The sequence below is a fragment of the Bacteroides faecis genome, assembly GCF_020091505.1.
In the GTDB taxonomy this organism is placed as follows: Bacteria; Bacteroidota; Bacteroidia; order Bacteroidales; family Bacteroidaceae; genus Bacteroides; species Bacteroides faecis.
The window spans coordinates 5,936,924-6,052,266 of record NZ_CP081916.1 but is presented as its reverse complement, the minus strand read 5'-3'; the positions used below and the strand labels follow the sequence as shown (position 1 = coordinate 6,052,266).

Annotated in this window: 85 protein-coding genes, 3 pseudogenes and 1 riboswitch (2 of these 89 running past the window's edge); of the genes and pseudogenes, 34 read left to right on the top strand and 54 right to left on the bottom strand. The window is 43.5% G+C overall.

Annotated elements, in window-relative coordinates; genetic code table 11:
• The 5 genes and pseudogenes from K6V30_RS24180 to K6V30_RS25325 form a co-directional block, all read right to left on the bottom strand.
• Positions 1 to 990, bottom strand: the start of a protein-coding gene (locus K6V30_RS24180; protein ID WP_224207220.1) for a hypothetical protein. The gene continues 1,872 nt to the left of window position 1, outside the view; 990 of the gene's 2,862 nt are visible here — the first part of the coding sequence; its start codon is at positions 988 to 990; its stop codon lies off the left edge, out of view.
• Positions 991 to 1,069: 79 nt separating this feature from the next.
• Positions 1,070 to 1,165 (bottom strand): smalltalk protein, encoded by a 96-nt coding sequence (locus K6V30_RS24175; RefSeq protein ID WP_022302478.1) that lies wholly within the window; start codon positions 1,163 to 1,165, stop codon positions 1,070 to 1,072.
• Between the two features lie 43 nt (positions 1,166 to 1,208).
• On the bottom strand, positions 1,209 to 1,661 hold the full coding sequence (locus K6V30_RS24170) for an N-acetylmuramoyl-L-alanine amidase (RefSeq protein WP_055269793.1): 453 nt from the start codon (positions 1,659 to 1,661) through the stop codon (positions 1,209 to 1,211).
• 39 nt (positions 1,662 to 1,700) lie between these two features.
• A complete protein-coding gene (locus tag K6V30_RS24165) occupies positions 1,701 to 2,186 on the bottom strand; it encodes an HU family DNA-binding protein (RefSeq protein ID WP_010539170.1) in 486 nt (161 codons plus the stop codon).
• 319 nt (positions 2,187 to 2,505) lie between these two features.
• A pseudogene (locus K6V30_RS25325) lies at positions 2,506 to 2,963 on the bottom strand (DUF1016 N-terminal domain-containing protein); the annotation flags it as partial.
• Between the two features lie 225 nt (positions 2,964 to 3,188).
• On the opposite strand from K6V30_RS25325, the gene K6V30_RS24155 reads away from it, so the two are divergent.
• Positions 3,189 to 3,425 (top strand): DUF4248 domain-containing protein, encoded by a 237-nt coding sequence (locus tag K6V30_RS24155; protein WP_010539168.1) that lies wholly within the window; start codon positions 3,189 to 3,191, stop codon positions 3,423 to 3,425.
• 322 nt (positions 3,426 to 3,747) lie between these two features.
• Here K6V30_RS24155 and K6V30_RS24150 read toward each other — a convergent pair whose 3' ends face one another.
• The 7 genes from K6V30_RS24150 to K6V30_RS24120 form a co-directional block, all read right to left on the bottom strand.
• Positions 3,748 to 6,195, bottom strand: a complete 2,448-nt coding sequence (locus tag K6V30_RS24150) for a DUF3987 domain-containing protein (RefSeq protein ID WP_010539166.1) — start codon at positions 6,193 to 6,195, stop codon at positions 3,748 to 3,750.
• Between the two features lie 179 nt (positions 6,196 to 6,374).
• On the bottom strand, positions 6,375 to 7,076 hold the full coding sequence (gene rpiA, locus K6V30_RS24145) for a ribose 5-phosphate isomerase A (protein ID WP_055269797.1): 702 nt from the start codon (positions 7,074 to 7,076) through the stop codon (positions 6,375 to 6,377).
• An 82-nt stretch (positions 7,077 to 7,158) separates the two neighbouring features.
• Entirely contained in the window at positions 7,159 to 8,949 is a 1,791-nt protein-coding gene (locus K6V30_RS24140; RefSeq protein WP_055269799.1) for a hypothetical protein, read from the bottom strand.
• Positions 8,950 to 9,036: 87 nt separating this feature from the next.
• Positions 9,037 to 10,440 carry an O-antigen ligase family protein gene (locus tag K6V30_RS24135; protein WP_168166753.1) on the bottom strand — a complete coding sequence of 468 codons (1,404 nt, stop codon included), beginning with the start codon at positions 10,438 to 10,440 and terminating at the stop codon, positions 9,037 to 9,039.
• Between the two features lie 369 nt (positions 10,441 to 10,809).
• Positions 10,810 to 11,247: a hypothetical protein gene (locus tag K6V30_RS24130; protein ID WP_055269803.1), complete on the bottom strand. Its 438-nt coding sequence runs from the start codon at positions 11,245 to 11,247 to the stop codon at positions 10,810 to 10,812.
• A 130-nt stretch (positions 11,248 to 11,377) separates the two neighbouring features.
• Positions 11,378 to 11,824 carry a hypothetical protein gene (locus K6V30_RS24125; RefSeq protein WP_055269805.1) on the bottom strand — a complete coding sequence of 149 codons (447 nt, stop codon included), beginning with the start codon at positions 11,822 to 11,824 and terminating at the stop codon, positions 11,378 to 11,380.
• Positions 11,825 to 11,843: 19 nt separating this feature from the next.
• Entirely contained in the window at positions 11,844 to 13,493 is a 1,650-nt protein-coding gene (locus K6V30_RS24120) for a hypothetical protein (protein ID WP_022302472.1), read from the bottom strand.
• A gap of 341 nt (positions 13,494 to 13,834) precedes the next feature.
• Between K6V30_RS24120 and K6V30_RS24115 the strand changes: the two genes are divergently transcribed.
• Together K6V30_RS24115 and K6V30_RS24110 are read left to right on the top strand one after the other, a co-directional pair.
• On the top strand, positions 13,835 to 14,293 hold the full coding sequence (locus tag K6V30_RS24115) for a hypothetical protein (RefSeq protein WP_055269871.1): 459 nt from the start codon (positions 13,835 to 13,837) through the stop codon (positions 14,291 to 14,293).
• On the top strand, positions 14,283 to 14,501 hold the full coding sequence (locus K6V30_RS24110) for a helix-turn-helix transcriptional regulator (RefSeq protein ID WP_010539163.1): 219 nt from the start codon (positions 14,283 to 14,285) through the stop codon (positions 14,499 to 14,501). The genes K6V30_RS24115 and K6V30_RS24110 overlap by 11 nt, the downstream gene beginning before the upstream one ends.
• Before the next feature lies 1 nt (position 14,502).
• Here K6V30_RS24110 and trhA read toward each other — a convergent pair whose 3' ends face one another.
• From trhA to K6V30_RS24080, 6 genes are all read right to left on the bottom strand, one after another.
• The gene (gene trhA / locus K6V30_RS24105) at positions 14,503 to 15,153 is read right to left on the bottom strand and encodes a PAQR family membrane homeostasis protein TrhA (protein ID WP_010539162.1); all 651 of its coding nucleotides are present in this window, start codon (positions 15,151 to 15,153) and stop codon (positions 14,503 to 14,505) included.
• A gap of 46 nt (positions 15,154 to 15,199) precedes the next feature.
• Positions 15,200 to 15,532 carry a hypothetical protein gene (locus K6V30_RS24100; RefSeq protein WP_055269807.1) on the bottom strand — a complete coding sequence of 111 codons (333 nt, stop codon included), beginning with the start codon at positions 15,530 to 15,532 and terminating at the stop codon, positions 15,200 to 15,202.
• Positions 15,533 to 15,539: 7 nt separating this feature from the next.
• Positions 15,540 to 17,447 (bottom strand): DUF3857 domain-containing protein, encoded by a 1,908-nt coding sequence (locus K6V30_RS24095; protein ID WP_081030849.1) that lies wholly within the window; start codon positions 17,445 to 17,447, stop codon positions 15,540 to 15,542.
• Between the two features lie 7 nt (positions 17,448 to 17,454).
• Positions 17,455 to 19,347, bottom strand: coding sequence for a DUF3857 domain-containing protein (locus K6V30_RS24090; protein WP_224207219.1), 1,893 nt, complete (start codon positions 19,345 to 19,347; stop codon positions 17,455 to 17,457).
• 153 nt (positions 19,348 to 19,500) lie between these two features.
• The gene (locus tag K6V30_RS24085; RefSeq protein ID WP_055269809.1) at positions 19,501 to 21,534 is read right to left on the bottom strand and encodes a DUF3857 domain-containing protein; all 2,034 of its coding nucleotides are present in this window, start codon (positions 21,532 to 21,534) and stop codon (positions 19,501 to 19,503) included.
• A gap of 93 nt (positions 21,535 to 21,627) precedes the next feature.
• A complete protein-coding gene (locus K6V30_RS24080; protein WP_022302466.1) occupies positions 21,628 to 22,527 on the bottom strand; it encodes a diaminopimelate dehydrogenase in 900 nt (299 codons plus the stop codon).
• A 178-nt stretch (positions 22,528 to 22,705) separates the two neighbouring features.
• Here K6V30_RS24080 and ruvA point away from each other — a divergent pair, with 178 nt between their 5' ends.
• From ruvA to K6V30_RS24065, 3 genes are read left to right on the top strand one after another with little or no spacing between them, the layout of a single operon-like run.
• Entirely contained in the window at positions 22,706 to 23,311 is a 606-nt protein-coding gene (gene ruvA / locus K6V30_RS24075; RefSeq protein ID WP_022302465.1) for a Holliday junction branch migration protein RuvA, read from the top strand.
• A gap of 36 nt (positions 23,312 to 23,347) precedes the next feature.
• Complete coding sequence (locus K6V30_RS24070; protein WP_055269811.1) at positions 23,348 to 24,337, top strand: DUF3843 family protein; 990 nt, start codon at positions 23,348 to 23,350, stop codon at positions 24,335 to 24,337.
• Positions 24,338 to 24,351: 14 nt separating this feature from the next.
• Complete coding sequence (locus K6V30_RS24065; RefSeq protein ID WP_087935389.1) at positions 24,352 to 24,489, top strand: hypothetical protein; 138 nt, start codon at positions 24,352 to 24,354, stop codon at positions 24,487 to 24,489.
• Positions 24,490 to 24,916: 427 nt separating this feature from the next.
• Here the strand turns inward: K6V30_RS24065 and K6V30_RS24060 are convergent, their stop codons facing one another.
• A complete protein-coding gene (locus K6V30_RS24060) occupies positions 24,917 to 25,756 on the bottom strand; it encodes an outer membrane protein assembly factor BamD (protein WP_055269877.1) in 840 nt (279 codons plus the stop codon).
• Between the two features lie 283 nt (positions 25,757 to 26,039).
• On the opposite strand from K6V30_RS24060, the gene K6V30_RS24055 reads away from it, so the two are divergent.
• A complete protein-coding gene (locus K6V30_RS24055) occupies positions 26,040 to 27,473 on the top strand; it encodes a CCA tRNA nucleotidyltransferase (RefSeq protein ID WP_055269813.1) in 1,434 nt (477 codons plus the stop codon).
• 338 nt (positions 27,474 to 27,811) lie between these two features.
• On the opposite strand, the gene K6V30_RS24050 is transcribed toward K6V30_RS24055, so the two are convergent.
• Both K6V30_RS24050 and gdhA read right to left on the bottom strand, forming a co-directional pair.
• Positions 27,812 to 28,975: a M24 family metallopeptidase gene (locus tag K6V30_RS24050; protein ID WP_010539152.1), complete on the bottom strand. Its 1,164-nt coding sequence runs from the start codon at positions 28,973 to 28,975 to the stop codon at positions 27,812 to 27,814.
• Positions 28,976 to 29,208: 233 nt separating this feature from the next.
• Positions 29,209 to 30,546 (bottom strand): NADP-specific glutamate dehydrogenase, encoded by a 1,338-nt coding sequence (gdhA, locus tag K6V30_RS24045; protein ID WP_010539151.1) that lies wholly within the window; start codon positions 30,544 to 30,546, stop codon positions 29,209 to 29,211.
• A 361-nt stretch (positions 30,547 to 30,907) separates the two neighbouring features.
• Between gdhA and K6V30_RS24040 the strand changes: the two genes are divergently transcribed.
• Entirely contained in the window at positions 30,908 to 33,880 is a 2,973-nt protein-coding gene (locus tag K6V30_RS24040) for a PEP/pyruvate-binding domain-containing protein (RefSeq protein ID WP_022302462.1), read from the top strand.
• 126 nt (positions 33,881 to 34,006) lie between these two features.
• Here the strand turns inward: K6V30_RS24040 and K6V30_RS24035 are convergent, their stop codons facing one another.
• From K6V30_RS24035 to K6V30_RS24005, 7 genes are all read right to left on the bottom strand, one after another.
• Entirely contained in the window at positions 34,007 to 35,467 is a 1,461-nt protein-coding gene (locus tag K6V30_RS24035; protein WP_055269815.1) for a catalase, read from the bottom strand.
• A gap of 425 nt (positions 35,468 to 35,892) precedes the next feature.
• Positions 35,893 to 37,227 carry an NADP-specific glutamate dehydrogenase gene (locus K6V30_RS24030; RefSeq protein WP_010539148.1) on the bottom strand — a complete coding sequence of 445 codons (1,335 nt, stop codon included), beginning with the start codon at positions 37,225 to 37,227 and terminating at the stop codon, positions 35,893 to 35,895.
• A gap of 164 nt (positions 37,228 to 37,391) precedes the next feature.
• On the bottom strand, positions 37,392 to 37,568 hold the full coding sequence (locus tag K6V30_RS24025) for a hypothetical protein (protein WP_010539147.1): 177 nt from the start codon (positions 37,566 to 37,568) through the stop codon (positions 37,392 to 37,394).
• On the bottom strand, positions 37,565 to 39,856 hold the full coding sequence (locus K6V30_RS24020) for an NADP-dependent malic enzyme (protein WP_010539146.1): 2,292 nt from the start codon (positions 39,854 to 39,856) through the stop codon (positions 37,565 to 37,567). The genes K6V30_RS24025 and K6V30_RS24020 overlap by 4 nt, the downstream gene beginning before the upstream one ends.
• Positions 39,857 to 40,138: 282 nt before the next feature.
• Complete coding sequence (locus tag K6V30_RS24015) at positions 40,139 to 41,752, bottom strand: hypothetical protein (RefSeq protein WP_022302460.1); 1,614 nt, start codon at positions 41,750 to 41,752, stop codon at positions 40,139 to 40,141.
• A 3-nt stretch (positions 41,753 to 41,755) separates the two neighbouring features.
• The gene (locus K6V30_RS24010) at positions 41,756 to 42,790 is read right to left on the bottom strand and encodes an HlyD family secretion protein (protein ID WP_010539144.1); all 1,035 of its coding nucleotides are present in this window, start codon (positions 42,788 to 42,790) and stop codon (positions 41,756 to 41,758) included.
• Positions 42,791 to 42,849: 59 nt separating this feature from the next.
• Positions 42,850 to 44,169, bottom strand: coding sequence for a TolC family protein (locus K6V30_RS24005; protein WP_055269817.1), 1,320 nt, complete (start codon positions 44,167 to 44,169; stop codon positions 42,850 to 42,852).
• Between the two features lie 438 nt (positions 44,170 to 44,607).
• Here K6V30_RS24005 and K6V30_RS24000 point away from each other — a divergent pair, with 438 nt between their 5' ends.
• Complete coding sequence (locus K6V30_RS24000) at positions 44,608 to 45,807, top strand: multidrug effflux MFS transporter (protein ID WP_010539142.1); 1,200 nt, start codon at positions 44,608 to 44,610, stop codon at positions 45,805 to 45,807.
• Between the two features lie 6 nt (positions 45,808 to 45,813).
• On the opposite strand, the gene K6V30_RS23995 is transcribed toward K6V30_RS24000, so the two are convergent.
• A complete protein-coding gene (locus tag K6V30_RS23995; protein ID WP_055269819.1) occupies positions 45,814 to 46,662 on the bottom strand; it encodes a helix-turn-helix domain-containing protein in 849 nt (282 codons plus the stop codon).
• A 158-nt stretch (positions 46,663 to 46,820) separates the two neighbouring features.
• Between K6V30_RS23995 and K6V30_RS23990 the strand changes: the two genes are divergently transcribed.
• Genes K6V30_RS23990 through K6V30_RS23980 form a run of 3 tightly spaced genes read left to right on the top strand, consistent with a single transcriptional unit; the run spans position 46,821 to position 52,550 of the window.
• The gene (locus tag K6V30_RS23990; protein ID WP_055269821.1) at positions 46,821 to 47,963 is read left to right on the top strand and encodes an efflux RND transporter periplasmic adaptor subunit; all 1,143 of its coding nucleotides are present in this window, start codon (positions 46,821 to 46,823) and stop codon (positions 47,961 to 47,963) included.
• An 18-nt stretch (positions 47,964 to 47,981) separates the two neighbouring features.
• On the top strand, positions 47,982 to 51,179 hold the full coding sequence (locus tag K6V30_RS23985) for an efflux RND transporter permease subunit (RefSeq protein WP_055269823.1): 3,198 nt from the start codon (positions 47,982 to 47,984) through the stop codon (positions 51,177 to 51,179).
• A gap of 6 nt (positions 51,180 to 51,185) precedes the next feature.
• Complete coding sequence (locus K6V30_RS23980; RefSeq protein ID WP_022302453.1) at positions 51,186 to 52,550, top strand: TolC family protein; 1,365 nt, start codon at positions 51,186 to 51,188, stop codon at positions 52,548 to 52,550.
• 151 nt (positions 52,551 to 52,701) lie between these two features.
• On the opposite strand, the gene K6V30_RS23975 is transcribed toward K6V30_RS23980, so the two are convergent.
• Together K6V30_RS23975 and K6V30_RS23970 are read right to left on the bottom strand one after the other, a co-directional pair.
• On the bottom strand, positions 52,702 to 55,188 hold the full coding sequence (locus tag K6V30_RS23975) for a heavy metal translocating P-type ATPase (protein ID WP_055269825.1): 2,487 nt from the start codon (positions 55,186 to 55,188) through the stop codon (positions 52,702 to 52,704).
• 83 nt (positions 55,189 to 55,271) lie between these two features.
• Complete coding sequence (locus K6V30_RS23970; protein ID WP_010539136.1) at positions 55,272 to 55,847, bottom strand: helix-turn-helix domain-containing protein; 576 nt, start codon at positions 55,845 to 55,847, stop codon at positions 55,272 to 55,274.
• A gap of 604 nt (positions 55,848 to 56,451) precedes the next feature.
• Here K6V30_RS23970 and K6V30_RS23965 point away from each other — a divergent pair.
• The 7 genes from K6V30_RS23965 to K6V30_RS23935 all read left to right on the top strand — a co-directional run bounded on the left by K6V30_RS23965 (position 56,452) and on the right by K6V30_RS23935 (position 67,757).
• Complete coding sequence (locus K6V30_RS23965; RefSeq protein WP_055269827.1) at positions 56,452 to 57,399, top strand: tyrosine-type recombinase/integrase; 948 nt, start codon at positions 56,452 to 56,454, stop codon at positions 57,397 to 57,399.
• A 368-nt stretch (positions 57,400 to 57,767) separates the two neighbouring features.
• Positions 57,768 to 60,389 carry a DUF4988 domain-containing protein gene (locus tag K6V30_RS23960; protein WP_224207218.1) on the top strand — a complete coding sequence of 874 codons (2,622 nt, stop codon included), beginning with the start codon at positions 57,768 to 57,770 and terminating at the stop codon, positions 60,387 to 60,389.
• A 124-nt stretch (positions 60,390 to 60,513) separates the two neighbouring features.
• Positions 60,514 to 61,611: an OmpA family protein gene (locus tag K6V30_RS23955; protein ID WP_055269879.1), complete on the top strand. Its 1,098-nt coding sequence runs from the start codon at positions 60,514 to 60,516 to the stop codon at positions 61,609 to 61,611.
• A gap of 462 nt (positions 61,612 to 62,073) precedes the next feature.
• Complete coding sequence (locus K6V30_RS23950; protein ID WP_055269831.1) at positions 62,074 to 63,021, top strand: tyrosine-type recombinase/integrase; 948 nt, start codon at positions 62,074 to 62,076, stop codon at positions 63,019 to 63,021.
• A gap of 396 nt (positions 63,022 to 63,417) precedes the next feature.
• A complete protein-coding gene (locus K6V30_RS23945; RefSeq protein ID WP_172680461.1) occupies positions 63,418 to 66,240 on the top strand; it encodes a BT1927 family outer membrane S-layer protein in 2,823 nt (940 codons plus the stop codon).
• Between the two features lie 26 nt (positions 66,241 to 66,266).
• A complete protein-coding gene (locus K6V30_RS23940) occupies positions 66,267 to 67,133 on the top strand; it encodes a BT1926 family outer membrane beta-barrel protein (RefSeq protein WP_022302445.1) in 867 nt (288 codons plus the stop codon).
• A 99-nt stretch (positions 67,134 to 67,232) separates the two neighbouring features.
• Complete coding sequence (locus K6V30_RS23935; protein WP_010539128.1) at positions 67,233 to 67,757, top strand: DUF4369 domain-containing protein; 525 nt, start codon at positions 67,233 to 67,235, stop codon at positions 67,755 to 67,757.
• A gap of 237 nt (positions 67,758 to 67,994) precedes the next feature.
• On the opposite strand, the gene K6V30_RS23930 is transcribed toward K6V30_RS23935, so the two are convergent.
• From K6V30_RS23930 to K6V30_RS23910, 5 genes are all read right to left on the bottom strand, one after another.
• Complete coding sequence (locus K6V30_RS23930) at positions 67,995 to 69,482, bottom strand: glycoside hydrolase family 30 protein (RefSeq protein ID WP_055269835.1); 1,488 nt, start codon at positions 69,480 to 69,482, stop codon at positions 67,995 to 67,997.
• Between the two features lie 25 nt (positions 69,483 to 69,507).
• A complete protein-coding gene (locus K6V30_RS23925; protein ID WP_055269837.1) occupies positions 69,508 to 71,964 on the bottom strand; it encodes a glycoside hydrolase family 2 TIM barrel-domain containing protein in 2,457 nt (818 codons plus the stop codon).
• Between the two features lie 159 nt (positions 71,965 to 72,123).
• Positions 72,124 to 75,051, bottom strand: a complete 2,928-nt coding sequence (locus K6V30_RS23920; RefSeq protein ID WP_224207217.1) for a hybrid sensor histidine kinase/response regulator transcription factor — start codon at positions 75,049 to 75,051, stop codon at positions 72,124 to 72,126.
• Positions 74,997 to 76,031, bottom strand: coding sequence for a ligand-binding sensor domain-containing protein (locus K6V30_RS23915; protein ID WP_224207216.1), 1,035 nt, complete (start codon positions 76,029 to 76,031; stop codon positions 74,997 to 74,999). Before K6V30_RS23915 ends, K6V30_RS23920 begins: the two co-directional genes overlap by 55 nt.
• Before the next feature lie 309 nt (positions 76,032 to 76,340).
• The gene (locus K6V30_RS23910) at positions 76,341 to 77,621 is read right to left on the bottom strand and encodes an O-acetylhomoserine aminocarboxypropyltransferase/cysteine synthase family protein (RefSeq protein WP_010539125.1); all 1,281 of its coding nucleotides are present in this window, start codon (positions 77,619 to 77,621) and stop codon (positions 76,341 to 76,343) included.
• A gap of 129 nt (positions 77,622 to 77,750) precedes the next feature.
• On the opposite strand from K6V30_RS23910, the gene K6V30_RS23905 reads away from it, so the two are divergent.
• On the top strand, positions 77,751 to 78,839 hold the full coding sequence (locus K6V30_RS23905; protein ID WP_055269839.1) for an N-acetylmuramoyl-L-alanine amidase family protein: 1,089 nt from the start codon (positions 77,751 to 77,753) through the stop codon (positions 78,837 to 78,839).
• Between the two features lie 457 nt (positions 78,840 to 79,296).
• On the opposite strand, the gene K6V30_RS23900 is transcribed toward K6V30_RS23905, so the two are convergent.
• The 6 genes and pseudogenes from K6V30_RS23900 to accC form a co-directional block, all read right to left on the bottom strand.
• On the bottom strand, positions 79,297 to 80,130 hold the full coding sequence (locus K6V30_RS23900) for an AraC family transcriptional regulator (protein WP_010539123.1): 834 nt from the start codon (positions 80,128 to 80,130) through the stop codon (positions 79,297 to 79,299).
• Between the two features lie 44 nt (positions 80,131 to 80,174).
• Positions 80,175 to 83,618 (bottom strand): response regulator, encoded by a 3,444-nt coding sequence (locus K6V30_RS23895; RefSeq protein ID WP_109115082.1) that lies wholly within the window; start codon positions 83,616 to 83,618, stop codon positions 80,175 to 80,177.
• A 243-nt stretch (positions 83,619 to 83,861) separates the two neighbouring features.
• Positions 83,862 to 84,107, bottom strand: a pseudogene (locus K6V30_RS23890) (DUF302 domain-containing protein); the annotation flags it as partial.
• Between the two features lie 828 nt (positions 84,108 to 84,935).
• Positions 84,936 to 86,471 carry an acyl-CoA carboxylase subunit beta gene (locus K6V30_RS23885; protein WP_010539120.1) on the bottom strand — a complete coding sequence of 512 codons (1,536 nt, stop codon included), beginning with the start codon at positions 86,469 to 86,471 and terminating at the stop codon, positions 84,936 to 84,938.
• A gap of 20 nt (positions 86,472 to 86,491) precedes the next feature.
• The gene (locus K6V30_RS23880) at positions 86,492 to 87,001 is read right to left on the bottom strand and encodes an acyl-CoA carboxylase biotin carboxyl carrier protein subunit (protein ID WP_010539119.1); all 510 of its coding nucleotides are present in this window, start codon (positions 86,999 to 87,001) and stop codon (positions 86,492 to 86,494) included.
• Positions 87,002 to 87,023: 22 nt separating this feature from the next.
• Complete coding sequence (gene accC / locus K6V30_RS23875; RefSeq protein ID WP_055269843.1) at positions 87,024 to 88,538, bottom strand: acetyl-CoA carboxylase biotin carboxylase subunit; 1,515 nt, start codon at positions 88,536 to 88,538, stop codon at positions 87,024 to 87,026.
• 137 nt (positions 88,539 to 88,675) lie between these two features.
• Positions 88,676 to 88,880, bottom strand: a riboswitch (cobalamin riboswitch).
• A 261-nt stretch (positions 88,881 to 89,141) separates the two neighbouring features.
• Here accC and K6V30_RS23870 point away from each other — a divergent pair.
• On the top strand, positions 89,142 to 89,465 hold the full coding sequence (locus tag K6V30_RS23870; RefSeq protein WP_055269845.1) for a thioredoxin family protein: 324 nt from the start codon (positions 89,142 to 89,144) through the stop codon (positions 89,463 to 89,465).
• A 240-nt stretch (positions 89,466 to 89,705) separates the two neighbouring features.
• On the opposite strand, the gene pncB is transcribed toward K6V30_RS23870, so the two are convergent.
• From pncB to K6V30_RS23850, 4 genes are all read right to left on the bottom strand, one after another.
• Complete coding sequence (gene pncB, locus K6V30_RS23865) at positions 89,706 to 90,881, bottom strand: nicotinate phosphoribosyltransferase (RefSeq protein ID WP_010539116.1); 1,176 nt, start codon at positions 90,879 to 90,881, stop codon at positions 89,706 to 89,708.
• A 274-nt stretch (positions 90,882 to 91,155) separates the two neighbouring features.
• Positions 91,156 to 91,935, bottom strand: a complete 780-nt coding sequence (hdhA, locus tag K6V30_RS23860; protein ID WP_055269847.1) for a 7alpha-hydroxysteroid dehydrogenase — start codon at positions 91,933 to 91,935, stop codon at positions 91,156 to 91,158.
• Positions 91,936 to 92,310: 375 nt separating this feature from the next.
• Positions 92,311 to 93,249 carry a DUF1848 domain-containing protein gene (locus tag K6V30_RS23855; protein ID WP_010539114.1) on the bottom strand — a complete coding sequence of 313 codons (939 nt, stop codon included), beginning with the start codon at positions 93,247 to 93,249 and terminating at the stop codon, positions 92,311 to 92,313.
• A gap of 378 nt (positions 93,250 to 93,627) precedes the next feature.
• The gene (locus K6V30_RS23850) at positions 93,628 to 93,966 is read right to left on the bottom strand and encodes a cupin domain-containing protein (protein ID WP_055269848.1); all 339 of its coding nucleotides are present in this window, start codon (positions 93,964 to 93,966) and stop codon (positions 93,628 to 93,630) included.
• 158 nt (positions 93,967 to 94,124) lie between these two features.
• Here K6V30_RS23850 and K6V30_RS23845 point away from each other — a divergent pair, with 158 nt between their 5' ends.
• The 3 genes from K6V30_RS23845 to K6V30_RS23835 all read left to right on the top strand — a co-directional run bounded on the left by K6V30_RS23845 (position 94,125) and on the right by K6V30_RS23835 (position 96,350).
• Positions 94,125 to 94,994: a DUF6845 domain-containing protein gene (locus tag K6V30_RS23845; protein ID WP_055269850.1), complete on the top strand. Its 870-nt coding sequence runs from the start codon at positions 94,125 to 94,127 to the stop codon at positions 94,992 to 94,994.
• 85 nt (positions 94,995 to 95,079) lie between these two features.
• Positions 95,080 to 95,883 (top strand): helix-turn-helix domain-containing protein, encoded by an 804-nt coding sequence (locus K6V30_RS23840; protein WP_055269852.1) that lies wholly within the window; start codon positions 95,080 to 95,082, stop codon positions 95,881 to 95,883.
• Between the two features lie 95 nt (positions 95,884 to 95,978).
• On the top strand, positions 95,979 to 96,350 hold the full coding sequence (locus K6V30_RS23835; RefSeq protein WP_022301841.1) for a VOC family protein: 372 nt from the start codon (positions 95,979 to 95,981) through the stop codon (positions 96,348 to 96,350).
• 83 nt (positions 96,351 to 96,433) lie between these two features.
• Here the strand turns inward: K6V30_RS23835 and K6V30_RS23830 are convergent, their stop codons facing one another.
• The gene (locus K6V30_RS23830; RefSeq protein ID WP_055269854.1) at positions 96,434 to 97,291 is read right to left on the bottom strand and encodes an AraC family transcriptional regulator; all 858 of its coding nucleotides are present in this window, start codon (positions 97,289 to 97,291) and stop codon (positions 96,434 to 96,436) included.
• Positions 97,292 to 97,601: 310 nt separating this feature from the next.
• On the opposite strand from K6V30_RS23830, the gene K6V30_RS23825 reads away from it, so the two are divergent.
• From K6V30_RS23825 to K6V30_RS23810, 4 genes and pseudogenes are all read left to right on the top strand, one after another.
• Entirely contained in the window at positions 97,602 to 97,826 is a 225-nt protein-coding gene (locus tag K6V30_RS23825; RefSeq protein ID WP_010539108.1) for a winged helix-turn-helix domain-containing protein, read from the top strand.
• 238 nt (positions 97,827 to 98,064) lie between these two features.
• A pseudogene (locus tag K6V30_RS23820) lies at positions 98,065 to 98,924 on the top strand (urea transporter).
• Between the two features lie 278 nt (positions 98,925 to 99,202).
• Positions 99,203 to 100,528 (top strand): MATE family efflux transporter, encoded by a 1,326-nt coding sequence (locus K6V30_RS23815; RefSeq protein ID WP_022301844.1) that lies wholly within the window; start codon positions 99,203 to 99,205, stop codon positions 100,526 to 100,528.
• A gap of 14 nt (positions 100,529 to 100,542) precedes the next feature.
• Entirely contained in the window at positions 100,543 to 101,250 is a 708-nt protein-coding gene (locus K6V30_RS23810; RefSeq protein ID WP_055269883.1) for a TIGR02757 family protein, read from the top strand.
• A 19-nt stretch (positions 101,251 to 101,269) separates the two neighbouring features.
• Here K6V30_RS23810 and K6V30_RS23805 read toward each other — a convergent pair whose 3' ends face one another.
• The 5 genes from K6V30_RS23805 to K6V30_RS23785 form a co-directional block, all read right to left on the bottom strand.
• Positions 101,270 to 102,202, bottom strand: coding sequence for a DUF3137 domain-containing protein (locus K6V30_RS23805; RefSeq protein WP_010539104.1), 933 nt, complete (start codon positions 102,200 to 102,202; stop codon positions 101,270 to 101,272).
• A gap of 15 nt (positions 102,203 to 102,217) precedes the next feature.
• Positions 102,218 to 102,769 (bottom strand): LemA family protein, encoded by a 552-nt coding sequence (locus tag K6V30_RS23800; protein ID WP_010539103.1) that lies wholly within the window; start codon positions 102,767 to 102,769, stop codon positions 102,218 to 102,220.
• Positions 102,770 to 103,008: 239 nt separating this feature from the next.
• Complete coding sequence (locus tag K6V30_RS23795; protein WP_055269857.1) at positions 103,009 to 104,295, bottom strand: leucine-rich repeat protein; 1,287 nt, start codon at positions 104,293 to 104,295, stop codon at positions 103,009 to 103,011.
• A gap of 12 nt (positions 104,296 to 104,307) precedes the next feature.
• Complete coding sequence (locus K6V30_RS23790) at positions 104,308 to 104,712, bottom strand: hypothetical protein (RefSeq protein ID WP_010539101.1); 405 nt, start codon at positions 104,710 to 104,712, stop codon at positions 104,308 to 104,310.
• 159 nt (positions 104,713 to 104,871) lie between these two features.
• A complete protein-coding gene (locus K6V30_RS23785) occupies positions 104,872 to 106,527 on the bottom strand; it encodes a tetratricopeptide repeat protein (protein WP_022301847.1) in 1,656 nt (551 codons plus the stop codon).
• An 852-nt stretch (positions 106,528 to 107,379) separates the two neighbouring features.
• Here K6V30_RS23785 and K6V30_RS23780 point away from each other — a divergent pair.
• From K6V30_RS23780 to tnpC, 3 genes are all read left to right on the top strand, one after another.
• Positions 107,380 to 107,661: a hypothetical protein gene (locus K6V30_RS23780; protein WP_224207215.1), complete on the top strand. Its 282-nt coding sequence runs from the start codon at positions 107,380 to 107,382 to the stop codon at positions 107,659 to 107,661.
• Positions 107,649 to 108,002: an IS66 family insertion sequence element accessory protein TnpB gene (gene tnpB, locus K6V30_RS23775; protein WP_055268734.1), complete on the top strand. Its 354-nt coding sequence runs from the start codon at positions 107,649 to 107,651 to the stop codon at positions 108,000 to 108,002. Before K6V30_RS23780 ends, tnpB begins: the two co-directional genes overlap by 13 nt.
• Positions 108,003 to 108,092: 90 nt before the next feature.
• Positions 108,093 to 109,688: an IS66 family transposase gene (gene tnpC / locus K6V30_RS23770; RefSeq protein ID WP_055268733.1), complete on the top strand. Its 1,596-nt coding sequence runs from the start codon at positions 108,093 to 108,095 to the stop codon at positions 109,686 to 109,688.
• Positions 109,689 to 110,139: 451 nt separating this feature from the next.
• Here the strand turns inward: tnpC and K6V30_RS23760 are convergent, their stop codons facing one another.
• Complete coding sequence (locus tag K6V30_RS23760; RefSeq protein WP_055271693.1) at positions 110,140 to 112,200, bottom strand: HelD family protein; 2,061 nt, start codon at positions 112,198 to 112,200, stop codon at positions 110,140 to 110,142.
• Positions 112,201 to 112,341: 141 nt separating this feature from the next.
• Here K6V30_RS23760 and K6V30_RS23755 point away from each other — a divergent pair, with 141 nt between their 5' ends.
• Entirely contained in the window at positions 112,342 to 112,926 is a 585-nt protein-coding gene (locus tag K6V30_RS23755) for a hypothetical protein (RefSeq protein WP_055271691.1), read from the top strand.
• On the opposite strand, the gene K6V30_RS23750 is transcribed toward K6V30_RS23755, so the two are convergent.
• Positions 112,927 to 113,703 (bottom strand): LuxR C-terminal-related transcriptional regulator, encoded by a 777-nt coding sequence (locus K6V30_RS23750; RefSeq protein ID WP_010539095.1) that lies wholly within the window; start codon positions 113,701 to 113,703, stop codon positions 112,927 to 112,929.
• Positions 113,704 to 114,020: 317 nt separating this feature from the next.
• Between K6V30_RS23750 and K6V30_RS23745 the strand changes: the two genes are divergently transcribed.
• Positions 114,021 to 114,323, top strand: a complete 303-nt coding sequence (locus tag K6V30_RS23745; protein WP_010539094.1) for an RNA recognition motif domain-containing protein — start codon at positions 114,021 to 114,023, stop codon at positions 114,321 to 114,323.
• 359 nt (positions 114,324 to 114,682) lie between these two features.
• Positions 114,683 to 115,343, top strand: partial view of an NAD(P)H-dependent flavin oxidoreductase gene (locus K6V30_RS23740; RefSeq protein ID WP_029425676.1) — the 5' portion only. 413 nt of this gene lie beyond the right edge of the window; the window shows 661 of its 1,074 coding nt (coding positions 1-661); its start codon is at positions 114,683 to 114,685; its stop codon lies beyond the right edge, outside the window.

Genomic DNA, 115,343 nt, shown 5'->3' with positions numbered 1-115,343 from the left:
CACTAAGATACTTTCCAGATAAGTAGGAAATTGAGACACAGTACTAGATTCATAGTATGAAGCCGATCCTCCGGATTGAGTCGATACTATCTTGTAATTAGGTGAGGGCATCATGTTTTTAATGATTCCCCGACTTGTATAGTCTCCTGATCGGTATATCAAAGATACTTTTCGTCCATTAGGTGCTATGATTTTTGTTAACTGCCAGGATATGACAGTTCGTTCCACACTTTTTTCTGAGATACTACATTCCCGATCATATAATCCGGACTGATCTCCTCCGAATATATATTTGTATCCATCATTGGTGGTGATTTCAAAAGAAGAAATTGGACTGTTTTGAAAATTGAATACTTTGATCTTAAAGTTGTCTCTTGCAGTGTTTGTATTGTAAATACATATTTTCTTGTTTACATCAAACTGAAAACTACCCTGATACCCCATAAAATTGAAGTGAAAAATGTCCGGAGTACTCTCGTACATAGCCGATGATGGCTTTGAAGGATCATACAGATAAACAAAAGGCTCATCAATAGTACTTATGTTATGAAATTGCTTTCCGAGTAAAAGAGGATTCGTTATGCTTTCATTAACAGGAACAGAACGATGGTAATCATAATAGCCGGCCATCGCGATATCATGGTTCTCATCCGGAATTCCTACTACTGTACGAGTGATAACTCCACCCGTATTCAGATACCATCCTTGCCCTAAAATGCCGGTTTGATGATTGGCAACCAAGCCATTGGATGCATATTCTAAACTTATGGGGATTTCAAAGTCGTTATCTTTATAAGTATAGACAGGAATAGAAACTCCCGTTGTACCCGTATATAAATCGACCGGATTATTTCCGTACCGAACAAAACTTTGAGTTTGCGGAGTCTGGATCGTTTCCTCTACTGATAATATTGTTTGTGCCTGAGCCGTAAGTACGAGACAACAGGACATACATAAAGTAATAAGTTTATATTTTAATAAATAATTCATATGTTATTATTTTAAAGATTGATACTATTAATACCTTGTGAAAAGGGAAGAAAGTCTTCCCTTTCACAAGGCTACTATTTTACAGATTCATCGCATTAGCGCCCAATACGCCCGCTACAGCCGAAGCTACTGCGATGACTACTTTGAGAATCATATCCCAAAGAGATTTTTTCATTGCCATAATTTTATACACCTCCTTTCCGAATGCTTTTAAATGGTTAGTTACTTCCCGAAAACTCTCTTTTTACTTCAAAGCAAGGACATGCCTTGATCCACTCTTCCGGTTCAATCTCCCCGTCTCCGTTCAGGTCCGGACTGAGATCCCGGTGTCCGCACACCCGGCAGGCGGGGAAGCATTGCTTCAGTTGGTTCACCAGCAGGCGGAGGGAGGCACGTTGTTCCGGTGTCCGTGTGTCTGCCGGGCGTCCCCGGCAGTCCAGACCGCCTTCATAGCAGATTCCGATACTCGACGCATTGAATCCCTTCACGTGTGCCCCGATGCGTTCGATGGGACGGGTAAGAAGTGTCGTGCCGTCTTTGCGGATATAGTAGTGGTATCCTGTTCCATTGAATCCCCGTCGCCGGTGCAGCGTCTCCAGGTCAAAGGCCGTCAGTGTCCGGTCCACCCGCGTTGCAGAGCAGTGGATCACGATTAAATCGATCTTTCTCATGATTTGGTGGAATTTGTAAATACCTGATTGACGGTTGCCTTATACCGTCGGGTCCGGAGCTTCTTCGTCGCCGTCGTCCGGGTCCGGCTTGGGCTTGGGGTTTTCCGGATCGGTCTTGTCTCCTTCGCTGCTTTCCGGTTTGTACTTGCTGAAGTCCAGCGTTTTCAGTGCGTCTTTAATCTCCTTTCCGGGGCGGAAGCGGACACGGGCGCCTTTGATCAACCCTTCTTTCACATCCTTCTGGACGAGTACACCGTTGCTGCGCAAGGTAACATAAAATGAACCGATGTTCCCCAGTCGGACGATCTCTCCTTTCTTGAAACTGTCGATCATCTCCGTGTGCAGTGCACGCAGCACACACACTACGTCTGCCCAGTTCACGGTACTCGAACGCTGGATGCGTTCCGCCATTTCGTCTATATCAATCTCACCGCTCGACTTGGCGAGAGCGTAATACAGGTCCGGTTTGTCTTTTTCCATCATGTTCTTGCGGAGCACGCTGGTGAATGAAAATACTTTTGCCATAATCTTTTTCTTGTTTTAAGTTTTTTGAATCATTGAAAAATAAAATGTTGGGGTCACAAGTGGTTCCTTGCTTGTGACATGACAAAAGTACGGTAGTGGGGATGGGCGATGTCTGTATTTGTCCGTTGATGTCCGCAGATGTCTTTTTTTATCCGGAAATGTCCGTGGATGTCTGTTCTTGTAGTGGTTTGAGGACGGGATTAAAAAGAAAGTCCCTGATGCGAGCTGAATAATACTGTTCAGTTCACATCAGGGAATTGGAACGATTCGTTCCTGATTGGGGTTCAGGACTATGTTATGCTATATCTTATTCTGATACTTCGATATGTTTGATAAGGCCCAGTTCAATACCTCTTTCGTCGTACTCTTCGGTGAACGTCAGCATATCAAAAATATAGGGATCTTTTAATGTCTCTTTTACTTGCTTGGCTTGTATTTCGGGAAGAGTGGCGGCGAAGTTACTGGTCAATGCTCCGTGAGAATGATAATAGTCCTGCTTGATTGCCTCGATAAGGAAATCCCGGCTCCAACCGTTTTTCAGACATTGGATCATGTACCAGTAGCGGGCTTTTATATCTTTCACTTTTTGCATAAGTGCTACATTGTTTCCCCAACCTATTTGTTTTTGACTCTCGGTTAGTAATTTGCCAATATCCCAATACATTGAAAGCATTTCTTCATTGGCTGTGTAAATTGCCTTTTTTGTGCAAGTAGTACTCTTGCTTGTACTTGTCTGAGTAGATATGCATAGTTGAATGCATCGTTTTGATTTTCCATTTTGATTTCGTCTGTTCCGCTAAAGATACTGCTTATTATTGGTTAATCGCTCCCCCTGTTCGAATTATTTTCTTTGCTTGTCTGTATTTGTCCGCAGATGTCCGCAGATATCTTTTTTTATCCGGAAATGTCTGTATTTACCCCAATAAAATACGCTTATTATTTTACAAATTGAACTTTTATTAGTACCTTTATACCATTGAATAATGCTAATAGAACAAGATTATGGAAGAATTACTTGAAGAGAAAAAGTTTGAAATGAGAGCTTATGACAAGGCAGAGCTGGCTCTGCTCTATTGTCCGGGCCGTTCGGAAGAAACGGCACTTAAAACAATGATGAGATGGATCAGGCAATGTGAGCCGTTGATGGAAGCGTTGGACGCTATCGGATATAACTGCCGGCGGCACCGCTTCCTGCGTCGGGAAGTGGAGCAGATTGTCCGTCACTTGGGAGAACCTTGAAAAGAGGGAACGAAGTACCTTCCCCTACTGCCGTACATACGTCTTTTTCCAGTTTTCAGTATATCATTCAGCAGGTTGTTGTACTTCTCTTTCTCTCTTCTTGTACTTGTCCGGTCCATTTCTTGTACATCACAGGCTCCGTTTCAGTACTTCTTTTCCCTCATTCCAGTACTTGTTCCTCTCCATTCTGGTACTTGTTTCCCTTCTCTCTTGTACCGGTTTCTGTTCCGTTTCTGCGGACCTCTTCTCTTGTGATGTATCTATTTTATACCAATTTATCAGCTCTTTGAGGCTACTGCCACTGACAACTGACACTTAACGCCTATTTGTCTGTGAATTCTTTTATTCTGATATATCTATCTTCTTGTTTATCAATGTATTTTAATTCTAAGAGACTCTTTAGATACCTACAAGTGCTTCTTTCACTAATACCTTTTGTCAGTGCTTTCTCTTTGATCTCTTTGTAAGTAAAAGTCGTTGGAAGACTTTCTACGACCGTCCGGATTCGGAAGTAAGATTTCAAAGGTTTTGATTTCACCTCATCTCCCGGCAGTGAAGAGGAGACGAGCAGGCTGTGATTGAGGGTGGTTTGCACGATCTGCATAGCTGCATGGAAATCTTCGTCCGTGCAGATGTACTCCTTCATGCGCATGGCACCTTCATATTTGCGCAGGGCAGTGAAGATAGAGGCTATGCGTGCCACCATCAGTGCACCACGGAGGACGATAGAGCCCGGTGCATCTGCCTGCTCACTGGCTACTTCGTTGAGCAGGCGGTCGAAGTAGGTGGTATGTTCCTCCCATTGGCTGTCGGTCAGCGTGACTTCCGTAGGCGACTGCTGAAAGAAGTAGTACATCTCCAGTACTTGCAGACTAAATTCTTTGTAGAGAGTGACATAGTCTTTTTTCCCCTTGATGGGGGCTGCCGAACGATATTTCCATCGTGCCCCACAGGTGTAGATGGTGAAACGGGGGAAAAGTCCGTTCTCCATAGAGTGCATGAAGTTGGGTAGTTGGTTGGGCGTGCCGGACAGGCAGAGTGCCAGGCGCGGCACTTCAACAAAGATGAGCTCACCGTCTACTTTGTAGTCTGTGGCTGCCGATTCATGATGGTATGCGGCACGGAATACGTCATCGTGCTTGCCGTAATCCTGTTTGATGGCACCGGAGATCATGTCCAGTTCGGTAGCGTTGATAATGAGTCCGAGGTCACCATTATTTTTCAGCCGTCGGATGATTTGGTTTTTGGAGGTGCTGGGAGCACCGCATAAGTGGTAATATTCCGGTGCTTCGGGCTTCGGGCCGGGAGTGGATGCTCCTGCGGTCTGCGTCCCCTTCTTGAAGCATTGATTGCTTCGTTCCCATTCCATGAGCTCCCGTTCGTAGGTATCCTTTTTCCGTTTGTTTTCTCCTTTCAGATAGTTTTCGATCTCTCGCGGAAGCATACCTGCCAATGTGAGAAGCCCTTTGCCGGTGGCGGAAGGAGCGATGATCAGGATGTAGAGATGAGGGCTGTAAAAGCGCTGGTCGAAATTGATGCGGACAAGAGGGAGGCAGCCGCTTAAGTTGGCAATCAATCCCAGAAGCAGCATATCACGTTCGCGTTGTGTTCGTGCGGGTATCAAGGCTGCTTTCAGAAAATCGGGGAGGTTGGCGTATACTTCGTCCGGAATGCAGGGGGTGGAACCTCGTAATTCTTCATTTTTTATGGACAATTCTTCTTCTTTTCCCTGGTCGTTTTCCACAGAAACAGGCATAAAGGTGTCAGTTGTCAGTACTGTCAGTGAACGGGGAGTCTCTTGGGGAATGTAAGACAGGTCAACGTATTGATATCCAGCTGATAAGTCTTTTTGCAGCTCTTGCAGCGTATAGCCGTTTCCCACGATTTCTACTGACATAACAGATGTTAATTTTTCAACCTCCTCTTTCGAAAATCCCTTACGTCGTGCGCTTCTTCCCATTGCCAGCATGGATTCGTGGCGATTGCCTTTTTGCCAGGGATGGTACTGGGCGAAGTGGCGGACGAAAGCTTCGATGTATCCGCAGGCTTCGGTAGGGGGAGGGATAGGAGAGGCTTTTCCGTTGTTATTATCCTTGTTGTTGCCATGGTTGCCGCTGCCGTAATTGTTTTTAGTTTGGAGCAGATGGGCCAGCGAAGGATTGGCGGCAAGTTCTTCACGCCACGGGTAGGGTTCGGGGGCAGGGTTGTAGTAAGCGTCGGTATCCCACACACAAGAGCAGGGCTGGGTGATGCGGGCGCATTGTCCGTCGCACGGGTGTCCGGCGATTTGTTCCAGTGTCTGCCGGCAGATAGCGTAGGCGAGGGGATACTCTTCCGGGGTACGGGCGTCGAGAAATACGATGACTTTGAGCCCTCTGCCGGAGATGCTGGTCTGTGTGTAAGGCACGTAGGGGAGAGCACGGAAAAGGGCTTTGACGGCAGATGTCCGTTCGTTCAGGTGGTCGAGGTCGTACATGGCTAGTCCGCTCATCTTTTCCAGATTGGCTGCGGCATGACTGCAATGCGGGCGGCAGATGCCCTCGATGATGACGACAGGCATGGCGCCTTTTACCATTTTGGCTTCATTGCTGCGGTCGGGACGGTCTTGCAGTTTCCGGTAGCATTCGGTTTGTGCCTTCCAGAGTGAGCTGATGGTTTGCAGGTAAAGGTTGTGTAGGGTGACGATGGTTGATTCTTTGCTCCAGGTGTTTCTAAAAAAAGAAAAATGAAATTGTAAATTTTTGCTTTGCAGTGAGTTTTGTCTTTCCATACTACTTTTTTTGTTTTTATTGATAAATCGATAGTATGAGATAAAGAAGGGAGGATAGTGCTTTCACTATTTACAGAATGCAGAATAGTCGGTTCTTTAAGTCGGCTGCAAAGATAGACCGGTTGTAAAGAAGCTTAAAGTGTTAAAAATAGCGTTTCTTTCGCGCTCTTTCTTTTATATTATCCGGCTACAACTACTTCTATGTCGTAATTGATGAAAAGTCCGCTTTCAATAACGCCCGTGATTGTTTTCAGCTGTTCTTCCAGTGAAGCGTCAATATAACGGAAACAGGTGTCGAGGATGAAGTTTCCGTTTTCTGTCAAAATAGGTCCGTCTTTACCATGGGCCGGTCGTAATGAAATTTTGGAGGCTCCCAGACGGTACAGTTCTTTTTCGACGTATGGCAGTGCATTCGGAAACACTTCCACCGGTATGGGGAATTTGCTGCCCAGCAGGTTGACAAGTTTGCTGGGATCGACGATGATAAAGGTTTTGCCGCTGCTCCTGATCAGCAGCTTTTCTTTGAACATGGCTCCGCCACGCCCTTTTATCAGATTGTGGTCGGGGTCCACTTCGTCTGCCCCGTCAAATGTCCAGTCGGGACGTTTGTTCCAGAGGGTGGTTTGAGGGATGCCCAGTTGGATGCAAGTCATGGAGATTTCCTGGGAGGCGGGGACCACTTCCAGAGGCAGGTGCTCTTCGTGAATCCGCTTGGCCAGTTCGAACAAAGTGAGGTAGACGGTGGAGCCGGAGCCGGCTCCTATTATGTCGCCAGCTTTGGCTGTGGCGGCAATCTCGCGTGCCACACGTTCTTTGGCTTCTCTGTTGGTAATTTCATTCGACCATTGAAGGTCTTTTATCAGTTGGTTTTCCCATTTCATTGTTCTTGCATTTTTAGAGTCTCTCTATAAATAACAAATCCGGGATTATGTTTGTTTCGTTTCAGTGCAGGTACGCACAACATTACCAGAAGATCACCTGTCCGTTTTCATAAGTAAAAATACGTTCTTCTTTTCCATCGGTGTTGTCCTTTAGCCAGAATAGGGCATCGCTTGGGACGGAGTTGAATTCTATTGACTCACCGGTAGCTTGTTGAGTGCTGATGGTTTTCCAGCCTTCTTCGTCATAAAATGATAATTCATATTCATGACCGGAAGTAATGCCGTTACCATCTGTTCTTGGTATATATTTCATCATTTTTATTTCTGCTCTTTCCCCCAAATCTATTCCCAGCCATGATGCCGAAGCACTGAAAGTTAATATATCATTATCAAAAGCATTGAATACAGATCTGTCATTTTCGTTCGAGCCCATTGCTTTGCCTTTGATTTGTTTTAGATTACTGTCAAAAAACTGCCAGTCACCAAGCATGATTATCTGATTGGGTTTGCATATTCTCCAGTAACGATAGGAAGCCGGTTGCTTAAGTATGATTGTATCGTAGTTAAGGTCCGGATTGGTTCGGGTGATTGTGTATATTGTATCTGCATTTTTGAAGTCCGGATGATCGGATGCCTCTATATAACATCCTTTTAAACTTTCCGCCCAATCCATTTTGTAATCATTCAACGGATATTTGCGTGTTATTTTTAAATGGATCGGGTGTTTTTTGTCCGGAATAAGATTTCGTACTTTGCCATTTATATCCAGCAGGAAAGGAAATCCGTTATTTATGATGCATCCACCGTTATAGTAGGTGGGGAGATATACGATGTCGCGTCCCATATTCTGAAAGGACGCTTTGTTTTCTTTTACTGCACTCCACGCTATCGGTTTCCAAGCCAAGTCATTGAAAACTGACAAGTATAGATAAAGGGGAGTGGAATCGGATGATTTCTTCCATTCGACTTCGATGTCAGATACCTTGATATATTGCTGTGTGACATCCTTTATAAAAGGATTCTGGAAGAGTGGAGGAATGGAGTCTTTTCCATCCGAAACAGGTATAGGATTGTGGGAATAACTCATACGATATACCTTTGCTGTCTTGGGATTCTGCATGTCTCTGCTATTATCATTCGCATAGATAGGGTCTATTGTGACACGCCAATAATGTTGTCCATTTCGATAGGACCAGCCGGGAATGAAATCAATGGCAGCAGGAATTCCTGTTGTACGCAGCCGGCTTAATTCATAATAACATACGTCCAGACAGTCGAATTTGTAATTCGAGTCGGACAGAGTCGGAATTTTGATACCGCGGAAGTACATATCATCACTGTGTCCAAGTAAATTTCGCTGGATGGATTTTACATCGGATATGGAAGTCGGGACATAGTGGTAGTATTTAAAGCTTTCCAATACTGTTTTCCACGAATACAGGGTGGAATCGCTTTGAAGAAGTGGCTCGTATGCAGTTCTATAAGGTAGTATATACTCGCAGAAGTCTTCAAAGGATAATTGGCGGAGCCAAAAGCATTTGTTCCACATTTGTATAGAGTTATCAATGTGCTGAATCAGGTAGTTACCTTTAATGACCTCAATATCTTCTATCTTTTTCAGTTTTCCATGCCTGTTCAGATTTTTGAGTGGAATGTTATAAACTGCCTTTTTCATCACATTCGACATGTCGGGATATAAGGAATCCATCGTATTAATGTATCGGGTAATGGACTTATTTGTCAGCATATGATGCCCCGGCATATTTTCGATCAGGAAGATGGCGGCTTTTAGCTGCAGGCTGTCCGATGTACTTTGAGAGTAATGAGACAGTACGTACTCTAGCTCATGTCGGTTTTCACCGCTTAATTCCAAAGCTTTTTCAAGCTTTGAAGGTTGTGTGCTACATCCAATGAGGACAAACGCACAAAATAAGGTTTGATAAATTCGGTACATCTTGCTTTATTTTGAAAGATTTCTTGTTTTGAGTAAATAGTCGTTTAACTCTGATTTTGCATTTATGGTAAAAGAGTTTTCAACTTTTAATGGTTGGTGGAGTGCTTGTCTGGCAGTCCAAACCGCTTTCACAGTATCTCCTTTTTCCAGATACAGGCGCCAGAGTTTATATTGAGGTCTCAGTCGGGTAGGGACCATGAATGAGGCTATTCGATAGGCTTCTTCCGCTTGCTCATTCATCCCTATTCTCCGGTAATAATCGCCTAACCAACAATAAGTTTCTGTACCCGGAATAATTTCTATTATTTTAGGTATGTCTTCAGGCTTGCAGGAGTGTTTGGCTAACCATCCGGCATAGAGCATATTGAATTTGATGTTGGACTTCAGTTGAGAGTGATAAGTATTGGCAAATTCCAATGCCTTAGTATTATTTTCTTTGGATAAAAAAGATAATTCATAGGAGGCTTTCTGATAAAGATGTCCTTGAGTATATGCCCATATACCTATTGTCAGATACATTGCGGATAGTGAAATGACGGACAAGCGGTTGGTTTTACAGGACAATATGCTTCTGCAATGTAAACAGCCCGATAATAAAGGAAACAATAACAGAACGGGAAATATATCGGTTGGATAGGAAAACATGGAAAAGAGCAGCCAGCTTGTTATTCCGGCTCTTGCTATTGGCTGGGGTGGGTGTTGAGAATCGCTTTTCATGTATACGCCTGCAATAACAAATAATGCGAATAATAGTCCTGGGATACCCGTTTCTATGGCTAAGTGCAACAATTCATTATAGGGGTATGCTGCATTGTCCGCTACCATCATCTCTTCTGTATGGTTATTGTTTTCAAAATGATGGGCTTGATAAAACATATATTGTCGGGGAAATGAACCAACTCCATGCCCTGACCAGGGGCGGTCGGTCAGCATTTCTGAAGAGACTTTCCATATTAGCAAACGGGCATTGCCCGATTGTGGACGATACAGATAGAGTAGTGCTCCGAATAAGAGAAGAAAGGACGTACTTGTGATGAGGATCGTCTTTTTATATTTTCTGAATAAGGAGTAATGGGATGAGAGCAAGAGAGTGCAGCCGGCCACTAATCCCATGATGGCAGCACGTGAATCTGCTAATATAAGTCCGATGGTCATAAGTGTGACGGCAATCGTCAATCCGGATATCGACCACCATTTTTTGTTCAAGTATCTCTCCCACAACAGATAAGATGCAATGATCAGGCAAACGGCCAGATAGCCGCCTAATGGTCCGGGATTTCCCAGATGTCCGGTGACCTCAAATTGTGTGTGTCCACTATCCAATAGACTCAGTTTCTGTCCGATGGCAGTCATTGCTTCTTCAGTGCCGGAGAAGACTAATGCATAGAATACTACTTTTTTATTTTGCAATCTACAGATTAGTATGTAGACTCCGATGGTTGTCCCCCATTTACAAATATCTGAATTTCCTATATATGAAGAGTCTGTTGCATATATCAGAATGAGGTTATACAAAAAGTAAAGAGTGATGGCTATATCTAAAATTGTGATTGATATCGTTTGTTTTCTTTTGCTACTAATCGTTTTTGTCAACAAAACTAAGCACAACAATGCCAAGGTATAAGAGATTGTTGTCTCCCAATGAAATAACTTGTCGGATGAAGCATAAACTATTGGAAGCAAAAGTATAAATAGTATGATGAATATTTGTGATTTCATATTTATCCGAATATATCCCACGGTTTTTATTGTGTGTCTTTCTATCCTTTTAATAAAATATTAATACCAGTTACTCTGCACATAAGGAATAGGAGGTTGCTCTTTGGGATCACGAGTCTTTTTCCTATCAAGGATATAGCCGTAGTTACAACCGAATAAAACTGATGCCGGTTCTCCCGTGTCTGCCCAGATTTTGACTTTAGCAGCAAAGTCTTCTTCCAATCGCTCTTTTGTTTTGTCATACCAATATATGATCGTATAAAAAGCTCTCCCCACATTTGTTCCTTCCGGATTTGTTTCACTGGGTGGTACTACTATTCGTTCGATTGTAGGAGCCTTGTATTCTCGGTAATATCCAGGTCCGTATCTTAGTATGATTTCCTTGCTCTTGGCTTTAAGGAGTGAATCACGTTTCTCTGTTGGAAGATTATCCAGATTCTGTGCACATAGAGTGATGTAGATAGTTAGAAATAAAAGTATTGATAATATTCGTTGCATGGGTTATTGGTTAATTTTATTTTCTTTATAGGCGTAAATAAAAAAGTACTTTAATTGATTGATTCTGAATACAAGTAGTTAAAAGCATATGCAATGCTTTTAACTACTCAATTTATTAATGAGAGTATTATTACCAGTTACTCTGCACATAAGGAATAGGAGGTTGCTCTTTTGAACTACGCGTCTTTTTTCTATCAAGAATATAACCATAGTTACAACCGAACAAAACTGCTGCCGGTTCTCCCGTATCCGCCCAAATTCGAACTATTGCCGCAAAATCTTCTTCCAATCGTTCTTTTGTTTTATCATACCAATATGTAATCATGTAATAAGCTCTACCCACATTTATCCCTTCCGGATTAGTTTCACTGGGTGGTACTACTATTCGTTCGATTGTAGGAGCCTTATACTCTCGGTAATATCCAGGTCCGTATCTTAGTATGATTTCCTTGCTCTTGGCTTTAAGGAGTGAATCGCGTTTCTCTGTTGGAATATTGTCTAAATTTTGTGAGAATACTGTAATCGTATATCCCAAAAGAATAGATGTCAATAAAAGGATTTTTTTAATCTGTTTCATAACTTTATTGATTTAGTTCTTAATTTGTTGGAGTTGACCGTTTTGTTGGACCTGTTCGGTAAACTTTGGCTGAGGCATTAATAGAATGTCCAGCAATGATTTCATAATATTTTCCATTATTTATGCCAACATAGTCATATACAAGAGCTGGAATTTTTCCATCATTATATGCCCAATTACTATCAGTACTTGATGGTCCTGTTTGTCTTGATCCACCATCTGTACAATACGTTAAAGGGGTGTGAGCATGGAAAAAAGCAATATAATATTTTCCTCCTAATAATGGAGAATCCGGTGCTTCATCTACTTTATATGTACTCTCATAAAGAGGGACACTTCCGTGTGTTCCTATCGATCCTTGAACCAATTCTCCAGTAATAGTAGCACCATATTCATATTGTCGTGTTGTCGTATTGATATATATCCAAAATCCTTTTTCACGCCTTCCGGCACTTGAAGCTGCATTTTTTGTATCTTGCCATATAGCATCCATATGGCTTTGGGTGGCTTTTTCTATACTAATAACGTTAGGGAATTGTACTTCGATGCTTTGTGTTTGTGTTTTAATCTCACTGTTTCCAATTGTAATACAAGCATAAATGTCCCATTTTCCAGGCTTTAAAGCTAGTAGATCACATCGTAATATTGTTCCAGTTTGTAAAATCCAATATTTTGTATCAGATTGATCTTTCCAGCCAATTCTAAACTCTATCTTTGTGTTGGCTGGTTGTGTTGGTTTTATACTTACAGAAAAACCATAATTATCGAGTAGATTAATACTCTTTTTGTCCCTTTTTAACTCGGCGGTATAAACGGTTTCAACAGGATTTTCCGGATCTGTAGTACCTCCTCCTTGTCCACATATACATGGGTTCTCTCCACAGTTGGGGCAGACTACGTCAGGAACATCCACCCACTCACATTGTTCTTCCCATTCAGTCCAACTGTCTACCTCTTCACAGGTTGTCTGTATCAACTCACCGCCAAGATAGGTATCGGTACAGTAATATTTATAATGTTCAACTTCCACCATCTCGCATACATACTCTTGTGATCTGGTTTGTGCTATCGTTCGTGTAGAGTCGCAAGGCGATATGGTGCCAATAACCTTTCCTTTGTCGTATTTACGTCCGGAAATTAGCTCTCCATTCAAACTGTAATATCTGACTATGCCACTGAAGTCTTTTATGGTACTGAAACTAACACTTAACGGCCTCTTCTTGTGACGTTTCAGATAATCGCCTCCGACAGTTATTCTTGCTATTGTAAAAAAGATATCTCCATTTGTACTTTTTTCAGCGATTAGTCTGATGGCTGTATTACACCAATGTCTTTTTTGAGAAATAGAGTCATTTGGATTCTGTTTCATGTGCATGAATTCACTGGGGCCTTCTATCGGAACTTCCACTATTTTTCTTTTTTCAAAATCTAATACTGATGCTTTGGCCCAAAGAGGAATAGATAATAGTTCTTCGTCAGCCTTTCTCGTTACTTCGCTAGGAGAGAGATGGAACGTTTTCGCTGAAGATTCAAAACTTTTCTGTGCTTCTGCTACTGTAATTTCAGAACCAGAGTTTTCTGTTTGTGTCTCATCATTTTCTAGGCATCCTGCGAGAATTGTGACGGATAGCATCCCTGTAAAGATGAGAAATTTTGTTTTTCTTTCCATTAAAATTTTTGTTTAATTCATAATGGCTGGTAACTGTCTGTCGACGTCTAGCAAGCATTTATCAGCGATAATATATCTAAAACGTTTTATTCGTGTATTTTTTTATATTTAAAAGAATGACGTTGGTTGACAAGAAAAGTACTCACTGTTTTAATAATAAATTGATGAAAGGTATGAACAGCGAAAGAAATAGGTAGTTCAATGAAAACGGGAGAATAAAAAAATAGATGGATGATTGCTTGGAATATAGTTTTTAATAACTATTTTTGTAACCTAAAGGTTTCTTTTTGGAACCTATGGGTGAAACTTGAAGATAAGAATATGGACTAAATTCTATGGTTATGGAAAATTTTACGATTGAAAAGATGGAGATTAAAAGGTTTAATGCTCTATTGGTCCGGACTATTGCATCGGCGTTGCTTTTGGGAGTATTAATATGGGAGACATTCTGTCTGGATACCAGCAGCAAGGGGTTTATAGGAGGAATATGGTATATATTTGTATTTGCAGTTTTGCTGTTTGTTGTTGCGGCTATAAGGGCTGCCGATGTCCTGGAAAGAATAAAAAAAGATAAGAAGTTGATGGGAGCTTTGGATAGTGAAATTTATTCGGAATACAATTTCAAGGCTTTGACTGCAGGCTTTTATGCGGCTATACAAATGGGATTGTTAGTGTATTGTTTTGGAGATTTTTTTAATCTTTCGGTACGTATGGGTGCGCTGATTATAGTGACCGTGACTGTGCTTATCTCGGAAATAAGAAGACTGCTTCTGTATAATCCCTATAAAGATGGAAAATAAAGAACTGCTGAATAAAATAAAGGTGTACAGGGCGATGAAGAACATCAGTCAGGAAGAGCTGGCTGTAGCTATTGGAGTGACCCGTAAGACAATAAATACGGTAGAGACAGGAAAGTTCATCCCCTCTACGGTTCTTGCGCTGAAGATAGCACGTTATTTCGGAGTTCCGGTGGAGGAGATTTTCGTGTTGAATGACGACCTGCTGTAACTTACAATATCAACCAGATCGCTATCATATGTCCGATGCTTCCTCCCAGACAGAACAGATGGAAGGTGGCATGCATGTACGGTTTGCGCAGCGAATAAAACACCGCCCCGATGATATACGAAGCTCCCCCGCCTATCAGCCACCAGAAGGCCGGGGCGGCTCCCATCTCTGTTAAGTTATCCATCAGAGGTTTCATGGCCACCAGAATGCTGGCTCCCATGGCTACGTAGCAAACCGTTTCCAGATTACTGTGTTCTTTCAGTTTCTTGAAACTCAGTATGAAGCCGACGATAGCCGACAGCCAGACAAAAGAGAAAATGCCCCAGCCCCAACCTCCGGCATGCCTCATGACAAGCAGTGTGAACGGCGTATACGTTCCCGCAATGTGCAGGTAGATCGCCCCGTGATCGAATTTGCGAAGCAGCTCTTTCAATCTGCCCGGGTGATTGCCGTGATACCATGTGGAACTGACATAAGAAGAAAGCATGCCAAACAGATAAACGGATACACAAGCCACCGCCCAGTCCGGTTCGGTGCTGGCCGCCGCTTTCGAGAGCAAGAAATACCCGGCTATGACTCCAAGCAGAATACCTGCCCCGTGACTGAGCGTGTTTGCCCATTCTTCGACGTTATTATATCTTTTATTTTCCAATGTCTTCTTTCGACTTTTGTTATGTTAGAGCCGCAAAGGTACACTTTTATTTTTTCTTGAAAGCCAGACTGATTTTCTTTTTAATAGGTTGTATTTTCTTTTTATACCAACTTTCCTTTGCTGAAGGAACAGCCGATTTATCTTCGGCATTGGATGATTCTATCAAAAACTTTCTCATCTGTTCTTCCGGTGGATAGATCCATACAAAATCAGTATCTTTGTACTCAGGATAATCATCCATAAAAAAGCCCCAGTCTTCAGTGTCAAAGTTATAGTAACCAAGATTGGTTATTCCGCGTTTATCGCAGGTTAGTACCGTGAGAGAAAATTCTTCTTTACCGTCCCGTGCAGGGAGGTCTGTTTTTTTGTGTATTTTCATTTTTCCTTTAATTTGGTTTTTTCTTTAGTATGATTTTCCCGTTATATTGCTCTGCTACTTGTTTCCGGAAGTCGAGGAAGGCCGCATATTCTTCGGGAGCATAAATCCCTTTGCGCATAAACAGGTTGTGAACAATCCATATCTCGTTCTCATTCACTCGAACCGAAGAATGGAAATTGCCGAATTTGCTTTTCAGGTCAGCCGGTCGCGGAAGCCCTTCAATGGTATATCCTTCGGGAAGCTGAATGCGGATGCTGTCGGCATCCGAGTAACCGAAATTGACGTGGATGGGGTGGGTGCGCTTTGTGATATGCGGTACGCTGAACCCTTTGCGAAATACATTGGCGGGGATAAACAGGCGGTTTCCCGTCTTGTTTCCGTACTGGTTGCTGCTTGCCGTATAGTCGAATGTGATAGACGGATTTGCCTCTTTGCATTCGCTGATGTGCAGGCGCAGGATATCGGCCTGCGAAAGGTTGATGTCCGAGCGGATGCGGTCTTTCTGCTTGTTGGGTTCCAGGTAGACTATCCCCGCTTCGTTTTCGTATTGGAATAGCCGGGATACTTCTTGAACTTCGATCTTCGCTTCTGCGGTGGGCGAGAGTGAAATCCGTGCGGTGATCTGTTGCGTATTCAGCGAGTCGGGATAGGCGGGCAAGCGGTATATGCTGCCCCCGGTGGGCTGGATGAGCAGGGCGTCGTGTCCGGCAATGTCCTGATGGACATAGCCGAAAGGAAGCTGCGGATTCGTGCATTCCAGCCAGAGTGTATCTTGCGGGAGAGGCACTTGCAGAATGACGTGGTTCATCTGGTTGGCACTGGAGAAGTCGGGCAGCAGCCGTTCGTTGGTGGTGCTGATCACCGTATAGGTGGACGGGATACCCAGCTCGTTCAGCATGGCACGGGCGTAGTTGGAAAGTCCCTTGCAGTCACCGAATCCGGTGCGGCAGACGTCGGTGGCGGTAATGGGCTGCAATCCTCCGATACCCAGTTGGATGCTGACGTAGCGGGTGGTCTTTGCCAGATAATCGTAGACGGCTTTCACTTTTTCGCGGTCGGTTGTGCAGTTTGCTGTCAGTTCGTGCAGCTTGCTTTTGAACGGTTCGGTGAGCAGGTCGCGGTCTTTGAGAAGGCTGTACTGCCACTCTCCGTACTTTTGCCATGTGCTCATGTCGCCCTGCTTCTTGTCGAAACTGAAAGCGGAAGGGGCGAAATATACGCGCGGGAATAGTTCGGCAAAGCTGGGTCCGAACGGTTCGCTCACGATAGGCGGCAACTGGGCGGCGGACACTTCCAGAATCTGCTGTCCTTCGGGACCGGTGGATTCCTTCACTTGGATATTTTTCCCGTCAGTGTTCAGTGTCCGGTATCTGCATTGCTGTCCGGCAGGCAGTTCGATGCGGTAGGAAGCCTTCTCTACTCCCTGGCTGAAATCCATTTGCGGCATGAAGGTAGAATAACCTATCAGTCCGTTATTGCATTTCACTTCCCACACATATTTCACGGTGAAAGGGAAGGAGGGATAGTTGCATTCGTAATAGTAAAGATAATCGTCCGTGGTGAGCGAGGAACTGTATTCGCTTTTCACCAGTTCCGATTTTTTGATCTTCCGCACGCTTTCTCCCGAAGCGTTGATAAGCTCTCCGGAGAACTTCTGCAACGAACGGAACATATCGCAGCTGCAGAAGAAATGTGCCGCATCGAGTCCCTTCTTATTAAGGATGGTGACGGTGCGGGTTTCTCTCTCGACGGACTGGGTCATCGACTTGCAGATCACTTCCGTCCGCGCGTCTACGATGAGGGAGTTGGAATTGGAGGCTATGTCCTGGGCACGGACAGGCAGGAGGCAAAAGCAGAGCCAAGTGCAGAGCAGTCCGTATAGTTTGGTTCGCGAATAATGGGTCATCAGCTTCATGTTATTATCATTGTTTCTTAAGCACTATCAATTCGTTATTCTTCTCGGCGACGTTTTCCCAGAACATTTTGACCGTTGGGTATTCGGTAGCGAGATGGAGTAACTTGTTGGCAATGAATGTATATGTCACGTTGATTGTGTTCCCCGACTGGCTGATGTTGTACCGGACGATGTCTTGTCCGTCTTCCGTTTTGAGATTGAGCGGTTTGGGAAGTTCTTCTACCGCATAGCCTTCCGGGATGGTCAGCATCGTTGCCTGCAGGATATGTTCGGTATATGGCATTTCGAGCGGCAACTGCCTCTCTGTCTGAATGAACGGACACTTGCTGACGTGCAGGAAAATCATGGGATTGACATAGATAAGGTCGTCATTCACCGTCGCCTGTTTTTCAAAATCGAGGAATTCCGTTATTCTGGGCGAGAAGACGTTCAGTTCTCTGGTCTCGAACTTCTTGACTTTGATGTTTTCTTCCGTTTCCAGCTGATTGATATATTCCGTGCTGTCTTTTGCCGCGTAATAACGTCTGCGGAGGTTGGCTGCATACTGCCCCATATACACTGCGTTGCGGTCGCCCGTGATCTGTCCGTCCGGATGAATCTGCGCTCTGACGGTGGCGCGTATCTGGTTTTTGCCGAGTTTGCTCAGGTTCATCCATCTGCCTCCGGCTGTTTCGCTGATGAGGCGTGCGCGGTTTACCATCAGTACGGGCGGCAGGGTATTCATGTAGCCGTTGATCACCGAGCCGTCGAGGAATACCAGTGTGCTGTCCGTATCGGCGATGCCGACAATGAAGGTGTTCAGCTTTTGTATCGAAGGATAGCTGTAAGGGAGGATGCCCCTGTCTTTGCGGCTCATCACTGCCGGATAGCAGGGAATCTGCGCGTCACGCAGCATGCTCATCAGGATGAAATTGATGTCTGCGTTGCTGCCTGTCCCGTTCTTGACCGCTTTCTTCACTTCGTTGCCGTATAGCCCGTATTGGCCGTTCCACGATATTTTCTGTTTGAGGAAGGTGTAGATGGCAGCGATCCGGTTCTGACGGTCGGGCAGTTGGTCCAGTGACAGCGAAGCCATCTCGTCCCGGTAAGGGTTGCGCATCTTGAGCATGGCGCCGAAGTCTTCGTCCTGTAGCAGCATTTGGTCGATCTCCTCCCAGGTGTGGGTGAAAGACCGGTAGAACGATCCCGGAAAGTCCACTCCCCGGAGTTCGAAATATACGCTGCTCATATAGTCGTTGGCACACCACACATAGTTGTCCGGACGCAGGGCGGGGAGGTGTTCTCCGGTGAATATCATGTGGCGGCCGTTGCAGCTGAGCATTTCTGTCTGTCCGCCCGGGAGGCTGAGGAGAAACGTAAGAGAAGAGGTTTCGTCTTTGGACGCCATCGGGTGAGGGCCCCGCATGTCGAGGTTGAACTTGAAATATTCCGGTATGGTGATGTCATATTGGGTGAAGATCACCGGGATGTCTCTTTGCGCCTCCCACAGGTTGATGCTGTAGTAGAGGTCGGAACTCAGCTGGTATTTGTATTCGAATACGGTTCCTTCCCTGACGGCAGGTATCGAGAATTTGAGCTGCATGTATTGTTTGTTGATGCGTTCCGTGAAGACCAGGTCGCGCTTCATCTTGGTGCGTACCATCTCTCCGCCTTCCATATTGTAGGCCGAAGCGTCAAGTTGGCTGATGCTTTCTTTCAGTGTGATGACGGCATTGCTTTCGTTGGAGTAGTAGGGAATCCGGATGTCGGCATAGGACGCTCCTTCGGATTTAAGTACTTTGATTTTGACCTCATAGTTGTAGAGGATGCGGAAATTGTTGGCTAACAGGTCATAGCGGACTTCGCACTTCGAATAGAGCACGACCGCTGTCGCGGAGGTGTCCGGCGCGTAGGTGGTCATGGCGAGTTCTTCTTCCGAAGGTTTGCCGTATTTCATGCTGGGCTTGAAACTGTCTGTCGCTGTCTGCTGGGCGAACCCTTGGCACCCTAGCAGTAAAAGAATCCAAATCAGTGCTGTTTTCATCGTCATTCAGTTGTTTGTGGTGAAGAAAATCTATATCTTTTTGAGAACGATCAGTGCCTGATTCTTCTCGATTACTTTGGTCCATATATCCTGTAGCTGGCTGTACTGGTCGGGAAGGAGAATGTGTGTCCGCAACTGGAATACATAGTTGAGGACGACTTTGTTGTCAGTCCTCTGAATCATGTACCTGCATTGCAACTTTCCGTCATCGGTTCTGACGGAATACGACTCGGGTATCTCCTCTACCTCGTATCCGTCGGGAAGCATAAGCGTGCATACCAGGTTGTATTTGTACGGGTACTGAAATTCGACAGGGAGTATGCGCTCCGTCTGGATAAACGGATTCCGCTCCAGTTGCGGGAAGACCATCGGATTGACGTAAAGCCGTCCGCCTGTGGTTTCGGTATCCATCAGGAAGTCGAACTCTTCTTTGATCTGCGTGGGGTCATAGGCATCGTTCTCCTGCTTTAAGTTCTTGAAAGCGAACTTTTCCTTGCCGGCATCCGACGGAGTGAAAATCAGCGAGTCTTTCTTCTGGCGGAGCTGTTTCTTTTGGTATTCTACCGCTTCCTGTCCTTGCAGTTGCGTCATGCGGTGTCCTCTGATCTGTCCGTCCTGCACGGTGGCATTGATTTGCATGAAAGCTACATTGCTGCTGAGGTTGATCAGGTCTACCCATTTCTTCTCTTCCGGTTCGTCGGGAGAGAGGATACGTGCTTTGTTGACACACAAATCGAGCGGCAGCGCATTGAGAGCCGGCAGCTCCATAGAACTGTCGAGGTAAACGTAGCCTTGGGTGTCATTGTTGTAGGCGGCGACAAGGAAGGTGTTCAGCTTTTGGAGCGAAGGGAAGTTGAAAGGCAGCACTCCCGTCGAGCGGCGGCTCAGTACGACAGGATAGGAGCGGATGCCGTAGTCTTTGAGAATCCCCATGAGGATAAAGTTCAGATCGGCATTGCTGCCGTTTCCTGCTTTGATCACTTTGTTGAGGTCTCTGCTGTAAAGCTCGTATCTGCCGTTCCAGGAGAGCTTTTGCTTCAATACCCGGAAGGCGGTGATGACTTTCTGCTCGAATGTCATTTCGCTGGTAAAGGCGGCTATGGCTTCTTCTTTAAAAGGATTGTTGAAAGACAAGTGCTTGCCGAAAAGCTCGTCTTCGGGCTTGGTCAGTTGCTTGTCCACGTCTTTCCACTCCTCGCTGAAGGGTTCGTATTCTCTGCCGGGGAAATGGGTGCCTTGCAGGTCGAAGCTGACCTGTATTTTATAATCTTCGGGACACCAGCAGTATGACTCGTCCTGCCGGATGGCGGGGAGGTTCTGCGAGGTGAAGGTCATTTCGCGCGACGGGATGGAGAAGTCTTCCGCTATCTTTGCTATGCCGCTTTGTTGGGTGGTCGTTCCGTGTATGGAGGTCTCTTTTGCTTTGCTGGTTATCCAGTCTTTGCCGCGCAGTTCGATGTTGTAGATGTAGGCGTGGGGGATGGTGATTTTATACTGGTTGTATATCATCGGAAGTTCGTCCTGCATCATCCAGTTGTCGATGTGGGCGAAGTAGTCGGAATAGAGTTTGTAATGGTATTCAATGACGCTGCCGACTTTGACGGAGGGGATCGAGAATTTCAGCAGGCGGATGTGCTGGTTTACCCGTTCGTCGGAGATATGGTCCCGTTTCAGCGGTGTTTCGATGCACTGTCCGTTCTCCAGATGGTAGGAACAGCCGTTTATTTCGCTGGCTCTTTCCTGCCCTCTGTCTTTGTCGGAAGGGGAGTAGTAGGGGATAGTCACATCGGCGTAGGATACGCCCTGGGGCTTCAGTACTTTGATGCGCACCCAATGCTCGGTCACTAACTGGAAGCCGTCTTTATATACGAATTTGCTTTCGCCCATGCGAAACAGGTAGATGGCGGTGGCGGTGGTATCGGGGGCATAGCTGTTCAGAGAGAGCTCTTCCTTCGAAGGTTTTCCGTACTTCAGATTCGGTTTGATGGTGTTACCGGACTGCTGTGGGAAGGTAGTCGATAGCAATAATAACAGAAATGTGGAGAATATGAATAGTCTTTTCATATGGAGTGTGTTTTTCATCTCCGACAAAGATAAAAAAAATAGAGAAAGGTGTACTCCCTTTCTCCATTTTTATTTCAATAGGCGGATAAAATATTATACCAAGTGTCCGATCCACTCTTCACGGTCGCCCGGAAGGAGGTCGATCACCGGAACTTCCACCATCGTGTAGCATCCCGGTTGCTGCTTCATGGAAGCGCGTGCCACGCATACAAGTACCTGCGCGGTGAGCGCAGGATTGTTGATGCGCATGTTGAACTCGAACAACTGGTTCTGTGTTTTACCGGAAACTCCCTTGCGAGTCAGATTTACACCGTGCCCCATATCGAGCAGCGCGTCTACGCTCGGCACAAGTTTTACATGTGTCTCGTCGTTCACGAAGTAAGGGTCTGCTTTGATGGCTGCGGCTACTTCTTCAAATTTGTATCCGTCTTTCAGCTCGATGTACACCATGCGGCGGTGGATTCCCGTTCCGGTAGGAATGGTCATGGAGAGGGCGGCTTTCACTCCGTCGATTGCTTTAACGGCAACTGTGTGTCCCATGCTCATGCCCGGGCCGAAGTTGGTGTAAGTGATTCCTTTCGGAGCGATTGCTTCGAGCATGGTGCGTACGATAGAGTCGCTTCCCGGGTCCCATCCTGCGGAGATGATAGATACGGCTTTGTGCTCCTTGGCGGCTGCATCCAGCGTGCGGCGCAGGTCGACGATGCCTGTGTGGATATCGAAGCTGTCTACCGTATTAATTCCCATTGCCAAGTATTCTTTGGCGTATTTCTCAACGCTGCGGGTCGGCGTGCAGAGGATGGCTACTTCTACTCCTTCCAGTTCCTTGATATCTTTCACTACTGCATAGTTTGCCAACTCTTCCGGTTTGTTCTCTGCTCCTGCACGACGAACGACTCCGGCAATTTCGAAATCAGGCGCTGCCTGCAGCGCTTCAAGTACATAGTGTCCGATATTGCCGTAACCGACAATAGCTGCTCTTACTTTTTTCATTCTTTTATTGGTTTTATATGAACATTTTTCTTTAATTCTGCCACAAAAGTAAACAAATTACTAGGAAGTTTTGTTTACCGCCTGCATTATTTTTAATTTTTTCACCTCTGCCTGCAAGGAGGAAATGTTACGAAAGTCTTTTCATCTGTGGTGAATTTATCTTATCTTTGCTCACACTATGATAGAATATGTAAGAGGCGAACTTGCCGAACTTAGTCCGGCAACCGCAGTGATCGACTGTAACGGGGTAGGCTATGCCGCCAATATATCCCTGAATACTTATTCGGCTATTCAGGGGAAGAAAAACTGTAAGTTATATATCTATGAGGCTATTCGCGAGGATGCTTATGTGCTCTACGGATTTGCCGACAAGCAGGAGAGGGAGATTTTCTTGCTGCTCATTTCCGTGTCGGGCATCGGAGGCAATACGGCGCGTATGATTCTTTCCGCCCTCTCGCCTGCGGAACTGGTGAACGTGATCAGCACCGAAAATGCGAACTTGCTGAAAACGGTGAAGGGAATCGGACTGAAGACAGCGCAGCGTGTGATTGTCGATCTGAAAGACAAGATTAAGACGATGGGAGCGACTGTTGCCGGCGGAAGTGCTTCTGCCGGCATGTTACTGCAGACTGCCAGCGTGGAAGTGCAGGAGGAAGCGGTAGCTGCCCTGACGATGCTCGGCTTTGCCGCCGCGCCTTCGCAGAAAGTGGTACTGGCTATATTGAAGGAAGAACCGGATGCTCCGGTAGAGAAAGTTATTAAATTGGCTTTGAAAAGACTGTAATAGTGCGGGAAAAACTAAACAAGCAACAGAAAAATAATGAAACAAGGGAAAATTTACATGAAAGCATGGCTGGATCTTCATGGTCGTGCGAAGGTGTTGGCGACGGATCACTGGTATCTCGAATTTGCTAATCTTTTATTACCTGTCGTCAGCGAATCTTATTTATATAAATCGGAGACACAGGAGAGCCAGAATCAGGTGACTTTGATGCTGACTCTTTATCTGGAAGATTGTGTGACGGACGGAGGCAACTGGCGGCAGTTTATCCGCTGGCATAAACGAAATTACGGACGTTACCTGCCTTTTTACGAATTGTCGGAAGATTATCTGGCTGATGAGATCAATAAGGAGGACATAGCTTTCTTGCTATGGGGAATCAACTCGCCTGTGGGCGATGATTTCGACGGGGTGGAGAATCCGCTGGATGCGGACTTGCTGGAGTTTGCGGATGTGATTTATGCGCAGCTGGAAGCGGTTTTCGAGACAGCGCCTATCAGCGACGGGCTTGCCGGCGACTGGTTGATGGAATCGGAACTGATGGAGAAGAAGCGGACTGCTTTGCCTGTTGCTGCTCCGGGCGATCAGTTGCCTGTGAATGTGGAGCGCTTCCTGAAAGCGAGTGGTGGCGAGCCGTTGATGTTCTTCGATTCTTATGAGGCTTTGAAACTGTTCTTTGTGCAGGCACTGCAATGGGAGGATGAGGAAGATTCTCTGTTGCCTGACTTGAAGGAGTTTTCGGATTTTGTGATGTATGCCAATCCGAAGGGATTGCTGATAGGTCCGGATGTGGCTCCTTATTTTGCCGATAAACGGAACCCGCTGTACAATGCGGAAGTGGCTGAGGAAGAAGCATACGAACTCTTCTGTGAGGAAGGACTGTGCCCGTTCGACTTGCTGAAGTACGGCATGGAACACGAACTGCTGCCCGAAGCGCAATTCCCTTTTGAGAACGGAAAAGAACTGCTGCACGATAACTGGGACTTTGTGGCTCGCTGGTTTTTGGGCGAGTATTACGAAGGAGAATGATCGTCTATTGAGTTATGCCAATCAAAAAAAGTAACAACCCGTTTGCCGGAAAGGCAAAGCCTGCTGCCGGAAAGAAGAAGGTGTCGGGGAAGCGAATCGGTAAGTCTAAGGTAGAAAAGGCTAATAATCAGTTGAATAGGAGGGTGAAATAAGGCTTGGGAGGCTACGCCCTTTCTACCTGTCAGGCTGCGCCGTTTTATGTAGCTAGGTTGTGCCTTTTCCAGATACCAGGCTATTCCGTTTCTCTGAAGCAAGAGGATACGAACAAGGGAATGTGGGTATGCTCCTTTAAAAACAGAAGGAAATATGGTTACAGATTGCTTGTTATAGCAAGATTGAAAACCGTATCTCGTATTGAAATAAAAAACGGTAAGCGATGGAAAGACGAATGTGTTACCTCTAATGAACACAGTCATTCATCGCTTACCGTTTTAATTTATTTTTCCGGGTTTTATTGGTTCTTTTCCCGACTTTACTTATTTCTTCCCGACTTTATATCTTTCTTTTCAAATCGGTCGGCTATGTGTCATTCTCCGGACCTTTTTATTCTTTCGGAAAGCTGTGACTCAGAAAAAGCAATTATTTCTCGGTTGCTTCTTCCAGTGCTTTCCGCTCTTTCTTCTTATTGATAAATCCGATTTTCAGGTTGGCGTCCTCCTGTTCTTTCTTGATTTGCTGCATAGCGGAAAGAATTTGTGCCAGTTCGTAAACGCCTGCTACTGCCTGACGGTCAGCCGAGGTCATAGTCGTGGTGTATTTACGGTCGCCGACAAATTCCACACGGATATTCTTGTCTTTGTTGAGGTTCAGAAATTCGATCACACTACCGTCTTCTCCCAGTTTGTAATCGGCTTTCTCTATTTTCTCGTTCATGTCCGTTGTCTCGTAGCTGTCCTTCGAAGTCGGAGTTTCAGCAAAACTGCCGTCGGGAGTCGTTACTTTGACGCCTACGTGGTGGATATTGCTGGCTCCGCAATAGATGGAAGTCATGCTCATAATGCCCTGTTCGTTCACTTGAAAGCGGAGGAAGGAGCGGTGTAGGTTCTTTTCGATGGCTTGAGTAGGCCAGATATAGTTGCCCACTTGTTGATATTCGGCATCTTTTTCCAGCGTGTACTTGTCTTTGATGGCGTCGAACGCTTCTTGTTTAGACTGAAGGGCACTGTCCAGATAAGCAAGAATCTTTTGTTGTGCCTTGAGTTCCACGTCCAGCATCAATTCCTGACCGGCTTTGCGGGCTTCGAATGCTTTGGGATACAAAATCTTGATACTGTCGATTTGTGTCTTTGCTTCTTCGTAGTCGCCACGTTCGTAGGCAGCGCGGGCAACTGTCAGTTTTTCATTGGCTTTCTTTTCGATGCCGTTTCCGCAGGCTGTCAGTGCCAGCGTGCCGCAAAAGAAGATAATCAGTTTTTTCATCATACCGTTTACATTTTACTATTAGATGACCGGCGATTGAATAGCATTCATCGTTTGATCGCTTACCTTTCACAATTTACGATTCGACGTTTGTTGTTACTTGTCAGTTCATCGCCCATCGTTTACTTTATAGCGGCAAAAATACAAATTATATCCCTTATTTTTGTAATTTTGCCCCCTCAAAACTTGTATTAGTGATAAGTGCCCGGTCATTAGCGGTTGCTAACCGGCTTTGCCGTTGCGCATCGATTGTTTATCACTGATCGTTAAGCACTAAAAAAAGATGATAGAGTTGACTCAAGAGGAATTGAAGCAGCATTTTAGCGAACCGATTTTCGGACAGATAGCCGAAACAGCCGATGCACTCGAATTGGAGTGCTATGTAGTAGGCGGTTACGTTCGTGATATTTTTCTGCAACGTCCCTCTAAAGATATAGATGTAGTAGTAGTAGGCAGTGGAATTGCGATGGCGGAAGCACTTGGAAAGCGATTGGGACGTGGTGCGCATGTCTCTGTTTTCAAGAATTTCGGTACGGCACAAGTGAAATATAAAGGCACGGAAGTGGAATTTGTAGGCGCCCGCAAAGAGTCTTATCAACGGGACTCACGGAAACCTATTGTAGAGGACGGAACGCTGGAAGACGACCAGAACCGCCGTGATTTTACGATTAACGCGATGGCTGTCTGCCTGAATAAAGCGCGCTTCGGTGAGTTGGTAGACCCGTTTGGCGGCATGGAGGACATGAAGGAAAAGACCATCCGCACACCGCTCGACCCGGATATCACGTTCAGCGATGACCCGCTGCGTATGATGCGCTGCATCCGTTTTGCCACGCAACTGGGATTCTATATCGACGACGACACTTTCGAATCGCTCTGCCGTAATAAAGAACGGATTGAAATAATCTCCCGTGAACGCATTGCGGATGAACTGAACAAGATAATTCTTTCGCCCATCCCTTCAAAAGGTTTTGTAGAACTGGAACGAAGCGGACTGTTGCCGTTGATTTTTCCGGAACTGGCTGCCCTGCAAGGTGTAGAAACACGGAACGGCAGATCGCACAAAGACAACTTTTATCACACACTGGAAGTGCTGGACAATATCGGCAAAAAGACGGATAATCTCTGGTTGCGCTGGGCAGCGTTATTGCACGATATAGCCAAGCCTGCAACGAAGCGCTGGGAGCCTAGAGCGGGATGGACGTTCCATAATCATAATTTTATCGGTGAGAAGATGGTTCCGAATATCTTCCGGAAGATGAAACTGCCGATGAATGAGAAGATGAAGTATGTGCAGAAAATGGTCAGTTTGCACATGCGCCCCATTGTGATAGCGGATGATGTGGTAACGGATTCCGCCGTTCGTCGTCTGCTCTTTGAGGCGGGCGATGATATCGACGACCTGATGACTCTTTGCGAAGCGGATATCACTTCCAAAAATATGGAGCGCAAACAGCGTTTTCTGAATAACTTCCAACTGGTTCGCCAGAAGTTGAAAGATCTCGAAGAAAAGGATCGGGTCCGTAATTTCCAGCCTCCGGTGAGCGGGGAAGAGATAATGGAAACTTTCGGCTTGCAGCCTTGCCGGGAAGTCGGCTCTCTGAAGAGTGCGATAAAGGATGCAATTCTGGACGGAGTTATCCCTAACGAGTATGAAGCAGCTCACGCTTTTATGCTGGAAAGGGCGGCAAAGATGGGATTGAAACCTGTGAAATGAGTTCTTTCTTAGCGTAAAGATCAGCTTCAATATAATTGTAAATTAAGATTTAGGCACGGATTCCACGGATTTCACGGTTTTAGTTAATAAAAGAACCGTGAAATCCGTGGAATCCGTGCCTATTATAATCTTGAATATCTGTATGTTTGGATACAGCTTCAAATCATGCAGAAACTGCCTCAAAATCATGCAGAAACTATCTCAAAATGTTGATAGGCTTATCATTGGTAGTCAGCATCACTTAAGATAAATGAAACAACTTAATAAAGTCAGCAGACTATTTTATCATTGACAGTATCATGATATGCCGTTTCTGGCTTTGAGACAACTCCTTAACTTTATGACAGTTCTACGATTTCTTCGTTACAGTTGGTCAGTTTCTCTATCCCATCGTTGGTCACTACCCAAGAGTTTTCGATACCTACGGGACCTATGCCCGGAAGAACAATCTTTGGTTCGAGGGCAAAGACCATGCCCGGTTCCAGTTCCTGCTTGATGCGTGGAGCAAGTACAGGCGCTTCATTGATTTCCAGTCCGATGCCGTGACCGATGAACTTGGCCTGTTGTCCCGTTCCCATGAATCTATCGGCAAATCCTGCCTGAGCAGCCATTTCGATAGCTGTGTTATAAAGCGTTTCGCAAGGAACACCCGGTCTGGCGATTGAAGCAATCTTTTCTTGAATGTCAAGGCACACCTGATGAGCGGTGTAGGCCTCTTCCGACAGTTTGCCGATAGAGAATACACGGCTCATATCGCCCATATATCCGTTAAAGTTACCTCCCAGATCGACCATAACGCTTTGTCCTTCTTTTAGCGGAGTCTTGTCAGCACCTCCGGGCAGGGCGGGATCGAGTCCCCGGCCACCTAAAGCGAAATCGTAAGGAGACGGATAGCCGGCATTATCCCCGGTCAGTACACTTCCCATAAAGATTTCCATGCTGCGGCCAAACACACGGAAGATGCCAAGACAGCCTTGAAGACGCATCAGGCGCTCAATTTCTATCGAGAACTCAATGTCTGTCATTCCGGGACGATAAACGCTCGGAATCAGCTCATATGCCTTTGCATGCGCCATTCCCGAACGACGGAACATTTCAATTTCAATAGCTGTCTTTACGCTGCGTGCCTGACGGATCAGCGGTGTCCCGTTCACGACTTCGGCTTCGGGAAACAAACCTGCCAGCCGGACATATTCCGTGTAAGGAAGTTCGTCACCTTCCAGCATCAGTTTAGTGGGCAAAGGCAAACCTTTTTCTTTCAGAATATCGACAATCTGTTCCGGTTTGCGGATGGAGAACGAGTGTTCTCCGGTGATATTGTTAGGCCGCTTGAAAAACAGCAGTGCCGGTGAATGAAGAGGGAGATAAAGATAGCCGCTGACTACACAGCCATACGTGTAAATTAAATTTGCATTACAAGTAATGAGGGCGGCATCAATGCCTTGTGACACCATCAGACTGCGAATCTTGTCACGGCGGAGTTTTAATTCGGGTTGTAGCATTTTTTATTGTTTACGAATTATTAATTACAAAATCATGAATGATAACTCATTCATTACGAGTTATTTATTTTCAAGAACAAACTCACGAGTAATTATTTACTGTATGATGCTACAAAGATAATTAATTCCATTGAAAATAATGTTAATCTCAAAAAAATAGCGCTACCCGCGTCCTGTCACAGGAGGCGAGCAGCGCAAACCACAAATACAAATACAACTAAACAAAGTCTCTTTTAAATAACGCCTTGTCCCATCATTGCGTGAGCTACTTTCATGAAGCCGGCAATGTTAGCTCCCTTCACATAATTGATATATCCATCGGATTCTGTGCCGTATTTCACGCATTGTGCATGGATACCGTGCATGATAGCGTGAAGTTTTTCGTCCACTTCGGCAGCACTCCAACTCAGGTGCATGGCATTCTGAGACATTTCCAGACCGGAAGTAGCAACACCACCGGCGTTGACTGCTTTACCCGGAGCATACATTACTTTCTTTTCGATAAACAAGTCGATCGCTTCCGGCGTACATCCCATGTTGGAAATTTCTCCAATGCAAAGAACGTTATTTTTTATGAGATTTTGTGCATCTTCTCCATTTAATTCGTTCTGAGTAGCGCAAGGAAGTGCTATATCTGCCTTTACTTCCCATGGACGTTTGCCTTCTACGAAGGTCGCACCCGGATACTTTTCAGCGTAAGGAGCAACAATGTCATTGCCCGAAGCGCGAAGTTCGAGCATGTAATCTATCTTTTCTCCGCTGATGCCGTCCGGGTCGTAAATGTATCCGTCCGGTCCGGAGATGGTGATTACTTTGGCACCCAATTCGGTTGCTTTGGTAGCAGCACCCCAAGCTACGTTACCGAAACCGGAGATCGCCACTGTCTTGCCTTTAATATCGATATTTTTTGCCTGCAACATTTGGTGAACGAAGTACAAACCGCCGAAACCGGTGGCTTCCGGACGAATCAGCGAACCGCCGAATTCAAGTCCTTTTCCGGTGAATGTTCCCGTAAACTCACGGGTCAGCTTCTTGTACATACCGAACATATAACCTACTTCGCGACCGCCTACACCGATATCACCGGCAGGTACATCCATATCCGGACCCAAGTGGCGCCACAATTCCAACATAAATGCCTGGCAGAAACGCATGATTTCCGCATTGCTCTTGCCACGGGGGGAGAAGTCCGAACCGCCTTTACCGCCACCCATAGGAAGCGTAGTCAGTGCATTCTTGAATGTCTGCTCGAAGCCGAGGAATTTCAAAATAGAAAGGTTGACGGAAGCATGGAAACGGATACCGCCTTTGTACGGACCGATAGCGTTGTTGAATTGTACACGATAACCGAGATTGGTCTGAACTTCCCCTCTGTCGTCTACCCAAGTGACACGGAAAGTGAAGATACGATCAGGCTCTACCAGTCTTTCGATGATCTTGGCTTTTTCAAATTCGGGATGCTGATTGTATATATCTTCGATTGAAAGAAGAACTTCTTTCACTGCCTGAAGATACTCTAATTCACCGGGGTGCTTTGCCTCCAAAGAGGACATGATTTTCTGGATGTTCATGATATTATAGTTTAAAAGGTTATTCTGATAAAATGTAAGCTTGTTGCGTTGCAAATATAGGAAAACTTTTCAAATGTGAATGATTTCTTGTCTATATTTTGATTAAATAATGATAAAATGATAGTTTTTCTGTCGAACAACATATCTGTCTTATCCACTTTAAAGTTACTTATTCACGTGAATAAAGTCGCTTTAAAGTAAAATGGAGACTTACAAATCTACAAAATAATAAGCGATAAACCAATAAACTTTATAAAGAAGATGGTAGAAAATGAGATTTAAAAAATTAACTTTGCAAAGTAAATATCAAGTAGATAGTAGTGTGAATAATTTCATGATGGAATAAAAAAGGAAAGTAACTATGCTCAGCAAATATAAATTAAACCAGCTTTACTTCAAAGATACGCAATTCGCTAATCTGATGACACGGCGAATTTTCAATGTTCTTCTGATTGCTAACCCGTATGATGCTTTCATGCTGGAAGATGACGGACGCATTGACGAAAAGATATTCAATGAATATACTTCTTTATCACTTCGTTATCCGCCCCGTTTCTCGCAGGTATCAACGGAGGAGGAGGCATTGGCGCAACTGGAAAATATGTCTTTCGATCTGGTGATCTGTATGCCGAGTACGGGAGATAATGACAGTTTTGATATCGGGCGGCATATCAAAGAGAAATATGAACATATTCCTATCGTTATCCTGACCCCTTTCAGTCATGGTATCACAAAGCGGATTATCAACGAAGATCTGAGTGCATTTGAATACGTGTTCTGCTGGCTGGGCAATACGGACCTGCTGGTTTCTATTATCAAACTGATGGAGGATAAGATGAACCTCGAACACGATGTGCAGGAAGTGGGTGTGCAGATGATTCTTTTAGTGGAAGACGGCATCCGGTTCTATTCTTCCATTCTTCCGAACCTTTATAAATTCGTGTTGAAGCAGAGTCAGGAGTTTTCTACCGAAGCCCTGAATGCGCATCAGCGCACGCTTCGTATGCGGGGACGTCCTAAAATCGTTCTCGCCCGTACGTATCAGGAGGCGATGGAAATCTATGGCAAATATCAGAATAATATATTAGGGGTCATTACCGACGTCCGTTTCCCGAAAGTGGAACGGGGCGAGAAAGACGGTCTGGCAGGTATCAAGCTTTGCGCCGCCATTCGTAAGAACGATCCGTTCGTGCCGTTGATTATCCAGTCTTCCGAATCGGAGAACTCCTCGTATGCCGCTAAATACGGTGCCAGCTTTATCGACAAGAACTCTAAAAAGATGGATGTTGACCTGCGGCGTATCGTTTCCGATAACTTCGGTTTCGGTGACTTTGTGTTCCGCAATCCGGAGACAGGAGAGGAGATCGCCCGGGTGCGGAATCTGAAAGAGCTGCAGAATATCCTGTTTGCCGTGCCTGCCGAGTCCTTCTTGTATCATATCAGCCGGAATCACGTGTCGCGCTGGCTCTATTCGCGTGCTATGTTCCCGGTAGCCGAGTTTCTGAAGCCGATCACATGGACCAGTCTTCAAGATGTAGATGCACACCGCCGGATTATCTTTGAGGCCATTGTGAAATACCGGAAGATGAAAAATCAGGGAGTGGTTGCCGTCTTCAAACGTGACCGTTTCGACCGTTACTCCAACTTTGCCCGTATCGGTGATGGTTCGCTGGGAGGAAAAGGGCGTGGTCTTGCTTTCATTGATAATATGGTGAAGCGGTATCCCGAATTTGAGGAGTTTGAAAATGCGAGAGTAGCCATTCCTAAGACGGTGGTACTGTGTACCGACGTTTTTGACGAGTTTATGGAGACTAACAATCTCTATCAGATTGCTCTTTCGGATGCCGACGATGATACGATCCTAAGATATTTCCTGAAAGCGAAATTGCCTGACCGGCTGGTAGAGGACTTCTTCACCTTCTTCGATGTGGTGAAATCACCGATTGCCATTCGTTCTTCTTCTTTGTTGGAAGATTCGCATTATCAACCGTTTGCCGGAATTTACAATACGTATATGATTCCTTATCTGGACGATCGGTATGAAATGCTCCGTATGCTTTCCGATGCGATCAAAGGGGTTTATGCGTCGGTTTATTTCAGAGACAGTAAAGCCTATATGCAGGCTACGTCGAATGTGATAGACCAGGAAAAGATGGCAGTCATCTTGCAGGAGGTCGTGGGAAATCAATATGGAGACCGTTACTATCCATCGATGTCGGGCGTGGCACGTTCGCTCAATTATTATCCGTTAGGAGATGAAAAAGCGGAAGAAGGTACGGTGAATCTGGCTCTTGGACTAGGAAAATATATTGTAGACGGGGGGATGACACTTCGTTTCTCTCCTTATCACCCGAATCAGGTGCTGCAGACCAGTGAAATGGAAATCGCTCTGAAGGAAACGCAGACCCGTTTCTACGCTTTGGACTTGAAAAATGCAGGGCATGATTTCTCTATCGACGACGGCTTTAATCTGTTGAAACTTCACGTGAAGGAAGCGGAAAATGACGGCTCGTTACGTTACATCGCTTCTACCTACGACCCGTATGACCAGGTTATTCGTGATGGTTTGTATCCCGGTGGACGCAAGGTGATAACGTTTGCCAATATCCTGCAACACGATGTCTTCCCGTTGGCACGTATCCTGCAACTGGTTTTGAAGTACGGTGAACAGGAAATGAGGCGTCCGGTAGAGATTGAGTTTGCCGCTACTCTGAGCCGCGAACAGGATAAGACGGGAACGTTCTACCTGTTACAGATTCGTCCGATTGTAGACAGCAAAGAAATGCTGGACGAAGATTTGACGCTGATACCGGATGAAGATACGATTCTTCGCTCCAACAATTCATTGGGGCATGGTGTCATGAACGATATTTACGATATTGTCTACGTCAAGACGGACGGATACAGTGCTTCGAATAACCAGGCTATCGCTTGGGAAATAGAGAAGATGAACCTGCAATTTCTCAATGCAGGAAGGAACTACGTGCTTGTAGGTCCGGGACGCTGGGGCAGTAGCGACACATGGCTGGGCATTCCGGTGAAGTGGCCGCATATCTCTGCAGCCCGCGTGATAGTGGAAGCCGGTTTGACCAATTATCGGGTAGACCCGAGTCAGGGAACTCACTTCTTCCAGAATCTTACTTCGTTCGGGGTGGGGTATTTCACAATCAATGCCTTTATGAATGACGGAGTTTACAATCAGGACTTCCTCAATGCACAGCCTGCCGTAGAAGAAACGAAATTCCTGCGTCACGTCCGTTTTGAAAAGCCGATGGTAGTCAAGATGGATGGTAAGAAGAAGCTCGGCGTTGTTCTGATGCCGGGGATTGACTGATTCTTTAAAAGAAATAAAAATGGGAATTATTCTGTTGATATTCAACTGGTTACTGTCTTGCCGAAAAAAAGAGCATGAATCCTCATGGAAACATGCTCTTTCTTTTACAAACGATATACTGTTCTTTTATTCTTTTAAGGCTTCTTGCAGATCAATGCCTAATGCTTTGGCAACTCCGGCACCGTATGCCGGATCTGCCTTGTAGCAGTTGCGTGTGTGGCGTTGTTTGATGAATAGTTCCGAATCACCCATGGCACGGGCTGTGTTTTCAAACAACAGTTGCTGTTCGTCTGCCGGCATCAGTCGGAACAGGTCACCCGGCTGGCTATAATAGTCATCATCATATTCGCGTTCATTGTAATTGTAAATCTCGCCTGTTACTTTGAGAGGCGGTTCTTTCATATGAGGAGAGTCTTTCCATTCTCCGTAGCTGTTGGGCTCGTAGCCTTTGGCTGCGCCGTAGTTGCCGTCTACACGCATCGCTCCGTCGCGGTGGTAAGCGTGGAAAGGACAGCGGGGTTTATTCACCGGGATCTGTTCCGAATTTACTCCGAGGCGGTAACGCTGCGCGTCACCGTAAGAGAACAGACGTCCCTGTAACATCTTGTCTGGTGAGAATCCGATGCCATCTACGGTATTGATAGGGTTGAAAGCGGCTTGCTCTACATCTGCGAAATAGTTTTCCGGATTACGGTTCAGTTCCAGAATACCCACGTCTTGTAGCGGGAAGTCTTTGTGTGGCCATACTTTGGTCAGGTCGAACGGATTGATGCGGTAATTGTCCGCTTCCTCTTCCGTCATCAGCTGAATCTGGAACAGCCATTTCGGATAGTCTCCCTTTTCGATGCTTTCAAAAAGGTCGCGTTGATGAGATTCACGGTCTTTGGCAATGATAGCTTCCGCTTCCTGATCGGTCAGATTTTTGATTCCCTGCATTGTACGCAGGTGGAATTTTACCCAGATACGTTGGTTGTCCGCATTGATAAAGCTGTATGTATGACTTCCGAATCCGTGCATGTGGCGGTAAGAATAAGGGATACCGCGAGGACTCATGGTGATAGTTACCTGATGTAAGGCTTCGGGTAGAAGCGTCCAGAAATCCCAGTTGCTGTTGGGACTGCGCATGTTTGTTTTAGGGTCGCGTTTGATGGCATGATTCAAATCGGGGAATTTGAGGGGGTCACGTAAGAAAAACACGGGGGTATTGTTACCGACTAAATCCCAGTTACCTTCTTCGGTGTAGAATTTCATTGCAAAACCACGGATATCGCGTTCGGCATCTGCTGCTCCGCGCTCTCCGGCTACGGTAGAAAAACGGACGAAACATTCTGTTTGCTTTCCGACTTCGCTAAAGATAGCTGCACGGGTGTACTTCGTGATGTCATGCGTGACGGTAAATGTTCCGAAAGCTCCCGAGCCTTTGGCGTGCATACGTCTTTCCGGAATTACTTCACGATCAAAATGAGCAAGCTTTTCGATAAGCCATGGATCTTGTAACATGACAGGTCCGCGTTGACCTGCGGTTTGCGAATTCTGATTGTCGGCAATGGGACGACCATTCGCGGCAGTTAGTTTTTTTTCTTCCATAAAATAGATGTTAGTCGGAGGAAAAGTTTAAATAAACCGAAGTCTCTTTATTCTTTTATCCGGGTTTATAATATGTAACAAAGATAGATCGATTTTGCTTGCTTGTCAAACTGATATTTTCTATATAAAGATAGAAAATAACTATGAATAATCTTTAAAGTCTCCGATATTTTTTTTCAAGTACATCTTTCACCCGGACCGAGTACTTCATTCACTTCTTTCTTCTACATCATCCATAGAGATGAAGTACTTCCTGCCGTCTGCTCTTCTATATGCTTTCCCGCACTCTTCTACATGCTTTCCTGCACTCTTCTACTTGTTTTTCCACTGTCTGCATTGGGGTATGAAAAAACTCCCGCTCTTCCTTTCGGAAGGCGGGAGCCTTTATCTTAAAAAATGACTATAGCTTTCTTATATTTTGCTGATTATACGATACCTTGAGCCATCATAGCTTTCGCCACCTTCATGAATCCGGCTACGTTAGCACCTTTCACATAGTTTACATATCCGTCGGCTTCAGTACCATACTGAACGCAGGCTTCGTGGATATTCTTCATGATGCTCTTCAGCTTTTCGTCTACTTCTTCAGCGCTCCAGCTCAGTTTGATAGAGTTCTGAGTCATTTCAAGACCTGATACAGATACACCACCAGCGTTAGCAGCTTTACCCGGAGCGTACAGAATCTTAGCGTCCTGGAATACTTTGATAGCTTCCGGAGTAGAAGGCATGTTTGCACCTTCAGATACAGCCATACAGCCGTTTGCTACCAACTGACGGGCGTGGTCGCCGTTCAATTCGTTCTGAGTGGCAGAAGGCAGTGCGATATCGCATTTTTCACCCCAAGGTTTAGCTCCTTCTACATATTTGCAGCCGTATTTCTCTGCGTATTCACGGATACGTCCACGGTACAGATTCTTCAGTTCCATGATGTAATCCAGTTTTTCGCGGTCGATACCGTCCGGATCGTAGATGTAACCGTCAGAGTCGGAGCAAGTTACTACTTTACCGCCCAGTTCGATCACTTTTTCGATGGTATATTGAGCTACGTTACCCGAACCGGAAACGAGACATACTTTACCTTTCAGGTCAGTACCTTTGGTTTTCAGCATTTCCATCAGGAAGTAGATGTTACCGTAGCCGGTAGCTTCCGGACGAATCAGTGAACCACCGAATTCACGGCCTTTACCAGTGAATGTTCCGGTAAATTCGTGAGCCAGCTTCTTGTACATACCGAACATGAATCCTACTTCGCGGCCACCAACACCGATGTCACCGGCAGGTACGTCAGTTTCGGGACCGATGTGACGCCACAGTTCCAGCATGAATGCCTGTACGAAGCGCATTACTTCAGCGTTTGACTTACCACGTGGAGAGAAGTCGGAACCACCTTTACCACCACCCATCGGCAGTGTAGTCAGTGAGTTTTTGAATGTCTGCTCAAAGGCAAGGAATTTCAGGATTGAAAGGTTTACAGATGCGTGGAAACGGATACCGCCTTTGTACGGGCCGATAGCGTTGTTGTGCTGAACACGGTAGCCCATGTTGGTCTGAATATTACCTTTGTCGTCCATCCAAGTTACACGGAACTGAAATACTCTATCAGGGATACACAGGCGTTCGATTAAGTTTACTTTATCAAATTCCGGGTGTTTGTTGTATTCTTCTTCAATAGTAGAAAGTACTTCCTCTACTGCCTGATGATACTCTGGTTCATTGGGGAACCTTCTTTTCAGATCGTCTAATACCTTTGCTGCATTCATAATCTTTTTTTCTTTTATTGGTTGATTAAATTTCGATTATCTATTTCTTTTATGCGGTTGCAAAAGTAAAGATAAAAATTGAACTAGCAAACATTTTATAAAGAAAAATGCAATAAAACATCAAATTTGATATTTTATTGCATTAAAACTCGGAAAAAAGATATTTATTTATTCTTTTTTATCGACTTATAGACGGGAATAAAGACTAATGCTGCCGAAATGACAAGCATTACTATCGTCATACCGTCAATACGTTCGGCTTTTGTCAGAACTAAATAGCAAAGCGCCAGCCAAAGCAGGCTGACGCAAACTATTTGTGATTTTGATAGCGGTCTTCTCATTTGCTTTCCTTTTTCTTCTTGTCAACGATAGCGTCAATCACGGCTACGGCTGTGATGTTCACGATGTCGCGGACTGAGCTTTCAAAGTCAGTGAAATGAATAGGCTTGTTCAGTCCCATCTGGATAGGGCCGATAAATTCTGTATCGGGGTCCATGGCCTGTAGCAGTTTGTATCCGGCATTGGCGGAGCTCAGGTTCGGGAAGATCAGCGTATTCACGTCTTTACCTTTCAGGCGGGTGAACGGATACTTGGCGTCGCGGAGTTCGCGGTTCATGGCAAAGTTCACCTGCATTTCACCGTCGATGGCCAGTTCGGGATATTCCTTCTGCATGTAGCTTACTGCTCCGTGCACTTTGACAGGACTGCCGGAAGTATCGGCGCCGAAGTTGGAGTACGACAGCATCGAGATGACCGGTGTATGGTTGAAGAAACGTACCGTCTTGTCAGCCAGCTTGGCGATGTCGATCAGGGTTTCCGTATCCGGGTGACGATTGATTAAGGTATCTGCCAAGAAGTAAGTACCTTTCTTGGAGTTAAGAATGTGCATCGTTCCGAAGTGGTTGAATCCGGGCTGGATGCCGATTACTTCTTTGGCCACTTTGATGGTATTGCTGTATCTTGTATAAAGTCCGGTGATAAATGCGTCTGCGTCTCCGGTTTCTACCATCATCATACCGAAGTAGTTGCGTTCGAACATCTTGTCGTTGGCTTCTTCGTAAGTAAAGCCTTCGCGGGCACGTTTTTCCGCAAGGATACGTGAGTAGCGTTCGCGGCGTTCCGATTCGTCCGGATGACGGAGGTTGACGATTTCGATGCCTTCCAGACTCAGGTCGAGTTCTTCGGCAAGTTTACCGATTGCTTCGTCGTTTCCTAACAAGATAGGGTGGCAGATGCCTTCGGCTTTCGCTTCGACGGCAGCTTTCAGCATGTTGGGGTGGATACCTTCGGCAAATACGACACGTTGCGGGCTGCGGCGGGCAGTGTCATAAAGCTGGCGGGTCAGTTTGGATTCGTATCCCATCAGTTCGCGCAAGTGTACGCAGTAAGCGTCCCAGTCTTTGATTTCCGTGCGTGCCACTCCGCTTTCCATGGCTGCTCTCGCTACGGCACAGGAAACTTCGGTGATGAGGCGCGGGTCTACCGGTTTCGGGATGAAGTATTCCGGACCGAAAGAGAGGTTATTCACATGATATGCTGCGTTTACTACATCGGGTACAGGCTGTTTGGCCAGGTTGGCGATGGCGTGTACTGCTGCGATTTTCATTTCTTCGTTGATTGCTTTCGCGTGCGTGTCGAGTGCGCCACGGAAGATGTATGGGAATCCGATCACGTTGTTGATCTGGTTGGGATAGTCGGAACGTCCGGTGGCCATCAGTACGTCGGGGCGGGCGTTCATTGCTTTTTCGTAAGTAATTTCCGGATCGGGGTTTGCCAGTGCGAAGACGATCGGCATCGGAGCCATGCTGCGCACCATATCCTGGCTCAGTACGTTGCCTTTGGACAGGCCGAGGAACACGTCTGCGCCTTTGATTGCTTCTTCCAGCGTGTGGATATCCGTGCGGTCTGTGGCAAAATATCTCTTCTGTTCGTTGAGGTCGGTACGTGTCTTGCTGATAACGCCTTTGCTGTCCAGCATGACGATGTTTTCGAGACGTGCCCCCAGCGATACATATAATTTAGTACAAGATACGGCAGATGCTCCGGCACCGTTAACAACGATTTTTACATCTTCGATTTTCTTTCCGGCTACTTGCAGGGCATTTACCAGTCCGGCACTGGAGATGATAGCGGTTCCGTGCTGGTCATCGTGCATCACAGGGATGTCGAGTTCTTCTTTCAGCCGGCGTTCGATTTCAAAACATTCGGGAGCCTTGATGTCTTCCAGATTGATTCCACCGAAAGTAGGGGCGATTGCTTTTACGGCAGCGATGAATTTCTCAGGGTCTTTTTCGTCCACTTCGATGTCGAATACGTCGATACCTGCGTAGATTTTGAAAAGCAGTCCTTTGCCTTCCATCACCGGTTTGCCGCTCAGTGCGCCTATATCACCCAGTCCGAGTACGGCTGTACCGTTCGAAATGACAGCTACCAGATTGCCTTTTGCCGTGTATTTATAAGCGTCTTGCGGGTTTTTCTCTATTTCGAGGCAAGGCTCTGCCACACCGGGAGAGTATGCAAGTGATAAATCGGTTTGTGTACTGTAAGGTTTGGTAGGAACTACCTCGATCTTACCGGGTTTGCCCTGTGAATGGTAGAGCAAAGCGGCTTCTTTGGTTATTTTAGCCATGGTATTGGTGTTTTTATTAATAAGTTATCATTTGGCTGCAAATGTAGGAATAAAAGTTATACATTGTAGTCTTTAGATGATAAATTCTATTAATTTTATAGCAAAATGACTGATTCTGAACAAACAAACGTTCCGGAAATAGTTTGTTTTCCGGCAGATGGCGGAAGGGAAGCGCTATAAGCCGCAGGTTATTTTCTGCTATAATATAAAGGAGTACAAGGTGCTATCCGCCCATCTGTACTCCTTATATATATGATCGTTATTTTGAGAAGGTAATAATAGTTATTCCTTTTTTCCGGGCGGTGTATGTGTGGTGCGCCAGAATGTGTTTTTCACTTCACGCGCCACGTCTTTCCAGCTCGGCATGCTCTTCAGAGAACGGCGGACCGGGAAATCATAAAGTAGCAACAGCAGAAACAGGAAGATGCAGGCATAAGCCACCCATCCATAAATCTGTTTGATACTGACTTCCATCATCTGACTGATAAATTCTTCCATGTAATGACCGAGATTGAACGGATTGCTGCTGAACGACACGTGATCGATTGCCGATCCGTAACGTGCCAGATTATCCGGGACGTAGTAAGCCAGTCCTTGTGCATAGACTGCGCAGCCCAGTACGCCTCCGACTACCATGTGGAGCATGTTGAACACACCTAATCCCTGAAAGAAATGCTGGAAAGTCATGATCTCTTCCAGACACACCATAAAGGTGGCGCTCAATACGGCATAAGCGAAGCCACGGCAGATGGTCGGCAGGTAGAGTTGTGAAATATGTATGTCGGTGGAAAGCGTCAGATAAAATCCTGCCAGATAACCGGTCAGTCCGATGAATCCGACGATGACGAGACGTACATAATTATACCGTTTGATATGCATCCACCAATAGGAGAATACGCAACCGGCTACGATCCCGATGATGGCGAACCAATTTAGCTGTACACTTACCAGTTCTTCATACTTCATTACTTCTTCGTAGAAGACCTCTTCCAGCACATGCTCGGTTGCCAGAAACGCTTCCACCAGCGTGACCAGTCCCAGCAAAGGCCAGTAATGGCGATAAGTCCACATTTTAGGTTCGAGAAAGGGATGGCGGATGGTCATCATCCGCCAGATGCAGAATCCCAGAGTGATCAGGATAGCTATCGTCAGTTGACGGATCACCGGACTGTTCCACCAGTCGTACCAGTCGCCGTAATTAAAGAGAAAAGCGATTTCGGCAAGTAAGGCGGCCCAAAGTGCTCCGCCCAGCCAGTCGATGCCGAACAGCGGAAACTTGCGCATGAACCGGAAATGCTTGATACAAGTGGTTTGTATCAGTAGAACGATCAGCATCAGTCCTGCGATGAACAGGTTCATGTAAGTCCAGTGATAATGAAACATTAGATAGGTCGTGATCAGGTCGGACAACTGGATACTGCCGAGAATGACGATATGAAGCCACGGAAAGAAAACTGTGAAATCACGCTTGGGCGTCATCCATAACTGAATGTTGGACATACATTCGAAAGTTCCCTGAATCTTGCACATTCCTTCGATGAAGCATATCAGCCACAACAGCGGAAGGAAAGTGATGTGCGGCGCTATCAGGTTGCAGAGTAGCACTCCCAGTGCAGCGGACGTAAGCAGTGTCTTGTTGGTAAAACGGAACTTCATACGGAACAACAGAGGGAAGTAGATTGCCATTCCTGCCAGATTGGCGTACATACACATCAGGATATCCTCGCGCATCACTGCCATGCCGCCGATCATATGGTTCAATGCCCCCAAATATACTCCTCCCGAAAGCTGGAAGGTGACGGCGATGAAGAGATAGATCCACGGTTGCATCTTCCGCGGCACAAAGCTGCGGAACATCGGCATCACGAAAGGACCATTTAAAACAGGTGCTCCCATACGTTAATATTTTACCTCACATTCTATGTTAAAACCGGCACGCAAGCGTTTCAAGTCTTCCGGTTTGTTTCCTTTCAGACTGATACGGACCGGAATACGCTGTTCCACTTTGACAAAGTTGCCGGTAGCATTGTCTTGCGGTATCATAGAGAAGGCTGCCCCTGTCGCGTCGGAAATAGATTCTACACTCCCCCGAAAAGTGACGTCGGGCACTGCATCTGCCGTCATCTCCACTTCGGCACCTTCTCTGATGTTGGAGAGTTGTGTTTCGCGGTAGTTGGCTATCACCCACAGGTCGCGGCTGTCTACAATGTCGACCATTGTTTGTCCGGGCTGAACCAGTTGTCCTTCCAGAATCGCTTTCTTTCCGGTGGTACCGTCACATGGAGCGGTGATTACGGTATACGAAAGATTCAGGCGGGCAAGTTCTAATGCCGCTTCCGCCACACGGACACCTGCTTCATTCTGTCCCAGTCGATGAGTCTGCTCGCTCTTGACCAGAGACGTTGACTGCTTGGCACGGGATACTTGCTCGTAGCGTGCTTTGGCGGCTTCGTAAGCGGTGTGTACGTTGTCATATTGTTGTTTGGTCACTGCATCTTCTTGTAGCAACTTCTCGAAACGGTTCAGTTCTCGTCTGGCGTTCTCCATTTGTACGCGTACCTCTTCGATACTTGCGTCGTTCACACTCAGATTGTTCTGGGTGGTGGCGATTCCTATGGTGGTGGCTTGCCGTCCTGCGGTTGCATTGGCAAGGTCTGCTTCCGCCTGAGCCACCCGGAGGCGGAATTCGGTATCTTCGATGATGACGAGCGTATCGCCTTTGCGTACCTGCTGATACTCTGCGAAACATATCTTCTTGATGAATCCCGGTACACGGGTGTTGATCGGGGTGATGTGTTGTTTCACCTGTGCATTGTCGGTATATTCGATATTTCCCAGATGGATGAATCGGGAACAAACATAAATGATACCTCCGGTGAGGAAGCAAAGAATAAGAATATTGTATATCAGCTTTTGAGCTTTTCTTGCAATCATGATGAGTCTGTTTTTAAGGGGTTGAATTTGACTGAATTATTCTCTGACGAGATGTTTCTTTAAAGTGTATGAGTAATGTATTTCATCTTGTAGTAACTGTAGACTACGTTGATACGCGCGTTGACCAGTCCCAGGTCGGCACTCAACTTCATGTTGCTTGCATCGAGCATATCGGTGAGCAGGGCCAGGTCATTTTTGTAGCGGTTGCTGGTCACGTTGTAGTTCTGATTGGCCAGTTCCACACTTTTTTCCTGAGTGCGGAGGTCGGTGAATGAGGTCAGGAAATTGACGTAATTAGCCTGCACGCTGTTTTCTATCTGCTCTTGTGCCAATGAATACTCTTCCTGTGCTTTTCGCATATTCAGTTTTGCCTGACGCACCTTTTTATTGTTTTTGAACAACGAAGAAAGGTTGTATTTTATCCCGACTCCCACATACCAGTAGTTGAAGTTATTGTCCAGTACGGGAACTTCGATAGTAATGGGTCCGTCCAGATGTTCTCCGGCTACGAGCGCTATTTTAGGAAGAAGCTCCGAGCGTTCCAGCTTCACTTTCTGCTTGTTCATCTGAATGGCCAGTTGTGCCTGTTGCAAACCTACATTGCTTTGGGTAGCCAGCAGTTGCCAGTCATTTTCCGCCAGTGCCTTGACTTCTTCGTCCAGCAATGTAGAGTCGGGGACTATTTCTGTGCCGGCTGGCAGGTGGAGGGTAGTCACCAATTGGTGGTTTATAATCTTGCAGGCATCCTGCACTTTGGCGAGTTGTAGCTTCAGCGTTTCTTTCTGGAGTTCATAGCGGGTGATATCATTTTTTAGAGCCGTTCCTTGCGTACGTCTGGCTTCCATGTTGTGAATCACTTGCTCCGTCAGATCAAGGTTTTTCTGTAATACTTGAATCTGATTGTTCAGCTTGTATAAATCCAGATAGTAACCGGTCAGAAGAAAACGTATCTCCTGACGATTTTTCTGCCAGTCCAATGTAGCCATCTGTTGTCCGAGTTCCGCCAGAGTGATGCTGCTGTTGATAGCTCCGCCCGCGTAAATGACCTGTTGGGCTTCCAAGGCAAAGTTGTTGCCGAAGTGAGGCATGGGAATGTTCTGTCCGTTTTTAAAGTCACGGTCCCACAGATATCCGTCGCCCAGATAGCTGAACGAGAGCGAAGCTCCGATGTCCGGCAGTCGTTGGGACTTGGCGGCTTTCAATGCTTCATCCGCCGTTTCTTTTCCCGTTTTATACGTTTGAATACTCTGACTGTTCTCGTCTGCCAGACGGAACATTTCATTAATGCCCAAAATTTTCCTGCCAGGCGTTTGGGCAAACACTCCCTGGCTGCACAGTGCTGCGCATAGCGGCACTATGAGCCATCTTTTTTTGCTCATAAAGTGAAAAAGAAATTTAGTTGATAATGGTAAATATACGCTCCTATATCACGTGACTCCCTGAGAAGGAATTATCGTTTCGCGTCGTGGCGAGTAGTTTTATGAGAATTATCAAATCTGTGCAGATACACCCCAACCGTGGAAATCATGCATTTTATTCTTATAACGAATGGCTATTTGATAATATCTTAGTTTCATCTTGATACCTGTTTTCTGTTTTTCGTTTTGCAAAATTATGAAAAATATCAGGTAAGTTGTAACGCTGTATATATGTAAATATAATGTTTTTTAACGATTGTGCGGAAAGATATGATTGGGGGAAGAGATGGACGAAAAACATAAAAGTGTTCTGAAAAGGTCCGGTTTTGTTCGCATTATGTTTGTAGAAAGATACCGGGAATCATCTACCTTTGCCCCCGGAATAAAAAACAATAGATTATGACTGCAATAAATAAAGAGAACTCAAAAGTGTTTTTGCTGACACTGTTAGGCATGTTATCGGCATTCGGTCCTTTTGTGACGGATATGTATTTACCTAGTCTGCCGGCCATGGCAGACTATTTTTCTGCCAGTTTGCCGATGGTTCAGATGGGACTGACAACCAGTATGATCGGGCTGGCACTGGGACAAATCTTTTTTGGTCCGTTGAGTGATAAATATGGCAGGCGCCCGTTATTATTAGTTTCGATGGTGCTGTTTATTGTGTCCACGCTGCTTTGTCTTTTTGCACCGGATATTTATTCGTTTGTCACTTTACGGCTGATACAAGGTGTAGCAGGGGCGGGGGGAATTGTGATTTCCCGTTCGGTAGCCACCGATAAGTTTTCGGGAAAGGAACTGGCTAAAATGCTGGCTGTGATCGGAGCGATCAATGGAGTGGCTCCTGTGGCTGCTCCGGTCATCGGAGGATTGTTGACAGGAAGCGTAGGCTGGCAGGGTATTTTTATGATTCTGCTGTTCATCGGGATTTTGCTGGGTATCGGATGTATCCGCTTTAAGGAGTCCTTGCCCACTGAGAAACGTTCCAAGACGGGTGTCTTTGCTACTTTCCGGAGTTTCGGCATCATTGTTCATAACCGTCGTTATATGCTCTATGTACTTCAGCTGGCTTTTGCGCAGGGCATCCTGTTTGCCTATATCGCCTCTTCTCCTTTTATCATCCAGCAACATTACGGGTTTTCTCCTTTTGCCTTCAGCATCTGCTTTGCCGTGAATGCTGTGGCTATCGGAGTGGCTGCCGCCATATCAGTGAAATTCCGCCGGACCGAGAATGGAACACTGACCGGATGCATTGGTATGCTGGTGTTTGCGATCCTTCAGATGGCGGCACTCTATAGCGGCTGTGGCTTTTGGACGTACGAACTGCTTATGTTTGCATTGCTCTTTATGATGGGACTGACTTTCACAGCCTCTACCACTCTGGCGATGGATTGCGAACGCAGATATGCGGGAGCTGCTTCCGCTTTGCTGGGTGCACTCTGTTTCGCATCCGGAGGCATCGTTTCTCCATTGGTCGGACTGGGAGATATCCTCCTGTCTACCGGAGTAACTTTTGTGGTTTGTGCTGTTTGTTCACTGCTGTGTGCATTGTGGGCAGTGAAACGAACAGCGTTGAAGGTTGCGGTATGCCGTACTTAATCCATCCTACATGGCATATTTATTTTGATATTCTCTGGGTGATATTCCTTCATGCCGCTTGAAGTATCTTCCCAGATACGACTGGTCCGGAAAACCGAGCTGGTCGGCTATATCCTGCATGGTCAGATCGGTTGACTGGAGCAATACCTTTATCTCCAGAATAGCAAAATCATCAATGATCTTCTTCGCTGAATCTCCCGTCACGCTACGGCAGATGCCTGTCAGATACTTGGTGGAGATACAGAGTTTATTGGCATAGAACGTAACTTCCCGTTGCGAAATACAGTTTTCGTGCACTAATGCGACGAAGTTCTTGAATATTTCATCTTGGCGGCTTCCTCCTTCTATTTCGTGTTTATCGAAGTAGCGATAACATTTGTCGTAAATATCGAGCATGAAAGATTGAAGATGATTTTTCGCGATTTGGTTTCTGAAACGATTTTCGCGGTCGTTGTAGATAGCAGTCGTTGCGCGTATCAATCCACGGATAGCTCCGGTATTTTCTTCGGGGAGCACGTAGCAGGGATGCTCTTTTATAAACCGGAAGAAGATAGGCTCGAAGCGGAGACAGGCTTCCCGGAACATTTCTTTAGGAAATCCGAAGAAGGAAGCGGTGAAGTCACTGCTGCTGCCATTGATACGGATAATGGTTCCGGGCAGGAGTACCAGCTGGGTATTGGGCACTATTTCATAATCTTTCAGATCAATCGTGACATGAGCCCAGCCGTTATGGCAAAAATAAATGGCTCCTCCTTCCAGCTTCCATAGATGGTGCATGATTGGAGATAAATTTTCATCAAGTCCGGCAGCGAACGGTTCGCGCATGATAGCAAGGGTAGAGTCTCTCCGTTTCATATCTTCTTCTCTTTTTGTCGGTAAAAATAGGACTTTTTCACTAAATATCGCTCATGTTGTTCTGAAAATGAACAAAACTGGAAACACTAAGACCAGTTTTCTATGGTGGAAACAGTCTACCTTTGCCGCGATCAAAAATCTTAATAGGTAATAATAAAATGAGTAAAAAGGTATGTAATGTCAAGCAAGGGCTATTGTTGCTCTGCTGTCTGGTTGCCGCTACAGGTTGTAAGCAGGCATCACCCACACAAATGGAAACAGAATATGAAGTGATGACTGTTGCTCCGGCAGACCGGATGATTTCGAGCGCTTATTCGGCGGCTATCCGTGGACGTCAGGATATTGATATTTATCCGCAGGTAGGAGGTACGCTGACGAAAGTGTGCGTGACGGAAGGTCAGCGCGTAAAAAACGGACAAACGTTGTTTATAATTGACCAGGTGCCGTATGAAGCTGCATTGCAGACGGCAGTGGCAAACGTAGAGTCCGCTAAGGCTTCTCTGGCTACGGCACAACTGACTTATGAAAGCAAAGAGGAACTGTATAAGGAGAATGTAGTTTCCTCATTCGATCTGAGTACGGCAAAAAACTCTCTGCTGGCTGCCAAAGCGCAACTGGCGCAGGCGAAAGCACAAGAAGTGAGTGCCCGTAATAATCTGTCTTATACGGTAGTGAAAAGTCCGGCGGACGGTGTGATAGGTACATTGCCTTATCGGGTAGGCGCATTGGTTAGTTCCAATATCGCCGAACCTTTGACCACCGTTTCCGACAATTCGGATATGTACGTTTACTTCTCGATGACGGAAAACCAACTGCTGGGATTGATCCGCCAGTATGGTTCTAAAGAAGAAGCATTGAAGAATATGCCGACTATCAGTTTGCAGCTGAATGATAAGTCCGATTATCCGCAGCAGGGCCAGATCGAGTCTATCAGTGGCGTCATCGACCGTTCGACGGGTACTGTCAGCCTGCGTGCCGTATTCCCCAATAAAGAGGGATTGCTGCATAGCGGTGGTGCCGGTAATGTCATACTTCCCGTGCAGAAAACCGGAGCTATCGTGATACCGCAAGGAGCTACGTTCGAAATCCAGGACAAGAGATATGTATACAAAGTAGTAGATGGCAAGGCACAATCCAATCAGGTGCAGGTGACCCGCGTCAATGGCGGTCGGGAATTTATTGTAGATGAAGGACTGGTTTCGGGAGATGTGATTGTAACGGAAGGTGTAGGATTGCTTCGCGAGGGTACGCCAATCAAGGCAAAGACAGCTCAGGCCGCTACGACAACTACTGAAAATTAAACAAAGGAGGAATTATCCATGAATTTAAGAACCTTTATTGAACGCCCGGTATTATCGGCAGTCATTTCTATAACGATTGTCGTTGTGGGCATCATCGGGTTGTTTAGTCTGCCCGTTGAACAATATCCCGATATAGCTCCGCCTACCATTATGGTGAGTACCACCTACTATGGTGCAAGTGCGGAAACGTTACAGAAGAGTGTTATTGCACCTTTGGAAGAAGCCATCAATGGGGTGGAAGACATGACCTATATGACTTCTACAGCAACGAATTCCGGTACGGTAAGTATTACCGTTTACTTTAAGCAGGGGACAGACCCGGATATGGCGGCTGTCAACGTGCAGAACCGTGTATCAAGAGCCACAGGACAGCTTCCGGCGGAAGTGACGCAGGTCGGTGTAACGACTTCCAAGCGTCAGACGAGTATCTTGCAGATGTTCTCTCTGTCCAGCCCGGACGACAGCTACGATGAAAACTTCCTTTCCAACTATATCAGTATCAACCTGAAACCGGAGATTCTTCGTGTCTCGGGTGTAGGCGACCTGATGGTGATGGGAGGTGAGTACAGTATGCGTGTGTGGATGAAACCGGACGTGATGGCACAGTATAAACTGATTCCGTCTGATATCACCACCGTACTTGCCGAACAGAATATCGAATCGGCTACCGGTTCGTTTGGTGAGAACTCAAACGAAACCTATCAATATACGATGAAATATAAAGGACGTCTGATCACTCCGGAAGAGTTTGGAGATATTGTCATCCGTTCTACGGACAACGGCGAAGTCTTGAAACTGAAAGACATTGCCGATATACAACTGGGACAGGATAGTTATGCTTATCATGGTGGCCTCGACGGTCATCCGGGTGTTTCGTGTATGATATTCCAGACGGCAGGTTCCAATGCGACCGAAGTCAATCAGAATATTGACAAACTGCTCGAAGAAGCTCGCAAAGACCTTCCGAAGGGAGTGGAACTGACACAGATCATGAGTTCGAATGACTTCCTTTTCGCTTCTATTCATGAGGTGGTGAAGACTTTGATCGAGGCTATCATTCTGGTTATTCTTGTGGTATATGTCTTTTTGCAGGACTTCCGTTCTACCTTGATTCCTCTGGTGGGAGTGATTGTTTCACTGATTGGTACGTTTGCTTTCATGGCTATGGTAGGTTTCAGTATCAATCTGCTTACGCTGTTCGCGCTTGTGCTGGTGATCGGTACGGTGGTGGATGATGCGATTATTGTCGTCGAGGCGGTGCAGGCACGGTTCGACGTAGGGTACAGGTCGTCCTACATGGCAAGTATCGATGCCATGAAAGGTATCAGTAATGCTGTTATCACCTCTTCACTGGTGTTTATGGCGGTATTTATTCCGGTATCTTTTATGGGAGGTACTTCCGGTACGTTCTATACCCAGTTTGGTCTGACGATGGCGGTTGCCGTTGGTATTTCCGCTGTCAATGCGTTGACGCTGAGCCCGGCACTGTGCGCATTGCTGCTGAGGCCTTATATTAACGAAGACGGTACGCAGAAGAATAATTTTGCGGCACGTTTCCGTAAGGCTTTCAACTCGGCTTTCGATATCATGATAGAGAAATACAAGAATGTCGTGTTGATCTTTATCAAACGCAGATGGTTGGCATGGTCGTTGCTGGCTTGCTCCGTAGTGTTGCTTGTATTCCTGATGAATACGACAAAGACGAGTCTGGTGCCGGACGAAGACCAGGGTGTGGTATTCGTCAATGTAAGTACAGCGGCAGGTAGCTCGCTGACCACGACCGATGAGGTGATGGAACGCATCGAAAAGCGCCTGATGGATATTCCGCAGATAGCACACGTGCAGAAAGTGGCCGGTTACGGATTGTTGGCAGGGCAGGGAAGCTCGTTTGGTATGTTGATTCTGAAACTGAAACCGTGGGACGAGCGTCCGAATGATGAGGATAACGTACAGGCAGTCATCGGCCAGGTATATGGTCGTACGGCGGATATCAAGGATGCCAGTGTCTTCGCTATTTCTCCGGGTATGATTCCGGGTTATGGTATGGGTAATGCGCTGGAACTTCACATGCAGGATAAGATGGGCGGTGATATCAACGAGTTCTTTACCACTACCCAGCAATATCTGGGTGCATTGAACCAGCGTCCGGAGATTGCGATGGCATATTCTACGTTCGACGTACGCTATCCGCAATGGATGGTAGAGGTGGATGCTGCCAAGTGTAAACGGGCAGGTATTACACCGGATGCTGTGCTGAGCACATTGTCGGGCTATTATGGTGGTCAGTATGTGTCCAACTTCAATCGTTTCTCTAAAGTATACAGGGTGATGATTCAGGCTGACCCTCAATTCCGTCTGGACGAATCTTCACTGGATAATGCTTTTGTACGTATGTCGAATGGTGAGATGGCACCGCTGAGCCAGTTCGTAACGTTGACACGCAGTTACGGTGCAGAGTCGCTGAGCCGCTTCAATATGTACAACTCTATTGCGGTGAATGCGATGCCGGCAGACGGATACAGTACCGGTGATGCTATCAAAGCCGTGCAGGAAACGGCGGTACAGGCTCTTCCGAAGGGGTATGGCTATGATTACGGAGGCATCACCCGTGAAGAGAACCAGCAGAGTGGTACGACGGTGATCATCTTCGGAATTTGCTTCCTGATGATCTACCTCATCCTGAGTGCGTTGTATGAGAGCTTTATTATTCCGTTCGCCGTTCTTCTGAGCGTACCTTGCGGATTGATGGGAAGCTTCCTCTTCGCATGGATGTTCGGACTGGAGAATAACATTTACTTGCAGACAGGTTTGATTATGCTGATCGGTCTGCTGGCTAAGACAGCTATCCTGCTGACGGAATATGCGGCGGAACGTCGTAAGGCAGGTATGGGACTGATTGCTTCTGCTGTCAGTGCGGCTAAAGCCCGTCTCCGTCCGATTCTGATGACAGCGTTGACGATGATTTTCGGTCTGTTCCCTCTGATGATGTCCAGTGGGGTAGGAGCAAACGGTAACCGTTCGTTGGGTACAGGTGTAGTCGGTGGTATGACTATCGGTACATTGGCATTGCTATTCATCGTGCCTACCTTGTTTATTGCCTTCCAGTGGTTACAGGAACGTTTGCGCCCTGTGCAGAGTGCCCCTACGGAAGACTGGCAGATTGAGACAGAAATCAAAGTAAGTGAAGAAGAGAAGTCTAAAGCAGGAAAGGAATAATTGATAATGAAGAAAATAATCATCTTATCCGCAGCAACGCTGGTACTAAGCAGTTGCGGTATATACAATAAATACAAACCGGTATCGGAAGTTCCCGAGGGACTCTACGGCAGCGAGACAGTCGCTGCCACCGATACGGCAAACTTCGGAAACCTCTCGTGGAAAGAGGTGTTTACCGATCCATATTTACAGAATCTCATTGATTCGGCTTTGGTACGCAACACCGATATGCAGACTGCTCATCTGCGTGTGAAGGAAGCGGAGGCATCGCTGATGACATCCAAGTTATCTTATCTGCCTTCGTTGTTTCTGGCTCCGGAAGGGGCTGTGAGCAGCTTCGACCGTGGAAAGGCTACGCAGACTTATTCGTTGCCGGTGACTGCTTCGTGGGAACTGGATATCTTTGGAAAAGTGACTACAGCCAAACGCCGTGCAAAAGCCGCTTACGAACAGAGCAAGGAGTATGAACAGGCAGTGAAGACACAACTGGTATCTTCCGTGGCAAATACTTATTATACTTTGCTGATGCTTGATTCTCAATACGAGATTGCAGCTGCTACCGAATCGGCCTGGAAAGAGAGCGTGAGAGTGGCCCGTGCCATGAAGAATGCCGGTATGATGAACGAGGCAGGACTGGCACAGACAGAGGCTACCTATTATAATATCTGTACGACGGTGCTCGATTTGAAAGAACAAATCAACCAGGCGGAAAACTCAATGGCTTTGCTGTTGGCGGAAACACCTCACGGCATACAGCGTGGAAAACTGGAAAACCAGCAGTTGCCGGAAGACTTCTCCGTAGGTATTCCTCTGCAGATGCTTTCCAATCGTCCGGATGTGCGTAGTGCGGAGTTCTCACTAGCACAGGCTTTCTATACAACGAATGCTGCCCGTGCCGCTTTCTATCCTTCTATCACGTTGAGTGGCAGTGCCGGATGGACTAACAGCGCCGGAAGCATGATTATCAATCCGGGTAAGTTTCTCGCTTCTGCCGTGGCTTCTCTGACACAACCTTTATTTAATAAAGGGGCTAACATTGCCCAGCTGAAAATAGCGAAAGCACAACAGGAAGAAGCCCGCCTCAGCTTCGAACAGACACTGCTGAATGCGGGAGTGGAAGTCAACGAAGCACTGGTGCAATATCAGACAGCGCGGGACAAGGCCGCTTTCTACGACAAGCAGGTTACTTCTTTGCAGACGGCAGCCAAGAGTACCAGCCTTCTGATGAAACATGGAGACACCACTTATCTGGAAGTGTTGACAGCCCAACAGACGCTGTTGAATGCAAAACTTTCTAAAGTAGCGAATCGCTTCACCGAAATCCAGGGTGTGATTACTTTGTATCAGGCTTTGGGCGGCGGTAGAATGTAAAGAGGCATGTATGCGCTTTTACGAGGACTTTTTTAAGTGGATGGTATTCGTTATATTGACGGGCACCTAAATACTGATAAATTCAATGTTTGTGTATTAGAGAAAAGGCGTGCCTGTTATTAACAGCGCACGCCTTTTTATGATCATCCGGTTATTCATGTAACTGATAATCTCCGGCTTTATCTGATACGACTTGTTGCAACTCTTCAAGCGGCATTTCGTCTTTATCGAACTCAACAGTAGCTACCGGAGGGTTCAGTGTTACGACGGCTTTTACTCCATCGATGCTGTTAAGTGCTTTTTCGACATGTGTGCGACAGTTGTTGCACATCATTCCTTCTACTTTAAAATTCTTCTTCATGTTTTCTTTATTTATTGGTTCAACTTCATTGATGGGTACCACTTCTTTTTCTGCTGGTGGCACCTCTGTCTTTCTCTGGATTTTCTTCCCTTTCAGACGCAGGCTGTTGACCACCACACTTACGCTGCTGAATGCCATGGCAGCACCTCCAATCATCGGATTCAGAAGGAATCCGTTAAGCGGGTAGAGGATACCTGCCGCAATGGGCACTCCAATCAGATTATATATAAATGCCCAGAATAGGTTCTGATGAATGGTTCTCACCGTGAGCTGGGATAAGCGAATCGTTTCCGGGATTTTCATCAGATCGGACGACAGGATAGTAATCATTGCGGTATCCATTGCTATGTCACTTCCTTTTCCCATGGCGATACTCAGGTCTGCCTGTGCCAGAGCTGCGCTGTCATTAATACCATCGCCTACCATCGCCACCTTCTTGCCCTCCTGTTGCAATTGCTTTATAAAGAGAGCCTTGTCCTGTGGAAGTACACTTGACTTATAATGTCCGATAGCTGCCTTCTGCGCTATTTCTCTGGCGGTGTCTTCATTGTCTCCTGTCAGCATGTAGACTGTAATTCCCATTTTCCGTAATCTGCGGATGGCTTCTTTTGAAGTCGATTTCATCTGATCTGTTATAGCGATCACCGCTATTGCTTTCGTAGAATGACCAAACCAGATAACCGTTTTTGCCTCTTTATGCCAGATGTCTGCCTGTTGCTGTAATTCTTCATCCGGATAAACTCCGTTGGCAATCAGTAAATCAGAGTTTCCCACATAATAGGTTTCATTATCGACCGTTCCTTTTATACCTTTTCCCGGGATATTCTCAAAACCTGTGACGGGGATGGCTGTCTCATTCTTCCATTCATTTACAACAGCTTCCGCAAGCGGATGTTCGGACAAACGTTCCAGACTATATAATATATTTCCGGTCTCTTCCGTTCCTTTGCTCCATAAGCTGTTTACAACAATGGGATGACCTTCGGTGATGGTCCCGGTTTTATCGAGCACCACTGCATCTATCTTCCGTGCGACTTCCAGGCTGGTGGCATCTTTTATCAGGATTCCCTGTTCCGCTCCCTTGCCTATTCCTACAATCAGTGCCGTCGGAGTGGCCAGTCCCAATGCGCAGGGACAGGCAATTATGAGTACGGTAACCATTGCCAGCAGTCCGTGTGTGAAGCCTTCCGTAGGTGCAAACAATATCCAGATGATAAACGACAGAACCGCTATTCCTATAATGACAGGTACAAAGATTCCTGCGATTTTATCTACCAGCTTCTGGACCGGCGCTTTACTTCCCTGCGCATCCTGTACCATGCGGATAATCTGTGCCAGCATCGTGTCCGATCCTGTCTTATCCGTCCTGAAACGAAAAGCTCCTTTCTGATTGATAGTACCTGCATATACCTTTTCGCCGGTCTGCTTGTGTACCGCTACCGGTTCACCGCTCAGCATACTTTCATCTACGTACGATTCGCCGATTGTCACTGTTCCGTCTACTGCTATGCGTTCTCCCGGCTTGACGGCAATGATATCGCCGATACGGGCTTTTTCAATCGGAACAGTCCGTTCGCCCGATTCGGTGATGATAGTGACGGTTTTAGGCTGTAGCCCTATCAGCTTTTTGATGGCGGTCGATGTGTTTTGTTTAGCCCGTTCTTCCAGTAATCTGCCTAGCAGGATGAAGGCGATAATCATACTTGCCGCCTCAAAGTAAAGATGCGGAGCTACGCCTCGCGATAACCAGAAATCGGGGAAAAGCAGGTTGAATACACTGAACAGATAAGCTATTCCGGTGCTGATGGCTACCAGTGTATCCATGTTTGAAGATCCATGTTTTAATTGTTTCCACGCATGGACGTAGAAACTGCGTCCGAAGCCCAGAACCACGATTGTAGATAGAATCCACACTATATATTTCATCAGTGTGAGCTCGGAAAACCACATGCTGATTACCATAACAGGCACTGCCAATGCTACCGCTCCGATTGTTTGGGTTTTCAGTGACCGGTACCTTTTCGCATGTGCTTGTTCCGCCTCTTCGTTGGTGTCATTGCCTGTATCTGTCAGCAAATCGTATCCGGCATTCTGTACCGCTGTTTTCAATGACTGATCCGAACATTCGTCAGAATCATAAACTACCTGTGCGCTGGCTGTTGCATAATTGATAGTTGCTTCGCATACGCCCGGCTGGGCATTTAGTACCTTATCTATTCTGGCTGCACATGACGCGCAGCTCATTCCTGTGATCTGATATGTTTTTTTAGTTTTCATACGCTTTCCCTTTTTTTATTCTTTGCAAAGGTAAGGCGTAAGATGCGGAGGGTTGTTACAGAATTATGGATATGATTTATATCTTATATTTCATCCAACGGTTCCCGTTTATGTTCCTTGAGCTGCTTGAACTGGCTGGGTGTCATACCGGTCACATTACGAAATTGTGTACTCAGATGTGCAACGCTTGAGTATTGCAGCAGGTCGGCTATTTCACTGATGGAGAGTTCATCGTAGATAAGCAACTCTTTGATTCGTTCCACTTTCTGGGCAATATAGTACTTCTCTATGCTGACTCCGTTGACTTCGGAAAACAATTTGCTCAGAAAACTATAGTCGTAGTGGCATTTCTCTTTTAAGTATTCGGACAATTTAAGTTTGGAGGCATTATCTTCGTAATGTACCAATTCGATGATTGCAGTCCGAATCTGTTCGATGATGCGCATACGTTTATCGTCAATCCATTCGAATCCGTATTTTTCGAGCGCCTCTTTGATGTTTTTCCAATCATCGGGTTTTAGCTCCTCTTGTACGACAGCCTTGCCCAGTTCCACATTGAGAGGAGTGAGGTGCAGTCCTTTGAGCATTTCCGTTACAACCAGTACACAACGGTTGCAAACCATGTTTTTAATCAGGATAATGTGATTCTGCTCTGCCATAATACTACCTTCATTTAATTAATCAGATTCTAAAAGATGCGTTTCAGCAAGTTTGCAGGAAACAAACCTGTCTGCAAAAGTACGGATTTAAAAAGAAAATCAGCGTTTTTACTTTGAGATACTCCGTATTTCATTCTTTATTCGTCTCTTTTTTTGCAGAAATACCCAATGTTTGATGAACAGGTGAATTACAACTTGGAAACTCCTATAAGAGTACTTCCGGATAAGTACAAGACTTGCTTGTGAGAAGTACTTAAGTTGTATGGTGCTAGTACTACGTTTGAGTCGGAGATGTACAACATTTGCATGAAAGATGTACTACTTTTACTCCGTGCTATTATACAGCTATTTTCTGCATTCAGCCGCTATCCCCTTCTATGAAGGCATTTGCGAATGAAGCTGAAAGGGCTGAATGCGAAGTGTCAGTACTTTGCTAGTAAATGCACCTTTTGATGTAGCTGATCTGATACCGAACAAATTTATCTCTATCTTTGTCTTATTAATATTTGGAGAATAGAAAGTAAAGGTACCGTTGGAGAAGTTGCGGGAAAGGGAATTAACTTCTTCAAAAATGGTCTTTAGTATTATCTTAACTAGTAGAAAAATGGGGAATTTAATTTCATTTATGAAAGAAGTAGCCAATGGGCTGCGGGAAAGTGGGAATTATGGGACTGCCCACATTTACAGAAGTAGCATGAGTGCTGTCATTTCATTCCATGGAAGTGATAAACTTCCTTTCAGGAAAGTTACTCAGGAGTTTCTTAAAAGTTTCGAATCGTATTTGCGGGGAAGAAATTGTAGTTGGAATACCGTTTCTACCTACATGCGTACATTGCGGGCAGTGTATAACCGGGCGGTCGACCGCCATATTGCGCCTTATGTGCCCCATCACTTCCGGTATGTTTATACAGGAACGCGCGCGGACAGGAAACGTGCACTCGATAAGGAAGATATGGAACGTTTGATGAAAGAACTTCCGAAACGATTGTGTCAGGAAAATAAAGAGTTGCAGCGTACGCGTGCGCTATTCTTTTTGATGTTTTTACTTCGTGGAATTCCGTTTGTGGACCTTGCCTATCTGAAAAAGCACGATATGGATGGAAACACAATCACTTACCGTCGTAGAAAGACCGGTAGATTATTGACCGTAACTCTGGTGCCGGAAGCCATGAAGCTGATAAAGCGGTATATGAACACCGATCCGGCTTCTCCTTATCTTTTTTCACTGATTACCAGTGGAGAAGGGACAGAAGCAGCCTATAAAGAATATCAGCTGGCACTGCGTAATTTTAATTATCAGTTAATGATTTTGAAACAGGTTTTGGGATTGACTTCAGAATTGAGTTCATACACCGCCCGCCATACTTGGGCTACGATGGCATACTATTGTGAGATACATCCCGGCGTCATTTCTGAAGCGATGGGACATTCTTCCATCACCGTAACAGAGACGTATCTGAAGCCTTTTAAGAATAAGAAAATTGATGAAGCGAATGTGACGGTAATTTCTTCTTTAAGAAAGACTTTTTTGAGTAGTAAATTCTTGAATTAGAGTAGTGTTACTTTGTAGGTAACGGGAAGAAAAGACGCTGCAAATATGAACATATTTTGGAAAACATGCAAACAAAAATGATATTTTTTCTGATAAACTACTAAAAAAAGGAAACACACAGAATAAAACTGCGGATTTTTTGAGAAGAACACGGCTTGCTCTTTAATTTTTGCAAAAGATTTCCCTCCCCTCTGCCATCGTCTGAGAGCAGGGGTTAAAAATATTCTTTACTTATTTAATGAATGTAGCCCGCAGACACCTCTGTCGGGGTGGAAAAACATGCTTTCCTGTTACCTACAAAGTAACGGGAAGGTGTTATTGAAACTTAGTGTTTAATAATATATTATTAATGTAATTTTTAAGTAGTTATGAAGAAAAAATTTATTAGAGTGATGTTTTTCGGAGCATTAGCGCTTTCAACTGTCACCTACGTAGGCTGTAAGGACTACGATGATGACATAGACAATCTGCAAACTCAGATTGACGCAAACAAAGCTAGTATCGAAAGTTTGCAGAAGTTTGTAGATAGTGGTAAGTGGGTTACAAATGTGGAATCTATTGCAGGGGGATTCAAGATTACATTTAACGATGAAAAATCTTATGAAATCGTAAGTGGTGCCAAAGGTGACAAGGGAGATAAGGGAGACAAAGGAGATACAGGTGCGGCTGGTACTCCGGGAGCAGCAGGTGCTGATGGCGCTCCAGGCTCAAAAGTTACTATTGATGAGAAAACCGGCGAATGGCTGATCGATAACGAACCTACCGGATGGTTTGCAAAAGGAGAAAATGGAAAGGATGGTAAAGACGGACAATCGCCTTTTATCGGTGAAGATGGATATTGGTACTTTTGGGATGCAACTGCAGAAGGTGGTAATGGTAAACTTGTACAAGGAGCTTACGCACAGACAAGTGTATATATTGTAAAAGGAACAGACCGCCCGAATTGGGTACTTCACGTAGGAGCTCAGAATGCGGATGGTTCATATACTGACCAGACTGTTATTTTGCCGTCTGCTGACAAAATTTCAAGCATGAAAGTAGTAACGCTTATTGGTAATAAAATAGAGACCCCGACTACTGCTACTACTGTTAATATGTATTATGGACGTGTTCCCAAAGATTTTGAATTCAACGGAAAAAAATATATTGCCGGTGATTTATTGACTTCTAAAGGAGCTACAATTAATGCATTAATTAATCCGGTAGATCTTGATCTTAGTGCATATTCTCTTGATTTGACAGATTCTAAAGGCAATACAAACTATACAATCGCTGAAGTTGCTCAGAACGTAAGCGAAAAACCGTTAACTCGTGCAGATAAAACACCTAATAAGGGTGTGTTCGATTTAAGTATTGCTGTTGCTGACGGAGTAGCTTACAGTGATCTTCCAGGCAGCAATGATATTGCATATGCTTTAACAACAAAAGATGCTTTTGGAAATGAAATTATATCAGACTATGCTGTAAAAGTGACGGCTAAAATGCAGGCAATGTCATGTACTGGTCCTAGTGTAGATGCTGTTTATCGTACGGTACATAGTTTGGATGAACTGGTTGGGGACAGAATGAATGCAGCTGTTGATTTCTATTATACTATTGAAGGTGCTGATAGAAATACTGCAGAATTATTAGGTGTCAAACTTGATGCGGATGCCAGAACAATTTATGCAGAAAAAGAAGGAAGAATGCCTGTGACTATTCATTATCTGAAAACAGATGGAACAACGGCAACTACTACCATGAATATTGATTTCAAGAACATTGTAGTTGATGTAACTGTAGCTGACATGGAATGGACTATCACACCGGATGTGAAGAACCAATGGACTTCTTCTGATGTGACAGCTATGAAAGACTTGCTCAGACAAGGCCGTTATAATATTCAGCTCAAAGAAATAGCTTATACTGACGGTAAGATCCGTGTCAATGGTAAAGATTGGGAATATAATTTTGCTGATAAGAGCATCCAATTCGAACTGCATGCTGCTGATATTGATGGTGAACCTATCACAATTAATACTGTAGATGATTATGCTAAGGGTATAACGTTTAGCGTGGTAGCTCGCTTTAACCCTGCTAAGGTAGCTGCAACATCTCACGATGTAACATTGAATATTGTAGATACGAAGGATAACAATAAGGTTGTATATTCTACTAAGTTTAAAGTTGTAGTTAAACAAGATAATGATGCAATCTTTAAGTTTGAACCGTTATCAGCATATTTCGATGCTACTAAGACTGAAGCTACTGCTTTTGGTGAATTGAATGGTGCTGGTGATAAGATCCTGTATAACCTGAATAAACTATTCAGTGTATCTGCAGCGGATGCTCAATGTATCACATTTGAAGAAACAGTACCTACATTCAATGGTGTGAAAGCTGCTGCATGGTTGACTGGTGCAACAGATGCGATAAGTGTAGACCCAATGAAGGATGTTAAAGAAGCTGACGGCGTAGCTGACGAAGATAATGCAGGTGCATACTCTGCACGTAAGTTTGTCTCTACTTATCATCCGTTTAACAATGAACGTTTGGCTACTTATAGCTATACTTACAATTTGACTATTAAGTCACCGATCAAAGAAGGTAAGCAGAAGGGTATTACTGGCAAGTCTCTGTCTTTGGATAAGAAGAGCTTTGACTTTACAATGAACAATACTGATATTAAGTGGCAAGATGTAAATATGAGTGGTAATACTTATATCAATTGGGCTACTGAAACCAGAGTCAGCAAATACACAGTGGCATTAAGTGAGGTTGCTGCCGGATATATGACAATTCAAGTAGTAGGAACGGGAGTTCTGCACGAAGGTACCGAACCTGTTGAAATTAAGGCAGGTGACAAGGTTACAATTGCTTTGAAAACGAGTGTAACTGACATCAAGAATGATGTAGCGGCAACTGATAGTTATGTTACTTTGTCTGTTCTGGATAAATGGGGTGCAACAAGTCAATGCAAAGTTGATGCTCCGCTTAAAAAGAGACAGTAACAGTAGTTCAAAACAGAGAATAATCTCGTTGGGGTGAAAACCCGGACTTATGAATAACTCTAAACTGAGAGCATCCCTTTTGATTCAGCAGGGATGCTCTCTCTTTAAAAGAAAAGAGATAAGTATGAATAGAAAGAAACTGTGGTTGACTGCATTTGTCTTAGCTTTAGGTGGAACAGTATCTTTTGCGCAGGAACAGAAAATCAAAGAGGAAGGTAAAATAGAATTTAAACCTCATTGGTTTATGCAAGTGCAGGCAGGTGCTGCCCATACAGTTGGAGAAGCTAAGTTTTTTGATCTTATTTCTCCGGCTGCTGCTGTTAATATCGGTTATCAGTTTGCCCCTGCGTGGAGTGCACGGGTAGGAGGCAGCGGATGGCAGGCGAAAGGTCGTTGGGTTACTCCACAACAAGACTACCAGTATAAATATTTGCAAGGCAATGCTGATATTATATCAGACTTGAGTACGTTGTTTTGTGGCTTCAACCCCAAACGGGTATTCAATGGCTATGTTTTTGCAGGTATAGGTCTTAATCGTGGTTTTGATAATGATGAAGCGGTTGCAATTGATGCAAACGGTTACAAAATGGATTATCTTTGGACGGAAGGAAAGTTTCTTGTGGCCGGACGTCTGGGCTTAGGATGCAATTTACGTCTGAATGATCGTTTGGCTATCAATATTGAAGGTAATGCAAATATTCTTTCTGATAAGTTTAATTCCAAGAAAGCAGGAAACTCCGACTGGCAGTTTAATGCTTTGGTTGGCTTGAATATTAAGTTCGGCAAAGGATATAAAGAAACCAAGCCTGTATATTACGAACCGGAACCGGTTGTAGTGGAACAACCGAAGCCTGCTCCTGTGATAGAACAGCCACAGCCAAAGAAGGAAGTGGTAGCAGTACAGCCAATGAAACAAGATATCTTTTTTGCTTTGAATTCGGCACGTATTCAAGATGACCAAAAGCCAAAGATTGATAGATTGGCAGAATACTTGCAGAAGAATCCATCAGCAAAAGTACAGGTGACCGGTTACGCTGATGTGAATACCGGTAATGCGCGAATCAATAAAGCATTGTCCGAGAAAAGGGCTGTTAACGTTGCCGATGCTTTGAAGGCAAGAGGAATAAGCACCGATAGGATGATTGTTGATTCTAAAGGTGACACTGTTCAGCCATACAAAACACCCGAAGAAAACCGGGTAAGTATTTGTATTGCCGAATAGAAAGTAGGTAGAATATAACACATGAAAAATTGTTGTATTTTCAATATGTAGTGATTGAATATGACTACTTTTCGGTTATATATCTCTGTGAAGAGGTTTATAATCGTGTTTCCCACTAAGGATTTTCCCCACTATGTCCTTAGTTTATTTTAGTGAAGAGAGAAAAGGTCTGCACTTGTGAAAGACCGGGCTTTTACTAACTCTCTATACCCAAGGGACGTTCCTGATTTCCCCTTTTTCCCTGGGAACGTCCCATTTTTATTTTAAGAGTGATTAGTCCGGTTATCTCTTTATGTATTCCTAAAACTGTTTTTTTATGGTATACTGAACAATTATATCGTTATATTTGTAATTCATAGTTTTGGGAAATGGAAAGAAAAGGCACTGTTTTCAGGAAGTATGGGAAAAGGGAACAAACTTCTTCAGAAAAGCCTTTTAAAGTATTATTTAAATTAATAGAAGATGGGGAATTTAATTTCATTTATGAAGGAAGTAGCCAATGGGCTACGGGAAAGTGGGAATTATGGCACTGCTCATATTTACAGGAGTAGTTTGAGTGCTGTGGTTGCATTTCATGGAAGTGATAAACTTCCTTTCAGGAAAGTTACTCAGGAGTTTCTTAAAAGTTTCGAATCGTATTTGCGGAGGAAAAATTGTAGTTGGAATACCGTTTCTACCTACATGCGTACGTTGCGGGCAGTGTATAACCGGGCAGTCGACCGTCATATTGCGCCTTATGTGCCTCATCATTTCCGGTATGTCTATACAGGAACACGTGCGGACAGGAAGCGGGCACTGGATAAGGAAGATATGGGACGCCTGATGAAAGAACTTCCGAAACGATTATGTCTGGAGAACAAAGATTTACAGCGCACGCGTGGCCTTTTCTTTTTAATGTTTTTACTTCGTGGGATACCATTTGTAGACCTTGCCTATTTGAAAAAAAAGGATATGGATGGAAACGCAATCACTTACCGTCGCAGAAAGACTGGCAAACTTCTGACTGTAACACTCGTGCCGGAAGCTATGAAGCTAATAAAAAGGTATATGAATACAGATCCGGCTTCTCCTTATCTTTTTTCGTTGATCTCCAGTGAGGAAGGGACGGAAACTTCTTATAAAGAATATCAGCTGGCATTACGCAATTTTAATTATCAGTTAATGATTTTGAAACAGGTTTTGGGATTGACTTCAGAATTAAGCTCATACACCGCCCGCCACACTTGGGCTACGATGGCATACTATTGTGAGATACATCCCGGCGTCATTTCTGAAGCAATGGGACATTCTTCCATCACCGTAACAGAGACGTATCTGAAGCCTTTTAAGAATAAGAAAATTGATGAAGCGAATGTGGCGGTAATTACTTCCTTAAAGAAAGCTTGTGTGATCAGTAAGTTCTTGAATTAGAGTGGTGTTACTTCTTAGGTAACGGGAAGAAAAGACGCTGCAAATATGGACATATTTTGGAAAACATGCAAACAAAAATGATATTTTTTCTGATAAACTACTAAAAAAAGGAAACACACAGAATAAAACTGCGGATTTTTTGAGAAGAACACGACCTGGTCTTTAATTTTTGCAAAAGATTTCCCTCCCCTCTGCCATCGTCTGAGAGCAGGGGTTAAAAATATTCTTCACTTATTTAATGAATGTAGCCCGCAGACACCTCTGTCGGGGTGGAAATACATGCTTTCCCGTTACCTAAGAAGTAACAGAAAGACAGACCACCAAGATGAGATGGATTATGAAATGACAGCAAACAAATTTTTTATTTATTAATTGTATAACATTTAATTTACTTTTATGAGAAAATGGACGTATTTGGTCGCAACCTTGCTAATGGCGGGTACGACAGCTACATTCACGGGATGTATTGATACCGATGAACCGGAAGGTATCGTTGATCTGCGGGGAGCAAAATCAGAACTGATTAAGGCACAGGCTGCGGTAAAGCTGGTGGAAGTGGAATGGCAAAAAGCACAGGTGGCTTATCAGGAACTGGTAAACAAATCTAAAGAATTGGATAATCAGTACAAAGAGTACGATGTTCAGATGCATGCTTTAGACGTGAAACTGAAAGAACTGGAAGTAGAACGCGCACAAGCTGCTACCGAACAAGCAAAAGCTGAGGCGGAAGCTAAGATTGCTGAAGCTAACAGAGACAAAGCTTACTGGGAAAATAAAATGGCTGAAGAAGCTGAAATCTTCAAAGCAGCTATGTTGAACTATCAGACTCAGACTGCACAGGCACAAGAAGCTTATGATAATGCAATGAAACTGATTGAAGCAGGAAAACTTCTGCTTTCTGATGGAGAAAAAGCTATTATTGATAAAGCACAGCAAAGACTTTATGTTGCTTCTGCTAGCCTGAACCAATATTACGATGCTTTAAAGACAGCTCAGGATAATTATTATGATGCATTGGTTAATCCTGATCTTCCGACATTAGCTAGCTTGCAGGCTGAATTGAAGTTGGCACAGATTGCAGTTGAAAAAGCAGAAATTTTATTGGATGAGAAAAATAATATGTTAGCTTTGGCAGAAGACTTTGATGCAGCTGCATGGGATGATAAGATTCTGGATCTGAAGAAGAAGAAATCTGAATATGAAAGTGAAAAGAGCAAAGCTGATGTTGAGATCGCTACTATTAAGACTTCCGCAGATTATAAAGCTGCAGAACAAAAAGTAGCCGAAAAGATAAAAGCGCGTAAAGCTGCTAAAGAGGCATATGATAAAGCTGTAGCAGACTCTACAACACAGGTTAATACTCAGCTTGATATTGCAGCTTATAAATCTGAACCTATTAATGAAGGATTGAGGACATTATTTAGTAGTAGCAATGATTTTACATCTTTAGATGGATATACTGTTAGTACAGGTGTGTTTGATTATCTGGCTGTTCAGTATACGCAAACTGAGTACAATGCCGATTTGAAGATAGAAGATGTAACAGCCAGAACTAGTAAGGCATCTCTTACTCTGATGAAAGTGAATGCCTGGATTGATGCTTTAGGTAAATATTCTGTAGACGAAAATGGAGTTGAATGGAATAAGTTGACTTTGGCAGAAAAAGAAAAGGCAGCCAAAGATGCTAAAGAAAAATTTGAAAAAGATAAAGCTAACTGGGAAATTTCTGCAAAAGCGGTAAAAGGTACAGCAACTACAGTACCAACTACTGATTTGAAAGAGGTGACAGATGCTTATAATTCTTCTTATGCCGCAGTAGAATCTGCAGTGAAAGCTTATAATAGTGCATGGGATGCCGTATATCAAGCTGCTTATGATGCTGCTGTAGAAAAAGAAAAAGCTTCGGTATTGGAGAAAACATACCGTGACAATATGATTACCGCATTGTCTCCTACTAGTAAGGCTGCATGGGAGGCATTGACTCCTGCTGAACAAACTACCAGCAAACTGGAAGCTATATTGGACGATACAGTGAAACAAGCTAAAGCAAAGGCTGATGCTAATGCTACTTTGGCTGAATGGCTGAAACTTGATCAGACTGTTGCTGATTTGGCTGCCAAAGGTGAAGCTGCAGGAAATCAAGCTCTTGCTGATGATAAAGATAAGAAAGTAGAAAAGGCTAAAGCTGCATTGGTTAAAGCTGCTGGAAAGGCTGCTACTGCTGTTGCTAAGGTGGCTCCTGCAATTAGTACTTATTCTGCTCTTGCTGCTAATCCTTACGGTCAGATACTGGCTAATACAGTTAGTGTTGAAGATATGACAGGCAAAGATGTTTTCTATAAAGAAGAGGAAAAAGATGGTAAGAAAACTGGCCACATGCAGGCATTACGCTCTGATATTTCTGCAGATGAGTTTACTAAATTAAGTGCAACTAAGTTAGATCGCAATACAGCTGAAGATGCTTTAGAGTATACCTCTGATGCTACTTTTGGTACTGTGATTCCTGGCGAAGACAGACTTGTTGAAGTAACAGAAGCAATGGTCCGCGCTTATATTAAGCAGAATAATAGTGCTGTTTTGACTGACTTTGGTACTTTGGGAGCTATGATGGCTGCTAATGACGATGTACAGACTTGCAAAGATATGATTGCTGCTGCCGACTTGATTAAACCATTGAAGGCTCAAATGGAAGGTGTACTTGCCGATCTGAATGCAGAAATAAATACGAATACAGCTTTAATGGATCCGTTTATTGCAAAAGCTGACGAGACTCGTATTGCTCTGAAGACTGCTAAAGAAGAGGTGAAGAAAGCACAAGAGGAACAAGATGCATTGACTGCTGAAGCTGAGGCTAATAGTAAGAAGTTTGCTGAATTGATCCAAGATTACGATGGCTTGATTAGTGTTGTTCAAGATCAGATTGATGGTATCAACGGTGGTGTAGTCACTGGTACTGTGGTAACTGTAGAATCTGTTCTGAATTATTGGAAGAATGAAGTTGCTACTCAGGAAAAATCAGTTGAAGAAGCTAAACAGAAGGTTACTGCAGCAGAAAAGAGCATTGAACTGTTCAACAAGGGTGAATATAAGGAAGCTTATGTAATAGAACAGAAGAAACTTGCTTTGGAAACAGCTCAAGAAGCTTATGATGTAGCGAAAGCAATCTATGATACTGCTCTTGCACAAGTTAAGGCTGTATTGGAAACCTTGAGTAAGTAATTTCTTAATCACGTAAAAGTAACAAGATGATAAAGAAACTATGCACATTACTTTTGCTGACCTGTATAACAGCTGCGCCTTCATTGGCGCAGCGTTACAGCAGCAGTGATGATGCGTCGTTTGCCCCGAAGAAAGGACAGTGGCAGGTTTCGGTTTTACTTGGTAGCGGGAAGTTCTTTAATGAGAACACTTCTTACCTGCTGCCCAAGTTTACTAATACCGAAGGAGTAGTCGGACTTCCCAATGGAGGAACGGATAACTCCGGCAATCTGAACCGCTATCTGAACATCGGTAGTCTGAACAATAATAGTCTGGTCAATATAGCCGGAATCGAAGGAAAATATTTTCTGTCTGACAACTGGGATCTTAATTTTCAGTTCAGCATGAATATCAGCCTGACTCCCAAAAAAGACTATGTAGAAGGAGATAACAGTGTACCCGATATGATTATCCCTGCGCAAAGCTATATCAATGCGCAGATGACCAATAACTGGTATATGTCTGTCGGCTCTAACTATTATTTCAAGACTCGCAACGAACGTATTCATCCATACCTGGGAGGCGCGCTTGGCTTCCAGATGGCACGCATTGAAACAACTGAACCATATACCGGAGATACCTATAAGGACAGTGACGACTCGGAAGAACTTCCTTCGCAGGTTTACACCTCAGGAAGCAAAGCCGGGCAGATGTACGGTTTCAAAGTAGCTGCCGTAGCAGGTGTCGAATATAGCATTGCCAAAGGATTTATTTTCGGTTTCGAGATGCAACCTCTGGCTTACCGCTATGATCTGATACAGATTTGTCCGAAAGGGTTTGATAAGTACAATGCTGGTCACCATAACATCAAGATATTCGAAATGCCGATGGTGAAGCTTGGATTCAGATTCTGAAGATAAATGATTATACAAATGTATAAATGAAAAGTGAAAGCCGCTCTGCTGACTATTGGCGGGCGGCTTTTCTTTCTTTCAAGAAGAAATAAGAGTTCAATGAAAAGATATGTGGAGCTATTACCCTTTTTCATTGGGGTATTGGTGATGGGAGCTTGCTCTCAAATGAAAGGTTATAAGATTGAAGGCAGTGCACCTCTGGCTGAATTTGAAGGGAAAATGGTCTATATGAAAGATGCCTCAACCAACAGTTTGATAGACAGTGCAAGAATTGTAAATGGAAAGTTTGCTTTTGCAGACACGACCAATGTAGAAAGACCGGTAATTAAAATTTTATCCATTCATGCTAGCAAGACAGGACTGGAATACCGTTTGCCTGTAGTGATTGAAAATGGTACTATCAAAGCTAGCATTTCTGAGGTGGTTTGTACAAAAGGCACATTGCTGAATGAACGGATGCAGGATTTTCTTCTGGCTGTTGATGAATATTCTGCTACTTGTACAGATAAGCCGGTAGAGCAGATCAAAGTCGGTTTTACGGAATTACTGAAAAAATATATTGAGATTAATAACGATAATGTGATTGGCTCCTATATCCGGACAGCTTACCGGTCATCACTATAATGCGATGAATATTTGTCAATACAGAGATTGCTGAATAAACAAGAATCCAATCATAATAATCCTTCTCATGATGTCTCCCGGATTAATGCACTACTTCTTTATGAAAAGGAGATGTTTATAACGTGAGAAACAAAAATGTGCCCTTGTGAAAGTCCCTGTTTTTGTATTATTATGTATTCAAGGACGTTCCTGTTTCCCACATTTCCCCTTTTTCCCTCGGGAACGTCCTTTTGATTTTTACTTTTCAACGAATGTATTCAGTGAGTGAGCCTGCAGGGTAACACATAAATAGCGATTTCCCAATTTCACAGTCACTTCCTTAGCTTCTCCATTGAAGTTTCCGGCTATTACTACTTGCTTCTTTTGCGGAGTCATAACTATCATTACCGGTGTCTTGTCATCTTTGCCTGCTTTATAAGACAGTATCTTTGATCCTGGAGTTATGTAGTGACTATAATGTTTTACTGCATAATATTCAGGGGTATATGTGGCTGTTCCGGCTTTTGAATCGACATGAATCAGCGCATTTTGTTTCCAGCCCCAACCGCTGAAACCTCCATCATACAGAATCGCATTCCAGAAAGTATACTCTTCACAACCATTACCCAGATAATGATTCATCAGACCGAAGGTATGTTCGGCTGCTTTCCAGTCAAAAGAGCCCCAGCCGCACTCACTTTCTGTCTGTACATATTTGTATTGCGGATATTTGGCACGAAGACGAGGCAGGATCTGCCCGCCTTCCCACTGGAAGCCGACTCCTTGTATTGTCTCCGGCATTCGCGGATCGGATAATACCTGATCAATGATGTCATAGCGGTTGGTATTGATGGTGCCTAAATACACCTTAACTTCCGGATGACGCTTCTTTAAAGTGGGAGCGAGATACTCAACATTGAAACAGATAATACCTTCCGGCGTCCAGGCACAGCCCGGATAGTTTGTGTAACTCCATGATTCGTTCTGGAACATGACCATAGAAACGGGAATGCCTTGTTCTTTGTACGCGTCAATGAATTTGCAGAAATAGTTGGCGTATGTTTGCAGATAGCGCGGGTCCTGTATAAAGTAATCGTTCACTGCCAATTGGTGTGGGAATACTCCATCTCTCTTTTCGGTGTTATTTTCAAACAGAGCTACGTCTGATAGCGGAGACATCTGATTCTGATTACGGTCACTACGTACTGAATAATAATGGTTAATCTTCATCCAGGAAGGAGGTGACCAGGGGGATGTCCAGAAAGTCATATTCGGATTATACTGTTGTGCCGCTTTGATGAAAGGAATCAATGTCGTTTTATCCCGGTTGATATTGAAATGCTTTAACTGGAAGTCACCGGATACTTCGTCGCAACTGTACCAGTCACGGGCGTAGTCATTGGCATTCATGGAAAAACGTCCCATATTGAATTTCAAGTCTCCTTCGGGAGAAAAGAGTTGCCGGAGAATTGTTTCCTGTTGTGTTCTTGGGAGCATGTTAAGCGCGTCCCATCCCAGCTCATTGAAGCATGTTCCCCAAGCTTTGAAGGTAGTGCCGTCTTCCGAACCGTCTATATCAAGCACAGGAGCCTGTGCGGCTTTCGTCTGTAGTTTGATTTTGGCTTGTTGCCAGGTGTTTCCTTCCGTACTGCTGATCCATTCGTAGGATTGTGCATATATATTGCTTATGGAGAGTGTCAATGCTATCCCACTCATTAAGATTGTTTTTCTAATGATGTTCCTCATATTTCTATATATTCATTATTGGTTATTATTCATAGGTTTCTATGGAAATATTTGCCTCCGGCAATCCTTTTGCGGAGACAGTGAGATGAATGTTTCCTTCTTGTGTATCGGGTTGCACGATAACTATTGCTTTTCCACGGAATGTTTTGGGAGTCAGGGAACGGAAACTTCTCATATCATCGGCACTTCCGTTTCCGGAAGCGATGACCGAACCTTTTCCGCCGGATTTGATCTCCAAAGGAATCTCACAGTCGGGAATGACTCTTCCGTCTTTATCCAAGACTTCAATTTTTACGTATGCCAGATCATTTTTATCGGCTTTTATCTTAGATCGGTCAGCAGTCAGACGGATACTTGCCGGATTTCCGGCAGTGTTGAGTGCTGCTGAAGCGGTTTCTTTCTTTCCTTTCACGTTGCAGGCTTTTAATTCTCCCGGTTCGTAGGGAACTTCAAAAGAAGCGGTATAAGTATCGGGTGTTGTTTCCTTTTCACCTATCAGGCGATTGTTCAGATACAGTCGTACTTTGGGAGAACGGCTATAAACATGTACGGTCATCGTTTTGCCTTCCATGCCTTTCCAGTTCCAGCTTAACAGTTCGTTTTTCCATCCCCAATAGTTGATATCTTCTCTTTTTCCATTGGCTACAGGCGGTTGAACAGCCAATGAAATATCTCGTCTGTTCCAAAGTATGTCCCGATAGTAAGATTGTGGTTTCTTATCTCCGCAGAGATCGATATCACCGCACCAGGCATTGTACCAGGGCCATCCCATGAATTGAGGACTGTGTTCTCCGGGAGCGAGTTCAAGAGTATGTGCCAAACCGGCTTCACCCAGATAATCGATGGCTGTCCACACAAAGTCTCCAATCAGATAGGGGTTCTTGTCAATCAGATTCCAGTTTTGTGCCGCTTCCTTGGGAACAGATTCGCTGCCGTACATCACTCGTTCGGGAAAACGTGCGTGATCTTTCTCGTATTCTTTCCATTGATAGTTGTAGCCGGAAACGTCGAGATTGCGGAATGCTCTTTCCGAGTCTTTTTCCCAGCTGAAATGTCTTCTGTCCCAAAATGCGTTGACTGCGGCGGTAGAGGGGCGGGTAGTGTCATATTTTTCAATGGTTGCGATGAGTTTCTTTGCAATCACTTCTCCAGTCGGTTCGTCTGCACGTTCGGCTATTTCATTACCGATGCTCCACATGATAATGGATGGATGGTTTCTGTCTCTGCGGAGCATGGTTGTCATGTCATGTTCGCTCCATTCGTCGAAATACTGGTGATAATCCTGCGGACGTTTGGCTTGTTGCCATTGGTCGAATACTTCGTCAATAACAAGTAATCCCAGTTTGTCACATGCTTGCAGGAAGTATTCTGAAGGCAGATTATGAGAACATCTGACCGCATTGAATCCGTTCGCTTTCATCAGTTCTACTTTGCGTTCTTCTGCTCTGTCGAGAGCTACTGCACCCAACAGACCATTGTCATGGTGCAGGCAACCGCCTCTTAGTTTCAGTGGTTTTCCATTTAGCAGGAATCCTTCTTTTGCATTGAACTCAATGGTACGTATGCCGAAAGGGACCGTTATCTGATCCGATTCCTCTTTGTCTGACCGGACGGAAATATGGGCCGTATATAAATGAGGTGAATCGACGGACCATAACTCCGGTTTCTTGATTTCAAAGGAGAGGGAGAGGGGAGTATTTCCTTCTCCTGCTATATTCACCTGTTGGGTTGCAGAGTAAACTTCAGCGCCCTGCGGGGAAAGAATCCGCACGTTCAGATGACTGACAACTTCTTCTTTATGGGCGTTATGCAGAATGGTGTGAAGATTGACTGTTGCTTTTCTGCCTTCTACTTTAGAAGCGTCTACGAAAGTATCCCATTCGTCTAAGTGGACTTTATCTGTTTTTATCAACCATACATGGCGGTAAATCCCGGAACCTGCATACCAGCGGCTGTTCAGTCCTTCATTAATGACTTTTACGGCGATTGTATTGGGAATGCCGGGGGCATTACAGTATTTATTAATGTCGATTCTGAAAGGAATATATCCGTAGGCATTGAAACATGCCTTTTGTCCGTTTATCCATACTTCCGTCTGGTTGTAAGCACCTTCAAAATAGAGGGAGAGGATTTTGTCCGTATCTCCCGGTTGGAGGATCAGTTCTTTTCTGTACCATCCTTCACCGCCTACGGTCTGTCCGGTATCCGGTCCGCCTATGCTCATGCGGGAAAAAGGACCGATGGTTATACCTTCTCTTTGTACGGGTAGAGGTTCCACACTCCAGTCATGGGGAATGTCAAGCACTCTCCATCCGCTGTCGTTGAAGGAAGGTTGTTCGGCATTTGCAATGCATCCGTGATAGAATTTCCAATGTTGGTTCATGTTTATCTTACGTTCCGAAGCAGAAATGCTTGTCGTAAAACTTAACATGGAAAAAGAAATAGCCAATAAGATGGCTGAGAATCTGAAATGTTTGTCCATAGCTTTTGTCATTCATTTGATATGTGGACAAAGGTAGGGAAGAACATCAATCCGGCAGAACAACAATGTAACAAACTACTGCAATAAATGTATCAAAATCTATGCTGACATATTTGTAGCAGGTGTTTGATGTAATTATACTCGTCGACTTTACATATCTTATTTATGATATTGAGTAGGAAGTACTCCGAACATTTCTTTAAAACATTTGCTGAAATAACTGGGGGTGGCAAATCCTACTTTTTCGGATATTTCAACAATAGACAGGTCTGTGTCCGTTAATAACCGGGCTGCTTTCTTCAACCGGATACTTCGGATAAATTCTGTCGGCTTTTGTCCGGTAATGGATTGAAGCTTACGGTAAAGATTCATTCGGCTCATACACATGTCGTCGCTGAAGAGTTCTACGCTATAATCGTTGTTATCCAGATTCTTCTCGACGAATGCCACCGCTTTTTTCAAGAACTCTTCATCCACTTTTGAAGTGGTCAGGTCTTCCGTATTCACTTCTATTTCTGTCAGGAATATCTGTTTACGCTTCTGTTGCAGTGCAAGCAGATGATGAATGCGATTGTCCAGAATTTCCATGTTGAAAGGCTTGGTCAGATAACAGTCAGCTCCTGATTTATAACCTTCCAATATACTCTCGTCGCCGGTACGGGCAGTGAGCAGTATGATGAAGAGGTGGGAGGTTTTGACATTCTGTTTCAGACGATGACATAATTCGAACCCGTCTATTCCCGGCATCATGACGTCACTTACCACTATATCCACTTCTTTTTCGTTGGCGATGGTTTCTGCCTCTTCTCCATTGGAAGCTTCCCACACCTGATATTCCTGTGATAGTTGCTGGTACATGAATCGGCGGAATTCTTCGTTGTCTTCTACCAGAAGAATTGTCCTGCGATTATTTGATGATACTGCTTCCTTGCTTTCTCTCTCTTCTCTTGGCGATAAACGTTCATCTGTCAGATGGGTTGGGAGATAAATGCGGAATTCACTTCCCTTATATCTTTTGCTGTCCACTTCAATGAATCCGTGATGCAGACTGACATACTCTTTGACGATGTGCAACCCGATACCGCTTCCTGCTGTGGCTTGTCTGTTTTCGCTTGCGTCGATCTGATAATAACGATCGAAAATATGAGAAAGAGCTTCAGACTCTATTCCTTTTCCTGTATCTTCAATTCGAATGCATATATACTGTGTTCCATCTTGGGTTATGGTATCCGCAGAAACTGTAATGCTTCCGCCGGGCGGAGTAAATTTAAATGCATTATTCAGTAAGTTGTAGAGGATACGATGCACCTTATCCCGGTCAAAATACATATGTACCCCTTGTCGTGGCAGTAAGATAGAGTATTCAATTTGTTTATTGGTGGCATACGCTCCAAATACTTCACAAGTTGATGAGACAAATTCGTAGATTTCTCCATTCATGAGCTGTAGTTTCTCACCATGCACTTCTAGTTTCCGGAAGTCGAGCAGTTGGTTTACTAATTGAAGTAATTCCTGTGCGTTGCGATAAATGGAAGATAATTGTTGCTTCAATTTGCTGTCCTGAATATCCGTTAACAGGCTGCTCAATGGAGTGATGATGAGTGTCAGAGGAGTACGCAGTTCATGACTGATATTCGTGAAGAAACGGAATTTCATTTGCGTCAGCTGTTCTTCCATCTGTTCTTTCTGTTTTTTGTGCAGGCGGTTGAAGTATAACTTTAGTGATCCTGTCATGACTAAAATGATGGAGATGATGCCCAGTGTATATGCCCACCAGGTCTCGTACCATGCGGGGAGACGGTGAATTTGTAAACAGGAGACAGGTTGTGCCCAGCAGCCGTGAATATCTGTTGCTTTTATTTCCAGCGTGTAGTTACCTTTCGGGAGTTTGGTGAAATAGGCTGTATTGATTCCCGGTGGCAAATAATTCCAGTTGGTGTCCCATCCTTTCAGGCGATAAGCATAACTGATTTGTCCGGCATGCAAGTGTTCAAGGGTTGAAAAGGAGAGTTCTATATTTACATTGTCGGGAGCCAGTTCGATTAGTTGTGTATCTATGCCCATGATTCGCCTGTTTCCATCTGTTTTGATAGATGAAATCACCGGCTTTATGTCGTTGGGAGATTGGTCTAATTCCGGCGATGGGGTAGCAAGGCAAAAAGCGCCGATTCCTCCAAGGCAAATCGTACCGTTTTCTATTTTCCCTATGGAAAGGAAGTAATCTACCTGAATGAAACGGTCTGAATTGTACAGGATTCTGAATGAATGATTTTTAGGATTATATTCTTTTACATACTGATCGGCCAATATCCATAAATGGCCGAGATTGTCCACGGTCATACTTTTAACCGCATCTCCATTGGCATTACACGCATTGTCTTCTTTGGCCAGTGTTTGCAATTGTGGGTGGTAACTATATACATTTCCTTCTAGTGTGGCAGTCCATATCTTATTGTCGGGGGATATGATGATGGAAGAATAGTTTTCACCTTTGTGGATGGAGTGTACTTGTCCATCCGGGGGAAGGCATGAGAATTCCAGCGTTTCGGTGATATAGTAGATAGCTTTATCGGGAGAAATCGCTATACCGTTGATTGCGCCCGTGTCCTTATGAATTCTTCTCATATTCCCGTCCGATATGGAATATTGATAGATTGCATTTTCTGTTCCAATCCATAAGTTCCCCTGGTCGTCTTCATGCAACACGCGAATCTGACGGGCATCCGGAATACGGATTTCTTGTATGCATTTCATTTTCATGCTCTCATGCTGTAGGTGTACCACACAGGCATTTCCACTGGCAGCCCAGATTCCCGGTTGTATCCGGCATTTCTCTATACATTTTATAATATGGTATTTGCCTGTATCGTTCGGAAAATCGGAGGCGAAAGAAATCTGTTCAGAAGCCGGATGATACAATGATAGTCCTGTTCTCCCCTGCCATATCCAGTAATACTCTTCTTCCCGGATAGTCCTGTCTGCCATCACCGGGTAGCCGGTGATGGCAGACATAGCGGGGGTAGGATAGCGTTTTATTTTATTGGAGTCAAATGAAAGGATGAATGCGGAGAATATCCCGGTACCCATACGTTGCCGGAACGGTCTTCTATGATCCGGTCCAGTATCTTTTTGCCTTTAGGCAGGAAAGCTTCGGTAGAAACCGGATGAAGTTTATTATTTATAATTTGATAAGCATACAGGTCATTCATGGCTGAAACCCACAATACTCCTTGTCTGCTGTCTTTTAATAGTCCCAGTATCTGGCTTTTATGTGGATTATGCTCACTGCCTTCTAAAGTGGCTGGTTGCAATGTGCAGTTGTCCGTATCTGTTTGTATATTAGCAGAAGGAGTAAACCGCACGACTCCTTTTCCCCATGTGGCTATCCAATAACAGTTATTCTGTGCATCTTCTATCATTTGTGTAGGTGATGCGCCGCATGTCCATGGATGTGGTAAGAAGTGATCTGTTGCAGGATGGTATTCTAAAAGCCCTCCCCACCATTGCATTATCCAAAGGGTATGTTTACTGTCCTCGTAAAAGTCTGAAACATTTTGTTTATGTCCTTTCCATTGCGAGGGATAGCTGCCAAGTAGTTTGCTGTCATTGGAGTAATGGTAGATCATGCCATCTGCCGCCACCCAGATTGTTCCGTCATGGATGGCCCGAATGGCATTAATGGCTTGTTGCTGAAGTTCTTTGTTCGTTATTTCCGTTATCGAGTAATTTCTTTTATCCAGTTTGTATAGTCCCCGTTTGGTCCCGAACCAGATATGATGATTGTTGTCTTCTGTCAGACAGGTGATATCGTTACTTGATAATAAGTTAGGGGTATTCAGGTCGGAACGGAAGACATCAATCTGATAACCATTGTCACGACATAGACCTCCTCCTTCTGTCGCATACCACATATATCCCTCACTGTCTTGCAGTATATGATGGATATGTGCTACCGGTAACAGCTTTTGGGTAGGTAGTTCGGTGACGACTACCTGCTGGGCTGATACAGATAATGTAATTAAAAAGCTAATGACAAATATGCAATATTTCAGTAATATGCCTTTCATATAATAATATAATAGCGGAAGTTTTTATGTACTTCCTGGGCAAAGATAGCTTTTTTACTTCATAACAAACGTAACTACTGATCTTTTAGGTATGGAAATGTAATTTCCTGCAACTTCGTTGACAGGTATTACTGAAGATGGAAAGCCCTTGAAAAAGAGTAAAGGGATAGAGTCTATAAGTATGGAAGGGAGGAAAGTAATATTGAAACTCTCTTTTGAAGATTAACTTTCTTTTGCAGGAAACAAAAAAGCACGGTGATGTTTCATCCCGTGCTTTCTTGCTATTGTCATTGTTCTGAATATCAGTTGTTATGCATTCAGTGCCTGTTCGATATCTGCGATAATATCTTCTGCATTTTCGATACCTACGGACAGACGGATCAAGTCCGGACGTACACCTGCTTCGAGCAGCTGTTCGTCTGTCAGCTGGCGGTGAGTGTGGCTGGCAGGATGAAGCACACAGCTGCGTGCATCAGCAACGTGAGTAACGATGGCGATAAACTCCAGTGAATCCATAAATTTGATGGATACGTCACGTCCGCCTTTCAGTCCGAAGGAGATAACTCCGCAAGAGCCGTTCGGCATATATTTCTGCGCCAGAGCATAATATTTGTTATCCGGCAGACCGCAATAGTTTACCCAGGCCACTTTCTCGTTTTTGGAAAGGAACTCGGCTACTTTCTGTGCATTGCGACAGTGCTGTGGCATACGGAGATGCAATGTTTCCAGTCCCAGGTTCAGTAAGAAAGCATTTTGCGGGCTTTGAATACTGCCGAGGTCGCGCATTAACTGTGCGGTTGCTTTTGTGATATAAGCTCCTTTGCCGAATGCTTTCGTATAAGTCAGGCCGTGATAAGACTCGTCCGGAGTACACAGGCCGGGGAATTTGTCGGCATGAGCATCCCAGTCGAAATTTCCGCTGTCAACGATACATCCGCCTATGCTTGTTGCGTGTCCGTCCATATATTTGGTTGTGGAATGAACAACGATGTCCGCTCCCCATTCAAACGGGCGGCAGTTAATCGGAGTCGGGAATGTGTTGTCTACAATCAAAGGTACCCCGTGATTGTGTGCGATGCGGGCAAACTTCTCGATATCCAGCACTTCGAGAGAAGGGTTGGAAACCGTTTCTCCGAACAGTGCTTTAGTGTTTGGCTTGAAAGCTGCGGAGATTTCCTCTTCGCTGGCATCCGGAGTGACGAACGTTACGTCGATGCCAAGCTTTTTCATTGTCACACCGAACAAGTTGAAAGTTCCACCGTAGATAGCGGAAGAACAAACGAAATGGTCTCCTGCCTGGCAGATATTGAAAATGGCATAGAAGTTGGCTGCCTGACCGCTGGAAGTCAGCATAGCGGCTACACCACCTTCGAGGGCGGCAATCTTAGCGGCAACAGCGTCGTTCGTCGGGTTTTGCAGGCGGGTGTAGAAGTAACCGCTGTCTTCCAAATCGAAGAGGCGTGCCATTTGCTCGCTGGTATCATATTTGAAAGTGGTACTTTGGTAGATGGGCAACACGCGTGGTTCGCCCTTTTTCGGCGTCCATCCTGCTTGTACGCACAGGGTTTCGGGCTTGAATTGTTTTGCCATAATGATATCGGGTTTAATGATTTATTGCCAAAAAAAGTTTTAACGGTGCAAAAGTAAGGAAAATAATTGTATTTTTGCCCTGTTTATGAGTGAAATGATACCCTTGTGAGGGAGATAGCTAGTGTAAATATGAAAAATAAACTCTACATCCTATTATTTATAAGTTTCCTCTTTTTGGCGGGCAGCGTGCAGGCTCAGCAAAAAGCGACTCCGAAGGCAGGTGAGGGAATTTCTACTTTCTTGTTGCGCCATAATCGTTCTCCAAAGAAATATTACGATGATTTTGTGGAACTGAATAAGCAGAAGTTAGGGAAGAATAATGTTCTGAAGATGGGGGTAACTTATGTGATTCCTCCGGTAAAACGTTCGTCAGGAACTTCGGCTAAACCCGCTCCGGCAAAAAAGACTGCGAGGAAGGAGGTGTCGACGGAGGATACGGTCACTAAATCGAGAACTTCCGGAGCGAAGAAAATCGGTACAACCATCAACGAACCTTTATTCGGGAAGAAACTGTCGAGTGTGAAAGTTTCTTCCAACCGGCTTGCAGGTGCCTGTTTTTATGTAGTCAGCGGACACGGTGGCCCCGATCCCGGAGCGATCGGATGGGTAGGCAAGCATGAACTTCATGAAGATGAATACGCCTACGATATCGCCCTTCGTCTGGCACGAAATCTGATGCAGGAAGGAGCTGAAGTGCATATCATCATTCAAGACGCTAAAGATGGTATCCGCGATGATGCCTATCTTTCCAATAGTAAACGTGAAACTTGTATGGGCGATCCCATTCCGTTGAATCAGGTGCAACGTCTTCAGCAACGCTGTAACAAGATCAATGCTCTTTATCAGAAGGACCGTAAAAACTATACTTACTGCCGGGCTATCTTTATCCATGTGGATAGCCGGAGCAAAGGAAAACAAACGGATGTGTTTTTCTATCACTCCAATAAGAAGGCTGAGAGTAAACGGCTGGCCAATAACATGAAAAATACTTTTGAATCAAAATATGGCAAGCACCAACCGAATCGTGGCTTTGCCGGAACGGTGAGCGGACGCAATCTGTACGTGCTTTCTCATACTACGCCTGCTTCTGTTTTCGTAGAGCTGGGCAATATCCAAAATACATTTGACCAACGGAGACTGGTGATGGATTCCAATCGCCAGGCACTTGCCAAATGGCTGATGGAAGGCTTTCTGAGAGATTATAAGGGAAAGAAATAAACTTTTAATTTCTCCTTTCGTGAACAAATCAGAAAGGGGAATGTTATATACATGCAAATCGCCTGAAATACTCTTGTAGGTATGCGAATATATATAAGTCAGTAACATATGCCTCCCCGGCATAGACAGGATGATTGCATAGTAGTTTTGTCGTGTTTTATTTTGTGTTTGTGTTGTGACGGTGCTGCGATGTGAATCGGGGTACCGTTTTTTGTTAAAAAGCGAAAATCATTCCATTTTTTTCGGACCTCTGTGAACAAAATCCGTTCAGATACGTTATTTATTATGCAAATCACCTGATAAAGCTTCTTATGGGTATGCGAATATAGATAAGTCAAGCAAGGCATGCCTCCCCGGCATCACAGGTAAGATTGCATAGTAGTTTTGTCGTGTTTTATTTTGTGTTTGTGTTGTGACGGTGCTGCGATGTGAATCGAGGTACCGTTTTTTGTGCAGGTTATTTGGAATTTCTTCTGCGGTAGTCAGAAATGTTCTCTCCCATTATGTGTTTGAAGAAGCGGCTGAAAGTACATACGTGCTCGAATCCGAGAATGGTGGCAATCTCTTTCACGCTTGCCGGGCTTTTCAATAACAGGCGTTTGGCTTCTGTGATTATTCGTTCGTGGATAATTCTGAGAGGAGAAGGGAGCTGGTAAGAGGCGAAAATATTACTGAGAGTTTTGGGCGAGCGATGTAACATTTCCGCATAGTCGGCAACTCGTTTTTTTTCTTTGAAATGTTTATCTACGAGGATGGAGTATTGCCGTATGATATCAAAGCCGCTTTCCTTTTTCTGCGAGTCGGAAAAGTGCTCTCTTGCCAGGCGGGTACATAGTATGATAAAACGTTTGAGTAGCAGGCGGAGCATTTCTCCTTCAAGGCTGTCATTCAACAGAAATTCATCTCTCATTTTATCAATGACTTCATAAAGCTGTCTGATGGTAATCTCCGGAAGTTGCATGTTGACAATACGAGAAGTTCCATTGAATAATAATCCGTTGCATGAGACTTCTTCATCGTGCTTGTAGATGCTGTAGAATTCTGAATTGAATAAAAGTCCGATATATTTCCCTTCTGCTTTTTTTATTTTAATGTCATGCAGTGGGCTTAGAGAGATAAATTCGTCTTTGCCCAAAGTTTTTTCTACATGGTCGACAACAAGAGTTGCTTTTCCTTCTTGTATCCAGATAAATTTGTATAAGTCATTCGTCTTATGACCTGCCAGAACTGCTGGTAAATTGTTTGTCAGTAGGATAATTCCTTTCAGTGAATTAGTGTAATAGTGTGTCATAAGAGTAATAGATAAAAGGGGGCGATGATGCTTCTTGTATGAGTTTACATAAATATAAATTTCTTTTTCAGTAAATTCTTGATCTTGCTTTTTAGTGATTGAGAGATGATCGGTTTGGAAAGATAGCCGTTAAATCCGTTTTGCAAGATACGCTGTTCATCTCCCTCCAAAGCATAAGCTGTGATAGCTAAGATCGGAATGTCTTCTGATAATTTTCGTATTTCGGTAGTTGCTTCATAACCGTCAAGAACCGGCATTTTTATATCCATTAGTATCAGAGACGGTTGTGCTTCTTTGAATAAGTTAATAGCTTCCAGCCCGTTCCATGCGTGGAGCAAGGTATATTCTTTTTCCAGTATAGTTTTAAAGAGTTTATAGTTGCTTGGATTATCTTCAGCAATCAGTATTTTTACGTCTTTAGGATTGTTGATACTCAGTTGCTCTTTTTTTTGCTCCTCGACTTCTTGTTGAGGAGGTAAAACGGGTTGGCAGGGAATCTCGAACCAAAACTCGGAACCTTTGCCTACTTCGGAAGATACTCCTACGTGTCCGTCCATCTTTTCTGCAATCATGGAGCAGATGGATAATCCTAGTCCTGTGCCTTGCTTGAAGTTATCCAATTTGATAAAGCGCCCGAAAATCTGCTGCTGTTTTTCTTTGGGGATTCCACTTCCCGTATCCCTAACGAAGAACCTGATTTTATCTTCTTTCGGAGGGTAATAGCCGAAATGGATGTATCCGGAAGAAGTGTATTTGATTGCGTTGGATATATAATTGTTGATGACTTGCAGTACACGATTCTTTTCGGTGTACAGCATACATTCGTCAAGAGCCGGCAGGAAACGGATTTCTACGTTCGGACCCAGGTCTAGTTTCAGGCGTGTGGCAGATTCTATCTCGTTAAAGCTGCCGTTGACATCCATATCACCATATACAAATTCCAGTGTACCGGATTCTATTTTGGATATGTCGAGAATGTCGTTTATTAATTGTAGCAGGAGTTGATTATTGCTTTCGATGATGTGGACATACTCTTTGCTTTCTTCGTTCGGATGTGTATCTGCGAGTAGAGCGGAGAAGCCGACAATAGCGTTGAGAGGAGTCCGTATCTCATGGCTCATATTGGCAAGAAACGCAGATTTCAACCGGTTGGCTTCTTCTGCTCTTTCTTTGGCATGTAGCAGCTCCTGGTCTAGCTTTTTCCGTTCATCAATCAGTCGGGTGGCTCCGACAAGTACAAGCGGTTTGCCGTTTCTATCCCGTTCGCTGACGATTGCAAAGGTTTCTGCCCAAGATGGAACATCATCTCCTTCATAGATAATCTGGTACTCCTCGTTGAAAGGAGAAGGAGTTCCATTCTTTAGATTATCGAAAGCTTGACGTATCCGTTCACGGTGCTCGGGGATAATCTGTGAATAATAATCATCTCCTTTTTCGATTACGGTGCCTGTTGCTGCATGAGTTTTCGGTGTGAAGTAGCTGCGGTTACAGGTTATTTCGTCTTTTCTTAAGTCCCATGTCCATGATATCAGGCCGATAGCTTGCATGACAAACATATAGTGGCGGTTCATTAGTTCTATCTGTTTGCGTTGCATTTCAAGTTCGGTGATATCCAGAGAGGAGCTGACCAGCCAGCGTTCGTTGCCTTTAGGAAAGCAGACTAATGCTTTGTGGATAGACAGAATTTTAGTCTGACCGTCTCTGTTGGTAAAGCGTTTGATGAACGATTTCGGTTTGCCGTTTTCAATCACTTCTCTTTCTGCTTCAACGAGGAAGTCAGTACGTTCCTTGCCGATAAAGTCTTCCTCTCGTTTCCCTATGATATGGGAAGCATCTGTATTTACCATTTCGGCTGCTTTCTTGTTCCATACCAGATATTTGCCTCTGTCATTAATATCTTTCACAATAGTAGCAATAGGAAGATTGTCAAGAAGGGATTTGAGAAAAAAGTTAGACCTCTCGTTGCGGATACGTTCATTTTCAATGTCAGAGATATTACGTACGAATCCCAGAACATGATTTTTGTCATAATAAGCAATATGTACTGATACGTAAAGAGATTCTCCTTGCATGTTTTTTATCTGAGTCTTGATGTGCAAGTTTTTTTTAGTTTTCAACACCTGCTCTATTGCTTCCATATTCTTTCTGAATTCCTCATCGTCCGTTATTATCTGACGGATTTCCATATGCTCCCCTTTTTTGATGCTTTGCACGTAATTTTCTTCTGCGGGAGTGTTTAGAATCTGTTCTACAATTCCATGTTTGTCTACCAGATAAACTGCCACATCTAATGAATTGATGATACGTTTATTCATGTTCTTGTGCTTCTTGCCGATACGGTAAAAGTAATGACGCATGACGAAGATAACCAGTGGAATGAGAATGAGTCCAAGAATGTTTTTCCAGTATTTTTCGTAGAAACTGACTGGTTCATTATAAAGGTGAATCTGGTCGGGACAGAGCTGTGGAGATATGTTGAACCATTGTAAATCGAGATAGTTAAAGTAGTTTTCAGGAGTCGATTGTCCGGCATCGGGTGGAATGTCGGATGCCGGTTTGCCTTCTCTTATTTCGTCTATGATTCTCATACAGTCGGTTGCATAGTCACTTGCGCTGACGTAGTAGCCTCCACCAAAGTAGCCGTCCTGTGGGTGTAAGTCTTTTAGCGTGAAAAGAGGGGAGTTGGCAAAGCCTGTAAGTGTTTTGCCTATATTGTCGGTAAGGAAACTGTGACTGGGCATCTGTTGCGGCTTGTGCCAGGAGAAATACAGCAGTCCGGTACTTTTGTCGTAGCTGCTGACTGTGTCGAGCAGTTGTTCCAGGTCGAGTTCTCTTTGTGAGAGCCATATAAGCTTCAGGTCGGGGTAATGCTGCCGGACTGTTTTTTCTACTTTGCTGAATACCATGTGGCTCATATAGAGACTATCTGAAATAAAAGCAATGTTCTTCATTTCCGGCTGGAGAGCACGCATCAGTCGGAGGGTTTCTTTGATATAAAGCTTTTGCTCCAGAAAGGTGATGTTGTAGTGTTTCTGTAATTCTTTGATGGTGGTGATATGGAGAGAGTCGGGTGCTTCATATGCCAAAATGCTTTGCAATGAGTTAGGCAATGTGGCTAGCGGATGGCATAGGATTACAGGAATGTCTTTCCAAGTGGTTTCGAATAAGTGAGAAGTGATATGCCATCCCATTGCACCTATGATGACAACTGCTTTAGGACGATTCGAAGCATATTTCTGCAATATTCGGGCGCATTGTTCTTTAGAATCTTTTTCCGTGTCTGCCGACGGAAAGGACAGGGTATAGGAATCTAAGTATAAATTTGATCGTTTATGACAATGATCTTGTAACTCTTTATTGAAGTCTTTATCCCAGGTTCCATTAGCTAAAGTGGAATTAAGTATTAAGATAAATTCCTTTTCAGTCTCAACTGCTTGGGTGCTGATTGCGATTAATAGACTTACTGTGAACAATATGATTTGTTTCATCTTAGTATTGCTTGTCCTTTTGTTATACAAAGATAGTCTTTTTTGCGAACTAAGGATATATAAGAATATGAAACGGGAAATATTGTTATCACATAGGGAAAAATTGTAATTGGGTAGGGAAGGCGAGAATAAGCATCTTTGCAGAGAAGGTTTTGCTGCTTCTGTATGGGGAATAAACAGTGTGCGGTAACTTCTGAAAGGGTTGCCGCACACTATAATGATATGGTATATACTGACTGGTATTTAATACACGCTTGCCGATTTAATAACGATATTTTCGAGCAAAGTTTGCATCTTTTCGATGACAGGTTCATTTTCCAGCCCATAATTGGCTGCCATCGGTTTCATTAATGGGAAGGTAGCCCATACACTGCCGTTCTTGTCTTCCCATACAGAGATTTTCAATGGCAGTTCGATAGATATGCTTGGATTTTCCTGCATCAATTTGGTGCCTACTTTGGGCGAACCGAATACGATAACCTGATTGGGGCAATTGGTTTTCATACTTCTTCATAAATGTTCCTCCATTTTGAGCTAGTATCGTTCCCGAAATCAGCAATACCATAATTGTTAATACATTCTTTCTCATAACATTCGCTCCTGGTTGTTTGTTGATTAATTATTATGTTGCAAAGGTAAAGGATGAGAAGGCAGAAGAAAAGCCCTCAACGAGTTTAAATATGAGTTTTGCTCTCATGCTCTCACGGTCTGCCTGTATCCCTTTATTCATCGGAGTTGCAGTGATGGTAGCAACTGTGGTGGCAAGTATGAGGGCAAGCGTTTGCTCTCACTTTGTTTTTGTTCTGCAGTATATTGTTTTTCTGATGTTATTTGTTGATTTATAATGTGTTAATACTTGATGTGTCAACTATTAATGATTGACGTCCCGGCTATTAATAACTGATAAATCAGACGTTAATAGCTGAGACTTCATATATTATTGACCGATAAATGGTTCAAGCCTTCTGAAAGAACAGGTGAATTGAAGCAACAGATCCGGTCAACCTGACCGGATGGTGCGGTTCGTTCAATTCTATCGACAGGTGTTTCAAAAAGTTTCAAGCGCTTGAAACACTTTGTTTCGCTGTATGAAACACTTTGTTTCATTGCTTGAAACAGTTTGTTCCAAGGCATGAAACAAAGTGTTTCAACGGTTGAAACTGATCCTGGAACTATTTGAAAATGAAGAATGAAATAAGAGAAGGGAAATAAGAACGGACTTACAAAGATTCTGAAATAATATGCCTTATTATTTATAGTAGAATCTATGTAAGTCCGTATCATTTCCGGTACCTTCAAAAGTACCTTATCGGGATGTTATAAAGGCATGTTACCGTGCTTTTTGGGCGGATTGGTCTGCATCTTGTTTTCCGTCATCTCCAAAGCCTGTATCAGGCGTTTGCGAGTCTGTCTCGGATAGATGATTTCATCAATGAATCCCAGTTCGGCAGCCTGATACGGGGTGGCAAACTTTTCTTTATATGCCTCCAGTTCTTTAGCTTTCGTTTCTGCATCTGCCTTGCGGAACAGGATATTGATTGCGCCGTCGGCACCCATCACTGCAATTTCCGCACTTGGATAAGCAAAGTTTACGTCGGCACCTGTCTGCTTGGAGTTCATTACGATGTAAGCGCCGCCATAGGCTTTGCGGGTAATGACTGTCAGTTTGGGTACGGTAGCTTCGGCAAATGCATATACGATTTTAGCACCGTGGCGGATGATTCCGTTGTTTTCCTGTGTATATCCCGGCAGGAATCCCGGAACATCTTCAAAGGTGATCAAAGGTATGTTGAAGCAGTCGCAGAAGCGGATGAAGCGGCTTGCCTTATCACTGGCATCGATATCGAGCACTCCGGCAAGATAGGCTGGCTGATTGGCAACGATACCTACCGAACGGCCTGCAAGGCGTGCAAAACCAATGATGATATTCTTTGCAAAGTTGGGCATTACTTCGAAGAAATAGCTGTCGTCTACCACTCGTTCGATAATGTCCTTCATGTCATACGGCACATTCGGATCGGCAGGTACTATCGTATCTAAAGTGGCGTCTTCGCGGTTCACTTCGTCCGTACAGTTCTGTTTTTTCGTTTCATCCATATTATTCTGAGGCAGGAATGAAAGAAGTTCGCGGATGCTCATCAGCAATTCTTCTTCTGTGTTGCACATAAAGTGCGTTACACCACTCTTGCTGCTGTGAGTCATCGCACCGCCCAGTTCTTCTTTGCTTACCTCTTCGTGAATCACCGTTTTTACCACGTCCGGACCTGTAACGAACATATGGCTCTTTTCCTTCACCATAAAGATGAAGTCGGTAAGGGCAGGAGAGTAGCAGGCACCTCCAGCGCAGGGACCGAGAATGGCGGAAATCTGCGGAATCACTCCGCTTGCCATCGTGTTCTGATAGAAAATATCGGCATATCCCGAAAGACTTTCGATACCTTCCTGAATACGCGCGCCACCCGAATCGTTCAGCGCAATAATCGGAGCACCGTTCTTCAACGCCAGCTGCTGCACTTTTACGATTTTCTTGGCATTGGAAGCTGACAGCGAACCGCCATATACCGTAAAATCATATGCATAAACAAATACCTGGCGACCGTCAATCTTTCCGTAACCAGATACGATACCGTCTCCCGGAATCTTATTTTTATCCATACCGTAGTTGGTACAGCGGTGAACCATCAGTTTGTCCAGTTCTACAAAAGTACCTTTATCGAGCAACATCTCGATACGTTCGCGGGCAGTCATCTTGCCGCTTTCGTGTTGCTTCTCTATCTTTTCCACACCTCCGCCAAGAGAGGCGATGCGGTCACGTTCTTCAAACGTGGCATATGCGTTATTCTTTTCTTCCATAATGCAATCCGTTCTAAATATTATGCAATCGGTTCTAATGTTATTAATGTCTGCTCACCGGTGATGTTATCACCTTCCTGAACCAGAATTTCTTTGATGCGGCAGTCTGAAGATACTTTATAGTTACTTTGCATCTTCATGGCCTCAATCACGATGGCGGTGTCTCCGGCTTTCATTTCCTGACCGACCGTTACGGGTATTTTCACCACCTTGCCCGGCATCGGAGAGGTGATGCAGTCGTTTTGTTCCTCTTCGCCTTTCTTGCGCATGCGCAGGTATTTCGCCTGGCTGTCCACTATCTCTACATTGAAACTGCTATAGTGGGTATTTACCTTGTAGTTTTTACCATTCTCGCGGCGAATCAGTTGCGCGTTCGAACTGCGGCCATCCATCAGAATGTTGCAAGTACCGTTTTCGGCCATTACGACATCTGCTTCAAATGTCTTTCCGTCGATGGTAAGCACCACTTTATTATCTTCCTTGCTGACCAGTTCCACTTCGGCCACACGGTTTCCTATATGAATTTCCATAATTGAATATTCTTTGTTAACGTTAGATTCTCAACACACCTTTGTGCAATCCGAACTCTTTCCACTTGCTGATGGGGCGGTTGTCGGTTGCCATGCCGCTGTTATTCTCTTCAAGATTCATCAGATAGTCCATATATGCGGCAATCAGAGCTACGTTTTCGGAGCGTTCGCTGGTGCGCATGATGCACTGTTGCAGGTATTCGCCGTTCTTGGCGATGAATCCGGTATCGTAATGACCTTCTACAAAGTCGGGAGTATCCATGATGGCACGCAGGTAGCTGATGTTGTTTTTCACTCCGGTGAGTTTATATTCGTGGAGCACGCGGCGCATCCGTTCGATGGCATATTCGCGGCTGGTGGCCCATACTATCAGTTTGCCGATCATCGGGTCGTAGTAAATAGGTATCTCATAACCCTCGTATACATAGCTGTCGATGCGTACACCGATACCGTTCGGTTCTGTAATCTGCTTGATGATTCCCGGGCTTGGCATGAAGTTCATTTCTGTATCTTCGGCACAAATACGACATTCGATAGCGTGTCCGCGTTGCTGAATATCTTTCTGCTTCAACTGCAGTACTTGTCCGTCGGCTACCTTGATCTGCTCTTTTACTAAGTCGACGCCCACTACCTGTTCTGTTATCGGATGTTCCACCTGCAGGCGGGTATTCATTTCAAGGAAGTAGTAGTTACGGTGTTTGTCTACCAGGAACTCGATTGTTCCCGCACCGATATAGTTGACAGCTTTTGCCGCAGCTACCGCTTTCTCTCCCATATCTTTGCGCAATTCCGGAGTGACAAAAACCGAAGGAGTTTCTTCTACAATCTTCTGATTGCGGCGTTGAACGGAACATTCACGTTCGCAAAGGTGAATGACATTTCCGTGTTTGTCACCCAATACCTGAAACTCGATATGGTGAGGCTCTTCGACGAATTTCTCCAGATAAACCGTGTCGTCACCGAAAGAAGACAAGGATTCGCTCTTGGCAGTCGTATATGCTTCTTCTACTTCTTCGGCACTGTGGATGAGGCGCATACCTTTTCCACCGCCACCCATAGAAGCTTTCAGCATCACCGGATAGCCGATCTTGTTGCAAAGTTCTACAGCTTCTTCTACGCTCTTCAGATTCTCTTGTGTACCGGGAACTACAGGGACTCCTGCTTCTATCATTTTTATGCGGGCGGAAATTTTATCTCCCATCGCTTCCATTGTTTCCGGATTGGGGCCGATAAAGATGATGCCTTCTTCCTGGCATCGACGGGCGAAAGTGGCGTTTTCGGAAAGGAAGCCGTAACCCGGATGGATAGCGTCGGCGTGACTCGCTTTGGCCACTTCGATGATTTTGTCTATATTCAGATAACTCTCTTTGGATGCTGCCGGTCCTACACAATATGCTTCGTCTGCGTAGAGCACGTGCTTCGCGGTCCGGTCTGCTTCGGAGAAGATAGCAATGCTCGTTATCTCCATTTCCCTGCAGGAACGCATCACCCTTACGGCGATTTCACCGCGATTGGCTACTAAGATTTTTTTTATCATACTTCTTTCATTTAAGTACATACTTATTTAATGTCTTCCCATCTGACGGACATACTCCACCTGATGAAAACACAGTATTTTCTTGATTTGGGGCTTAACAAATGATGTTCTTTACTCCTAATCCACGAGGTGCAAGAACGCTTTTACGCGAAGTGGCAGGTCTTCTGACTGACTCTTGTCTTATTTGCCTTCCCGAATTAACATCAGTGGCGTAAAATTAGTTCACTTATAAGACATTTAATAGAACTTCACAGCAGCGGGACTGTCCGGGATTTACACCCGATTCCCTTTTAATCATCGTCCGTTGGATACGGATTCCGAACCATTTCGGGGGGCAAAGATAAATAAATATTGAATAGAATATCTTTTTTTTGCACGAAAGTTTCATTTTTGTGCAATGATTTCCTTCGGTGTACATAGGCTATCCGGTTGGATAGGGAGAGCTGACCGGTAAATACAAACAGACTTAACCGGGCTCTTTGAACTCCTTTTTTAGTTTTCCAATAGAACTAAATCTCTGTGTATTAATGTTTATCTCCTAAACCTTCCTTCTTTTATGTTGTTGAGACTTCCAATCATTAATTTAAAAAAGGAGAATCAATCATGAAAGAAAAGAAAATAGCCCGTGAGGCAAGAAACAAGGAGAAACTAGCCGGTGACGACTGGGTAATGGCAGAATTTTATGCAACGTGGTGCCCTCATTGCAAACGCATGGAACCTTTGGTAAAGGAGTTCAAAAGAGAAATGGAAGGTATAGTTGAAGTGGTGCAGGTCGACGTAGATGAAGAAAGCGAACTGGCTAATTTCTATACGATAGAATCTACTCCTACATTTATCCTTCTCAGAAAAGGGGAACAGTTGTGGAGGCAATCCGGCGAACTGTCTTTGGAAAGACTGGGAAGAGCCGTGAGGGAGTTTAAATCTTGAAAAAGTATTAATAAGAGGGAGTATTTCCCTCTGAAAGTTTTAAATCATGTTATGAAACATGCTTTTTTATTTGGATAATTTGCGGATATGCTAAAAGTCCGTATCTTTGCACTGTGTTTTTCATAGTATTAGATTTAAGGTTAACAAAAGGTTGGAGCAAGGCGTTGCTCCTTTTTTTATGCTTATACGTTTGCAGGGCTTTGGCACTCTTTTGTTAAGTAAGTCCGAAAATCCGGGTAATCATTGATTTCCGGTCAGCCTCAATTCATATAGACAGGCTTGTACTTCCTCAGGGCTACCGGTATGCTTTCCGGCATCATCCGAGAGTTTGATACACTCTCTCCATTCTTGGTTGACATTCATCTTGCATTGTGTCAGTTTCATGACGATATTGGAAGGAGTGAATCCGGTATCATTGGTGAGATTGGTGCCGATTCCGAAAGAACAACGGATCTTGCCTTTGCAGTAATCTTGTATGTCGAGCGCTTTAGTGAAGTCGAGCGCATTGCTGAAGACTATTGTCTTGGTGGTTGAATCAATGCCCAACTCTTTGTAACGGGCTACCAGCTTATCGGTAAAATCAAATTCATTTCCCGAATCGCACCGGACACCATCAAAAAGTTTAGCCTGCTTACGACTGAGGTTACTAAGAAATATACCGGAAGTGTATGTATCCGAAAGCGCAATGCCTAAATCGCCGTCATAGACATTTACCCAGTTTTCGAGTGCCATATAGTTGGCATGTTTGTATCCGAATTGAGCCCCGTGAAACATGAACCATTCATGCGGATGTGTTCCCATCATTTTCATGCCGTACTTCATCGCGAAATAACAGTTGGAAGTTCCCGTACAATACCGGGCCGTTTCATTCAGCCTTTTGATGACTGTTTCCTGTACGTCGATGGAAAACCGTCTGCGTGTGCCGAATTCCGAGAAACGTAGTTGGTGCTGATTGGATAATTCAACCTTTTCTGATAGCTTGCAGAGTATCTCGCCCATATCGGCTACATTACCGGTGAACCGATTCTTAATCTCGGATACAATGGCGAGCAGAGGGACTTCGTATAGCGTGACTTTATACAGGAAATCACTCACTTCAATGTGTAGATGACCGGCTTCGTCCAGATGGATAGCGATCTTCTCCGGGTCGAAGCGGAAAGATGAAAGCCATTCCCAATAAACTCGTGGAAGAAACCGGCAGTTGCGTGTCATATAGTTCAGCTCATCTTCCGTAAGCCTCAACCGGCTCAGTTTATGAAATTCGCCTTTGAGGGTTTCCAGGAACTCTTCCGTATATTCGGTTTCATTTCTATCATTGAAACTGAAAGTACCCATTGCATAGGGAAACAATTTAATATAAGCATACGAGGTGGTAAACTTATAGAGGTCTGTATCTAGTAATGTTTTAACAATCATGCTATTCGTTCTTTATATTTAAAAACGTTGTAAAGTTAGCATTTGTTGAACAAAACGACTGCTTAATTGCCAATAATTACTTCTTGGGCTTTTTCTAATACGCCAAATCTATCCTGTCGGTAACATCGTGGGAAAAATATATTTTTTATTCGTTAATTCGGTAAATACGTTTTTTTGAGGGGCGGGTGATCGTCTGATAGAAGTGCAGACAAAAGACGGTACATTGCCGTGAGAAGCAGAATGTACCGTCTTGATGTTTTCTGTCAGAGAGACTTTATGATAGTTCGACTGTAGGATTATGAATGGTCAGTCCACCGTCTACCACAATCGTTTGTCCGGTGATGTATCGTGCATCGTTGGAGGCCAGAAATGCAATGGTGGCTGCAACGTCTTCCGGTTCTCCCAGATAAGGAGTGGCACATTGACCTAAAAAGATATTGCGGACGTCTTCATTGAGATTGTTCACAGCAGCGGGAGTGAGCACCAGACCGGGGGCTACGGCATTGCAACGGATATTTTTCTTTCCCATTTGGGTAGCGATATATTTGGTCAGGTTGATAACACCGGCCTTGCTGGCTCCGTAGAGTGTTCCGTTTGCATCGGCTGTTATTCCGCTGATAGAAGCTACGTTCAGGATATTTCCGCCGCCATGGGCTGTCATGATGGGAATGACTTGTTGCGAGAGATACATGGTACAACAAAGATTCAGGTGAAAGGCTTCATCGAAATAATCGATGTCCAGTTTCTCAATGTTCAAATCACGTTTGGGGTCGGTTCCGCCTACATTATTAATTAGCACGTCCACCTGCCCGTATTCTTTCATTGCGAAGTCAATCAATTCTTTACAGCTCTGGAGCTCTGTAGCAGAGAAATATACAGAACGTACGTCGGCTCCTGATTGGGTGAGTTCGGCAGCAAGCTCATCGGCTCTCTCTTTCGAATAATCGGCAATGACTACTTTGCCTCCCTCGGAGACGATACGACGTGTCGTTGCTTCGCCAATACCGCCGGCAGCACCGGTGATGACGACTACTTTATTTTCAAATCTGTTCATATAATGGAAATTAGATGGTTATCTTCGGTTAAATAACAGATAATAAATGAATTTGTTATGCACTGTAAACCATCTTTAATAGTAATCGATAGCAGATTCGAAAACTTTTGCATCTAACTTAGTTTTATTGACTAAATATTTAAGAAGACTGTTAAATGTTAATGCCTGACTGCTTATTTGTTAATGCGCTTCTTATTCTATTAAACCATGTTATAAGATATCCTGTTTGGGCTTTAAAATTTGGAGATATGCAGAAAGTCCGTATCTTTGTACTGTGTTTTTCATAGTATTAGATTTAAGGTTAACAAAAGATTGGCTGTCTGGGATAGATAGCCTTTTTTTATGCCTTAAACTCAAGGGTGAAAGAGGTAAGTTTTAGAACAATGAGTATTGTCCGTTCCTCAGACTTTTCATATCCCGTTCTTTCACCACGTCGTCTTCTGACAAATTTCCGATAAGTAGGGGAGAGTGTTTATCATGTTTCTTCATATTGTATTCCACGCTGTTATAGTTACCTTTGATGGCATAGCAGTAAATGCATCCGTTGAGACAACTTTCATAAGTGCCTATATCGATACTTTCAATGCAGTTGCAGATGTTGCGCTGATTCTTATCCTTTTTAGCAAGAATCGGATAACCGGTAATTCTTTCAATCAGTTCTTTGTCGACACATAGCCCCGCAGGAATGTTCAGATGTCGCAAGTCAACTTTAGAGGTACAGGTATCCAATTGGAGGGTTGGGTATGCATCCATCGTTTGCCTGAAAGAAACGGCTATCTCTTCTATTTCTTCTTTTGCCGGCGGCTTGATGTTGAACTGTCCTACAGCGGTGCGGATGTGCTGATAGTGATCGATGAACCCCAGCATACATTTTTCAGTATGATCTTTGAGTCCGTCGGCAATACGGGCAAACGCTTCTTTGTGGAAGGAGACGTTGAATTCTTCGTTCGTCAATATCGGGTCATAGCGCCAGATAACTTTCTCCCTCCCTATTTTATCGGAGAGACGTTTAAAGATGTCTATTCGTTTAGCAACAGAAGGCAGGTTGTTTTCTAATTTTTCTCCATATGGATTTAAAGTGAACTGGAAGTAGTATTTGTAGTCTTCCAGTTTATCCAGCTTCTCAATCATCGGAGCCGGATTTTTTGTCCAGAATACAATACAGTCTATTACGGCAGGATTTAAACTGACCTTGCTGATCATCTTGGAATTGAAAGGATTGGGTACTAACACATATCCTTCCTTTATCCGGTTGAAGAACCATGGAGAATAAAATGCCGGAATATCTGTCCGGCGACTGGCACTGATTATCATATATCAAAGTTACGGTAAAACAACCGTATCCCAATATTTTTCGGGTGAAAAAATGATAAATGGAATGGAGATTGGTAACCTCCTTACTTATTGGCATCTGTCAGCAAGGGAGTATATTGAATAAAGATGCTTATATTATATGTTGGAATGTCACTTTGAGGAAGATTGTGAATGAATATGTTAAATGTTAACATGAGAAGTCTAAAATGTTAATAGGATTTCGAGACTATTAAACCGTGTTATAATATCGTCTGTTTTGGCTCTGAAATTTGCTATTTACCTGAAAGTTGGTACTTTTGTACAGTGTTTTTTTCATAAGTATTAGATTTAAGGTTAACAAAAGATTGGTTGCTCGCGATGAGTAGCCATTTTTTGTTTTTATACGGTTGCAGGTTCTTTAATCATGGTCAGCAGCATTTTAAATCTTTCTGCTGCCGTAAGGGCATGCGGAGCGTTAGCCGGGAATACGATGCTTTCTCCTGCTTTTACAGTAAATAGTGTTCCGTTTACGGTAATATTTGCACTGCCTTCCAACACTTGTACGAGTGCGTCGAACGGAGCACGATGTTCACTGAGCCCTTCACCTTTGTCAAAAGAGAATAAAGTGATGTTTCCTGCCGGACTTTTAATTAACTGTTTGCTGATAATGCCTCCTTCTGAATAATCGATAAGGGAAGCTAAATGAAGTACTGTTCCTTTTTGAAATGATTGTTCCATAATTTCCAGTTTTTAATGAATATAAGATATAACAGTTATCGAAAGTGTATTGTTTGTTTATAACAAAACTCGATTTTTATTGTTATAGTACGAGTTAGTTATCGCATGGCTTATTAAAGAAGCGAATCGTTCTATCTACAACTTAAAAACTTAACATTATGAAGAAAAAAATCTTATTGTTTGGAGCACTGGTCGGTGTTCTGCTATTGTCTTCCTGTTCGGGAGGGAACAAGAAACAAACTGTGTCTTCGGAGAGCCCGGAGGAATTGGATAACGCTAGTAAAGTGATCAATTATTATCATACGTCACTTATCGTATTGAAACATATTGCCAATGCGAAAGATATAAATGCGGTATTGGGATATATGGAGCAGACAGGTAAAGTGCCTGAAGTAGCTCCGATTGCGCCTCCGGAAATTTCTGCACGAGACACTGCCGAACTAATGGACCCGGGAGATTATTTTAATGCGGAAGTCCGTCAGAATCTGAAACAGAATTATGCCGGATTGTTTCAGACAAGAACACAATTCTATGCTAACTTTAATAAGTTTCTGTCATATAAAAAAGCTAATGAGACGGCTAAAGCCGGTGCGTTGCTTGACGAAAATTATCGGTTGAGTGTGGCATTGTCTGAATACAAACAAGTTATTTTCGATATTCTGAGTCCTTTGACAGAGCAGGCGGAAAAAGAAATTTTAGCCGACGAACCCTTAAAGGAACAGATAATGGCCATGCGCAAAATGTCCAATACAGTACAAAGTATCATGAATATATATTCCCGCAAACATACGATGGACGGTCCGCGGATTGACCTGAAAATGGCAGAGTTGAGAAAAGAATGGGAAGCTGCGAAAAAACTTCCGGCAGTGACAGGTTATGATGAAGAAATAAAAAACTATCAAAGTTTCCTTTCTACTGTAGAGTCTTTCATGAAAGATATGCAGAAAGCAAGGGATAAAGGCAAGTATTCGGCTGAAGACTATGATGCGATGTCAAATGCCTATGAGTATGGGTTATCCGTGATTTAATAAATGAAATGTCTCTTTTTTACAATACATTTTCAAACGAGGGCTTTACTTTTGCATTTGAATAAAGAAGTAATATCTTTGCTGTATGCAATCATTTCAGATTATAAAACCCTGCACCGCGTTAGCACCTTATATCCGGCATTACTGGATATTGCAGGATGACGCGGTGTTTCCTGTTGCCGAACGGGTTTTGCCTGTGGGTTGCATGCAGATGGTATTTCATAAAGGGAGACAGCTTCTGTCACTGAGTGAGTCGGCATTACAGCCGCAATCTTTTATTTCCGGTCAGTCGGTCGGATTTTCCGATGTGCAGTCAACGGGAAAGATTGAGATGATCACTGTTGTTTTCCAGCCATATGCGGTCAGACCATTGCTCCATATTCCCGGTTATTTATTTCATGGACAGAATATTTCTACTGATGCGGTGGAAGATGTGGAACTGTCGGATTTAGCCAAACGGGTGACTGATACTTTTGATAATATCGCTTGCATTCGTTTGATTGAGCAGTTTTTCATTCGCCGTCTGTACTCTTTTGCGGAATATAATATGAGGAGAATGTCTGCCGTTTTCCACGAAATAGACCTCCAGCCGCAAATTAGTATTTCGCAGATGTCGGAAGTGGCTTGTCTGAGCAGCAAACAGTTCGGGCGGATTTTTGCCGATTATGTGGGAACGACTCCTAAGGAGATGGTTCGAATTGTTCGTATGCAGCGTGCATTATCAGTGTTGCAACAGAATATGGCCGCTCCTTTTGTACAAGTAGCCTATGAATGCGGGTTTTCAGATCAATCTCATATGATTAAGGAATTCAAACTCTTTTCCGGCTATACTCCTGCAGAATACCTTTCCGTTTGTGTTCCCTATTCCGATTATTTTTCGGATCTCTGAAGATGTCCTTTTTTTCCTATCGGGACTTATGCGGTTCTCCTACTTTTGCATTGTCTTTGCAAAGGCTTAGTAGTAACCATAAAAAAAAGAATGAGATGAAGAATTTAATTGCATTTTTTGAGATCCCATCCACTGATTTTCGTCGGGCAGTCGACTTCTATGAAACTGTTTTGGAAACCAAACTTTCTGTATTTGAATGCGAAAAGGAAAAAATGGCGTGTTTTGAGGAAGAAGGTGAAACTGTTGGAGCCATTTCTTATTCCTCAGAGTTTGATTTCCTTCCTTCGGAACATGGAGTTCTGATTCATTTCAATTGTGAGGATATAGCGCAGATTCTGGAGAAAGTACTTCAGAAGGGTGGAAAGGTAGTGATTCCCAGAACAAAAATCGAAGTGGAAGGTAGGGGCTGGTTTGCTGTATTTACTGATTGCGAGGGAAACCGGATTGGTATCTATGCTGAAAAGTAACTAGTCTGTACCGCAGTATTGTGAAGTTCGCCCCAAAAGTCAGATATAAAGCTTTTGGGGTTACTTCATTTTCTTTCTTCTGTTTATTCTATAGGAATATAGATTTCCGTCAGTAATTCTTCGGGGGCTGTATCACGCGGATTATTCAGATAACGTTCGGCACTAGCCTCGTCACGTAGTGTACATTCCATTTCGGGCAGATATTTTCCATAAATTGTATCATATACAGCTTGCAGGTTATCATACGATCCCTTATAAAGAAAGATTGCATAGCGTCCGGCGGGGAGCGTTTTGAATCCGATATCGCCTTTCGGGGCAGTTTTTATGGGTAGCACCATGCACACATCCGTACGTAGTTTCTCTGTTGGTGTTACTTTCGGGTCATCATGGTAGATACAAAGAGGGCTACAGTCCCCCATCGGCAGGTTTTGTTCTCCGATAAACTGGCACAAGCGTATCCAGGTACCACAGTAGTCATTTTGTTTATAGTCACCTGAAAGGCGGATATAGATCAGATTCCGTTCGGGTACATTTTTTATTTCTCTTTTCAGTTCCAGGTCTGGCCTGATAATCGCTGGTTTCATAATTACAAAGTTTTTATTGTTTCGATACTCTAAAGGTGAAATACCATAAAATTGCCTGAACACTTTAGACAATGAAGAAGGCGAAGAATATCCGATCCGATAGGCAATATCGGCTATGGGAATATTCGAGTAACGTAGTAGCCGTGCAGCTGCTTCTGTCCGCGTCCGGACAATAAACGTGCCGACAGGCTCACCAAGGAAAGCTTTCATAATCCGATGGAAGTAGAAAGGAGAGAAATTTGAAATTCTGGCCAGTGATTTCAAATCAATGTCTTCTCCCAAATGCTGGTTGATGTATTCAATGACGGCATTTACACACTTCTGATATTCTTCCTGGGTTGTCTTTTTCTGTTGCATGGGCTGATTTTTATTTCACTTCGCAAAGGTATGGGTAAAAAAGGTAGCAGACTTGTCCGATGTTGCTAAAATATATTTTTTCTAGTAAGATTCGAAATTTGTCATGTCGGGCTTCCGGGAATCTTTTTTGATAAATCACTGCTCTTCCAATGTCGTAATGGCATAAAATTTGGTCAATAGGTCGACAATTGATAACGGAATAATTTTCAACGTTTAAATAACGTTAATCTTACGAATAAAAAACTCTATTTTGTAACAAACTATTTCTAAAAATGTTATCTTGCTTTCGAATTATAAATAAAGAATAGCCATGGATAAAAGAATTGTAGGGACTAATGCCGGGAAAGTCTGGCTTGCCCTAAAAGAAATTGGTGAAATTTCGATACCAGAGTTGGCGAGAAGATTAAATTTGAGTGTTGAAAGCACAGCGTTAGCCGCCGGCTGGTTAGCGAGAGAGAACAAAATCTGTATTCAGAGAAAAAATGGACTACTTGCTTTATCAGATGAAAACAGTTTCCCTTTCAATTTTGGATAATTGTTGATTTTGTCTGTAGATATTCTTGTAGTTCCGCTAACTTAGAAGTAAGGAAATATCTGTGGAATACCATAAGTTGAGCTTGAACCTGAATAGATTATTTTTTTTGAAAGAGTTACTTGGTTTGCCGGGTAACTCTTTTTGTTTTTAATAAGGCTTGTTTCTTTATTATTAATATACGAAAAATATGTACTTTTGTGTCGGAATAATATGTTGAAACTGACAATAAAAGAAGTTTATGGGCAAATTTTTGCTTATTCTGGGGCGCGGAGTTGGTCAGGTGATGTTTCAGAATAATGCGCTTTCAGGGGCGCTAATGTTGGTTGGAATTCTTTTGAATTCATGGCAAATGGCTTTGTTGGCCGTTGCAGGTAATGTGATAAGTACGTTGACCGCCTATATTTCCGGTTATAGTCGTGAAGATATAAATAATGGGCTATATGGGTTTAATGGTACTTTGGTAGGGATAGCGGTCGGCGTGTTCATGTCGGTTACTGTCGGCTCTTTGATATGGTTGGTGCTTGCTTCCTGTTTATCTACCTGGATTGCCCGTCTTTTGGGGTTGCAACGTTTTTTGCCGGGGTTTACGGCTCCTTTTATTCTTGCCGTATGGATATTGCTGGCTGTTTGTGCCTGGATGTTTCCTGCTTTGTTGCTGTCTTCGGGAGATGCTTCCGGAGAACAAAGTTTGGCATTTTTCCGTGCATTTAGCCTGAATATAGGACAAGTAATGTTTCAGGGAAGTAGCATAGGACCGGTGTGCTCTTTCTTTTGGGAATTTTGGTCAATTCGCGTGTGAATGCTTGTTATACGGTTTTGGGAGCGTTGCTGCCTATTCCTGTAGCCATATTATTGGGAGTCGAAACGACGGCAATGAATGCAGGATTGATGGGATATAACGGTGTGTTATGTGCCATCGCTTTAGGTGATAAGACGTGGAAGGGAGGAGCATATGCCATATTCTCTGTGTTATTATCTGTTATGTTCCAACTTTGGGGGATGAATGCCGGAATCACTACACTGACTGCCCCATTTGTACTTTCTGTCTGGGTAACTCTTGGTTTACAGAAAGGAATGAGGGCTGTTACCAGAATCTGATGAACCCATATATACTTTCTTCCGGGAGGAGAGAGTTAACGAATTTATTTCTATATTTGCAGTCGGGACAGTAAATAAAGAATCATTCATCTGCTTATGAAACTCTGTATATAGCTACGCTCAACGGATAGCGCATTTTTTTCTATAATGAAGCTATTCTGCTAATCCGGTAGGTCAAATCTATCGGGCAGAGAATTCTTATGTTTTTTTTATGAATTTGCGGAGTTGTGTATTGTATCGGATGCAGTACGCAGTTTCGTGTTATTTAAAGTTGAGCAATGAATAATTATACTTATAAGCAAATCTGGCTTATCAATTTTCCTGTAATGATGAGCATTCTGATGGAGCAATTAATCAATATTACTGATGCTGTTTTTTTAGGACACGTAGGGGAAGTCGAGTTGGGGGCGTCTGCACTTGCAGGGATTTATTATCTGGCAATATATATGCTGGGATTCGGATTCAGTATTGGATTACAAGTGATGATTGCCCGTAAAAACGGAGAGCAGCATTATCAGGAGACCGGACGAATATTCTTTCAGGGATTATTGTTCTTGTCGGGGATGGCAGTCTTGCTTTGTTGTTTCATTCATTTTGCTTCTCCGTTTATTCTAAGGCGGTTAGTTTCTTCTGATGAAATATATCAGTCAGTCATTTGCTATCTGAACTGGCGTAGTTTCGGATTGTTGTTCTCGTTTCCTTTTCTGGCTTTCCGGTCTTTTCTGGTAGGGATAACAAATACCAGAGCATTGTCGGGAGCAGCTATTGTTGCGGTTTGCATTAATATTCCCCTCAATTATTGGTTGATATTCAAGTTGAATTTGGGAATTTCCGGAGCGGCGATGGCATCTTCTCTGGCAGAGTTCGGGGCTTTCTTAGTGCTTCTGGCATATATGCGGATGGGAGTAAACAAGATAAAATATAGATTGAAGTTTGTCTATGATAGGAAATTGTTAGCGAAGTTATTGGACTTGTCGGTATGGAGTATGCTCCATGCTTTTATCAGTGTTGCTCCCTGGTTTCTCTTTTTTGTGGCAATAGAGCATTTGGGGCATACGGAACTGGCTATTTCTAATATTACCCGTAGTGTTTCTACTTTATTTTTTGTAGTGGTGAATTCATTTGCTTCTACGACCGGTTCATTGGTCAGCAACCTGATTGGGGCAGGACGTGGGAAAGAACTTTTTCCACTTTGCCGTAAAGTTCTTAAGTTAGGATATCTGTTCGGACTTCCATTGGTGGGAGCGGCTCTTCTATGTAGTCAGTGGATTATAGGATTTTATACGGACAATGACTGGTTGGTAGAACAGGCATTTTATCCATTTATGGTCATGCTGCTGAATTATATCTTTGCCTTGCCCGGATATGTATATATCAATGCTGTCACTGGAACGGGAAAGACAAAACCGGCTTTTGTCTTTCAGCTGATAACGATATTATTATATTTGAGTTATTTGTATCTTTTGAGTGAATGGTTTCATGCCCCTTTAGTAGTGTATATGACTGCGGAGTATTTGTTTGTAATCATGCTGGGGATACAATCTCTTTTGTACCTGAAGAGAATATTGGATAAGAATATGTACTTTTGCACCTCTGATGATTGATACTTTTTTTCGAAATGACAGAAGATATAAAAAATAAATTGTTAATGTGTGCGGAGATTTATCATTGTGCCGGATTTATTACAAGTGATCCGGTGCAATTTCCGCATCGTTACACACTGAAACAGGATATAGAGATAAGTGGGCTGTTGACCGCGATTATGAGTTTTGGTAATCGCAAGCAGATATTGAAAAAGGCAGATGAACTGCACCGGTTGATGGGAAGCTCACCATATCAGTACGTATTATCATGCCGATGGAAAGATGATTTTCCTGCGGGCGTGACGAATAGCTTTTACCGGATGCTTTCCTATGCCGATTTTTACGGATATTTTCAACGTTTGTATTTGGCTTATTCTCAGTTTGAAAGTTTGGAAGATGCTTTGCACACGTATCCCGGGATACCGATGGAAAAGTTATGTGCCTTTCTTGGAGTTTCTGCTAAAAGCCCTCAGAAGAAACTGAATATGTTTCTTCGTTGGATGATTCGTCGTGATTCGGAAGTTGATCTGGGCGTTTGGAAGAGTTTTGACCGTAAAGATCTGATTGTTCCCTTAGATACACATGTTTGTCGGGTAGCTTATTACTTCCAATTGACGGATGCGGAAACTTTTTCCTTGAAAAATGCCCGTAGGATAACTGCAGCATTGGCTGAGGTCTTTCCGGATGATCCCTGTCTGGGTGACTTTGCTTTATTTGGATTGGGGGTGAATGGAGAGATTTAAGTTCTGTTTACCCGGCTTTTTATTTTTTGGTCCAGATTCGTGTGTTAAGATTTAAATCCTCTATAATGGAGACTAATGCATGAATCATACTGAAATCGTTCTTGAGCTGGCTAAGGTCATCAATAGATTTCCAGATGCTGGCTTCAAAATGATTCCTGGATTCGGGAATGGCGATCAGGATATTGGAATCTTTGAAACTAATTGTAATGTTTTTATTGAATTCTCTGTCTAATGCGAGAAGACGTTCCATCATTGAAGGAGAAAGGAGATAACGTGCTTCAATTTGGTCTGTGGAGTAAACATCGAATGTCTTTTCAAAATCCGGGTTTTCCAGCTTTACCCGTGAACCGCTGAAGCTTAGTTTGAACAGACTGTTCCTTAAAACAGTGGTGTGCCCCTGAAAATCTTTCTGAAAATCGGCGATGAAAAGGAAACCTTTGAAAATATCTACCCAATAATGACTCGTTTGTCCTTTCGAATTGACACGTGTTTTTCTTTCTTCGGCATGGACTTCCGCACAACTAAAGTCAGTTTTTCCTACCCGCCCTTGTATGAGATCTTCTGTATGATAACGGTCGGGCGAAGTAAACAGGCCGCAGCTCCGGAATATACCTTCTTTGATTCCCTCTTCCGGTGTGAAGATGGCATTATCACAAAATGATTGCAATACTTGTGCGATAACCTTTTGTTTATAATACGAGGATAATTCCTGAGATTTGGCGTTTACACAACTGTAGTATGCCAACAAAGCAAGCCCAGCTGCAATACCAACTCCAATAAGTGCAGCGTTGATATAAACTGAAAATGCAGAGACAATCACGAAAACAACCCCTCCTACCCATATTCCGGTGGACTGTCCTTGCTTTTTTAGTTCTTTGCGTTTTTGCTCGAGGCTTTGCAGGGTGGGGGAAAGGCTTTGTGTTAATGTTTCAAATTGCGGGTTTTCTGCCATATTTTATATTTGTCTTTACTGTTTCAACAGGTTATTAACATTTGGAACAGCACGTTCCTGTTCGGAAATGGAGAACACATTTTTGCGCGTGAAACCAAACATTCCGGCTAACAGATTTGACGGAAAAGTCTGTACGGCATTATTATAGTCAGTGACACAAGCGTTAAAAGTCCGGCGTGCTGCCGAAAGTTGTTCTTCTGTTTCATTAAGCGCACGTTGTAGTTGTTCAAAGTTTTCAGAGGCTTTCAATTGCGGATAGTTTTCTGCAATGGCAAAGAAGTGTGTGCAGGCCTGTGAGAAAGCAGAGTCCAGATTTTCTTTTTCCTGACTGGAGAAAGAAGCATACGACTTGTTTCGCATTTCTGTGATTTGTGCGAATGTACTTTTTTCGTGTTCTGCGTATTGTTTGACTGTAGCTACCAGATTAGGAATCAGGTCGTATCTCTTTTTTAGCATTACATCAATGGCTCCAAAAGCATTTTCAGTCTCATTCCTTTTTCTTACCAGCGAGTTGTAAATAGCGATGAAAATCACTGCAATTACAGCTATAATGATGAATATAGTCATAACTAAGTATCTGGCATCCTCTTGCCGCTTTCTATTTTTGTGAATTCAGAGTTATTTTGTTGCGTCAAAGATAAAGAATAAAACTGAAAAACGGAACAGCCTTTTCAGTAAAAATGTATGGTAGAATATTTGCTGAATATATCTGATGGCAGCCAGATAAAAGGGAAATTCCGGTTATAATCGAAAAAAGTGGATTCAGAATCAACTTTTACGGTTACAACCGGAAATTTAGACAGGTATCAGGATGCTTGCATTTTGTTTGTGTATTCTTGCCAACCGGGTGCGGTTTTATATTTTTCTATGGATTCGGCGGGAACGCGAATGACGGTAATGTCATCCGGAAATCCGTACCATACCTTTTCAAATACTTGTGGAGGAGTTCCTCCTTCTACTTTGACTTCTTTAATACCTGTATTATTGAAAGCTGAAAAATTAATCTGTGTCACATGCTCCGGAATGGTCAGTTGGGTGACTTTTCTGTTGCCACCCAATAATCCCTGTCCCAATATTCGGATACTTTGTGGAATTTCGAAATGTGTTAATTTCGGGCATCCTTCAAAGCAATAAGCTTGAATTGTTGCATAAGGGTCATCATTGGATGTCGGTCCATAGGTTGTCACTTCTGTCAGTTCCGGACAATAGTAGAAAGCTCTGCTTGCTATGTTTACAATACCATTAGGCAGTTTTACAGTGACGATACCACTTTCCCGAAATGCTTCCAAACCTATTGTTTTAACACGCTCAGGTACTTCTATCAGCTTGAGCCGTGAGGTATTTAAGAATGCTTGTGCACCGATTTCTGTTAGCATATCAGGCAATAGAACTTCTTCAATACCGGCATATACAAAGGTGCTGGCAGGCAGTTTGGTTATCTTTGTCTGACTTAAATCCACCTTTTTCAAGTTATAGCAATAGTAGAATATATCTTCTTCAAGTTGTTCCAGAGTCGAGGGAAATATGACTTCTTGAATGGTAGAATTGAAGAAGGCCATATTTCCTATAGATTTTAGTCCCTCATTAAGTATTACCTTGTTTATTTTGCTGCCGTTAAAAGCATTTTTGGGAATAGACTTCACGCTATTGGGAAGCGTGATTTCATCGTATCCTTTCAAAACCTCCGTCAGAACTCCATTTTCTACGCGGACAGGTGAAACCTGAATAGTGAAGCTTCTTTGCTTTCCTTCTATCGTTATGGTTACTTCCTGTTTGTCGACAGGGATAGATGAAGAGAAACCACTGATCTGTTCCGGGGCAACACTCACAGGTCGTTGTTTCCCATCATCATATTCGCCTGTCACTTTGAGTCCAGTTAAGTCTATACTCTCTCCTAATGCATAAATCGTTTTTGCAGGCAGTTGGTCAATAGAAAAATTTTCAAGTAAGGCTCCTGTCGGTTCAGATGGTTTTTCCGTCGGAGGTGAATCCTTTTTATATTCATCGTTTTCGGTGCTGCAACTTATTAATGTAAATCCTGCTACCATTTGCAGCCAAAGTATTATAATTATATGAAGTCCGGTTTGTTTCATTGTAATCAAGGTTTAGTTAGGGAATTGGGTCAAACGTATTTCTATTTTTACGACTTTTCCGGCTTCTACGCTTCTGCCGGAAGACCATATCTGGTAATTATCAGGGCCGCCTCCTTCTTGTACCACGAATGTAAAGAACCGTTGCGACTGTGCTGCGAACCATTCTTCTTGTGGTAAAATAAAGGTGGCTATCCCGCTTTCATTGGTCCGGGCAACCGCAGTAGGTAAGGTCAGATTATCTTTCTCAAATACTTTATAATCTTTTTCATTATACATCTTTACGGGAATACCCGTTGCAATTTTTCCATTCTCATCATAAACGACAACCACTACTTTAGCTTCTCTCACTTCTTCGTTTCCTTTTTCACATGCTATCATAAAAAGTATGATACCTAGTAGAATAACAATTTTTCTCATAATCTTTTTTTCAATTTTAATCGAATGCAAAAGTAGCGAGATTGTATCAATTTTGAGTTATGATACAACCTTATAAATCTAACACCTCTATTTGGAAAATGTTGATATTCAGATTGTTATTTTGTGTGGTGCTTCAGCTTTCTAACACAGGTCTAACACCTATCCGAAAAGTGATAAAAACAGGTCCTTGTTGGTTGTTTCCGCTGATTTGATACGTGATTTGAGCCGTGACTTGCGGGCATATACATTAGCTACTGTATCTTTTATAAACAGACTAATTACTTGTGGGGAAAAACCGACAAAGACATAACATAATAATCGGATGTCTGCTTCTTTCATTGCAGGGAAGTCGGTACGTAGCTTTTGCATGGCATTATCATGACAGGTATTTACAATTAGTTCCAGTTCTTGCAGCATCTCATTGTTCTCCGAAAAGTCGGTGATGATCTGCTTTACTTCCTGAAACATGGCAGCCTGTTGCGATGAGGTGTTTTCGCGTTCATAATAGGTTTTTCCTAGTTTGTCGATGATGTCAAAACGAGAAGCAATCAGTCCTTTTAAATGATTTTCTGTGTCGCGTTGTCCTTCCATACGCTCTGTCAGGGTTTTATATTCGGAGTTGGCTTCTTCTACTAATAGCAGATAGTGGTCGGTACGTTCGCGTTGCAGTCGCAGGCGTTGGCGGATGATATAATAGCTTATACCTAGCAGTAGGATAATGATACTTATGGAGATGATTTCTAAAGTTGTGCGGTTTTTCATTCGATACTCTGCAAAAGCCGATTGTTCCTGAAAGTATTCTCGTTCAACCATACCAGCAGAAAACTGCATGTTTGATCGTGTCAGCGAATCGGTCAGGTAGATATAGCGGTGTATATTTTCGGTTGCCTTTTCAAAGTTTTTGGATTGTGCTTCAATACGGTATGCAGTGTATTGTAAGTCTGCCATATCGCGGATATCCGTGGTATTAGCTTCCGCCAGTTTCAGGTAATGGCGTGCGCTGTCTATCCGATTCTTCAGTAGGTTTACATCCACTAGTGTGTGGTATCCATATAATGTATCTTGCCGGGCGGAAAGTTCGATACGTTGTAGTAAGTCATGAGGAATCTGTCGTTTGCCAGATACCACATAAAGCGAGGCAAGGTTGGTGAGGCTGGCTTTGGCTAAATGATCGTTCTTTTGTTCATCAGCTAAATCAAGAGCTGCAGAGTAGAGACGTATTGCTTTCTCTATATCTTTTGAATGAAAAGCTGCTGCTGCCATATCAAGTGTCGACTCTGTTTCTTCACGAACATGATCCGACTGTCGGAAGTTATTACGGGCTTCATGGAAATAATGGTAGGCCCTGCTATAATTCATCTGTTCATAATATACTTCACCGATTTGACCGTATAACAGTCCTGCATAATAAGGCTCATTAGTGTTTTTCAGCTTTTCTTCAATTTTGAGAAAAAGGCGCAATGCTCCCGGTTTGTCTCCTGCACGTAGCTTGATACGTCCCCAGTAGTAGAGGGTTCTGCATTGATTGCGTAAATTCTTCGGGCGGTGTGCATAATAGCTCCATGCTTTTTGAATAAGTGAATCGTCGGTTATTTTAATATGATTCTTATCTAAAGCTGCAGAATAAAGCAAAGCATATTTAGCCTGTTCGGCCTGACTGCCTTCCCTCTTAAACTGCTTTAATATTGTTAAGGCACTGTCCGGTTTGTTTTGTAACAGAGCTTCCACTTCGTCAAGCCGGGAAATATATTCTCTATTATAACATCCTGTAAAAAAGAGAATTGCTGATAATCCAAGTATAATTCTGTATTTCATGTTGTGAATGTAGTAAAAATCTCCCGGAATTATTAAAAACTGGAGTGAAGAATTTATTTTTTTGCTGTTTCCTGTTGTTACTTTATTGATGGTTGCTTAATTGATGCTTGCTTATAGTCCTGTCAAGGCACAGGACTGTGCTGGCAAGGTAGGTGTTCATACTTTTATGACATTGGTGCTTCGGGGGATATTTTTAGTACGAAGATGGTTGCCAATAATCACTCTTTCCTATCTCTCACATCATAGTAAGTACATAAGATGTGGTCGCTATATCTGTTTAAAACCAGCAGTTGTTTGTATGTTAAGTCACTGTATCCCATATGTTATCCTATATATATTATTGTATTAACTAACCGACATCTTCATCGTTCCACCCGGGTGAACGGATCATTGCACAATAATGAACTAACCTGTCTACCAACGTGATAAAGACTGCTCACCCGGGTGGAACGATGAAGATGTCGGTTAGTTAATACACAAACTTTAGTTGATAAACAGGTTAAGTCAGGCTATACTACATGCAAAGAAGCGGTAAAGTATATCTCATGGAAAGTACATTTCAGCGGAAAGGACAGGTACTTATGAATGAGATGAGAGATAACTCTAAATGTAATGAGAGATAACCGAAAACAGGTGCTTTTTGATGGGTAAACAGTAAGCGTCTCGGCGATGCCGTCTTTTCTTTAATTCTACTTCTTCATATCTTTGCTTTCATATTAATCAATTCCTACTTATATGACTGCACATGCTTTATACACTCAAACCCTGTCTGAGTATAAATCCCGTCTGATATCTTCTCCCTGTTTAACTCTTCGTAGTTATTGTCATGAGTGTCATGTTAATTATCATGGTATGGAACTCTGGCTTTCTCGGCACGGCATTCGCATTCGTGAACTTCGTTCTTCCCTTTCGGCTTCTTCCTCCGAAAAGCCGGTGCCCTGCTTCAGTCCTTTGGTTCCCTCATCTGCGCCTTCGGCCCGTCCGTCCTCTTCTTCGGATATGCTTTATGGTATCAATATTACTTTTCCGGATGGGGTGATTATTTCCATCAAGCAGGGAAGTTCTTTTGGTATTCACCGTTTTATTGACCTTTATAACCGTAAGATACAGGAGGAGCAGTCATGTTTGCTTTAACCGAAAATATGCGTTATTACCTGTACCAGCATTATGTCGATATGCGTAAAGGTATGACAGGACTTTATCAGCTGGTCAAGTCCGACATGTCACTTTCTCCCGTTTCAGGAGATGTTTTTGTTTTCTTTTCCCACAAACGGGACATGGTTAAAATTTTACGTTGGGATACGGATGGTTTTATTCTTTACCAGAAGCGCCTGGAAGAAGGTACCTTCGAAGTCCCGCGTTTTAATCCTTCTACGGGTGCTTACGAGCTTTCCTGGAAGAGTTTCTTTTTGATTATGCAGGGCGTCTCCCTCCGGTCAGCCAAGTGCAGGAAACGATTTCGGCTGAAGTCATAGAAACACCAAATGATTGATAAACAATGTGTTATAACGTAGATTTATAATAAAAAGCTTTGTTGCCCGGTTCTTTTTTCGTATCTTTGAGGTATGAAAAAAGACCGGGTCATAGAGCTTCTGGAGGAACAGAACAGACATTTCAAGGAACAGATTAAAGCTGCTGACAAGCGTGAGCAACAAAGTCAGCGTCTGATCTGTGAACTGACTTCACAGGTTAAGCAACTGACCGATGCCGTTCAATCTCTGGAAGAAGCGCTGACGCTGAAGAACGGCAAACTGAAAAAGCAGGAGAACATTAGCCGCAGTTTGAGTAAGCTTATCAGCAATGAGTCTGAAAAGCAAATACCTGATAAGCCGCAACCCGCTTCTGAGACGGCTCCGTCCCGTCCGTCCGCTTCCCCCAAAGAACGGGGGAATAACAACTCCAAACGTAAAGAGCATTTTGAACTGGAAGAAAAGATAATCGAAGTCAATCCCGACCATCCCCTTTTCAGTATGTCTCTTGCCAAGTTTATGGGATACCGTGATTCTATCCGATATGTCTATATTCCGCCAAAGTTCATTAAGTACATTTATCGACAGAATATTTATAGCTTTAATGAAACGGTCTTCAGCGGTTGCGCCCCCGCCGCCCCTTTTCTGAATTCCCAATATGACGGTTCGTTCGTTGCCGGTTTATGCCAGTTGCGATATATCTACTCCATGAGTGTGGAACGTATCGTTAACTTCTTTCGGGAGAACGGGTTCGAACTCGAGAAGCCCACCGCCCATCATCTGCTGGGTAAAACGGCTGTTTTGTTCGAAAACCTCTATGAAGCACTCAGGGAAGTGGTGCTTGAAGATCCCTACCTCTGTTGTGACGAAACATATCACAAAGTACTGGTTCCGGAAAAGAACAGTAAAGGCAAAGGGGTACGAAAAGGGTATATCTGGGCAGCGGCGGCGGCGACCTTAAAGCTGGTGTTCTATTTCTATGAGGACGGATCACGCAGGCAGGAGGTGCTTTTTGATTTCCTCAAAACCTATAAAGGAACAGTACAAAGTGATGCATACGCCCCATACAGGAAACTGGAAACCGACCAATATCACAATATCACGAGGATCGCATGTCTTCAGCACGTCAAACGAAAGTTTCTTGAACAGGATAAGGAACCGGACGCCCGAAAGATAGTTGAAATGATAAACCAACTGTACCAAAAGGAACATGAACATCGGACAGGCTATCAGGGATGGACAATCAAAGACAATCTTGCACATAGAAAACAGTATGCCCCGCCAATACTCAGGAAGATAAAAAAGAAATTATTGAGCCTGCAGGCAAAGCCGGACTTATTACCGAAAAGCCAAATGGCGGAGGCCATTAATTACACACTATCCCAGTGGAAGGCCATAGAGGATATCTTTACCAAAGGGGAGTATTATCTGGACAACAACCTTGTCGAGAGGTATAATCGGTATATATCACTATCCAGAAGAAACTCGCTTTTCTTCGGAAGCCATAAGGGAGCTGAAAGAGGGGTAATACTATATTCATTGGCATGTTCGTGCAGGATGCATGGCATAAATACATTCGAATATATAGCCGATGTGATTAACAAAGCGGCGAAGTTACCACCAAATACAGACAGGAAAATATATAGAGATTTATTGCCACACAAATGGAAGGAAAACAGAAGTAGAATCTGAAAAGAAAAGGATTATCAGATTTTTTGAAGAAAAACACGGCATCGCCGAGACGCTTACGGTAAACAATGAGAGATACCTTTCCGAATAGGTATCTCTCATTTACTATATTATTGACTATAAATATATTACATATCCAACAATGAGACCGTGAGACTAAAATTATTTTTTTCTTTCTAAGAGCGATTACCGGTCAACCGTCTTCGTACCAAAAGTGGAAGACTTTACCGTGGAGGATATTTCTGGATTATGGATTTATTTTCGTTCAAATTCGGATATTCGCCTCTTTACAGGACCCACAACTCGTTCGGATGGATTGAAATTTAAAGACTTGGACCACATTAATGATTCAGGTATTAATGACCTGAATGGTGGAGATGAAGCACCTGATCTTATTGTATAATGGATACTTTTTGTAAGATAATATGCAAACGCCCACAATCTTGGTAAGGAATTAACCGATAAACTGATTTTGTATCCCGCTATAGGTCAATGTAATTTTATGCATCGCCCTTGTCACTGCCACATAAAGCATATTTCTATCTATCGTAGAATGATAGTTTTTATTATCAGCCTGTGGAATGATTACTTCATCAAATTCCAGTCCTTTTGCCATATGTGCAGAAGTAACAACAACTCCTTTTGTATAAGCTGAACTTTGACTTGACAAAAGCGATATGTTATCTGTATGGACTTGGAGTTTTTGAGCAAGCGCTTTTGCCAGAGTTTCTGTTTTGCAGATTATTCCCAAAGATGTATATCCGGAGTTTCTGAAGTCCGATATCAAATTAGCAATACCTGTAGTTTCTTCTTCTGTATTCTTAAATTGAAGAATTTCAGGCTGTTCCCCATGTCGCATAATGGGTTCCAGCTCCTTGTTTGTCTGAATTTTCTGTGCCAGACAGGTAATTTCAAATGTAGAGCGATAACTCTTACAGAGTTTCATTATTTCTCCGGTGATAAACACTTTTTGAATCATGGCAGCAGTTGAAGAACCATAGGGATTGACAGATTGAGAAGCATCTCCAAGAATTGTTTTCCGGCAGGGATAAAGTTTTTGGATCACTTTGTATTGTATGGGAGAATAGTCCTGCATTTCATCTATCAGAAGATGTCTGATATGAGTTTGAGTTTTATTTCCATCCAATGCGAGATGCAGATAAGCCAGAGGAGCCATATCTGCATATTCCAGCATACGATTCTTTCGCATCTTGAACATTTCAGGTTTTCCGGCCCATTCGAAAAAATCTTTATAGATCTGAAGGTCGTTATTTCCTGAAAACATATTCTTAATTTCTTTTCTCAGCAGATTTTTCTCAGCGGTAGTGACTGTAAGGTTATACTGGATTTTCATCATTTCCAGAATGTAATCCGTCATGGTTTCAAATCGTTGGCGTATGGGGTAACGATGGAATCGTTTGAATTGTTCCCCTATGAATTCAGCGGGAATAGTGATATACTTGGCAATTTTTACATTAGTCGCTTTGAAATAGTGATTTTCCATATGGAGGATGAATTTGTCGAGTCGGGAAACAAACTCGAAAGAGGCTTTGTATTGTATACGTTCGATAAAATCCGGAACCGGTTTTTCCAGTAGTTCCGAAACTTGTCCGAAGAAATCCTGATACTTATATTTGTTGTTGAGGACGGTGGAGAGAATTTGTTCCATGCTGGTTTCCGGTACGGTTGTTTCGCCAAGTTCCGGGAGGACATTGGAAATGTAATCAGCAAACACTTTATTGGGAGAGATAATCAGGATATCTCTGGATGCAATCTTTCCTTTTTGCGCATAGAGCAGATAGGCGATGCGATGTAATGCAATAGATGTTTTTCCCGATCCGGCGACTCCCTGTATGATGAGCACAGGCGTATCTTCGTTACGGATAATCCGGTTCTGTTCGCGCTGGATAGTCGTGACGATATTTCTCATCTTGTCGTCTGCATTGGAACAGAGCTCTTTTTGCAGGATATCATCATGAACAGTGACGGAACTTTCAATCATGTATTCCATCTTACCTTTACGAATGCGATACTGACGTTTGAGTGAAATCTTTCCATGCACTTCGCCTGAAGGAGAAGAATAAGTGGCCTCATCTGACTCATAATCATAAAACATACCCGAAATAGGTGCCCGCCAATCGTATATCAGGTTTCTTTTGCTTTTGATATCAAAGAATGTATGGATACCTATGTATATAGGGATGTTTTTGCTGTCGCTTTTATTTTCCTTAAAGTCGATTCGTCCGAAGTAAGGAATATCCAGTATTTTACTCAGGCGATTGCGTTTGTCTATCACATTCTCGCCTCGTGCAAAATGATTCAGGATACTTTCACGCATGGAACGGATTTCGTGAGGATCGATGTCCTTATTGGACCATAGATAATCTTTGTATTCCTGCAGAGTGTCTACATGCTCTTTTACTGATTTGTCTGTGCTGTTTATCGTATCATTGATGATATCGATCACCTGTTGCAAATATTCTTTTTCCTGTTCTTCTGTTCCGTTGAATATCATATATAAATTCAGTTTGGGTATTAAAAGTTGATTGAAAGGCTGGCAAAGTTAGTTGGATTCAGTGTGGTATTAAATAGTTATTTATAGCTATATCTAAAGCCTTTTTCTTATTTTTGTACGCTCATTTAATCAAGAAGAAAGATGGATATCCTCGACATTGCAAGAAAAAATCAACAGAAGGCATGGGAAATAATAAAGAAAATCAATGTAATTCCGATATGGGAGGGTATTGGTGCACAGATTAATCTGGTTGGCTCTCTTCGTACGGGATTGCTGATGAAACACCGGGATATTGATTTTCATATATATACGCCTTCTTTAAATTTAGCCGATAGTTTCAGGGCAATGGCGAGACTGGCGGAAAACACGTCAGTGAAGAAGATAGAGTGTGTGAATCTTTTGCATACTATTGAGGAATGTATTGAATGGCATGCCTGGTATCAGGATTCGGATAATACACTCTGGCAATTTGATATGATACATATCCGGAAAGGTTCCCGGTACGATGGATATTTTGAGAAAGTAGCTGAACGTATTTCTTCCGTCTTGACGGATGAAACTAAGCGGGCAATTCTTCAATTGAAAAATGAGACACCCGAAAGTGAAAAGATTATGGGGATAGAATATTACCAGGCTGTTATACGGGATGGAGTACGGACTTATGTCGGGTTTGAAGAATGGCGAAAAAAGCATCCGGTGGCAGGAGTGTTGGAATGGATGCCTTAATCAGCTCAATATGCCCGACTCATATCCTATGCGGATAGCTTCGATGGAATTTTGCACCCCTAGTTTCCTTAACAGATTTTGTCGGTGAATATTGACGGTATGAATGCTGACGCACAGTTTGTTTGCTATTTCCTTACTCAACAGTCCTTTTTGGATGAGGTGTAATATTTCTGTTTCCCGTTTGGTGAGAGGGTTAGGGACATGAAGCGATAGAGAAGGGGAGAATATAGCTCCATTTTTCAGATTGAGTACAGTACAGTCTACTGTTTCGGACTCTTCCTGATCGGGCGAAATATCGATATTCCCGATTACCAGCCATGCTTTTCCATTGACTGTCTGCTCCAGAACCTGATGCTTGCTGACGACACGTATGTATTGTTGCTTTGCATTAAGAATACGAAAACTGTAAATATTAGAATAATCGTTTCGTTGTTCCGGAGGCAAGTTGTAAATAAACTGACTTAATTTAATTTGTAAGGTGAGCAGTTGTGCACGGTCGTCCGGATGAATCCGTGACTCCAGATAGTCTCCCTGTTTTTCCAATGTTGCTATCTTATGGCTGTCATATCCCAGTAAATCCACAAAATTCTGAGAGGCATAAGCGTATCTGCATTTGTATACATCAACTACAAATGTACAGTTGCCGCTTATCTTGGAAAACTGGTGAAGCATGGATTTATCACGCTCCCATACGGTGTAGTCTATGTCAGTAAAAGACAAGCGTTGTTTTGCCCACAATTCTTCCCGTGTGATATCTATAGACTTGGTTTCTGGCATTTGTGGAATTGTTTTTGGATTGAAGTATGACAAAAGTAGACATAATCCGGGATATTATCAAGGAAGGAGAGGAGATTTACTTATTCTTATTGTTTCATACAACAATCGTGCTAACAAATGATAATAAATGAACATCTCTTGAAAAATAAATAATAAAAAGATAGTTATCTAATTAATTGTATTATCTTTGTTCCCAGAGTTTGAGTCACGAATCATTATTGTGTAGTTCTTCTTTATAATATATTATTAGTAAGTAGTCCTCTTCTGTAATTATCCTCCTCACTCCAATTTAGTATTTATTTTTAATAAAATTTTAGATGAACATTTACATTTCAGGTTTAAGTTATGGCACAAATGATGCTGACTTAACAAATTTATTTGCAGAATTTGGAGAAGTTTCTTCTGCCAAAGTTATTTTTGATAGAGAAACTGGCAGATCCAGAGGATTCGCTTTCGTAGAAATGGCGAATGATGCAGAAGGACAAAAAGCTATTGACGAATTGAACGGCGTTGAATATGACCAGAAGGTTATTTCAGTGAGCGTTGCACGTCCTCGCGCAGAAAAACCGTCATATGGTGGTAATCGCGGAGGTGGTTATAACAATTCAAGAAGATATTAATATCAGCATAAAAGCAGAAGATGATGTCTTCTGCTTTTATATAAATTGTTCCGTTTCATGATTTAACGGAGGTGTTTCTGTTATACAGAGAAAACGAAAAATCATTTTACATTTAAGTTCTGCTAATTCTGCCTCTTTTATGCGCAATATCAGGAATATATAATCCTGCACTTTCCATTCTGACAATAGATTTATTAGACTTTTTTGTAATACAATACTCTTGAAAGAACCAAGAGTGAGAGTTTAATAACTAATATCCAATCAGGCAAATAGTCAATGATGAAGGCGACTTTGAATACTTGAATAAATTATATTCAGGTTGTGACGACTTTGAAATGGCCAAACACAGAATGAAATATATGAAATCATTTTTTATAGGAAATATTGAAATAAAGGTACCTGTTATACAAGGTGGAATGGGAGTTGGGATATCATTGTCCGGTCTGGCGTCGGCAGTAGCAAACGAAGGAGGAGTAGGAGTTATATCATGTGCTGGTCTGGGACTGCTTTATCCTAGAGAAAAAGGTACTTATACCGAGAAATGTATTGGTGGCCTGAAGGAAGAGATTCGTAAATCACGCATGAAAACAAAAGGCATTATTGGTGTGAATGTCATGGTTGCCTTGTCGAATTATGCTGATATGGTGCGTACTGCGATTAATGAAAAGATTGATGTGATATTTTCCGGTGCCGGACTTCCGCTTGATCTGCCTTCATATCTGATTCCGGAGAGCGTAACGAAACTGGTACCTATCGTATCTTCTTCGAGAGCTGCCAGAATAATCTGTGATAAATGGCAAAAGAATTATAACTATCTGCCGGATGCGATAGTAGTTGAAGGACCCAAAGCTGGCGGGCATTTGGGATTTAAAAAGGAACAGTTGCAAGATCAGAATTTTGCCTTGGATGTATTGATCCCTGAAGTAGTGGCGATTGCGGCCAACTATAAAGAACAGAAACATATTCCGGTGATTGCCGCCGGTGGGATTTCGACGGGTGAAGATATTGCTCATTTTATGG

What these genes read in the sequence shown, in the direction of transcription:
- K6V30_RS24175 (WP_022302478.1), bottom strand. Translation starts at nt 1,165, where the DNA reads ATGAAAAAATCTCTTTGGGATATGATTCTCAAAGTAGTCATCGCAGTA.
- K6V30_RS24170 (WP_055269793.1), bottom strand. Translation starts at nt 1,661, where the DNA reads ATGAGAAAGATCGATTTAATCGTGATCCACTGCTCTGCAACGCGGGTG.
- K6V30_RS24165 (WP_010539170.1), bottom strand. Translation starts at nt 2,186, where the DNA reads ATGGCAAAAGTATTTTCATTCACCAGCGTGCTCCGCAAGAACATGATG.
- K6V30_RS24155 (WP_010539168.1), top strand. Translation starts at nt 3,189, where the DNA reads ATGGAAGAATTACTTGAAGAGAAAAAGTTTGAAATGAGAGCTTATGAC.
- K6V30_RS24150 (WP_010539166.1), bottom strand. Translation starts at nt 6,195, where the DNA reads ATGGAAAGACAAAACTCACTGCAAAGCAAAAATTTACAATTTCATTTT.
- rpiA (WP_055269797.1), bottom strand. Translation starts at nt 7,076, where the DNA reads ATGAAATGGGAAAACCAACTGATAAAAGACCTTCAATGGTCGAATGAA.
- K6V30_RS24130 (WP_055269803.1), bottom strand. Translation starts at nt 11,247, where the DNA reads ATGCAACGAATATTATCAATACTTTTATTTCTAACTATCTACATCACT.
- K6V30_RS24125 (WP_055269805.1), bottom strand. Translation starts at nt 11,824, where the DNA reads ATGAAACAGATTAAAAAAATCCTTTTATTGACATCTATTCTTTTGGGA.
- K6V30_RS24120 (WP_022302472.1), bottom strand. Translation starts at nt 13,493, where the DNA reads ATGGAAAGAAAAACAAAATTTCTCATCTTTACAGGGATGCTATCCGTC.
- K6V30_RS24115 (WP_055269871.1), top strand. Translation starts at nt 13,835, where the DNA reads ATGGAAAATTTTACGATTGAAAAGATGGAGATTAAAAGGTTTAATGCT.
- K6V30_RS24110 (WP_010539163.1), top strand. Translation starts at nt 14,283, where the DNA reads ATGGAAAATAAAGAACTGCTGAATAAAATAAAGGTGTACAGGGCGATG.
- K6V30_RS24100 (WP_055269807.1), bottom strand. Translation starts at nt 15,532, where the DNA reads ATGAAAATACACAAAAAAACAGACCTCCCTGCACGGGACGGTAAAGAA.
- K6V30_RS24095 (WP_081030849.1), bottom strand. Translation starts at nt 17,447, where the DNA reads ATGAAGCTGATGACCCATTATTCGCGAACCAAACTATACGGACTGCTC.
- K6V30_RS24090 (WP_224207219.1), bottom strand. Translation starts at nt 19,347, where the DNA reads ATGACCACCTACGCGCCGGACACCTCCGCGACAGCGGTCGTGCTCTAT.
- K6V30_RS24085 (WP_055269809.1), bottom strand. Translation starts at nt 21,534, where the DNA reads ATGAAAAGACTATTCATATTCTCCACATTTCTGTTATTATTGCTATCG.
- K6V30_RS24080 (WP_022302466.1), bottom strand. Translation starts at nt 22,527, where the DNA reads ATGAAAAAAGTAAGAGCAGCTATTGTCGGTTACGGCAATATCGGACAC.
- ruvA (WP_022302465.1), top strand. Translation starts at nt 22,706, where the DNA reads ATGATAGAATATGTAAGAGGCGAACTTGCCGAACTTAGTCCGGCAACC.
- K6V30_RS24070 (WP_055269811.1), top strand. Translation starts at nt 23,348, where the DNA reads ATGAAACAAGGGAAAATTTACATGAAAGCATGGCTGGATCTTCATGGT.
- K6V30_RS24065 (WP_087935389.1), top strand. Translation starts at nt 24,352, where the DNA reads ATGCCAATCAAAAAAAGTAACAACCCGTTTGCCGGAAAGGCAAAGCCT.
- K6V30_RS24060 (WP_055269877.1), bottom strand. Translation starts at nt 25,756, where the DNA reads ATGAAAAAACTGATTATCTTCTTTTGCGGCACGCTGGCACTGACAGCC.
- K6V30_RS24055 (WP_055269813.1), top strand. Translation starts at nt 26,040, where the DNA reads ATGATAGAGTTGACTCAAGAGGAATTGAAGCAGCATTTTAGCGAACCG.
- K6V30_RS24050 (WP_010539152.1), bottom strand. Translation starts at nt 28,975, where the DNA reads ATGCTACAACCCGAATTAAAACTCCGCCGTGACAAGATTCGCAGTCTG.
- gdhA (WP_010539151.1), bottom strand. Translation starts at nt 30,546, where the DNA reads ATGAACATCCAGAAAATCATGTCCTCTTTGGAGGCAAAGCACCCCGGT.
- K6V30_RS24040 (WP_022302462.1), top strand. Translation starts at nt 30,908, where the DNA reads ATGCTCAGCAAATATAAATTAAACCAGCTTTACTTCAAAGATACGCAA.
- K6V30_RS24035 (WP_055269815.1), bottom strand. Translation starts at nt 35,467, where the DNA reads ATGGAAGAAAAAAAACTAACTGCCGCGAATGGTCGTCCCATTGCCGAC.
- K6V30_RS24030 (WP_010539148.1), bottom strand. Translation starts at nt 37,227, where the DNA reads ATGAATGCAGCAAAGGTATTAGACGATCTGAAAAGAAGGTTCCCCAAT.
- K6V30_RS24025 (WP_010539147.1), bottom strand. Translation starts at nt 37,568, where the DNA reads ATGAGAAGACCGCTATCAAAATCACAAATAGTTTGCGTCAGCCTGCTT.
- K6V30_RS24020 (WP_010539146.1), bottom strand. Translation starts at nt 39,856, where the DNA reads ATGGCTAAAATAACCAAAGAAGCCGCTTTGCTCTACCATTCACAGGGC.
- K6V30_RS24015 (WP_022302460.1), bottom strand. Translation starts at nt 41,752, where the DNA reads ATGGGAGCACCTGTTTTAAATGGTCCTTTCGTGATGCCGATGTTCCGC.
- K6V30_RS24010 (WP_010539144.1), bottom strand. Translation starts at nt 42,790, where the DNA reads ATGATTGCAAGAAAAGCTCAAAAGCTGATATACAATATTCTTATTCTT.
- K6V30_RS24005 (WP_055269817.1), bottom strand. Translation starts at nt 44,169, where the DNA reads ATGAGCAAAAAAAGATGGCTCATAGTGCCGCTATGCGCAGCACTGTGC.
- K6V30_RS24000 (WP_010539142.1), top strand. Translation starts at nt 44,608, where the DNA reads ATGACTGCAATAAATAAAGAGAACTCAAAAGTGTTTTTGCTGACACTG.
- K6V30_RS23995 (WP_055269819.1), bottom strand. Translation starts at nt 46,662, where the DNA reads ATGAAACGGAGAGACTCTACCCTTGCTATCATGCGCGAACCGTTCGCT.
- K6V30_RS23990 (WP_055269821.1), top strand. Translation starts at nt 46,821, where the DNA reads ATGAGTAAAAAGGTATGTAATGTCAAGCAAGGGCTATTGTTGCTCTGC.
- K6V30_RS23985 (WP_055269823.1), top strand. Translation starts at nt 47,982, where the DNA reads ATGAATTTAAGAACCTTTATTGAACGCCCGGTATTATCGGCAGTCATT.
- K6V30_RS23980 (WP_022302453.1), top strand. Translation starts at nt 51,186, where the DNA reads ATGAAGAAAATAATCATCTTATCCGCAGCAACGCTGGTACTAAGCAGT.
- K6V30_RS23975 (WP_055269825.1), bottom strand. Translation starts at nt 55,188, where the DNA reads ATGAAAACTAAAAAAACATATCAGATCACAGGAATGAGCTGCGCGTCA.
- K6V30_RS23970 (WP_010539136.1), bottom strand. Translation starts at nt 55,847, where the DNA reads ATGGCAGAGCAGAATCACATTATCCTGATTAAAAACATGGTTTGCAAC.
- K6V30_RS23965 (WP_055269827.1), top strand. Translation starts at nt 56,452, where the DNA reads ATGGGGAATTTAATTTCATTTATGAAAGAAGTAGCCAATGGGCTGCGG.
- K6V30_RS23960 (WP_224207218.1), top strand. Translation starts at nt 57,768, where the DNA reads ATGAAGAAAAAATTTATTAGAGTGATGTTTTTCGGAGCATTAGCGCTT.
- K6V30_RS23955 (WP_055269879.1), top strand. Translation starts at nt 60,514, where the DNA reads ATGAATAGAAAGAAACTGTGGTTGACTGCATTTGTCTTAGCTTTAGGT.
- K6V30_RS23950 (WP_055269831.1), top strand. Translation starts at nt 62,074, where the DNA reads ATGGGGAATTTAATTTCATTTATGAAGGAAGTAGCCAATGGGCTACGG.
- K6V30_RS23945 (WP_172680461.1), top strand. Translation starts at nt 63,418, where the DNA reads ATGAGAAAATGGACGTATTTGGTCGCAACCTTGCTAATGGCGGGTACG.
- K6V30_RS23940 (WP_022302445.1), top strand. Translation starts at nt 66,267, where the DNA reads ATGATAAAGAAACTATGCACATTACTTTTGCTGACCTGTATAACAGCT.
- K6V30_RS23935 (WP_010539128.1), top strand. Translation starts at nt 67,233, where the DNA reads ATGAAAAGATATGTGGAGCTATTACCCTTTTTCATTGGGGTATTGGTG.
- K6V30_RS23930 (WP_055269835.1), bottom strand. Translation starts at nt 69,482, where the DNA reads ATGAGGAACATCATTAGAAAAACAATCTTAATGAGTGGGATAGCATTG.
- K6V30_RS23925 (WP_055269837.1), bottom strand. Translation starts at nt 71,964, where the DNA reads ATGGACAAACATTTCAGATTCTCAGCCATCTTATTGGCTATTTCTTTT.
- K6V30_RS23920 (WP_224207217.1), bottom strand. Translation starts at nt 75,051, where the DNA reads ATGGGTACCGGGATATTCTCCGCATTCATCCTTTCATTTGACTCCAAT.
- K6V30_RS23915 (WP_224207216.1), bottom strand. Translation starts at nt 76,031, where the DNA reads ATGAAAGGCATATTACTGAAATATTGCATATTTGTCATTAGCTTTTTA.
- K6V30_RS23910 (WP_010539125.1), bottom strand. Translation starts at nt 77,621, where the DNA reads ATGGCAAAACAATTCAAGCCCGAAACCCTGTGCGTACAAGCAGGATGG.
- K6V30_RS23905 (WP_055269839.1), top strand. Translation starts at nt 77,751, where the DNA reads ATGAAAAATAAACTCTACATCCTATTATTTATAAGTTTCCTCTTTTTG.
- K6V30_RS23900 (WP_010539123.1), bottom strand. Translation starts at nt 80,130, where the DNA reads ATGACACACTATTACACTAATTCACTGAAAGGAATTATCCTACTGACA.
- K6V30_RS23895 (WP_109115082.1), bottom strand. Translation starts at nt 83,618, where the DNA reads ATGAAACAAATCATATTGTTCACAGTAAGTCTATTAATCGCAATCAGC.
- K6V30_RS23885 (WP_010539120.1), bottom strand. Translation starts at nt 86,471, where the DNA reads ATGGAAGAAAAGAATAACGCATATGCCACGTTTGAAGAACGTGACCGC.
- K6V30_RS23880 (WP_010539119.1), bottom strand. Translation starts at nt 87,001, where the DNA reads ATGGAAATTCATATAGGAAACCGTGTGGCCGAAGTGGAACTGGTCAGC.
- accC (WP_055269843.1), bottom strand. Translation starts at nt 88,538, where the DNA reads ATGATAAAAAAAATCTTAGTAGCCAATCGCGGTGAAATCGCCGTAAGG.
- K6V30_RS23870 (WP_055269845.1), top strand. Translation starts at nt 89,142, where the DNA reads ATGAAAGAAAAGAAAATAGCCCGTGAGGCAAGAAACAAGGAGAAACTA.
- pncB (WP_010539116.1), bottom strand. Translation starts at nt 90,881, where the DNA reads ATGATTGTTAAAACATTACTAGATACAGACCTCTATAAGTTTACCACC.
- hdhA (WP_055269847.1), bottom strand. Translation starts at nt 91,935, where the DNA reads ATGAACAGATTTGAAAATAAAGTAGTCGTCATCACCGGTGCTGCCGGC.
- K6V30_RS23855 (WP_010539114.1), bottom strand. Translation starts at nt 93,249, where the DNA reads ATGATAATCAGTGCCAGTCGCCGGACAGATATTCCGGCATTTTATTCT.
- K6V30_RS23850 (WP_055269848.1), bottom strand. Translation starts at nt 93,966, where the DNA reads ATGGAACAATCATTTCAAAAAGGAACAGTACTTCATTTAGCTTCCCTT.
- K6V30_RS23845 (WP_055269850.1), top strand. Translation starts at nt 94,125, where the DNA reads ATGAAGAAAAAAATCTTATTGTTTGGAGCACTGGTCGGTGTTCTGCTA.
- K6V30_RS23840 (WP_055269852.1), top strand. Translation starts at nt 95,080, where the DNA reads ATGCAATCATTTCAGATTATAAAACCCTGCACCGCGTTAGCACCTTAT.
- K6V30_RS23835 (WP_022301841.1), top strand. Translation starts at nt 95,979, where the DNA reads ATGAAGAATTTAATTGCATTTTTTGAGATCCCATCCACTGATTTTCGT.
- K6V30_RS23830 (WP_055269854.1), bottom strand. Translation starts at nt 97,291, where the DNA reads ATGCAACAGAAAAAGACAACCCAGGAAGAATATCAGAAGTGTGTAAAT.
- K6V30_RS23825 (WP_010539108.1), top strand. Translation starts at nt 97,602, where the DNA reads ATGGATAAAAGAATTGTAGGGACTAATGCCGGGAAAGTCTGGCTTGCC.
- K6V30_RS23815 (WP_022301844.1), top strand. Translation starts at nt 99,203, where the DNA reads ATGAATAATTATACTTATAAGCAAATCTGGCTTATCAATTTTCCTGTA.
- K6V30_RS23810 (WP_055269883.1), top strand. Translation starts at nt 100,543, where the DNA reads ATGACAGAAGATATAAAAAATAAATTGTTAATGTGTGCGGAGATTTAT.
- K6V30_RS23805 (WP_010539104.1), bottom strand. Translation starts at nt 102,202, where the DNA reads ATGGCAGAAAACCCGCAATTTGAAACATTAACACAAAGCCTTTCCCCC.
- K6V30_RS23800 (WP_010539103.1), bottom strand. Translation starts at nt 102,769, where the DNA reads ATGACTATATTCATCATTATAGCTGTAATTGCAGTGATTTTCATCGCT.
- K6V30_RS23795 (WP_055269857.1), bottom strand. Translation starts at nt 104,295, where the DNA reads ATGAAACAAACCGGACTTCATATAATTATAATACTTTGGCTGCAAATG.
- K6V30_RS23790 (WP_010539101.1), bottom strand. Translation starts at nt 104,712, where the DNA reads ATGAGAAAAATTGTTATTCTACTAGGTATCATACTTTTTATGATAGCA.
- K6V30_RS23785 (WP_022301847.1), bottom strand. Translation starts at nt 106,527, where the DNA reads ATGAAATACAGAATTATACTTGGATTATCAGCAATTCTCTTTTTTACA.
- K6V30_RS23780 (WP_224207215.1), top strand. Translation starts at nt 107,380, where the DNA reads ATGGAACTCTGGCTTTCTCGGCACGGCATTCGCATTCGTGAACTTCGT.
- tnpB (WP_055268734.1), top strand. Translation starts at nt 107,649, where the DNA reads ATGTTTGCTTTAACCGAAAATATGCGTTATTACCTGTACCAGCATTAT.
- tnpC (WP_055268733.1), top strand. Translation starts at nt 108,093, where the DNA reads ATGAAAAAAGACCGGGTCATAGAGCTTCTGGAGGAACAGAACAGACAT.
- K6V30_RS23760 (WP_055271693.1), bottom strand. Translation starts at nt 112,200, where the DNA reads ATGATATTCAACGGAACAGAAGAACAGGAAAAAGAATATTTGCAACAG.
- K6V30_RS23755 (WP_055271691.1), top strand. Translation starts at nt 112,342, where the DNA reads ATGGATATCCTCGACATTGCAAGAAAAAATCAACAGAAGGCATGGGAA.
- K6V30_RS23750 (WP_010539095.1), bottom strand. Translation starts at nt 113,703, where the DNA reads ATGCCAGAAACCAAGTCTATAGATATCACACGGGAAGAATTGTGGGCA.
- K6V30_RS23745 (WP_010539094.1), top strand. Translation starts at nt 114,021, where the DNA reads ATGAACATTTACATTTCAGGTTTAAGTTATGGCACAAATGATGCTGAC.